The sequence below is a fragment of the Pseudomonas sp. B6(2017) genome (genome assembly GCF_002112765.1).
GTDB lineage: Bacteria > Pseudomonadota > Gammaproteobacteria > Pseudomonadales > Pseudomonadaceae > Aquipseudomonas > Aquipseudomonas piscis.
This window is the reverse complement of the sequence record NZ_NEIQ01000016.1, coordinates 56,368-170,473: the sequence shown is the minus strand read 5'-3', so window position 1 is coordinate 170,473 and position 114,106 is coordinate 56,368. Positions and strand designations below refer to the sequence as shown.

The 114,106-nt window shown below is 63.3% G+C and carries 103 protein-coding genes and 3 pseudogenes (1 of these 106 cut by a window edge); 64 read left to right on the top strand and 42 right to left on the bottom strand.

What is annotated here, in order from left to right; all coding sequences use genetic code 11:
• Window positions 1-117: the 5' end (the start) of an AzlC family ABC transporter permease gene (locus CAG11_RS25485; protein ID WP_256578721.1), read on the bottom strand. The gene continues 600 nt to the left of window position 1, outside the view; the window shows 117 of its 717 coding nt (coding positions 1-117); the start codon lies at window positions 115-117; its stop codon lies off the left edge, out of view.
• A gap of 171 nt (window positions 118-288) precedes the next feature.
• Between CAG11_RS25485 and CAG11_RS25480 the strand changes: the two genes are divergently transcribed.
• Both CAG11_RS25480 and CAG11_RS25475 read left to right on the top strand, forming a co-directional pair.
• Window positions 289-1,164, top strand: coding sequence for a LysR family transcriptional regulator (locus CAG11_RS25480; RefSeq protein ID WP_085598613.1), 876 nt, complete (start codon window positions 289-291; stop codon window positions 1,162-1,164).
• A 66-nt stretch (window positions 1,165-1,230) separates the two neighbouring features.
• Entirely contained in the window at window positions 1,231-1,851 is a 621-nt protein-coding gene (locus CAG11_RS25475) for a LysE family translocator (protein ID WP_085598643.1), read from the top strand.
• A 65-nt stretch (window positions 1,852-1,916) separates the two neighbouring features.
• On the opposite strand, the gene CAG11_RS25470 is transcribed toward CAG11_RS25475, so the two are convergent.
• Both CAG11_RS25470 and CAG11_RS25465 read right to left on the bottom strand, forming a co-directional pair.
• Complete coding sequence (locus CAG11_RS25470) at window positions 1,917-2,159, bottom strand: hypothetical protein (protein WP_022639588.1); 243 nt, start codon at window positions 2,157-2,159, stop codon at window positions 1,917-1,919.
• An 86-nt stretch (window positions 2,160-2,245) separates the two neighbouring features.
• A complete protein-coding gene (locus CAG11_RS25465) occupies window positions 2,246-3,124 on the bottom strand; it encodes a LysR family transcriptional regulator (protein WP_053136534.1) in 879 nt (292 codons plus the stop codon).
• 100 nt (window positions 3,125-3,224) lie between these two features.
• Here CAG11_RS25465 and CAG11_RS25460 point away from each other — a divergent pair, with 100 nt between their 5' ends.
• Window positions 3,225-4,616 (top strand): aldehyde dehydrogenase family protein, encoded by a 1,392-nt coding sequence (locus tag CAG11_RS25460; RefSeq protein ID WP_085598610.1) that lies wholly within the window; start codon window positions 3,225-3,227, stop codon window positions 4,614-4,616.
• Window positions 4,617-4,670: 54 nt separating this feature from the next.
• Here CAG11_RS25460 and CAG11_RS25455 read toward each other — a convergent pair whose 3' ends face one another.
• Window positions 4,671-4,934 (bottom strand): hypothetical protein, encoded by a 264-nt coding sequence (locus tag CAG11_RS25455; RefSeq protein ID WP_085598608.1) that lies wholly within the window; start codon window positions 4,932-4,934, stop codon window positions 4,671-4,673.
• A gap of 124 nt (window positions 4,935-5,058) precedes the next feature.
• Here CAG11_RS25455 and CAG11_RS25450 point away from each other — a divergent pair, with 124 nt between their 5' ends.
• From CAG11_RS25450 to CAG11_RS25425, 6 genes are all read left to right on the top strand, one after another.
• The gene (locus tag CAG11_RS25450) at window positions 5,059-5,922 is read left to right on the top strand and encodes a hypothetical protein (protein WP_085598606.1); all 864 of its coding nucleotides are present in this window, start codon (window positions 5,059-5,061) and stop codon (window positions 5,920-5,922) included.
• Window positions 5,923-6,071: 149 nt separating this feature from the next.
• The gene (locus CAG11_RS25445; protein WP_022639593.1) at window positions 6,072-6,320 is read left to right on the top strand and encodes an Arc family DNA-binding protein; all 249 of its coding nucleotides are present in this window, start codon (window positions 6,072-6,074) and stop codon (window positions 6,318-6,320) included.
• A gap of 234 nt (window positions 6,321-6,554) precedes the next feature.
• Window positions 6,555-8,735 carry a TonB-dependent siderophore receptor gene (locus CAG11_RS25440; RefSeq protein ID WP_085598604.1) on the top strand — a complete coding sequence of 727 codons (2,181 nt, stop codon included), beginning with the start codon at window positions 6,555-6,557 and terminating at the stop codon, window positions 8,733-8,735.
• A 310-nt stretch (window positions 8,736-9,045) separates the two neighbouring features.
• Complete coding sequence (locus tag CAG11_RS25435) at window positions 9,046-10,470, top strand: FAD-binding oxidoreductase (RefSeq protein WP_085598602.1); 1,425 nt, start codon at window positions 9,046-9,048, stop codon at window positions 10,468-10,470.
• 23 nt (window positions 10,471-10,493) lie between these two features.
• Window positions 10,494-11,441, top strand: coding sequence for a LysR family transcriptional regulator (locus tag CAG11_RS25430; protein WP_085598600.1), 948 nt, complete (start codon window positions 10,494-10,496; stop codon window positions 11,439-11,441).
• Between the two features lie 49 nt (window positions 11,442-11,490).
• Complete coding sequence (locus CAG11_RS25425; protein WP_085598598.1) at window positions 11,491-12,831, top strand: MFS transporter; 1,341 nt, start codon at window positions 11,491-11,493, stop codon at window positions 12,829-12,831.
• Window positions 12,832-12,918: 87 nt separating this feature from the next.
• Here the strand turns inward: CAG11_RS25425 and CAG11_RS25420 are convergent, their stop codons facing one another.
• The 4 genes and pseudogenes from CAG11_RS25420 to CAG11_RS25405 form a co-directional block, all read right to left on the bottom strand.
• Window positions 12,919-13,605 carry a hypothetical protein gene (locus tag CAG11_RS25420; protein WP_085598596.1) on the bottom strand — a complete coding sequence of 229 codons (687 nt, stop codon included), beginning with the start codon at window positions 13,603-13,605 and terminating at the stop codon, window positions 12,919-12,921.
• A complete protein-coding gene (locus CAG11_RS25415) occupies window positions 13,605-14,573 on the bottom strand; it encodes a hypothetical protein (protein WP_085598594.1) in 969 nt (322 codons plus the stop codon). The genes CAG11_RS25420 and CAG11_RS25415 overlap by 1 nt, the downstream gene beginning before the upstream one ends.
• Before the next feature lie 297 nt (window positions 14,574-14,870).
• A complete protein-coding gene (locus CAG11_RS25410; protein ID WP_085598592.1) occupies window positions 14,871-15,890 on the bottom strand; it encodes a DUF4238 domain-containing protein in 1,020 nt (339 codons plus the stop codon).
• A gap of 187 nt (window positions 15,891-16,077) precedes the next feature.
• A pseudogene (locus tag CAG11_RS25405) lies at window positions 16,078-17,208 on the bottom strand (LTA synthase family protein); the annotation flags it as partial.
• On the opposite strand from CAG11_RS25405, the pseudogene CAG11_RS25400 reads away from it, so the two are divergent.
• The 3 genes and pseudogenes from CAG11_RS25400 to CAG11_RS25390 form a co-directional block, all read left to right on the top strand.
• Window positions 17,161-17,577 (top strand): annotated as a pseudogene (locus tag CAG11_RS25400) (winged helix-turn-helix domain-containing protein); the annotation flags it as partial. The pseudogenes CAG11_RS25405 and CAG11_RS25400 overlap by 48 nt on opposite strands.
• Window positions 17,574-18,621: pseudogene (locus CAG11_RS25395) on the top strand (sensor histidine kinase). The pseudogenes CAG11_RS25400 and CAG11_RS25395, both read left to right, overlap by 4 nt.
• A gap of 60 nt (window positions 18,622-18,681) precedes the next feature.
• On the top strand, window positions 18,682-19,227 hold the full coding sequence (locus CAG11_RS25390; RefSeq protein WP_085598590.1) for a hypothetical protein: 546 nt from the start codon (window positions 18,682-18,684) through the stop codon (window positions 19,225-19,227).
• Window positions 19,228-19,331: 104 nt separating this feature from the next.
• On the opposite strand, the gene CAG11_RS25385 is transcribed toward CAG11_RS25390, so the two are convergent.
• The gene (locus CAG11_RS25385; protein ID WP_256578720.1) at window positions 19,332-20,189 is read right to left on the bottom strand and encodes a hypothetical protein; all 858 of its coding nucleotides are present in this window, start codon (window positions 20,187-20,189) and stop codon (window positions 19,332-19,334) included.
• Between the two features lie 227 nt (window positions 20,190-20,416).
• On the opposite strand from CAG11_RS25385, the gene CAG11_RS25380 reads away from it, so the two are divergent.
• Window positions 20,417-21,448, top strand: coding sequence for a hypothetical protein (locus tag CAG11_RS25380; protein ID WP_085598586.1), 1,032 nt, complete (start codon window positions 20,417-20,419; stop codon window positions 21,446-21,448).
• Window positions 21,449-21,548: 100 nt separating this feature from the next.
• Here CAG11_RS25380 and CAG11_RS25375 read toward each other — a convergent pair whose 3' ends face one another.
• The 8 genes from CAG11_RS25375 to CAG11_RS25340 form a co-directional block, all read right to left on the bottom strand.
• Window positions 21,549-22,322, bottom strand: coding sequence for a 1,6-dihydroxycyclohexa-2,4-diene-1-carboxylate dehydrogenase (locus CAG11_RS25375; protein WP_085598584.1), 774 nt, complete (start codon window positions 22,320-22,322; stop codon window positions 21,549-21,551).
• Between the two features lie 41 nt (window positions 22,323-22,363).
• Window positions 22,364-23,377 (bottom strand): benzoate 1,2-dioxygenase electron transfer component BenC, encoded by a 1,014-nt coding sequence (gene benC, locus CAG11_RS25370; protein WP_085598582.1) that lies wholly within the window; start codon window positions 23,375-23,377, stop codon window positions 22,364-22,366.
• A 10-nt stretch (window positions 23,378-23,387) separates the two neighbouring features.
• The gene (gene benB / locus CAG11_RS25365) at window positions 23,388-23,876 is read right to left on the bottom strand and encodes a benzoate 1,2-dioxygenase small subunit (RefSeq protein ID WP_085598580.1); all 489 of its coding nucleotides are present in this window, start codon (window positions 23,874-23,876) and stop codon (window positions 23,388-23,390) included.
• Window positions 23,873-25,237, bottom strand: a complete 1,365-nt coding sequence (gene benA, locus CAG11_RS25360; protein ID WP_085598578.1) for a benzoate 1,2-dioxygenase large subunit — start codon at window positions 25,235-25,237, stop codon at window positions 23,873-23,875. Before benA ends, benB begins: the two co-directional genes overlap by 4 nt.
• 232 nt (window positions 25,238-25,469) lie before the next feature.
• Window positions 25,470-26,426, bottom strand: coding sequence for an AraC family transcriptional regulator (locus CAG11_RS25355; protein WP_085598639.1), 957 nt, complete (start codon window positions 26,424-26,426; stop codon window positions 25,470-25,472).
• Window positions 26,427-26,560: 134 nt separating this feature from the next.
• The gene (gene catA, locus CAG11_RS25350; protein WP_085598576.1) at window positions 26,561-27,490 is read right to left on the bottom strand and encodes a catechol 1,2-dioxygenase; all 930 of its coding nucleotides are present in this window, start codon (window positions 27,488-27,490) and stop codon (window positions 26,561-26,563) included.
• A 51-nt stretch (window positions 27,491-27,541) separates the two neighbouring features.
• Window positions 27,542-27,832 carry a muconolactone Delta-isomerase gene (catC, locus tag CAG11_RS25345; RefSeq protein ID WP_022639610.1) on the bottom strand — a complete coding sequence of 97 codons (291 nt, stop codon included), beginning with the start codon at window positions 27,830-27,832 and terminating at the stop codon, window positions 27,542-27,544.
• Window positions 27,833-27,842: 10 nt separating this feature from the next.
• The gene (locus CAG11_RS25340) at window positions 27,843-28,991 is read right to left on the bottom strand and encodes a muconate cycloisomerase family protein (protein ID WP_177409177.1); all 1,149 of its coding nucleotides are present in this window, start codon (window positions 28,989-28,991) and stop codon (window positions 27,843-27,845) included.
• 124 nt (window positions 28,992-29,115) lie between these two features.
• Between CAG11_RS25340 and CAG11_RS25335 the strand changes: the two genes are divergently transcribed.
• A complete protein-coding gene (locus CAG11_RS25335) occupies window positions 29,116-30,024 on the top strand; it encodes a LysR family transcriptional regulator (protein WP_085598572.1) in 909 nt (302 codons plus the stop codon).
• Between the two features lie 71 nt (window positions 30,025-30,095).
• On the opposite strand, the gene CAG11_RS25330 is transcribed toward CAG11_RS25335, so the two are convergent.
• Window positions 30,096-30,848, bottom strand: a complete 753-nt coding sequence (locus CAG11_RS25330) for an outer membrane beta-barrel protein (RefSeq protein WP_085598570.1) — start codon at window positions 30,846-30,848, stop codon at window positions 30,096-30,098.
• Window positions 30,849-31,032: 184 nt separating this feature from the next.
• On the opposite strand from CAG11_RS25330, the gene CAG11_RS25325 reads away from it, so the two are divergent.
• The 3 genes from CAG11_RS25325 (at window position 31,033) to CAG11_RS25315 (ending at window position 32,630) form a co-directional block, all read left to right on the top strand.
• Entirely contained in the window at window positions 31,033-31,488 is a 456-nt protein-coding gene (locus CAG11_RS25325) for an RDD family protein (RefSeq protein WP_085598568.1), read from the top strand.
• Between the two features lie 61 nt (window positions 31,489-31,549).
• Window positions 31,550-31,885: a DUF6388 family protein gene (locus CAG11_RS25320; protein ID WP_085598566.1), complete on the top strand. Its 336-nt coding sequence runs from the start codon at window positions 31,550-31,552 to the stop codon at window positions 31,883-31,885.
• Window positions 31,886-31,925: 40 nt separating this feature from the next.
• Complete coding sequence (locus CAG11_RS25315) at window positions 31,926-32,630, top strand: YoaK family protein (protein WP_085598564.1); 705 nt, start codon at window positions 31,926-31,928, stop codon at window positions 32,628-32,630.
• 12 nt (window positions 32,631-32,642) lie between these two features.
• Here CAG11_RS25315 and CAG11_RS25310 read toward each other — a convergent pair whose 3' ends face one another.
• The gene (locus tag CAG11_RS25310; protein ID WP_085598562.1) at window positions 32,643-33,392 is read right to left on the bottom strand and encodes an SDR family oxidoreductase; all 750 of its coding nucleotides are present in this window, start codon (window positions 33,390-33,392) and stop codon (window positions 32,643-32,645) included.
• A gap of 172 nt (window positions 33,393-33,564) precedes the next feature.
• On the opposite strand from CAG11_RS25310, the gene tusD reads away from it, so the two are divergent.
• From tusD to CAG11_RS25280, 6 genes are all read left to right on the top strand, one after another.
• Window positions 33,565-33,957, top strand: coding sequence for a sulfurtransferase complex subunit TusD (gene tusD / locus CAG11_RS25305; RefSeq protein ID WP_085598637.1), 393 nt, complete (start codon window positions 33,565-33,567; stop codon window positions 33,955-33,957).
• A 1-nt stretch (window position 33,958) separates the two neighbouring features.
• A complete protein-coding gene (gene tusC, locus CAG11_RS25300; protein WP_085598560.1) occupies window positions 33,959-34,321 on the top strand; it encodes a sulfurtransferase complex subunit TusC in 363 nt (120 codons plus the stop codon).
• The gene (tusB, locus tag CAG11_RS25295; RefSeq protein ID WP_085598558.1) at window positions 34,321-34,617 is read left to right on the top strand and encodes a sulfurtransferase complex subunit TusB; all 297 of its coding nucleotides are present in this window, start codon (window positions 34,321-34,323) and stop codon (window positions 34,615-34,617) included. Before tusC ends, tusB begins: the two co-directional genes overlap by 1 nt.
• The gene (locus CAG11_RS25290; RefSeq protein WP_022639621.1) at window positions 34,614-34,949 is read left to right on the top strand and encodes a TusE/DsrC/DsvC family sulfur relay protein; all 336 of its coding nucleotides are present in this window, start codon (window positions 34,614-34,616) and stop codon (window positions 34,947-34,949) included. Before tusB ends, CAG11_RS25290 begins: the two co-directional genes overlap by 4 nt.
• On the top strand, window positions 34,946-35,947 hold the full coding sequence (locus tag CAG11_RS25285) for a glycosyl transferase family protein (protein WP_085598556.1): 1,002 nt from the start codon (window positions 34,946-34,948) through the stop codon (window positions 35,945-35,947). Before CAG11_RS25290 ends, CAG11_RS25285 begins: the two co-directional genes overlap by 4 nt.
• A gap of 88 nt (window positions 35,948-36,035) precedes the next feature.
• Window positions 36,036-37,037, top strand: coding sequence for a glutathione S-transferase family protein (locus CAG11_RS25280; protein ID WP_085598554.1), 1,002 nt, complete (start codon window positions 36,036-36,038; stop codon window positions 37,035-37,037).
• Between the two features lie 46 nt (window positions 37,038-37,083).
• Here the strand turns inward: CAG11_RS25280 and cysG are convergent, their stop codons facing one another.
• From cysG to CAG11_RS25250, 6 genes are all read right to left on the bottom strand, one after another.
• A complete protein-coding gene (gene cysG, locus CAG11_RS25275; protein ID WP_085598551.1) occupies window positions 37,084-38,478 on the bottom strand; it encodes a siroheme synthase CysG in 1,395 nt (464 codons plus the stop codon).
• Window positions 38,479-39,759: a serine--tRNA ligase gene (gene serS, locus CAG11_RS25270; RefSeq protein ID WP_053136610.1), complete on the bottom strand. Its 1,281-nt coding sequence runs from the start codon at window positions 39,757-39,759 to the stop codon at window positions 38,479-38,481.
• 16 nt (window positions 39,760-39,775) lie between these two features.
• Window positions 39,776-40,150, bottom strand: coding sequence for a fluoride efflux transporter CrcB (crcB, locus tag CAG11_RS25265; RefSeq protein WP_022639626.1), 375 nt, complete (start codon window positions 40,148-40,150; stop codon window positions 39,776-39,778).
• The gene (locus CAG11_RS25260) at window positions 40,147-41,472 is read right to left on the bottom strand and encodes a replication-associated recombination protein A (protein ID WP_022639627.1); all 1,326 of its coding nucleotides are present in this window, start codon (window positions 41,470-41,472) and stop codon (window positions 40,147-40,149) included. The genes crcB and CAG11_RS25260 overlap by 4 nt, the downstream gene beginning before the upstream one ends.
• A gap of 114 nt (window positions 41,473-41,586) precedes the next feature.
• On the bottom strand, window positions 41,587-42,210 hold the full coding sequence (gene lolA / locus CAG11_RS25255; protein ID WP_022639628.1) for an outer membrane lipoprotein chaperone LolA: 624 nt from the start codon (window positions 42,208-42,210) through the stop codon (window positions 41,587-41,589).
• A gap of 62 nt (window positions 42,211-42,272) precedes the next feature.
• Window positions 42,273-44,681, bottom strand: a complete 2,409-nt coding sequence (locus CAG11_RS25250; protein ID WP_085598549.1) for a DNA translocase FtsK — start codon at window positions 44,679-44,681, stop codon at window positions 42,273-42,275.
• Window positions 44,682-44,975: 294 nt separating this feature from the next.
• Here CAG11_RS25250 and trxB point away from each other — a divergent pair, with 294 nt between their 5' ends.
• From trxB to infA, 4 genes are all read left to right on the top strand, one after another.
• Window positions 44,976-45,926, top strand: coding sequence for a thioredoxin-disulfide reductase (trxB, locus tag CAG11_RS25245; protein ID WP_085598547.1), 951 nt, complete (start codon window positions 44,976-44,978; stop codon window positions 45,924-45,926).
• A 73-nt stretch (window positions 45,927-45,999) separates the two neighbouring features.
• Window positions 46,000-46,680, top strand: coding sequence for a leucyl/phenylalanyl-tRNA--protein transferase (gene aat / locus CAG11_RS25240; RefSeq protein WP_031320138.1), 681 nt, complete (start codon window positions 46,000-46,002; stop codon window positions 46,678-46,680).
• Window positions 46,681-46,738: 58 nt separating this feature from the next.
• On the top strand, window positions 46,739-47,446 hold the full coding sequence (locus CAG11_RS25235; RefSeq protein ID WP_085598545.1) for an arginyltransferase: 708 nt from the start codon (window positions 46,739-46,741) through the stop codon (window positions 47,444-47,446).
• Window positions 47,447-47,546: 100 nt separating this feature from the next.
• Window positions 47,547-47,765 carry a translation initiation factor IF-1 gene (infA, locus tag CAG11_RS25230; RefSeq protein ID WP_002553999.1) on the top strand — a complete coding sequence of 73 codons (219 nt, stop codon included), beginning with the start codon at window positions 47,547-47,549 and terminating at the stop codon, window positions 47,763-47,765.
• A gap of 141 nt (window positions 47,766-47,906) precedes the next feature.
• Here infA and clpA read toward each other — a convergent pair whose 3' ends face one another.
• Together clpA and clpS are read right to left on the bottom strand one after the other, a co-directional pair.
• On the bottom strand, window positions 47,907-50,177 hold the full coding sequence (clpA, locus tag CAG11_RS25225; protein ID WP_053136619.1) for an ATP-dependent Clp protease ATP-binding subunit ClpA: 2,271 nt from the start codon (window positions 50,175-50,177) through the stop codon (window positions 47,907-47,909).
• A gap of 29 nt (window positions 50,178-50,206) precedes the next feature.
• Window positions 50,207-50,569, bottom strand: a complete 363-nt coding sequence (clpS, locus tag CAG11_RS25220; protein WP_011062173.1) for an ATP-dependent Clp protease adapter ClpS — start codon at window positions 50,567-50,569, stop codon at window positions 50,207-50,209.
• 223 nt (window positions 50,570-50,792) lie between these two features.
• Between clpS and cspD the strand changes: the two genes are divergently transcribed.
• Window positions 50,793-51,050, top strand: coding sequence for a cold shock domain-containing protein CspD (cspD, locus tag CAG11_RS25215; protein ID WP_031320140.1), 258 nt, complete (start codon window positions 50,793-50,795; stop codon window positions 51,048-51,050).
• 79 nt (window positions 51,051-51,129) lie between these two features.
• Here cspD and icd read toward each other — a convergent pair whose 3' ends face one another.
• Window positions 51,130-52,386 carry an NADP-dependent isocitrate dehydrogenase gene (gene icd / locus CAG11_RS25210; protein ID WP_011062175.1) on the bottom strand — a complete coding sequence of 419 codons (1,257 nt, stop codon included), beginning with the start codon at window positions 52,384-52,386 and terminating at the stop codon, window positions 51,130-51,132.
• A 507-nt stretch (window positions 52,387-52,893) separates the two neighbouring features.
• Between icd and CAG11_RS25200 the strand changes: the two genes are divergently transcribed.
• The 23 genes from CAG11_RS25200 (at window position 52,894) to CAG11_RS25085 (ending at window position 79,601) form a co-directional block, all read left to right on the top strand.
• Complete coding sequence (locus CAG11_RS25200; protein WP_085598543.1) at window positions 52,894-55,119, top strand: NADP-dependent isocitrate dehydrogenase; 2,226 nt, start codon at window positions 52,894-52,896, stop codon at window positions 55,117-55,119.
• A gap of 208 nt (window positions 55,120-55,327) precedes the next feature.
• Window positions 55,328-55,774, top strand: a complete 447-nt coding sequence (locus CAG11_RS25195; protein ID WP_022639637.1) for an NUDIX hydrolase — start codon at window positions 55,328-55,330, stop codon at window positions 55,772-55,774.
• A gap of 71 nt (window positions 55,775-55,845) precedes the next feature.
• Window positions 55,846-56,979, top strand: coding sequence for a tRNA 2-thiouridine(34) synthase MnmA (mnmA, locus tag CAG11_RS25190; RefSeq protein ID WP_085598541.1), 1,134 nt, complete (start codon window positions 55,846-55,848; stop codon window positions 56,977-56,979).
• Entirely contained in the window at window positions 56,976-57,599 is a 624-nt protein-coding gene (hflD, locus tag CAG11_RS25185) for a high frequency lysogenization protein HflD (protein WP_022639639.1), read from the top strand. Before mnmA ends, hflD begins: the two co-directional genes overlap by 4 nt.
• A gap of 128 nt (window positions 57,600-57,727) precedes the next feature.
• A complete protein-coding gene (gene purB / locus CAG11_RS25180; protein ID WP_085598539.1) occupies window positions 57,728-59,098 on the top strand; it encodes an adenylosuccinate lyase in 1,371 nt (456 codons plus the stop codon).
• Between the two features lie 83 nt (window positions 59,099-59,181).
• Window positions 59,182-60,351, top strand: coding sequence for a cupin domain-containing protein (locus tag CAG11_RS25175; protein ID WP_085598537.1), 1,170 nt, complete (start codon window positions 59,182-59,184; stop codon window positions 60,349-60,351).
• On the top strand, window positions 60,344-60,766 hold the full coding sequence (locus tag CAG11_RS25170; RefSeq protein WP_022639642.1) for a GNAT family N-acetyltransferase: 423 nt from the start codon (window positions 60,344-60,346) through the stop codon (window positions 60,764-60,766). The genes CAG11_RS25175 and CAG11_RS25170 overlap by 8 nt, the downstream gene beginning before the upstream one ends.
• Before the next feature lie 168 nt (window positions 60,767-60,934).
• Window positions 60,935-61,705, top strand: coding sequence for a secretin N-terminal domain-containing protein (locus tag CAG11_RS25165; protein WP_085598534.1), 771 nt, complete (start codon window positions 60,935-60,937; stop codon window positions 61,703-61,705).
• 483 nt (window positions 61,706-62,188) lie between these two features.
• Entirely contained in the window at window positions 62,189-63,514 is a 1,326-nt protein-coding gene (gene aceA, locus CAG11_RS25155; protein WP_022639644.1) for an isocitrate lyase, read from the top strand.
• 596 nt (window positions 63,515-64,110) lie between these two features.
• Window positions 64,111-64,524, top strand: a complete 414-nt coding sequence (locus tag CAG11_RS25150; RefSeq protein ID WP_022639645.1) for an NADH-quinone oxidoreductase subunit A — start codon at window positions 64,111-64,113, stop codon at window positions 64,522-64,524.
• 10 nt (window positions 64,525-64,534) lie between these two features.
• Entirely contained in the window at window positions 64,535-65,209 is a 675-nt protein-coding gene (locus tag CAG11_RS25145) for an NADH-quinone oxidoreductase subunit B family protein (protein ID WP_022639646.1), read from the top strand.
• 71 nt (window positions 65,210-65,280) lie between these two features.
• Window positions 65,281-67,062, top strand: a complete 1,782-nt coding sequence (nuoC, locus tag CAG11_RS25140; protein WP_031320145.1) for an NADH-quinone oxidoreductase subunit C/D — start codon at window positions 65,281-65,283, stop codon at window positions 67,060-67,062.
• Between the two features lie 2 nt (window positions 67,063-67,064).
• The gene (gene nuoE, locus CAG11_RS25135; RefSeq protein ID WP_012313767.1) at window positions 67,065-67,562 is read left to right on the top strand and encodes an NADH-quinone oxidoreductase subunit NuoE; all 498 of its coding nucleotides are present in this window, start codon (window positions 67,065-67,067) and stop codon (window positions 67,560-67,562) included.
• Window positions 67,559-68,938 carry an NADH-quinone oxidoreductase subunit NuoF gene (gene nuoF / locus CAG11_RS25130; protein ID WP_022639648.1) on the top strand — a complete coding sequence of 460 codons (1,380 nt, stop codon included), beginning with the start codon at window positions 67,559-67,561 and terminating at the stop codon, window positions 68,936-68,938. The genes nuoE and nuoF overlap by 4 nt, the downstream gene beginning before the upstream one ends.
• Before the next feature lie 132 nt (window positions 68,939-69,070).
• Complete coding sequence (gene nuoG / locus CAG11_RS25125; RefSeq protein ID WP_085598530.1) at window positions 69,071-71,785, top strand: NADH-quinone oxidoreductase subunit NuoG; 2,715 nt, start codon at window positions 69,071-69,073, stop codon at window positions 71,783-71,785.
• Window positions 71,782-72,789, top strand: coding sequence for an NADH-quinone oxidoreductase subunit NuoH (gene nuoH / locus CAG11_RS25120; protein ID WP_085598527.1), 1,008 nt, complete (start codon window positions 71,782-71,784; stop codon window positions 72,787-72,789). Before nuoG ends, nuoH begins: the two co-directional genes overlap by 4 nt.
• Before the next feature lie 11 nt (window positions 72,790-72,800).
• Complete coding sequence (nuoI, locus tag CAG11_RS25115; protein WP_022639651.1) at window positions 72,801-73,349, top strand: NADH-quinone oxidoreductase subunit NuoI; 549 nt, start codon at window positions 72,801-72,803, stop codon at window positions 73,347-73,349.
• 9 nt (window positions 73,350-73,358) lie between these two features.
• A complete protein-coding gene (nuoJ, locus tag CAG11_RS25110; RefSeq protein ID WP_022639652.1) occupies window positions 73,359-73,859 on the top strand; it encodes an NADH-quinone oxidoreductase subunit J in 501 nt (166 codons plus the stop codon).
• Between the two features lie 4 nt (window positions 73,860-73,863).
• Window positions 73,864-74,172, top strand: coding sequence for an NADH-quinone oxidoreductase subunit NuoK (gene nuoK, locus CAG11_RS25105; RefSeq protein ID WP_022639653.1), 309 nt, complete (start codon window positions 73,864-73,866; stop codon window positions 74,170-74,172).
• A complete protein-coding gene (gene nuoL / locus CAG11_RS25100; protein WP_022639654.1) occupies window positions 74,169-76,022 on the top strand; it encodes an NADH-quinone oxidoreductase subunit L in 1,854 nt (617 codons plus the stop codon). The genes nuoK and nuoL overlap by 4 nt, the downstream gene beginning before the upstream one ends.
• Window positions 76,023-76,061: 39 nt before the next feature.
• A complete protein-coding gene (gene nuoM, locus CAG11_RS25095; RefSeq protein WP_022639655.1) occupies window positions 76,062-77,594 on the top strand; it encodes an NADH-quinone oxidoreductase subunit M in 1,533 nt (510 codons plus the stop codon).
• A gap of 7 nt (window positions 77,595-77,601) precedes the next feature.
• The gene (gene nuoN, locus CAG11_RS25090) at window positions 77,602-79,065 is read left to right on the top strand and encodes an NADH-quinone oxidoreductase subunit NuoN (protein ID WP_022639656.1); all 1,464 of its coding nucleotides are present in this window, start codon (window positions 77,602-77,604) and stop codon (window positions 79,063-79,065) included.
• 218 nt (window positions 79,066-79,283) lie between these two features.
• Window positions 79,284-79,601, top strand: coding sequence for a DNA-binding transcriptional regulator (locus CAG11_RS25085; protein ID WP_085598525.1), 318 nt, complete (start codon window positions 79,284-79,286; stop codon window positions 79,599-79,601).
• Between the two features lie 69 nt (window positions 79,602-79,670).
• Here CAG11_RS25085 and cysS read toward each other — a convergent pair whose 3' ends face one another.
• Together cysS and CAG11_RS25075 are read right to left on the bottom strand one after the other, a co-directional pair.
• Window positions 79,671-81,053, bottom strand: coding sequence for a cysteine--tRNA ligase (cysS, locus tag CAG11_RS25080; RefSeq protein ID WP_085598523.1), 1,383 nt, complete (start codon window positions 81,051-81,053; stop codon window positions 79,671-79,673).
• Window positions 81,054-81,071: 18 nt separating this feature from the next.
• Entirely contained in the window at window positions 81,072-82,769 is a 1,698-nt protein-coding gene (locus tag CAG11_RS25075; protein WP_085598521.1) for a glutamine--tRNA ligase/YqeY domain fusion protein, read from the bottom strand.
• 270 nt (window positions 82,770-83,039) lie between these two features.
• On the opposite strand from CAG11_RS25075, the gene CAG11_RS25070 reads away from it, so the two are divergent.
• Both CAG11_RS25070 and lpxH read left to right on the top strand, forming a co-directional pair.
• Complete coding sequence (locus CAG11_RS25070; RefSeq protein ID WP_022639660.1) at window positions 83,040-83,543, top strand: peptidylprolyl isomerase; 504 nt, start codon at window positions 83,040-83,042, stop codon at window positions 83,541-83,543.
• Complete coding sequence (lpxH, locus tag CAG11_RS25065) at window positions 83,540-84,292, top strand: UDP-2,3-diacylglucosamine diphosphatase (RefSeq protein WP_085598519.1); 753 nt, start codon at window positions 83,540-83,542, stop codon at window positions 84,290-84,292. The genes CAG11_RS25070 and lpxH overlap by 4 nt, the downstream gene beginning before the upstream one ends.
• Window positions 84,293-84,406: 114 nt before the next feature.
• On the opposite strand, the gene CAG11_RS25060 is transcribed toward lpxH, so the two are convergent.
• The 7 genes from CAG11_RS25060 to CAG11_RS25030 form a co-directional block, all read right to left on the bottom strand.
• The gene (locus CAG11_RS25060) at window positions 84,407-85,936 is read right to left on the bottom strand and encodes a DHA2 family efflux MFS transporter permease subunit (protein ID WP_053136644.1); all 1,530 of its coding nucleotides are present in this window, start codon (window positions 85,934-85,936) and stop codon (window positions 84,407-84,409) included.
• 68 nt (window positions 85,937-86,004) lie between these two features.
• Window positions 86,005-87,204 (bottom strand): efflux RND transporter periplasmic adaptor subunit, encoded by a 1,200-nt coding sequence (locus CAG11_RS25055; protein ID WP_085598517.1) that lies wholly within the window; start codon window positions 87,202-87,204, stop codon window positions 86,005-86,007.
• 15 nt (window positions 87,205-87,219) lie between these two features.
• Entirely contained in the window at window positions 87,220-88,689 is a 1,470-nt protein-coding gene (locus CAG11_RS25050; protein ID WP_085598515.1) for an efflux transporter outer membrane subunit, read from the bottom strand.
• On the bottom strand, window positions 88,686-89,159 hold the full coding sequence (locus CAG11_RS25045) for a MarR family winged helix-turn-helix transcriptional regulator (protein ID WP_022639666.1): 474 nt from the start codon (window positions 89,157-89,159) through the stop codon (window positions 88,686-88,688). Before CAG11_RS25045 ends, CAG11_RS25050 begins: the two co-directional genes overlap by 4 nt.
• A 210-nt stretch (window positions 89,160-89,369) precedes the next feature.
• A complete protein-coding gene (locus CAG11_RS25040; RefSeq protein ID WP_085598513.1) occupies window positions 89,370-93,041 on the bottom strand; it encodes a translocation/assembly module TamB domain-containing protein in 3,672 nt (1,223 codons plus the stop codon).
• Complete coding sequence (locus tag CAG11_RS25035; protein ID WP_085598511.1) at window positions 93,038-94,765, bottom strand: autotransporter assembly complex family protein; 1,728 nt, start codon at window positions 94,763-94,765, stop codon at window positions 93,038-93,040. Before CAG11_RS25035 ends, CAG11_RS25040 begins: the two co-directional genes overlap by 4 nt.
• 64 nt (window positions 94,766-94,829) lie before the next feature.
• Entirely contained in the window at window positions 94,830-95,480 is a 651-nt protein-coding gene (locus CAG11_RS25030; RefSeq protein ID WP_085598509.1) for an N-acetyltransferase, read from the bottom strand.
• A 173-nt stretch (window positions 95,481-95,653) separates the two neighbouring features.
• On the opposite strand from CAG11_RS25030, the gene xthA reads away from it, so the two are divergent.
• Window positions 95,654-96,466 carry an exodeoxyribonuclease III gene (gene xthA, locus CAG11_RS25025; protein WP_085598507.1) on the top strand — a complete coding sequence of 271 codons (813 nt, stop codon included), beginning with the start codon at window positions 95,654-95,656 and terminating at the stop codon, window positions 96,464-96,466.
• Window positions 96,467-96,514: 48 nt separating this feature from the next.
• On the opposite strand, the gene CAG11_RS25020 is transcribed toward xthA, so the two are convergent.
• The gene (locus CAG11_RS25020) at window positions 96,515-96,847 is read right to left on the bottom strand and encodes a YegP family protein (RefSeq protein WP_022639673.1); all 333 of its coding nucleotides are present in this window, start codon (window positions 96,845-96,847) and stop codon (window positions 96,515-96,517) included.
• A 293-nt stretch (window positions 96,848-97,140) separates the two neighbouring features.
• Between CAG11_RS25020 and CAG11_RS25015 the strand changes: the two genes are divergently transcribed.
• A complete protein-coding gene (locus tag CAG11_RS25015; protein WP_085598504.1) occupies window positions 97,141-98,523 on the top strand; it encodes a substrate-binding domain-containing protein in 1,383 nt (460 codons plus the stop codon).
• 51 nt (window positions 98,524-98,574) lie between these two features.
• Here CAG11_RS25015 and CAG11_RS25010 read toward each other — a convergent pair whose 3' ends face one another.
• A complete protein-coding gene (locus CAG11_RS25010) occupies window positions 98,575-99,807 on the bottom strand; it encodes an acyl-CoA dehydrogenase (protein WP_053136665.1) in 1,233 nt (410 codons plus the stop codon).
• Window positions 99,808-100,008: 201 nt separating this feature from the next.
• Here CAG11_RS25010 and CAG11_RS25005 point away from each other — a divergent pair, with 201 nt between their 5' ends.
• The 3 genes from CAG11_RS25005 to CAG11_RS24995 all read left to right on the top strand — a co-directional run bounded on the left by CAG11_RS25005 (window position 100,009) and on the right by CAG11_RS24995 (window position 102,435).
• Window positions 100,009-100,944: a LysR family transcriptional regulator gene (locus CAG11_RS25005; protein WP_085598502.1), complete on the top strand. Its 936-nt coding sequence runs from the start codon at window positions 100,009-100,011 to the stop codon at window positions 100,942-100,944.
• Between the two features lie 127 nt (window positions 100,945-101,071).
• Window positions 101,072-101,476: a MerR family DNA-binding transcriptional regulator gene (locus CAG11_RS25000; RefSeq protein WP_022639677.1), complete on the top strand. Its 405-nt coding sequence runs from the start codon at window positions 101,072-101,074 to the stop codon at window positions 101,474-101,476.
• Between the two features lie 59 nt (window positions 101,477-101,535).
• Window positions 101,536-102,435 (top strand): hydroxymethylglutaryl-CoA lyase, encoded by a 900-nt coding sequence (locus CAG11_RS24995; protein ID WP_085598500.1) that lies wholly within the window; start codon window positions 101,536-101,538, stop codon window positions 102,433-102,435.
• Between the two features lie 622 nt (window positions 102,436-103,057).
• Here CAG11_RS24995 and CAG11_RS24990 read toward each other — a convergent pair.
• Window positions 103,058-104,761, bottom strand: coding sequence for an AMP-binding protein (locus tag CAG11_RS24990; RefSeq protein WP_085598497.1), 1,704 nt, complete (start codon window positions 104,759-104,761; stop codon window positions 103,058-103,060).
• A 229-nt stretch (window positions 104,762-104,990) separates the two neighbouring features.
• Between CAG11_RS24990 and CAG11_RS24985 the strand changes: the two genes are divergently transcribed.
• From CAG11_RS24985 to CAG11_RS24970, 4 genes are all read left to right on the top strand, one after another.
• Complete coding sequence (locus CAG11_RS24985) at window positions 104,991-106,154, top strand: isovaleryl-CoA dehydrogenase (protein WP_022639680.1); 1,164 nt, start codon at window positions 104,991-104,993, stop codon at window positions 106,152-106,154.
• Window positions 106,155-106,270: 116 nt separating this feature from the next.
• A complete protein-coding gene (locus tag CAG11_RS24980) occupies window positions 106,271-107,878 on the top strand; it encodes a carboxyl transferase domain-containing protein (RefSeq protein WP_053136674.1) in 1,608 nt (535 codons plus the stop codon).
• A 17-nt stretch (window positions 107,879-107,895) separates the two neighbouring features.
• Entirely contained in the window at window positions 107,896-108,711 is an 816-nt protein-coding gene (locus CAG11_RS24975) for a gamma-carboxygeranoyl-CoA hydratase (RefSeq protein ID WP_085598495.1), read from the top strand.
• Entirely contained in the window at window positions 108,711-110,666 is a 1,956-nt protein-coding gene (locus tag CAG11_RS24970; protein WP_085598493.1) for an acetyl/propionyl/methylcrotonyl-CoA carboxylase subunit alpha, read from the top strand. Before CAG11_RS24975 ends, CAG11_RS24970 begins: the two co-directional genes overlap by 1 nt.
• A 131-nt stretch (window positions 110,667-110,797) precedes the next feature.
• Here CAG11_RS24970 and CAG11_RS24965 read toward each other — a convergent pair whose 3' ends face one another.
• A complete protein-coding gene (locus tag CAG11_RS24965; RefSeq protein ID WP_022639684.1) occupies window positions 110,798-111,463 on the bottom strand; it encodes a LexA family transcriptional regulator in 666 nt (221 codons plus the stop codon).
• A 133-nt stretch (window positions 111,464-111,596) separates the two neighbouring features.
• Between CAG11_RS24965 and CAG11_RS24960 the strand changes: the two genes are divergently transcribed.
• Together CAG11_RS24960 and CAG11_RS24955 are read left to right on the top strand one after the other, a co-directional pair.
• Window positions 111,597-111,944 (top strand): DUF6124 family protein, encoded by a 348-nt coding sequence (locus CAG11_RS24960; RefSeq protein WP_031320150.1) that lies wholly within the window; start codon window positions 111,597-111,599, stop codon window positions 111,942-111,944.
• A 479-nt stretch (window positions 111,945-112,423) separates the two neighbouring features.
• Window positions 112,424-113,578 (top strand): M14-type cytosolic carboxypeptidase, encoded by a 1,155-nt coding sequence (locus CAG11_RS24955; protein ID WP_085598491.1) that lies wholly within the window; start codon window positions 112,424-112,426, stop codon window positions 113,576-113,578.
• Window positions 113,579-113,623: 45 nt separating this feature from the next.
• Here the strand turns inward: CAG11_RS24955 and CAG11_RS24950 are convergent, their stop codons facing one another.
• On the bottom strand, window positions 113,624-114,070 hold the full coding sequence (locus CAG11_RS24950) for a helix-turn-helix domain-containing protein (protein ID WP_053136683.1): 447 nt from the start codon (window positions 114,068-114,070) through the stop codon (window positions 113,624-113,626).
• Window positions 114,071-114,106: the final 36 nt, after the last annotated feature.

Below are 114,106 nucleotides of genomic sequence, written 5' to 3'. Positions count from 1 at the left end.
CAGGCCGAAGGCGGCACCGAAGATCATCACGAACAGGGAAATGGGTAGCAGGCGCCTGAAGCCATCCAGCACCTCATGGAACTGCAGCGCGGGGGCGGCTTTATCGATGCTCAGCACAATCAGGCTTCCTTTGGCTGGCGGCACCGCAGTCGGGTGCACGCAGGGTTCGACAGGCGCGGCGCGAGGCCCGCGCAACGGACAGGCAGGCACTATCCACCAGACGTAATGCAGCGAAGAGCGCATAATTCGCCTGCATAGCATTCGCTTATCGAATACGAGAGTCGCCCCATGAAACAACAGGATCTGCAGCTCGACTGGCTCAAGTGCTTTGTCGCGGTGGTGGATAACGGGTCGTTGTCCGGTGCCGCGCCACAGGTTCATCGCTCGCAATCGGCCATCAGCATGCAGTTGAAAAAACTCGAAGCCGCGGTCGGCCGCCAGTTGCTGCTGCGCGATGCCCGACACCTGCAACTGACCGCCGATGGCCAGGTGCTGCTGGGTTACGCCCGGCGCCTGCTCGACCTGCATGCCGATGCGCAATCGGCCTTCCACGGTGCTGAGCTGGCGGGGCGGGTGCGCCTCGGGGTGCCGGACGACTACGCGGCCAAATACCTGACCCCGGCGCTCAAGCGCTTCGCCCCGCGCCACGGAGCGGTGGAAATCGAGCTGGACTGCGAGCAGTCGACATCGCTGATCCCCCGGGTGGAGCAAGGCGAGCTCGACCTGGCGCTGATCTCCCGCGATCACTCGCGACGCGGCACCCTGCTGTTCCATGAACCCATGGTCTGGGTCGGCTCGCCGCAGTTCGATATCTGGCGCCGCGATCCGCTGCCGATCGCCGTGTACGAAAGCGTCAGCCTGGCCAGGCGCAGTGCGATCAACTCACTGGCCCTGCAGGGCCGCGAGTACCGGGTGGTCTACAACAGTTCGAGCCTGGCCGGGCAGATCGCCGCGGTGGAGAGCGGCCTGGCGGTGGCGGCCCTGACCCGTTGCAGTGTCCCGGAACATTTACAGATACTCGGCGAACAGGAGGGCTTGGGCCCGCTGGAACCGATGCAGGTGGCGGTGTATCGCAGCCGTGCCAGCAAAGGCTCCAGGCCTGTCGACCACTTGCAGCAGCTGTTGATCAAGACCTTGCGGATCTCGGCCTTCCAGCAAGCCTGAGATTGCCCGACCTACCCTGCCCGCCTGCCAAGGTGGGCCCCAATACCACTTGCAGAGCCCATGCCCATGACCGTCGCCGACAACCTCCTGGCCTTCACCCTGGCCGCCACCCTGCTGACCCTGACCCCAGGGCTGGATACCGCCCTGGTACTGCGCACCGCCACGGTGGAGGGCAAGCGCCAGGCGCTGCGCGCAGCGTTGGGGATCAATGCCGGCTGCCTGTTGTGGGGCGCCGCGGTGGCGTTCGGCCTGGGGGCCCTGATCGCGGTGTCGGAGCTGGCCTTCAACCTGCTCAAGTACTGCGGCGCCGCCTACCTGGCCTGGCTCGGGGTGCACATGCTGCTGCGTCCGCGCCGCACCTTTGCCCCCGCAGGCACCGACGCCAAGCCCGGTGCCAACTGGTTTCTCAAGGGCATGCTGGGCAATGTGCTCAATCCCAAGGTGGGGATTTTCTATGTGTCCTTTCTGCCGCAGTTCATTCCCCAGGGGCAGCCACTGGTGGCCTGGACCTTCGCCCTGGTGAGCATCCATGTGATGCTCGGGCTGATCTGGTCACTGCTGCTGATTGGCGCCACTCGCTCCCTGAGCGGGGTGCTGCGACGGGAAAAGGTGATTCAGTGGATGGATCGCACCACCGGCATGATCTTCGTGCTATTCGCGGCGCGCCTGGCCTTGAGCAGGCGCTGAGAAACCGCTCCCAGCCACTGCCCGGCGCTCCCGAAAACCCACCGCTGGCGCGCCGAGACGGCCTCTCAGGCTCGGCTTTCGCGCCGATACTGCTGCCATTGCGCCCAGCAGTCCTCGGCCACCAGATCGCGATAGCCCCGCTCGTTTTCCATGCTCAGTGCCACCTCCACCGGCACCGCGATGCAGGCGGCGCTATCACGAATCTCCAGCACTTCGGCTTCGGTCAGGGGCGTGCCCTTGGTGGTCTCGGCATTGAGCAACACCGCCACCAACGCCGGCACGAACACAAGGCAAAGCTGATCGGTCATGACTCATCTCCAGATGCGAGGCAAAGGCCGCGAGCCTACACAAATCGCACCGACGCAGCCATCGAGCGATGGCCGGGCAGCCCCATTCATCCCTCAGCCAGCACGGCCCCCCGCTCCTCCAGCAACTTCACAAAACTGCTCAAGCTCTGGGACACCGTGCCGCGCCGCCAGACCAGCCAGGTCTGCAGGTAGCGAAAGCGCGCAGACAAGGGCCAGACGCTGACCGTGGCTGCCCCGGGCATGCTTTCCAACATGCTGCGCGGCATCAGCGCCAACCCGGCGCCGGCGCTGACGCACGCCAGCATGCCGTGGTAGGACTCCATCTCGTGGATCTTGCCCGGCACCGCGGCGTCCTGGGTGAACCAGCTTTCGAAATGGTGGCGATAGGAGCAGTTGGCGCGAAAGGCGTAGATGCTTTCACCGTTGACCTCACGTGCCCGGGTGATGGGGGCATGGCCCAGGGGCGCGATCAGGACCATTTCCTCCTCGAACACCGGCAGCCCTTCCAGGGTCGGATGGCGCAACGGGCCATCGACGAACGCCGCCACCAATCGGCCGGACAACACACCTTCGAGCATGGTCCCCGAGGGGCCGGTGGACAGGTCCAGCTCGACCTTGGCGTATTGCTGGTTGTAGGCCGCCAGCAACGCCGGGATGCGCACCGCCGCGGTACTTTCCAGGGAGCCCAGGGCAAAGGGCCCCTGGGGCTCTTCGCCAGCCACGGTCAGGCGCGCCTCGGCCACCAGGTCGAGGATGCGCCGGGCATAGTCGAGGAAGTTCCAGCCGGCGGGCGACAAGCGCATGCGGCTCTTCTCGCGGATGAACAGCTCCACGCCCAAGTCCTGCTCCAGCTGCTTGATGCGCGTGGTCAGGTTCGACGGCACTCGATGGATCAACTGCGCCGCGGCGCTGATGCTGCCTTGCTCGGCAACAGCCTTGAAAATCTCCAGCTGGACCAGATCCACTGCATTCTCCAATCGTGAACGACTTGCTCAATATTATTCAGTTTTCAGCAAAGAGCCAGCCCCGTAACCTGCTGCCATTCCCACCTTGCAGGACGGTGCCATGACTTCTGTTTCCAGCCATACCCATGCCCTGTCGATCAACCCCGCCACCGGCGAGCGGATCGGCGCCTATCCCTATCAGTCGGATGTCGCCCTGGACGCCGCCCTGGAGCGGGCCCGCCACGGTTTCGGCCAGTGGAGGCGCCTGGACGTCGCCAACCGCGCCGGCTACCTGGTGGCCCTGGCCCAGGTCCTGCGCGACAGCAGCGAAGCCCTGGCCCGCATGATCACCCAGGAAATGGGCAAGCCCCTGGCCCAGGCCCGGGGCGAAATCGAGAAATGCGCCCAGCTGTGCCTGTGGTACGCCAAGCACGGCCCGGCCATGCTGGCCCCGGAAGCGACCCTGGTGGAACACCACAAGGCCCGCATCGAGTACCGACCGCTGGGGCCGATCCTGGCGGTGATGCCGTGGAACTTCCCCATCTGGCAAGTACTGCGCGGCGCAGTACCGGCGCTGCTGGCCGGCAACACCTACGTGCTCAAGCACGCGCCGAACGTCATGGGCAGCGCCTACCTGCTGCTGGAAGCCATGCACAAGGCCGGCTTCCCCGAGGGGGTCTTCGAGCTGGTCAACGTCACCCCGGACGGCGTGTCCCGGGCCATCGCCGACCCACGCATCGCCGCCGTGACCCTGACCGGCAGCGTGCGCGCCGGCATCGCCATTGGTGCCCAGGCCGGTGCCGCACTGAAGAAATGCGTGCTGGAACTGGGCGGCTCCGACCCCTTCATCGTGCTCGACGACGCCGACCTGGACGAAGCGGTCAAGGCCGCGGTAGTCGGCCGCTACCAGAACACCGGGCAGGTCTGCGCCGCCGCCAAGCGCCTGATCGTCGAGCAAGGCGTGGTGGAGGAATTCACCCGGCGTTTCGTCGAAGCCACCCGCGCCCTGGTGATGGGCGACCCACTGGCCAACGACACCTATATCGGCCCCATGGCCCGCTTCGACCTGCGCGACGAACTGCACCAGCAGGTCGAGGCGACCCTGGCCGAAGGTGCCAGCCTGTTGCTGGGCGGCGTCAAGCCCGCAGGCGCGGGCAACTATTACCCGCCCACGGTGCTGGCCGGCGTTACCGACCAGATGACCTCGTTCAAAGAGGAGCTGTTCGGTCCGGTGGCCTCGATCATCACCGCTCGCGACGCCCAACACGCCCTGGAACTGGCCAACGACAGCGAGTTCGGCCTGACCGCGACCCTGTTCACCGCCGACCTGGAGCGCGCCCGGCAAATGACCGACGAACTGGAAACCGGTGGTGTGTTCATCAACGGCTATAGCGCCAGCGACCCGCGGGTGACTTTCGGCGGCGTGAAGAAAAGCGGCTTCGGCCGTGAGCTCTCGCACTTTGGCGTGCGTGAATTCTGCAACGCCCAGACCGTGTGGCTGGATCGGCGCTGAGCCCGCCGCTACATTGCCCGGCCGGCCCCACGAGGGCCGGTCCGGGCCGCCGGCTCAGACCGTATCCAGCACGAAGTACAACACCAGGATCCCGAGGATCACCAGGCTTTCATGGTCATGGCTGAAGCCCCACCAGGCCCCATAGGTCGCCAGGCCGACCAACACCGCCAAGCCCAGGGCGAAGCCGGACATCTTCAGGCGGAACCAGAACGAAGGCCGATGGCACAGATCGGCGCCCGTGGGTTCCGGCAGCAGCGGATCGGTGGTGGCAGGAGCCAACAGGTACTCGACGATCTTCGACTGGTTGGGACGCTGCAAGGGTTTTGCGCAAGCCGCTACCGGTGTTTCGTCAGGTACTTGCTGTCCGGCTATTGCCCGAGAATGCAAAGCTGGTACAAGACACGCGCCTGAACCATCACCCCAGCAAAAGGACTTGCCGCCAGTGCCGAGCCTGACCTCGAACAGCCAATTCAAATTCGATCGGATCGATACCCAGCGCAACGCCGCTGGATTTTGGTCCTGGGCTTTCTCCAACCTGCAGATACCCTTTCTGCGCGGACTCCTGATCGAATACCTGCTATGCCAGCACTTGATTGACCATGCCGAACAGATCGCGGGGTGCCTGGTAGAACACTTCACCTGGCAAAATCCTTACCCGGATCACCTGCGCAAAAGTCTGAGGAAAAGTTTCGAGCAGCAGCACCAGGGCGACGTATTCGATCTGCAGCTTACCTGGGGCCTGACCATAGAAATCAAAAGCACTGCCTCACCGCAGAGCTGGCGCCTCGAGCAGACCGCTTGTTGGAACCTGTTGCAGGACAGGAACCTGGTGCGCAAGGCGTTCCAGGCTCACTACTACATCCTCGCCGAACTGCCACAGCCGCTACGGGAAGAACAGGGAGCGATTGTCTTCGATGACACCCGGTTCCACGTGTTATCGAGGCAGGACCTGGAGACGCTAGCCGGCCACAAGGGCTATGTGACCTTCAAGCAGTTCACCCAGCTGTCCCTGTCCAGGCAACAGACTTGCGCCTATCCGTACCTGCCATCAACCCTCCAGGCTTTGGTGGAGCAACGCTTCGCGCTGGCCCGTACCCGGGTCGAACCCGGATGGAAGCTGCCTTTGCCACCGGAACCAGGGGCCTTTCCCTTGGCCGTGGAAACGAAGGGGCGAATCCATGGCGGCTATTACTGCAAGGAGACCTTGAAGCTGCTGCGAAGGATCCCGGTCCTCTGGAGACCGGACATAGAACCCACCTGGAACGATTGGGAACTGATCGGGCTGCGATATGTACCTGAACGCTAGGCAGGTGATCAGAACCAGCTCCGGTGTTGGGGCTCGATGATTGCCTACTGCTTGCCCAGCACAATCAGCACTTCTTTCAGAATTTTCCTGAAGCCACCCCGCTCATGGCCTTTTTATGATGCGATTTTTTAACCGCTCGGAAATACGCTATGCGCGCACAGGTCCAGAAATTCATCGTCCGTCTTCCCGATGACTTGCATGCGCAGGTCAAGCGCGTCGCCAGGCAGGAAAACCGCAGCATGAACCACGAAATCGTCGACCGCCTGGAGAAGTCCCTGGCCAACGACGATGCCCGCAACATAGACGACAAGCTGGTGGCCCTGCTGCTGCGCCGGGTCGAGTTCCTGGAAAGGCAGATCGAGACCCTGCAGAAGGCCAGCGAGGAGTCCAAGCGCTGACCCCCACCCTCGTCGGTGACAACCACCGCTCTGTCGTCCTGCTTCATCGCCTCTTCCGCCTTTACCCCATCGCCGCACCTTGTATGATGGCGCCAGCCCGAAAACCGCGCACCGATCGTCGCCCAAACCGACTCGCCAGCCTGCGGTTTCCCCTGCCCGCACAGCTCACCGAACACCAGCTCCAGGAATGCCCTGGCGCCTGCCACGGAACAGGCTGGCCCTCAAGGAACGCCCATGAACCGCATCCACCCGACCGCCCCAGCGCCAGCGCGCACCGCCGGGCACACCCTCAATCGCCTGACCCTCGGCCTGTTGCTGGCCGCCAGCACCAGCGCTGCAGGTGCTGCCACCGAACTACCGACCCAGACTGTCAGCGCTACCCAGGCCTACGGCTACCGCAGCGACAGTGCCTCGGTGGGCAGCTTCGACGAAGCGCCGCTGCTGGACACTCCGGCATCCATCAGCGTGATCAACGAGGACATGATCAAGGACCAGCAGGCACGGCTGCTCAGCGAAGTCCTGCGTAACGATGCCTCGGTAGGCCAGAGCTACGCACCGGTGGGCTACTACGAGAACTTCGAGGTACGTGGCTTTGCCCTGAATGCCGCCAGCAGCTACAAGATCAACGGCCGCACCATCACTGGCGAGCAGAACGTGGCCCTGGAAAACAAGCAGCGGGTGGAGTTGCTCAAGGGCCTGTCCGGCCTGCAGAGCGGCGTCAGCGAACCCGGCGGGCTGATCAACTACGTGACCAAACGACCCACGGATATTCGCTCGGTCACCGTCTCCACCGACGATCGCGGCAGCGGCTACCTGGCCACCGATGTCGGCGGCTGGTTCGGCAGCGAGCAGCAGTTCGGCCTGCGGGCCAACCTGGCCCACGAAGACCTGCATTCCTATGTCGAACACGCCAACGGCCAACGGGATTTCGCCTCCCTGGCCTTCGACTGGAACATCAGCCCCAATGCCCTGCTGCAACTGGACATCGAATACCAGAACAAGGAGCAGCGCTCGGCCCCTGGCTACCAGCTGCTGGGCGGGTCGGCGCTGCCGCACCACGCCTCGCCGAAGAAGCTGCTGGCCCACCAGAGCGGCTCGAAACCGGTGACCAACGAATCGCTGAACATCAGCGGCAACTTCGAGTACCGCTTCAACGACGACTGGAAAGGCAACTTGAGCGCCTCGCGTAGCCGGGTGGTGATCGATGACTACAGCTCGTTTGCGTGGGGTGGCTGCACCACCGGTTGCATCAACAAAAACGGCAACTACTTCAGCCCCGAGGGCGGCTACGACATCTACGATTTCCCCAGCCCCGACGACACCCGACGCAACGATGAAATCCAGGCAGTGCTCAATGGTCGTTTCGATGCAGGAGGACTGGGGCATGAGCTGAGCCTTGGTACCAGTGCATTCCGTCGAGTGGTATCTAACCGTGGCCAGACGATGTATCTAACTGGTGTAGGCAATATCGGCAGCAAGCCGGACAACTTTGCCCGTTCCACAGAGCCGCTCAACGACTCCCACAAACGCCTGGACAGTCGCCAGTACGGCCTGTTCTTCAGCGACCGCATCAGTTTCAACGAGCAATGGCAGACCGTTCTGGGTGGGCGTGAAGTGCGCCTGGATGAAGAAAGCTTCGACACCAATGGCATGCGTGAACGCCATACCCAGCGCTACATGTTCCTGCCCCAGGCAGCGCTGATCTACAAGCCGGTGGCCAACCTGTCGCTCTACACCCAGTACGGCAAGGGTCTGTCCCTGGGTGGGCAGGCGCCTTTTTCCACACGCAATAGCGGCACCACCCTGGCCCCCACCGTATCGCGGCAGATCGAGACCGGGGTCAAGTACGACTGGCAGCGCATGAGCTTCACCGCCGCGTTGTTCCAGATGCGCCAGGCCTACCAGTACGCGCGCCCGGACGGCGATGGCCAGTTCACCTATATCCAGCAAGGCCAGCAAAAGAACACCGGTCTGGAACTCTCGGCCAATGGCTGGGCCACCCAGCGCTTGCAGATCGCCGCCAGCGTCGCGGCGATTCGCGCGCGGGTCGAAGGCACCGGCACCCCGGCCTACGAAGGCCATCAGGCCCTCAACGTGCCGCGCCTGCGGGCCAGCCTCCAGGGCGACTACGCCCTGCCCTGGCTCGACGGCCTGGCCCTGCTGGGCGGGATGCAATACAGCGCCAGCAAGTACGCCGACCGCACGGGCAACGTCAGCGCCGGCAGCTACGCGATCTTCAACATCGGCAGCCGCTACAGCACCCGTATCGATGGCTACGACACGGTGTTCCGCCTGACCGTGGACAACCTGTTCGACAAGCGCTACTGGCGTGACGTCGGCGAGTACCTGGGCGACGACTACCTGTTCCAGGGCGCACCGCTGAGCGCACGCCTGAGCGCCTCGATCAACTTCTGACCCCGCGCCTCGTCCCAAAGCCTGCGGCAGCGGCCACACAAAACACCTGTAGCCGCTGCCAAGCCCGCGAGGCTGCGACCGGGCGCGCAGCGCCCGCAAACCCTGGCGACACGATTTACCGGTCCCGCGCCTCGTCCCGAGGCGTGCGCAGCCTGCGCCAGCGCCTACACGAAGCCTTGGCCGCCATCTGCCCTCGCGATAAGGCCATCTCCAATCTGCATGACCGACGCCTCGTTCATGCAGTTAGGATATGGGCAACTCCCCACCCTGGCCCGGCCAGCGGTGCGCACAATAAACCGGAGATCGCCCGATGCTGCCCCCTGCCTTCGCTACCCCCGACGTCCCGCCGCTGCCGGCCGCCCTGGTGGACGAACTCACCAACCTCTTGGGCTCGCGCCTGAGCCTTGCCGCCAGCGTGCGCGAACACCACGGCCAGGACATCTCGGCGCTGGATCCCATGCCGCCCCAGGCCGTGGCCTTCGTCAATCATCTCGACGAAATCATCGCCGTGCAGCAGGCCTGCCACCGCCATCGGGTGCCGATCATTCCCTACGGCAGCGGCAGCTCCCTGGAAGGTTGGGTCCATGCCCTGCATGGCGGGGTCTGCATCGACCTGTCGGGCATGAACCAGATCCTCGAGATCCGCGTCGACGACATGGACGCCACCGTGCAACCGGGGGTGACTCGCAAGCAGCTCAACGCCGCGCTGCACGGCACCGGCTTGTTCTTCCCCATCGACCCTGGTGCCGACGCCTCCCTGGGCGGCATGGCGGCAACCCGCGCCTCGGGCACCAACGCCGTGCGCTACGGCACCATGCGCGAAAACGTCCTGGCCCTGAACGCGGTGCTGGCCGATGGTCGGGTCCTGCAAGCCGGCGGCCGGGCGCGTAAATCCTCTTCGGGTTATGACCTCACCCACCTGTTGGTGGGCTCCGGCGGCACCTTGGCCACGCTGGCCGAACTGACGGTGAAACTGCACCCGATCCCCGAAGCGATTTGCGCCGCGATATGCAACTTCCCCAGCGTCGACCAAGCAGTGCGCACGGTGATCCAGGCCATCCAGCTGGGGGTGCCGATCGCCCGCATCGAGCTGATCGACGCCCTCACCGTGCGCGCCTTGAATGCCTACAGCAAAACCCAATTGAACGAGGCGCCGGGGCTGTTCTTCGAACTGCATGGCTCGCAGTCCTCGGTCAAGGAACAGGTAGAGACCATCCGCCTGCTGGCCGACGAACACGGCGGCCAGGATTTCGAGTGGGCGGTGCACCCGGAAGACCGCAGCCGCCTGTGGCAGGCCCGGCACGACGGCTACTTCGCCGCCCTGGCCCTGCGCCCCGGCTGTCGCGCCCTGACCACCGACGCCGTGGTGCCGATCTCGCGCCTGGCCGAATGCATCGAGGCCACCGCTGCCGACCTGCGAGAACAAGAGTTGTTGGCGCCGATCTTCGGCCATGTCGGTGACGGCAATTTCCATGCGGTGATCCTGGTGGATCCAGACAGCCCCGACGAACTGCAACGGGCCGAGGCCGTGGCCCAGCGCCTGGCGCAAAGGGCCATCGCCATGCAGGGCTCCTGCACTGGCGAGCACGGAGTCGGGCTGACCAAGCAAGGCTTCATGGGCCTGGAACACGGGCAGCACGCCATGGACGCCATGGCGGCGATCAAGGCCGCCCTCGATCCGCGGCAACTGATGAACCCGGGCAAGATCTTCCCCCGGGGCCCCGTGGCCAACTAGGGCCTGGCCCGCAAGGAGCTGCGATGGAAATCCGCCAGCTGAAGTACTTCGTCGCCGTGGTCGATGCCGGCAGCCTGTCCCGGGCCGCACGGGAAGTGCACGTGGCGCAATCGGCCCTGAGCAAGCAGATGGCGGCCCTGGAGGCCGACCTCGGCGTGCAGCTGTTCCAGCGCAGCAACAGCGGCATCAGCGTCAATGAGTCCGGCAGGCTGTTCTACGAACATGCCCAGGGCCTGCTCAAGCACCTGCGCGCTGCCCGTGCGGCCATCAGCAGCGAGCCCGGAGCGCTCACCGGCAGCATCGTCGTGGCCCTGCCCCAGAGCGTGGCCAGCATCGTCGCCCTGCCGCTGATCCAGGCCGTGGCCCGGCGCCATCCCAAGGTCGAGCTGCAACTGAACGAGGAACTCACCGGCAACCTGGTGGAGCAACTGGTCCGGGGCCGGGTCGACATCGCCGTGTTCAGTCCCTTCGGCCTGCCCCCGCAGGTGCGCTTCAGCCCGCTGCTCGAAGAGGACTTCTACCTGATCCATCGCGCCGACGATCCCCAGGCCCCGCCGCCCGGGGCCGTGACCCTGGCCCAGGCCGTGGCCCGGCCGCTGGTGTTTCCCAGCCGCGCCCACAGCCACAGCACCCGGGCCTGCGTCGACCAGGCCCTGGAGCGCTTGCAGCTACCGCCCGCCACGGTGGCCATGGAGGTCAACTCGGTGCACATCCTCAAGAGCGCGGTGGAGGCCGGCGTCGGCCCCAGCATCATGCCGCTGAACCTGGCCCTGCGCGAAGTCGCCGAAGGCCGGCTGGTGGCCCATGCCATCAGCCCCAGGGAGGTGTTTCGAACCCTGGGCATCTGCGTCTGCGCCGCCCTGCCCGAGAGCAACCTGCGCAGCACCATCGCCGACCTGATTGCGCAGTTGGTCCGCGACATGTGTCGATCCGGCGAATGGCCGGCCACCCGCCTGCTGCCCGAACCCTGAGGCACGTTTTTCATCAGCCGCTCACACAACAAAAATAAAGAGGCCCACCATGAACCAGTCCCAACAGCCGCCCACGGCCCTCGACGATGCCGCCTTGCAGTCGGCCTATAGCAAGACCGCCTGGCGCATCATCCCCTTGCTGATCCTGTGTTACCTGGTGGCGTACCTGGACCGGGTCAACGTCGGTTTCGCCAAGCTGCAGATGCTCGACGACCTCAAGTTCAGCGAAGCGGTGTATGGCCTGGGCGCCGGGATCTTCTTCGTCGGCTACCTGCTGTTCGAGATCCCCAGCAACGTCGCCCTGCACCGCTTCGGCGCCCGGCGCTGGATCGCCCGCATCATGATCACCTGGGGCCTGTTGTCGGCAGCCATGATGTTCATCCAGACACCGCTGGCCTTCTACGTCCTGCGCCTGCTGATCGGCATCGCCGAGGCGGGTTTCTTTCCCGGCATCATCTTCTACCTCACCACCTGGTTTCCCAGCCGTCGCCGGGGCGTGATGACGGCCCTGTTCATCATGGCCCTGCCGATTTCCAGCCTGTTCGGCTCGCTGATCTCCGGGCTGATCCTGCAACACCTCGACGGTGTGTCCGGCTACGCCGGCTGGCAATGGCTGTTCGTGATCGAAGGCCTGCCCGCCGTGGCCCTCGGCGCCGCGGTGTTCTTCCTCCTGCGCGACCGCATCGCCGACGCCCACTGGCTCACCGTAGAGGAGCGCCAGGGCATGCAAGCCGCCATCGACCGCGAAGCCGCGCAAAAGCACAGCCACCGCCTGCGTGACGGCCTGTTCCATCCGCAGATCTGGCTGCTGGGCGGCGTGTACTTCTGCCTGGTGCTGGGCCAATACGTCATCAGCTTCTGGTTGCCCACCATCATTCGCAATAGCGGTGTACAACAGCCCTGGGTCATTGGCGCACTCACCGCCCTGCCCTATGCCGCCGCAGCGATCAGCATGGTGCTGGTGGGCCGCAGCTCCGACCGCCATGGCGAGTACCGCTGGCACCTGGCGATCTGCGCCGGCATCGGCGCCCTGGGCGTGGCGTTCGGCACTTTCTTTGGCGACAACCTGATGCTGGCCATGTTCGGCTTGACCATCGGCACCGCTGCCATGATCAGCAGCCTGCCGGTGTTCTGGGGCCTGCCCACGGCGGTGGTGGGTGGCGCGGCAGCCGCTGCGGGCGTGGCGCTGATCAACACCCTGGGCAACGTGGCGGGATTCTTCAGCACCATCGTGGTGGGCTGGCTGACCCAGGTGACGGGCAATACCCAGGCCGCGATGTACTTCATGGCGGCGATCCTGCTGATCGGTGGAGGGCTGGGGCTGATGGTCAAGCCCGTGCGCAAGCGTGCCGCGCTACAACCGGTCAGGTTCCAACCCACGAACTCCTGAGGGGCAGGAGCCAGCTGGCCGGGGCAGGCGAACGGTGGATCGCCTGCCCCGGCCGCGACCTTTTTCAGCGCGGCCGCGAACGGTGGCTCAAGGCTGCGCTTGGAAACGCCCAATGTTGGGGCTCCACTGGAATCCCGGCAACTTGCAGTCCTTGAAGCCAATTCGCAATTGCTCCCCCTCGAGCTGCAACTGCAAGGTATCCACCCCCAGGTTCGGGCACCCCGGTGCACTGACCGCCAAGGTCTGCAAGGGTTTGCCAGTGGACTTGCGCATGACCTCCACCGTCGTGATCCGTCGATCGCTGCCCTGCATCGGCACCTGGAAATACCAACGCTTGGTGGAAGCGCTCTGCAACAGCGTGGTGACCGGCTGCGGCCAGGAGCGGTCCGAATCCACCAGGCCCACCAGTTGCAGCGCAATCGGCAAGGTCTTGCCCGTGCGATAACTGGTCCAGGTGCCGCGCACCTGCTCCTGCTGGCGGGAGTTCATCAGGTCATTGAACTGCAGGCGCGCCACCGGCAGACCCTGCTCGTCCAACTCATCCATGGCCAGCGTCTTGTTGCTGAAGCTGAAGCTCGGCTTGAGGCGGATCGGCGTGCGATAGCGCTGGTAGGCATAGGTGCCCTGGTAGACCGCATTCTGATTGCCCAGGGTCAAGACAATGGCCTGCTTGCCCAGCGTCCCCGTATACACCCCATGGGCCGCCTGCGCGGGCATCATCCAGGCCAACAGCAACACCACTGCCAGCCCACGAAAAACAGCGACCGCCCCCATCAGAAACGCTCCTCGCCAGATGACAGGTACTGCAGCCGATCAGGGCTGATCACTCGGTAGTAATCCCAACGCCGGATGCGTTTGTCGTAGTCGATGAAGTCCTGCTTGCTGAACTCCATCTGGCCACCGGGCGCAAAACGCAGGGTGCCATCCACCGCGAACTGCTCCAGCAATGGATGGCGCAGGTAGGCCTTGGTCGCCGGGTGATACAGGTAATATTGCGCCGGCGCGCACGACGCCCCGCCACCTTGGCCGCTCACGCTATAACCCTGCACCTGGAAGTCCACCGTGCCATCCCCATCGAAATCCGCAAAACCCAGGGTTCGCGTTCCGATAGCGGCCAGGCACCACTGCCCGGCCACCTCCTGCACCACCTGGCCGGTGGCGCGGCTCAGCATCCGGATATTGTCCACGCGGCCCGTGTCTTCCCCGGCATGGCGCAGGGCATGCACGCGGAAATAGAAATCCTTGTCCTGCACCGGCTGCAACAGCTCCCCGTCGAATGCCTCGCGCCGGCTACCGGCAAAGCGCATCACCCGCTGCAAGTGCAACGGCTGCTGCCCACCCGTGCGCAGATCGATAAAAGAACCCTGCAGGGAATCAGCCCCTTCGCTGAAGGACTGCAACGACACGGCAGCGGCCGGCAGGGTCGGGTTGTCCATGATATTGATCAGCAGCTCGTCGCCCTGGCGAAACGGCGTCAGCTCCAGGGGAATGGGCAACCGATCGGCTTCGCTGAACCAGTAGCCGGACATGCCGCCGCCGTATTGGGAGTCGTAGGTCAGGGCCAGTTCGACCGGGGTGTCGCCGAGGGTGCCCCGGTAGGTGGTGGTGGGGTCGGCGCTGGCACCAGGACTGCTGAGCGCCAGGCCCAGCACGAGCGCTGGGGCCAATGGAGAGAACATATGTTGGAGGTAACGCTGTTTACCAGCCCTTGTTTGCGTACTGCCGCCAATGGGCCGGGTCATGCCTGCGCTCCTTGCAATGGGGAAAAGGGGCCGCAGAATAGCAAAGTCACTGAAAGGAAAAAGGGTCTTGCTGATGCGATCCGCGTCCGCCGCAACGCACATGGCGCACAAGAGCCCTGGTGATAAGGATGATTGGCGAACACCATCGTCCTCAAGGCTGCAACTCAGAAGGCGAGTTCACCGGGTGCTTGCGCATAAAGCGTATGCGGGAGATGTCCACGACAGCGAGGCAATCCACTTCCGTGCGAGCGCTATGAGAGTTCCCACCCCTTGCTTGTTAGCTGTGCAGAAGAAAACTCAAAATAGCTGGCGCTCCGCATGACTTTGATCGCGGTGCCAATTTTCCCAGATTGCTTTTTCCTCCTTAAACAACTCAGCGCACTCAATTCTTGGGCGACGGGCACGCATATCGTGTTCTTTTGTAGAGAACACATAACGATAAGCATGCTCCACAATGATTTTTTCTATCTGCATAGCAAATTCAATGGACACCTTCTTTCCACGAGGAGGCATGCGCTGGCCAAAGCTTGTGAATAGTAGATGTTTCGGGCTTAGAGGAAGCAGGATAAAACCACTTTCGCCGCCCCACCGCCCTTTAAAGTTGTACGGCTTGCTCAACACATCGAGGCGTATTACAGGATCGTCGCTGGTAGACCATTCGAAATCGCCAGGCGCGGTGAAAATTGTCCACTTGTGTTTCATCAGTTCAGGCATCACGTTTTGCAGTACGTACCGCGTCGCGTCCACCCAAAGCTTGCGGCCAATGAGCGTGGTTGCCTGGATCGTACCGCCTGGCCGATCCGGGTGAGGCTCAAAGGTGACTTTAACCGGTGCTGAATCGAGTTCCTGCTGAGTAGGAACTTGAATCTCCAGCTCGAGGCTGGCTTGGCTTTCCAGCTGTTCAAGAGTGCGCGGAAGTACCTCGCTCAACTGACCAGGAAGATGTTCCTGCTGGTGCATAAGAAATTCTCTCAGCCTGGCCGGCGTTCGAACATCTTGCGCAGCGAGATAACGTATCAATAACGTCCAATCTTGCGGAGTCAGGCGTTGCCCCTTGGTCGCACGCTCAATGGCTGCTTTGGCTGGGGACTCGAATTCGCTATCCAGCCAACGCTCAAACTCATCGGTTTCACCCTGTGCGTAGGTGTAGACATACAAATGCCGGTGGTAAGCAATACCCTTGGGGGTATATGTACTCCATTGACGCACATTGGGATTTTGAACTAACAGGCGATAGGTAAGTACCTTGCCATCAATCGCCCATTGTTTGAGATAAAGCTGTGGAACGTAATGGTTGTCATTGTGTTGCTGAGTCATGCAGCCTCCCTGCTGATGCGATGCTCTTGAAATCTGGACAAGACTAGATACCTGGGCACCTATCCAACTACAAGCTATCAAGCCACCGCAGAAACTATTAAGGCCCCTGATCGCTGTCAATGAAGAGAGCAAACCTTGAATCGGTCCTCAGGTACAGGCACTAGCAAATTGTGCAAGTCGAGATGGGCTAGCGCACATTGCGATACAACATCAACCGCGCGCCCTCATGCATCCCCCGCGTCAATTTCAGCAACCGTTCAAATTCCTGCGGATGCTCTTGCGCCACATTCTCACGGGGAGTGCTCGAGGCCAGGTCGTGCAAGGTCGCACCGGTACCGTCGTGCTGCATCTGCAACAGAAAATCCTGGGTCACGCCGCCGATCACCGGGAAGGTCCCTTCTCTCAACACCAGCGGTACCACGCGTTCCCCTTCCGGCGCAGGCTGCTGGATATCCCGCCCCATGGCGCCATTGGTGAACGCTATCCCTGCCATCCCGGCCACTGTGGGCAGCAGGTCGGCCAGGCCGACGGCTTCTTCGATCACTCGGGGTTGCAACATTTTCGGCGCATGGATCAGCAGCGGCACGTTGTTGCTCTCCAGCCCCAGCTGTTCAAACGCCGGGGCCATGTGGGGGATCTGGCTGATGCGAGTGTTGTGGTCGCCGAAGAACACAAAGATGGTGTTGTCGTAATAACCACCTGCCTTGGCGATCTCCATCAGCCGGCCGATGTTGAAGTCCAAGAGGCGCACGGCGTTGTATTGCGCAAGGCTGCGCGAGCCCGCGGCTTGCACCTGTTCCAGGGGCAGGTCCTGGGCTTGAAAGCCGTCGTTGTCCTTGGGGATGGTGAACGGGCGATGGTTACCGGAGGTTTGCAGGTAGGCGAAGAACGGCTGGTCCCTGGGGATGGCGCGCAGCAGGCGGTCGCTTTCCTTGAACAGGTCGAGGTCGGAGATACCCCAGACGTCCACCAATGGCGATTGCCAGTGGCCTTCATCGTACAGGCGCACGTTGTCGATGCTCTGGCGGATCAGGCCGTTGATGTTGGCCCAACCGGCGTTGCCGCCGATCAGGTAAAGCTTCTGATAGTCGCTGAAGGCATTGATCAGGCTGTGTTGGCTGGTGATCAGCGGGTGACGGGTAGCGGTCTCCTGGCGAGTGACATCGGGCACGCCGGTGATGCTGGCCCACACGGTCTTGGCGGTGCAGGTGACCGGGACGTAGAAGTGCCTGAAGAACCAGCTCTGGCTGGCCAGGCGGTCGAGGTTGGGGGTGGGATTGAGCGGATTGCCGGTCTGGATGCAGGCGCCGACGACTATCTGGTCAAGCCCTTCGACGTCGATGAATTGAAGGCTAGGGTCCGCGCCCTGTTGCGTCGCAGCCAGGGACGGGCCCAGCCATTGCTGGAGCACGCCGGCATTCGCCTGGACCCGGCGAGCCAACAAGTGCACTACCAGGCAACGGAGATCGTGCTGACGCCCATGGAGTACCAACTGCTGCACCAATTGATGGCCCGACCGGGCAAGGTGGTGACCCGCGAGCGCCTGTCCCGGGCGCTGTACGGCTGGCAGGACCGGGTCGAGAGCAACACCCTGGAGGTGCTGATCCACAACCTGCGCAAGAAACTGTGCGCCGAGCTGATCCGCACCGTGCGCGGCATCGGCTACGTGCTGGAGCTCAAGCCATGAACTCGGTACGCACTCGAATCCTGCTGCCGTTGCTGGTGCTGGTGCTGCTGGGGGATGTGCTGATCAGCTGGCTGGTGCTGCGTGACAGCCATCATGAAATCGAAGAGGTCTACGACGCCCAGCTGGCCCAGAGCGCGCGACTGCAGCAAGGGGTCTTGCGCTCGCAAGAGCCGGGCAATGCCGACTGGGACCGCCTGTACCAGGCCTTCGACCAGGCCATGAGCCAGGTCGGCGTGGATGGCGCCGCCCACCCTTATGAAACCCGCCTGACCTTCCAGGTCTGGCGCGACGACGCCCAGTTGCTGGTGCGCTCCGCCTGAGGCCTTGGGCGGTCATGACCTCCAGGAGAACGGCAAGGACTGGTGCGCCTTTCTCCTGGCCGACCCGCAGCAGGGCCTGCTGATCTGGGTCGGCGAACGCGACGATATCCGCCAGGACCTGATCCAGCGCATCGTCCGTCATACCCTGTGGCCAACCCTGATCGGCGTGACGCTGCTGGTCTTGCTGACCTGGCTGGTCATCGGCTGGGGCCTGGCGCCACTGCGGGCCATGGCCCCCATCGAACCGCACCTGCTCAGCCCACGCATGAGCCGGATCGACCTCTGTGCGCTGGTTCGCGAGGAACTCGCGGAGCTGGCGCCCCTGGCCCTGGAGAAGGAGGTCGAACTGGTACTCGAAGGCTCCGAGGATTGCCAGCTAGAAACCGACCCGGCGGCCCTGGCCATTGCCTTGCAGAACCTTTTGACCAACGCCTTGAACTTCTCCCCCGTGGGCAGCGAGGTACGGGTCGGCGTACATCTCCAGGCCGATGGCGCTATCCAGCTGAGCGTCGAGGACGCCGGCCCCGGCATCGACGAGCAACATCGCGAACGACTGCTGGAGCGTTTCTACAGCCAGGGCAACGCCCAGGGGGCCGGGCTGGGGTTGGCCATCATGCAGATGATCGCCGGCAAGATCGGCTGTCGCCTGGACCTGCATAACCGCCCCGAAGGCGGGCTGCGCGCATTGCTGCAATTCAAGCCAGCGCTTCAGCCAGCAGCCTGAAGCGCTTATCCTGCGGCACCACCCGGAGCGGGTGGCGAACATGCCTGACAGGAGCAAGACATGGCCATGCCGGACCGGCTCAAACCAATACCAGCGACACCAAAGATCCGCGCGCTGATGAAGGATCTGCTCAAGCAGATCCTCGACAGGATCTGGGACAACCAGGAACGGGAAAACGCCGATATCGGTGCGTTGATCCAGCAATGGAACGGCTATGCCAGCCGGGCTTTCGAGTTTCACGAGTTCCGCGATATGCACAGCCATACCAGCGAGGCGAACTTCCTGCGTACGGCCTTTCACCAGGAAAAGTACGTAGACGACTTGAGCTTCGAAGAGGCCTGCGCGCTGGCGGATTTCATCTGCCAGTGCGCAGGCACGGAGTCTGATACGGACTACGCCCTGGGCCTCTTGGAAACCAACTTCCCCGAGGCCAATGCCTCGGACCTGATCTTCTGGCCCAACGAGTGGTTCGGGGATGAGGGGATGCTGCATATCGAGCTGAGCTCGGCGCAGATCGTCGGTTACCTGATGTTGGCGTCCTCGCGCCAACTGCCGGATGCACCGCCGATCGACCTGCCCTATGCCATTGCCCAGGACAGGCCCTGACGCCGCCCTGGTTGTTCTGCTGCCGAGCCGGCGACCCGGGTCCCGGTTCGGCTGCCTCGCCCCGGCGGTGCCTGTCCAGTGCAACCGCAAAGCCGCTGCTGCGATCATGCCTCGCTTGCGCCCCTGGGTTTGTTCTTCGGCCGCCCCGCCCGCCCGTCATACTCCGGGCGACCCGACACCACCAGCCCGAAAAAGTAGGGTTGGGCACCGGGATCTTCCAGCTGCCCCGCGGATTTGTTGTGCACTTCTATCAGCGAGAACAGCTCGACCAGGCGGTCCTGGATCTGTTCGATCTCCGCATCCCTGAGCGTCACCATCGAACTGTACTTGAACGACCCGGACATATCGAAATATTCGCTTTGCTCGGGCTTGGACAACGAGCGATCGATCTCGGCGCGCAGGAAGCGGTCCTTGAGCGCCAGGGCCTCGGCCGTCCTTGGCATCCTCAGCGTGGGGGCATGCCGCACGAAGGGCGCCTGCGGGGTGCTGCGCTCCTTGGCGACCAGGGCCAGGAAGGCTTCGGTTCGCTGATCGTAGGCAAGGCCCAGCTGCTGGCAAACCAACCGGACTTCAGCTACCGAGGCGCTGTCCACCATGTACAGATAGGTCATCAACGGCAGCAGTTCGAACTGCTCGTTGAACGCCGCGATGATTTCCTGGGTCACGATGAATTCGCGCTCGTAGCGGCTCAAGCTCAAGGCACGGCGCAAGATCCTCGAATCATGCTCGCGCAGCTCCAGCCGGGCAGGCAGGTCCGTGACCTCCACACCCTTGCCGAACAGCATCTCGTGCACCTGGACCGGCAACAGGTCGCGAAAGTAGTGCCAGTAGTAATCGAAGCTCGACTTGCTGGCTGGATCGATGCCAAGACAGTCATGCAGCTCGACGGCGGCGTCATTGCTCAGGTGCTTTCTTCCCGACTCGACATCACGGTAGTAATTGGCGGAAAAAGGGAGATTCACTTCTGCAAGAAAAGTGGAAATCTTCAGGTGGCCCCTTTCGATGCGCAATTGGCTGAAGATTAATAAAATGCGTCACGACAGCGCTGGCGATCCGCGCCGCACCACTGAACCAAGCGGTCGATATGACAGGAAAATGATCAGCCAGGCAGGCATCCAAGGTGCATGCCAAGCCCAACGCGTGCATCCGTTATGATGCGCTCCTGTCAGACAACTGGAAGTCCGCCCCCATGCTCAAACCCCTCGCCATCCTGGCCCTGACCGGTGCTTCTGCCTACGCCGGCGCCGCCTCCACCGACCTTGCCGGAGTCTGGAAAGGCACCCTGGGGAAGCACTCGATTACCGCCTGCTTCAACGCGGCTCCCAATAGCAACGGCAGCTACTACTACCAGCGTTTCGTCACGCCGATCCAGCTGACCCAGGCACAGGCCGGCGAGCCCTGGATCGAAGACGGCCAGACCGGGTATTGGCAGCTCGACGCGCCCCAGGGCGATCGCCTGAGCGGCACCTGGAGCAAGGCCCCGGGCGACACGCCATTGCCTCTGGCACTGACGCGCACCAGCACCGAAGGCTGTGGCGGCGATGCCTACAACAGGCCGCTGGAGGCCGCGCCGCTACCGGTCAAGGTGCAGAGGAAAGAGTTCGAAGGACACCGCTATCAGCTCAGGACCCAGGGCGCCCAGGTCAGCCTCAGGCTGGAGGGCGATGCCCCGGCGCTGAAGAAGATCAATCAACAGCTGGAACGCCTGGCCATCAGCCCCGAAGGCCAGGAGGAGTTCTTCAGCGAGCGCCGCGAGTACCTGGGGCGCAATGGCTCCGGCTATACCAGCGAAATCAGCGTAGAGCCCCAGTACTGGTCGTCGCAATGGATCACCGTCAAGTTCTATCGCTGGACCGCCGGCATGGGACGCAACGGCATCAGTTGGGGCCTGCACAGCTGGAACCTGAAGACGGGCGAACGCGTCGACCCCTGGACCTGGGTAGGCGGACGCCAGCAGTGGCACGACCCCTACTCCGGCCAGGTGAAACTGGCGCCGGGGTTCGCCGCCTGGCTGGAGAAACAGACCTCCGTGGACGAAGGCTGCCCGGCCGTCAGTAGCTACTCGACCTTCGACCTGAGCTTCGACACCCAGGGCTTGCAGCTCTCGACGCCCGCCTATGGTGATGGTTGCGACAATGAGCTGAGCTTCACCTGGGAACAGTTGGCGCCGGTGCTCTCGGCCCAGGGCAAGGCGGCATTGCCGAGTTTGCGCTTGCCTTAGTAGCGCTCACCGCCAGGTGTGAACAGCATCCAACAGCCGGACGGCCGTGCCGCCCTCATGCTCAAGCCTGGCCAACACACCCGCGGTTCAGCCAGCCGACTCAGCCCAGGTCGCCACCGCCCACCGGCAGCACCGTGCCAGTGATGTAGGAGGCTTCGTCGCTGGCCAGGAACAGGATCGCCGCCGCTTGTTCATCGACGCTGCCGTAGCGGTGCATCAGGCTGCTGTCGAGGGTCTGCTCGACGATCTGCTGGTACCAGGCCTGCTCCTCGGGGCTCGGCTCGGCGCTGTTGCGCGGGATACGTCGTGGCGGCGCCTCGGTGCCCCCCGGCGCGGTGGCGTTGACTCGCACACCACGGCCGGCGGTTTCGAAGGCCAGGCAGGCGGTGAGTGCGTTGATCCCGCCCTTGGCCGCGCCGTAGGGCACGCGGTTGAGGCTACGGGTGGCGATGGACGAAACGTTGACGATGGCGCCACGCCCCTGTTCCAGCATCTGCGGCAAGGCAGCGTGGCAGCACCACAGGGTCGGGAACAATGAACGGCGCACCTCAGCCTCGATCTCCTGCGGCTGGTAGTGCTCGAAGGGCTTGGCCCAGATCGTGCCGCCAACGTTGTTGACCAGCACATCGAGGCGACCGAAGTGGGCGATGGCGGCGGCCATGATCCGGTTGCATTCGGCGTATTGCTCCAGATCGGCGGTCAGGGCCAGGACCGGGTAGCGGGGGCTGAGTTCGGCGGCCAGTTCGAAGACCAGCTCCGAGCGATCCACCAGCACCACGCGGGCGCCCTCCTCGGCCAGGCGTTCGGCGACACGACGACCGATGCCCTGGGCGGCACCGGTGACCAGGGCAACTTGGTTGTGAAAGCGGTTCATGGGGACCTCGACAACAGCGTAGGAATGAAGGTGATGGGGGCTCACGCCACACTGGCGGCGAATTTCTCATAATAGAAATTCGCCGGGGCAATGCCCTGTTCGCGAATGAACTGGCTCACCGCCTCGACCATCGGTGGCGGCCCGCACAAGTACACGTCCACATCCCCCTGGTTCAGGTGCGCTGGCTGGATATGCTGGGTCACGTAGCCCTTGTGCGGGTACTGGCTCTGGGGATTGGCCACGCAGGCGCTGAAGCTGAACTGGGGGATGCGCCTGGCAAAGTCCTCCAGGCGATCCAGCGCCACCAGGTCCAGATCATTGGTCACCCCATAAATCAGGTGCAGAGGGTACTCACTGCCCTGCTCGGCGATCTTCTCCAGCATCGCGGTGAACGGCGCCAGCCCGGTGCCACCGGCCAGCAACAACAAGGGCCGGCGGATGTCCCGCAGGTAGAAACTGCCCAGGGGCCCGACCAGGGTCATGCTGTCGCCGGATTTGGCGAGGCTGATGAGGAAGCTGCTCATCAGGCCACCGGGCACATTGCGGATCAGGAAGCTGACCTCGCCATCGCGCTGCAGGGAGCTGAAGGAATAGGCCCGGGTCTGCTGGCTCCCGGGCACCCCGAGGTTGACGTACTGCCCCGGCAGGAACGCCAGCTGGCTCAAGGACTCGCCCTTGATCGACAGAGCGATGGTGCTATCGGACAGCTGGCGCACCGCGCTGATGCTGGCCTGGAAGGTGGCCTGCGCGGCGCGGCAGACCTGGGACGAGGCCGGCACCCGCACCACGCAGTCGCCCAGCGCGCGCATCTGGCAGGTGAGGACGAAACCCTGCTCGGCTTCGGCGGCGCTCAGGGCATCGTCGATGTAGTCCTCCCCCAACTCGTAGCGCCCGGCTTCGGCCAGGCACTTGCAGGTGCCGCAGGCGCCGTCGCGGCAGTCCAGGGGAATATTGATGCCCTGGCGGTAGGCGGCATCGGCCACGGTCTCATTGGCATGGGCAGTGATAAAACAGGTCACGCCGTCTTCGAAATTGAGCGCGATTTGATGGCTCATGGCAGTCGCCTCAGAGGTGGTAGATATCGACGACCTGGCGAACGTAGTCGTTCTTCAGGATGACTTTCTTGGCCTGGATAAGCGGGTTCTCCCCTCGCAGGTCGAGGGTGTAGAAGCTGCTGCCGAAGTAGCTGTCCACGGTCTTGTAGCGAAAGCTCAGGGTGTGCCAGTTGAAGCGCAGCTGGCACTGGCCGGCGCCCTGCTCCAGCAGCTCGATATTGCTCAGGTTGTGGGAGGTGCGGGTGTCGGGAATGCTGGCGCTGGAGCGCTCGGTCTTGATGCGGAACACCCGGTCTTCCAGGCCGCTGCGGTTGCCGTACCAGATCAACGAGATTTCCCGTTGCGGGTCTTCGGTCAACTGGTCGCTGTCATCCCAGGACGGCATCCAGAAGGTGGCGTCCGGGGCGTAGAGCTCCAGCCAGCGGTCCCAGTCCTTGTCGTCCAGGTAGCGGGCTTCGCGGTACAGGAAATCGCGCACGGCGTCGTAGGAAATAGTCATTGCAGCGCCTCCACGTCGATCTGCCGTGACGCCTCACGCTCAAGGACCGCCAGCAGGGTCTGCTGCCAATACTTGTGCTGCATCACGAACAGCCCTTCGTCCTCGGTGCGCACGCCACTGAGAATCGGTTGCAGGTCGATTTCTTTGGCTGCGTCGTCCGCGCCCCGGACCCAATGCTCGGCGCCGCGAGACATGTCGTTCCAGGCCGTGGTGCTGCCCTGGTAGCCCAGTTGGCAGGAGCGGAACTCCTCCAGATCGTCCGGGGTGGCCATGCCGCTGACATTGAAGAAGTCCTCGTACTGGCGGATGCGCCGGGCCCGGGCTTCGTCGCTCTCACCCCTGGGAGCAATGCAGTAGATGGTGATTTCGGTACGGTCCACGCAGATCGGCCGGGCAATGCGGATCTGCGAGCTGAACTGGTCCATCAGGTAGACGTTGGGGTACAGGCACAGGTTGCGCGAATTCTCGATCATCCAGTCGGCCCGGGCCCGGCCGAAATCCCGGGCCAGCTCATCGCGACGTTCGTACAACGGACGATCCTCGGGGTTGGACCAGCGGGTCCAGAGCAGCATGTGGCCTTTGTCGAAGGAGTAGAAACCCCCGCCCTGCCTGGCCCAGGTGCCGGCACTCATGGTGCGGATGTCTTCCCCGGCCTCGCGCTGCTTGCGCTGGTTCTGGGTGGCGGCGTAGTTCCAGTGCACCGAGCTGACGTGGTAGCCGTCGGCGCCGTTCTCGGCGGTGAGCTTCCAATTGCCTTCATAGATATAGCTGGAGGAGCCGCGCAGCACTTCCAGGCCATCGGCGGACTGGTCGACGATCATGTCGATGATCTTCGCCGACTCCCCCAGGTGTTCGACCAGGGGCAGCACGTCGGGGTTGAGGCTGGCGAACAGGAAGCCGCGATAGGACTCGAAGCGCGCGACCTGGGTCAGGTCGTGGGAGCCTTCGCAGTTGAAGCTGGCCGGGTAACCCGCGGCGGCCGGATCCTTGATCTTGAGCAACTTGCCGGAGTTGTTGAACGTCCAGCCGTGGAACGGGCAGGTGAAGGACGCTTTGTTGCCGGTCTTGTGTCGGCAGAGCATGGCCCCGCGATGACTGCAGGCATTGAGGAAGGCATTGAGTTCGCCGTGTTTGTCGCGGGCGATGAACACCGGTTGCCGGCCCATGGTGGTGCTGTAGTAGTCGTTGGGGTTGGGAATCTGGCTCTCGTGGGCCAGGTACAGCCAGTTGCCTTCGAAGAGGTGCTGCATCTCCAGGTCGAACAGCCGGGGGTCGGTGAACATCTCCCGCTTGCAGCGGTAGACGCCCTGGTCGGGGTCCTCTTCAAGCAGGGAATGCAGGTATTCGGGTCGCAGGGACATGGCTGGTGCCTCCATTGTTTTTATTCAGGCAGGGCCATGCTAGGGCGCAGTTGCCGTGGACAATATCCATTGCCTGCAGACCTGTATCCGTTTTCTGCAAAGGCCCTGGAGCGGCTGCGACCTTGAGGCTGGTGCTGGTTCGGCTGGAGATCGCCAGGCAAGGTCCTGCGGACCTTTGCGCAGCCCCGAAGGCTCGGCAGCGGCTAGAGCCGATGGGCCGAGAGGCGGAGGCTCAGTGGCGACGCTTGAAGGTATCGGAGGGCAATTCGCCGTATTGCTGGCGGTAGCTTTGGGCGAAGCGCCCCAGGTGCAGGAAGCCGAAATCCAGGGCCAGCTCGGTGACGTTGCGCACCGGGCTTTGCGGGTCGCTGAGGCAGGCGTGTATCCGTTGCAGCTTCTGCTGGCGGATGTAGTTCTTCGGCGTGGTGCGGGCGTTACGCTCGAACAGGCCATACAGCGAGCGCAGGCTCATGCGCGCCTGTTGCGCCAGTTCCTCGCAGCCGATGTCGTGCTTGAGGTTGCGCTCGATATAGTCGGCAATCCGCTCGAAGGTCGCCGCCGAGGCGCCCAGGGCATCACGCTGCACGTTGGTCTGCATCAGCCCCAGCAGTTTGCCCGCCAGGACCTGTGCGTAATGCGCCTGGACCTTGGGCAGGGTTTGCCGGGCTTCGGCCTCCTGGCACAACAGGCTCAGCAAGGGCACGAAGCCCTCCAGGTCCTGCAGCCGATGACGCGGCTGGAGAAAGCGCACGCCCTGCCTTGGGTACTGCCAACGCTGCTCCTGGCAGGCGTTTTCCAGCAGGCGGGTGGGAATCTTGATGATGAATTTTTCGCAGTCCTCGGAATAGGTCAGGTCCACCGGGTCATCGGGGTTGATCAGCAGCAGTTCCCCCGGGGCAAAGCAGTGCTCCTGGCCTGGACCGCGCCACAGGCAATGGCCGTGAAGCAACACTTGCAGGTGGTAGATGCTTTCCAGGGCCGGCGAGGTGACGCGCACACTGCCGCCATAGCTGATGCTGCACAGATCCAGGCTGGCCAGGGTCCGGTGCTGGAGGCTGGCCTGGGGATGGCCGGCCCGGGGCAGGCGGATGCAATGGCTGCCCACGTGCTGGTTGACGTAACCGGATACGGCATAAGGATCGGCTTGAACAAACACGCTGCTGCGCTGGCTCAACAGAGGCATCTGCATGATCGGCTCACTCTGATGGTTCTTCTCGGGCCTGCGTTCAGGCCCGTCACCCAGGCTCATCGGCCAGGCACAACGGCAAAGGCCACGGGCACCTGGGTCGGTGCTCCGTGGCCAGACCAGGCATGGCCGGCGGTTCAATCCTCCAGGGCGCGGACCCGCTCGTTGCGCTGCTGTTCCTCAGGCTGGGCCGAGGATTGCAGGGTGAAGTCGAAGTCGATCTCGGCGAAGCGCCCGCTGACACCCAGCGCCTTGGCCCGGGCCTGGTCTTCGCTGAAGGTGATCTGGGCGATCAGCTCGTCGCGGGTGGCGTAGGCGAAATCGTCGTGCAGGTACTGGTCGCCATCCAGGTTGATCTGGGTGGTCAAGTGGCGATGATCGTCTGCGCTGATGAAGAAATGGATATGCGCCGGACGCTGGCCATGGCGCCCCAACTGATCCAGCAGTTGCTGGGTCGGGCCATCCGGCGGACAACCGTAGCCCGACGGCACGATGCTGCGAAAACGATAGCGGCCCTCGGCATCGGTGACGATGCGCCGGCGCAGGTTGAATTCCGACTGGCTGCCATCGAAGTAGGAATAGGTGCCGCCGGTGTTGGCATGCCAGACGTCGACGATGGCGCCGGCCAACGGCTGGCCGGCGGTGTTGCGGACCTGGCCCTGCATGAACAGCACGACGCCAGGATCGATGCCATCGTCCAGCCGCGCCTCGCCCTGGCTCAGGGGCGCGCCAGCCACGTACAGCGGGCCTTCGATGGTCCGTGGAGTACCGCCGCTCTTGCCGGCCTGCTCGTCGGCGGCATCCATCAGCAAGTCCAGGTAATGCTCCAGGCCCAGGCCCGCGGCCAGCAGGCCGGCCTCCTGGCGAGCACCCAGGACATTGAGGTAGTTGACCGCCTTCCAGAACTCCTCGGGGGTCACTTGCAGGTCTTCGATGATGCTCACCGTATCCCGCAGGATGCGGTGCATGAGGGCCTTGGCCCGCGGGCTACCGCCTTCGGTGAACTGGCCGCTGGCCTCCTCGAGGAACTTCTGGGCGCTGGCGGTGTGGGAAATTCTGACGTTCATGATCGATCCTCATCTTGTACTTATTAGAGTGGTGAACGGGCTGGCACGGACTCAGCGGTCATCTTCATGAATGGAAGAAGGATGCCTGCACATGGCGTCGACTTCGATGGCCATGTACGGATACAGCGGTAATTGCATCAGGGTGTCGTGCAGTTCCTGCACGCTGTCGACATCGAACACGCTGTAGTTGGCGTACAACCCGGCGATGCGCCACAGGTGGCGCCATTTGCCCGCGGCTTGCAGGCGCTGGGCCAGGGCTTTCTCATCGGCCTTGAGTTGCGCGGCGCGCTCGGGATTCATATCGACCGGCAGGTTCACGGTCATCTTGACGTGGAATAGCATGCAGCCCTCCTCAGGCGTGGTGCAGCACGGGGGTGGTCTTGTCGCGGCGGAAGAACGCCAGCCGCTCCTCGTCCAGGCTCAGGCCCAGGCCCGGGGCCGTCGATACATGCAGCTGGAAGTCGCGATACAGCGGCGGCTCGGCGAGGATGTCCTCGGTCAGCAGCAATGGGCCGAACAACTCGGTATCCCAGGCCAGCTTGCCCAGGGTCAGGAAGGCGTGGGCCGAGGCCAGGGTACCGATGCCGCCTTCGAGCATGGTCCCGCCGTAGAGGCCGATACCCGCTGCTTCAGCGATGGCGGCAGTGCGCAGGACGGCCCGGGGGCCACCGTTCTTGGCGATCTTCAAGGCGAAAATCGAGGCCGCGCCCTCCCGGGCCAGGTTGAAGGCATCCTCCACGCATTCGATGGACTCGTCGGCCATGATCGGCGCCGGGCTGCTGGCGTTCAGGCGCACCATGCCGGCGCGGTTGTTGCGCGAAATGGGCTGCTCGATCAGGTCGATGCCGTTGTCGCCCAGGATCCGGCAGGCACGCAGCGCCACGGCTTCGTCCCAGGCCTGGTTGACGTCGACCCGCACGCTGGCGCGTTCCCCCAGGGCCTGCTTGATGGCGATCACATGGGCCAGGTCGCGCCGTACCTCGCCGGCGCCGATCTTCAACTTGAAGATCCGATGGCGGCGCAGCTCGAGCATCTTCTCGGCCTCGGCGATGTCCTTGGCGGTATCGCCGCTGGCCAGGGTCCAGGCCACCGGCAAGGCATCGCGCACCCGACCGCCCAGCAACTCGCTGACCGGCAGGCCAAGGCGCTTGCCCTGGGCATCGAGCAGGGCCGTCTCGATACCGGATTTGGCGAAGGTGTTGCCACGGATGCCCTGCTCCAGGCGCAACATGGCGGCGTTGATATTGCTGGCGTCCTGGCCGACCAGCAGTGGCGTGAAGAAGCGATCGATGTTGGTCTTGATGCTGTCCGGGCTTTCGTTGCCATAGGCCAGGCCCCCGATGGTAGTGGCTTCCCCCAGGCCCTGGATACCATCGGCGCAGCGCAGGCGGATCAGCACCAGGGTCTGGTTCTGCATGGTGTGCATGGCCAGCTTGTGCGGGCGGATGGTCGGCAGATCGACGATGATCGTTTCGATCGATTCAATGGCAGAAGCGTGCATTTCCATACCCGTCAGGTTCTTGAAGTTCTGCCAGCGATTCTGTCCCGGCTTTTTACGGGGTTCCAATATAGAATTGGTCTGGCTTGATACCTTAAAGGTATGCACTCGCCACTGGAGAGTTGTCATGGAATTGCGTCATCTGCGCTATTTCCAGGTGCTGGGGGAAACCTTGAATTTCACCCGCGCCGCCGAACGCCTGCACATCGCCCAACCCCCCCTGAGCCGGCAGATCCAGCAGTTGGAAGACGAGCTGGGGGTACTGCTGCTGGAGCGTGGCCGACCGCTGCGCCTGACCGCCGCCGGACGCTTTTTCTTCGAGCACTCCAACCGGGTGCTGGAGCAGTTGGGCAAGGTCTGCGACAACACCCGGCGCATCGGCCTGGGGCACAAGACCTGGCTGGGCATCGGTTTTGCCCCCTCGACCCTGTACGGCGTACTGCCGCAGTTGATTCGCCGGCTACGCAGCAACGAGACCCTGGAGCTGGAACTGGGGCTCTCGGAAATGACCACCTTGCAACAGGTGGAAGCCTTGAAGGCCGGGCGCATCGATATCGGCTTCGGTCGGATCCATATCGACGACCCGGCCATCGTGCAGAAGGTGTTGACCGCAGATCGCCTGGTGGTCGCCCTGCCCGCCGGGCATCCATTGCTGGGGCAGCCGGTGAGCCTTGCACAATTGGCGCAGGAGCCCTTCGTGCTGTATCCGGCCAACCCGCGACCGAGCTACGCCGACCATGTGATCGCGCTGTTCAATACCCGAGGCCTGAACCTGAAGATCGCCCAGTGGACCAACGAATTGCAGACCGCCATCGGCCTGGTGGGCGCCGGCATCGGCATCACCTTGGTGCCGGCCTCGGTACAGGTGCTGCACCGCGACGACATCGGCTTTTGCCCGCTGCTGGAAACCGAGGCCACCTCGCCGATCATTCTCAGCCACCGGATCGGCGAACCCTCGCCAGGGCTCACCCACTGCCTGCACCTGATCGCCCAGCTGCGTGCAGAGATCGGGCGCGAACCATCCACGCTCAGCTGAAAGCACAACCGCCGGCCCCATCGAAGGACGGGGCCGGCGGTTTTGTCGCGGCTCGAGGCGAGCTGCAGCCCTTAGAAGGTCAGGCCGACCTTGAAGCCGTACTCGTCACGCTTGAGCTTGGTGTTGTCGGCCACAGGCGTATCCTCGTCCAGCTTGTACTCGGTGTGGGTGTAGTAAACCCCGGCCATTACCGGCAACGAACCGTTCTGGTTCATCAGGAAATTGACTTCGGCATAGGGGTTGGTGCGGTTCTTCAGGTCCACGGTGTCGCTGCCGACATCGTCCACCTTCAAGCGTGCCCGGCCATTGATGGTATGACGGGCCCCCAGCTCCACGCGCATGGTCACGTCGTCGAACTGGTGGTTGTAACCCAGGGCCGCCTTGGCGAAGGGTGACTTGTTGGTGAGTTTCATGTCGTAGTCGCCGGTGTCCGGCTCGTAGCGGGTCCAGGTGTAGCCACCGCCCACCAGCACATCGACGAAGTTGCGCGCATCCAGGGCGGCGCGCCAGCCCAGGTCGAGGTCGGCCTGGCCTTCCTTGAGCTTGTTGTCGTTCTTCTTGCCGAACTTGGCTTCGATCCCGGCCTGGTAGATCAGGCCCGACTCGGCGGTCATCTTGTTGCCGAAGTTGTAGAACACACCACCCTCGCCCAGGTGTTCCTTGTCGCTCTGGCTACCGCCTTCGAGCTTGAAGTCGTTGTAGCTGCCGAGAATCCCCAGGGTGGAGATCGGCCCGGTGTTCGGTGCGGCCATGGCATTACTGGAAAGCGCCAGCAAGGTGGCGGCAGACGTGCTGGCCAGGAGGGTTGCGAATACCTTGGACATCGTGTGTGAATCTCCCTGTTTGAGAAAGGCAAATGCTGCAGGAGCCTTTTCGAGGGAAACCAAAAGCAAAAGGTTCTATTTATTTTTCACGTTTTTTTCACACCCCTGTAGCGGCTCGCCACCAGTGGGGGCTTTAGGTCGTACAATAGGCCGCTCAATACAGAGCGTAGTCTTGGGGCAATGCATGGGAGTATCGAGAGCCGGCCTGATCATCCGGCGCATTCTGGCCTACCTCGCCGACGGCATGCTGGTACTGCTGCTGTGGTTTGTCCTGTGCCGACTGGCCGAACGCCTCCAATACCCGGACCTGGAGCAATTCTCCACCTGGTGTGTGTTGGCCACCTGGTGCCTGTATTTTCCCCTCAGCGAATACCTGTTGCGTGGCTATACCGCCGGCAAGGCCCTTTGCGGCCTGCAAGTGATCAATGGCATCGGCCAGCCGCCGTCGCTGCTGCAGGTGTTGATCCGCTCGGCGACCCGGCCGTTCGAAGCCGCCATCAGCCCCGCGACCCTGCTGATTTGCTGCGAGTCCAGCCGCTGCCAGCGCATCGGCGACCGGCTGGCGCGAACCTATGTCATCGCGCGCAAGGACCTGGTGCGGCTCCGTGGCTTGATGGCCGCCCAGACGGGCCAGCCCTGAGCATCTGCCCGTAACGAACTCAATCTCGCGCCTTGGCGTGGCGCTCTTTCCAGGAATATTCATGACAATCGATCAATACCCGCATGAACAGGCCTTGGGCACGTTCCTCGAGCAGCGCCCCGAGTTGCGCGAACAACTGGACAACCTCAACCCGCTGGAAGCCCGGGCCCGGGGCGAAACCCCGGCGCAATACCGTGCCGAACGCCTGCACGAGGCGTTCGAGGCCGAAGCCGAGCGCCTGGGACTGTTCGCCTGGGAACTGAGCCTGCAACTGACCGCCGCCAGCCCGGAGGAATTCCACGCCCAGCGCCTTGAAGTGCACAAGGAGGTGGCGCAAATGGCCGGCATGCCATGGGACGAATATTGCACCCTGCATCACCTCGACCCACGGCCTTGAACCGCATCGCCCCCGCTGTCCCGGTACAGGAGAACCGCCGATGTTGCCTTCGACTTCCACTCACGCCGCCAACGCAGCCCTGCAGCACACGCAGAAATGGCGCGGACGCGTCGGCCTGGCCCTGGTGGCCTGCCTGTCGGTGCTGGCGGGTATGACCGATGCCATTGGCTTCATGGCCACCGGGGATTTCGTGTCCTTCATGAGCGGCAACACCACGCGCATGGCAGTGGCCATCAGCGATGGCGAGCCGGGCCTGGTACTGCGCCTGCTGATGCTGGTGGCAACGTTCATCGTCGGCAATGCGCTGGGGGTGATCGTCAGCCGCCTGGCTGGACATCGCACCCTGCCCTTGCTACTGGGCATCGCCGCCCTGTTGTGTGCCTCGGCGGCCTGGCCTTTCGAGCAGCAAATGCCGGCCCTGCTGGCGGCAATCGCCGCCATGGGCATGCTCAATGCCGTGGTGGAAGAAGTGAATGGCCTGCCCATTGGCCTGACCTATGTCACCGGCGCCCTGTCGCGCTTCGGGCGTGGCCTGGGCCGCTGGCTGTTGGGGGAGAGGCGCAGCGGCTGGCGGGTACAGCTGATTCCCTGGACGGGAATGTTCGCCGGGGCGGTGCTGGGGGCACTGCTGGAACATCACCTGGGGCTCAAGGCGCTATATGCCAGCGGGGCGTTCGCGGCGCTGCTGGGGGTGGCGTCGTTGAAGATTCCACGCCGCTGGCAACTGGGCTACAAGACCCGCTGACAACAGGCGCGATTAGCTGAACAGGCCACCGTTGTCGGTATCGATGACGATGGACGACAAGCTCACATGCCGTGGCCGGGTGAGCGCGAAGATCACCGCCTCCACCACATCGCGGTTGGTCCCTGAATCGCCCTTGCGTCGCTCCGGCACCCGCTCCCAGGCCTCATCCAGGGGCGAAATGTCCTCCAGGTAGGGCGGATGCACGCACAACGAGCGAACCGGCGTGCCCCGCAGGACCTGGCGCAGGCCATCGGCCAGGGCCAGTTGCCCATGCTTGGCCGCATAGAACGGCAGCGACACGCTGTGCAGGGGTGCATTGGGCAGGCCGCTGATGGAGCCTATGGTGACGATGTCCGGGCGGCTGGAGGCCTTGAGCGCCGGCAGCAGGCCCTGGGTCAGGAGGAAGGTGCCACTCAGGGCCGCGTCGATCACCCCGGTGACCTCGGCAACACTGTGGGGTCGCTCGCTCGCCTCCAGCCACATGGCACCGTTGTTGATCAGGATATCCACCTGGGGCTGGCGTACATGGATCTCGGCGAGGGCCGCCTTGACGCTGTCGCTGTCGGCCAGGTCCACCACCACTTGTTCGGCAGTGCGCCCGGTGCGCTGCTCGATGGTGGCGGCGACTTGCGCCAGTGCCCGCGGGTTGCGCCCGCAGAGAATCAACTTGCAGCCCTGGTCCGCCAGGCTGATGGCCAGCGCCGCCCCCAATCCGCGCCCTGCGCCTGTTACCACGACTACCGCCGAATTCAAGCCAGTCATCCCTTGCTCCTTGTACCAGGTCGATTGAAGGCGCGAGTCTATCCACATCATGAGGTGGTGGCTGGGGTAAAGCTTTTCCCGATATGTCCCATCCGGCAGCCAGCCGAAACGGGTTTAGCCGATCCCCGGATAAAGCTTTATCATGGCCGCCGAGTTATCCATCGAGGCCGTCATGAAGTTCGCCATCGCCCTGTTCTGCGCCGCCCATGCGCCCTCTTCGCGCCGCGCCCTGCTGTTCGCCCAGGCGGCGCTGGCGGGCGGACACGAGATCGTCCGGCTGTTTTTCTACCAGGACGGCGTATACAACGCCGTCAACAGCATCGTCACGCCCCAGGACGAGCAGGACCTGCCCCGGGAATGGCGCGAATTCGTCCGCCAGCATCAACTGGACGCGGTGGTGTGCATCGCCGCCGCCCTGCGCCGGGGCACGCTGAATGCCGACGAGGCCCAGCGTTACCAGCGCGCCGCGGTGAACGTCGAGGCACCCTGGGAGCTTTCCGGGCTTGGCCAGTTGCATGACGCGGTGCAGAGCGCCGACCGCCTGATCTGTTTTGGAGGAGCCTGAGATGGCCAAGTCCCTGCTGCTGGTCAGCCGCCAGGCGCCATGGTCCGGTCCCGGAGCCCGCGAGGCCCTGGATATCGTCCTGGCCGGCGGCGCCTTCGACCTGCCCATCGGCCTGCTGTTTCTCGACGATGGCGTACTGCAACTGATGCCCGGCCAACAGGCCAAGGCCCTGCGCCAGAAGGACCTGGCCGCCAACCTGCAGGCGCTGTCGCTGTTCGGGATCGACGAGGTCTTTGCCTGCCGCAGCAGCCTCGACGCCCGGGGCCTGGACCCGAGCACCCTGGGCCTTAATGCCGTACAACTGCTCAGCACCCCGGAACTGGCCGGGATCATCGACCGTTATGACCAGGTGATTACCCTCTGATGTCGACCTTGCATGTGTTGTCCCACTCGCCCTTCACCGACGACCGCCTGGCCAGTTGCCTGCGCCTGCTGGGAAGCGCCGATGCGTTGCTGTTGTGCGGCGACGCGGCCTATGCCCTGCAACCCGGTACCGCGCCCGGCAATGAACTGGAAGCACGCGACGGCCTGAAACTCTACGTCCTGGAAGAAGACCTGCGCGCCCGGGGCCTGGCCCTGCCCGCCTGGGCCGAAGCCGTGGACTATCCGGGGTTCGTCCAATTGTCGATCCAGCATGACAAGGTCAATACCTGGCTATGAATACCCTGACCCTGGGCGAGCGCGCCATCGAACTGGACAAGGACGGCTACCTGGTCGACCTCGCCGACTGGTCCGCCGAAGTGGCCCAGGCCCTGGCGGCCACCGAGGAACTGGAGCTGGGCCCCGAGCACTGGGAAATCATCGAGCTGCTCCAGGCTTTCTACCGGGAGTTCCAGCTGTCGCCTGCCACCCGCCCCTTGATCAAGTACACCGCCCTCAAGCTGGGGCCGGACAAAGGCAACAGCCTGCACCTGAACCGCCTGTTCAAGGGCACTCCCGCCAAACTCGCCGCCAAGCTGGCAGGCCTGCCGAAGCCGACCAATTGCCTATGAACGATCATGCCCCGCTGCTCACGCAAACCCCGGACGAGCACCCCTTCGCCCAGTTCGTACGGATTCTCGGCAAGGGCAGGCGCGGTGCCCGCGGCCTGACCCAGGAAGAAGCCCGGCAAGCCATGGGCATGCTGCTGGACGAACAAGTCGAGGATACCCAGCTCGGTGCCTTCCTCATGCTGCTGCGGCACAAGGAGGAGAGCCCGGAGGAACTGGCCGGCTTCACCCAGGCCCTGCGCGAGCGCCTGGATGCCCCGGCCATCCGGCTCGACCTGGACTGGCCGACCTATGCCGGCAAGAAGCGCCACCTGCCCTGGTACCTGCTGGCAGCCAAATGCCTGGCCCAGAACGGCGTGCGCATCCTGCTCCACGGCGCCGGCGCCCACACCGCCGGACGCCTGTATGCCGAACAACTGCTGGAGCCCCTGGGCATTCCCCTGTGCCGTGACTGGCAAGCGGTGGGCGCGGCCCTGGACCGGGGCAACCTGGCGTTCATTCCCCTGGTGGACTGGGCGCCACAACTGCAGCGGATGATCGACCTGCGCAACGTCCTCGGCCTACGCTCGCCAATCCACTCCCTGGCCCGCCAGCTCAACCCCCTGGGCGCCTATTGCGGCCTGCAGAGCATCTTCCACCCCGGCTACCAGGCGGTGCACCGTGAGGCCGCCAGCCTTTTGGGCGACTACGTCATAGTGATCAAGGGCGATGGTGGCGAGATCGAGATCAACCCGGACGCCATCAGCCACTTGTACGGCACCCGCGATGGCATCGCCTGGGACGAGGAATGGCCTGCGCTGTCGGCGCAACGCCATGTGAAACCGGCCAGCCTGGAACCCGAGCATCTCAAGGCGCTATGGCGCGGCGAGGTTGAAGACAGCTACCCGCAACTGGCGCTGCTGGCGACCATGGCCCTGGCCCTGCGCGGCCTGGGCACGCCCCGGGAGCAGGCCTTCGAACTGGCCCAGCAGTATTGGGATGCCCGCGATAGATCGATCTGATCGATCCTGATCACCCAGGTTTTGCGCTTTTTGTTCGAACGCCCAGGCATAGACTGCACTCCTACGCATAACAGCTGAGGAGCATTCCATGGGTTTGCTGATCGAAGGACGCTGGCATGACCAGTGGTACACCAGCGGCAAAGACGGGTCTTTCCAACGCGAACAGGCCCAGCGGCGCCACTGGATCACCGCCGATGGCCGGCCCGGCCCCAGTGGCGAAGGCGGCTTCGCGGCCGAGGCCGGACGCTATCACCTCTACGTATCCCTGGCCTGCCCCTGGGCCCATCGCACCCTGATCCTGCGCCAACTCAAGGGCCTGGAGAGCCTGGTGGAGGTGTCGGTGGTCGGTTGGCTGATGCGCGAACATGGCTGGACCTTCGACCAGTCCCAAGGCTCCAGCGGCGATCGCCTGGACGACCTGGACTTCCTGTACCAGCGCTATACCGCCGACACCCCGGACTATACCGGCCGAGTCACCGTGCCCTTGCTGTGGGACAAGCAGCAGCGGCGCATCGTCAGCAATGAATCGGCGGAGATCATCCGCATGTTCAACAGCGCCTTCGACCACCTGACCGGCAATCGCCTGGACTTCTATCCGCATGCCCTGCGCTCGCGCATCGACCAGCTCAACGGGCGCATCTACCCGGCATTGAACAATGGCGTGTACCGCGCCGGCTTCGCCACGTCGCAACAGGCCTACGAGACGGCCTTCGATGAGGTATTTGCCGAGCTGGACAGCTTGGAGGCGCTGCTCGCCGGGCAACGCTACCTGGCCGGTGAGTACCTGACCGAAGCGGATGTACGCCTGTTCACCACGCTGATCCGTTTCGACGCGGTGTACCACGGCCACTTCAAATGCAACCTGCGGCGTATCGCCGACTACCCGAACCTGTCCAACTGGCTACGGGAGCTGTACCAGTGGCCGGGAGTCGAAGGGACCGTGGACTTCAGCCATATCAAGAACCACTACTACGCCAGCCACGCCACCATCAACCCGACTGGCATCGTGCCCAGGGGGCCATTGCTGGACTTCGGCGCCAGCCATGACCGGCAGCGCCTGGACGGACGTGGAGTGTGGTGCAGGGATTGAGCGCCGTCGCCGCCACCAGGCTGCAACCTGGCGGCGGCGACGGGTTTCAGGACTGGGGCTGGGCGCCTTCGAACCAGGCCAGCTTGTCGCGCAGCTGGACCACTTCGCCGACGATCACCAGGGTTGGAGCATGGACTTCGTGCTCCGCCACCAGGGCCGGCAGGTCCGCCAGGGTCCCGGTGAAGACTCGCTGGTTGCTGGTGGTGCCCTGCTGGATCAACGCCGCTGGGGTGCTGGCAGCGCGACCGTGCTTGATCAGCTGCTCGCAGATGACCGGCAGCCCCACCAGGCCCATGTAGAACACCAGGGTCTGGGCGGGCGCCACCAGATCGACCCACGGCAGGTTGGTGGTGCCATCCTTGAGGTGGCCGGTGACGAAGCGTACCGATTGCGCATAGTCGCGATGGGTCAGCGGAATCCCGGCGTAGGCCGAGCAACCACTGGCCGCGGTGATCCCCGGCACCACCTGGAAGGCGATGCCCTGGGCCGCCAACTCCTCGATCTCTTCGCCACCACGGCCGAAGATGAACGGATCACCGCCCTTGAGCCGCACCACGCGCTTGCCTTGCCGGGCCAGGTCCACCAGTTGCTGGTTGATCTGGTCCTGGGGCACGGCATGGTCGGCGCGGCGCTTGCCCACATAGATGCGCTCGGCGTCACGCCGGCACAACTCGAGGATCGCCGGCGCCACCAGGCGGTCGTAGAGCACCACATCGGCCTGCTGCATCAGGCGCAGGGCACGGAAGGTCAGCAGGTCCGGATCACCCGGGCCGGCCCCCACCAGGTACACCTCGCCCCGGGCACTGGGCGCCTGGCCGTCGATTCGCGCTTGCAGCAGGCGCTCGGCCTCGGCCCCTTGCCCGGCCAGTTGGCGGTCGGCGACAGGCCCCTGGAATACCTCTTCCCAGAACGCCCGGCGCTGTTGCACATCCGGGAACAGGTTCTTGACCTGGGTCCGGAAGCGCGCGGCCAGGCCGGCCAGCTGGCCGTAGGTGGACGGGATCCAGGTTTCCAGCTTGGCCCGGATCAACCGCGCCAGCACCGGAGCATCGCCACCGCTGGAGACGGCGATGACCAATGGCGAACGATCGACGATAGCCGGGAAGATCACGCTGCACAGGGCCGGCGCATCCACCACGTTGACTGGCAGGCCGCGCCGATGGGCATCGGCGGAAACCTGGGCATTGAGGGGCTGGTCGTCGGTAGCGGCGATGACCAGGGTGCAGCCGTCGAGGTCGGCCTCGACATACCCGCGCAGCAGGGACTGGCCGCCGCTGGCGACCACCAGTTCCTGCAATTGCGCTTCTATCTCAGGTGCGACCACCCGCAGCTGCGCACCGGCATCGGCCAGCAGACGGGATTTGCGCAAGGCAATCTCCCCTCCACCGACCACCAACACACGACTGCCGCGAAGCTTGTGAAACAGCGGCAGGAATTCCATTTAGCCGATGACCTCGATGCCGCCCATGTAAGGCTTGAGTACATCCGGCACGCGGATCGAACCGTCGGCCTGCTGGTAGTTCTCCAGCACCGCCACCAGGGTCCGGCCTACGGCCAGGCCGGAACCGTTGAGGGTGTGCACCAGCTCCGGCTTGCCGGTTTCCGGGTTGCGGAAACGCGCCTGCATGCGGCGGGCCTGGAAGTCGCCACAGTTGGAGCACGAGGAGATCTCGCGATACTTGTCCTGGCTCGGGATCCAGACTTCCAGGTCGTAGGTCTTGACCGCGCTGAAGCCCATGTCGCCGGTGCACAGGGCCAACACGCGATAGGGCAGTTGCAGCAACTGCAGGACTTTCTCGGCGTTGGCGGTCAGGCCTTCCAGGGCTTGCATGGAAGTGGACGGCTCCACCACCTGGACCATCTCGACCTTGTCGAACTGGTGCTGGCGGATCATGCCGCGGGTATCACGGCCGGAAGCACCGGCTTCGCTGCGGAAGCACGGGGTGTGGGCAACCAGTTTCAGCGGCAGTTGCTTGGAGTCGAGGATTTCCCCGGCGACGATGTTGGTCAGCGACACTTCGGCGGTCGGAATCATGTACAGATCAGCCTCGCCTTCGCGGGTGATCTTGAACAGGTCTTCCTCGAACTTGGGCAACTGGCTGGTGCCGAACAGCGCCGGCGCCTGCACCAGGTACGGGGTGTAGGCCTCTTCGTAGCCATGCTCGCCGGTGTGCAGGTTGATCATGAACTGCGCCAGGGCGCGATGCAGGCGGGCGATAGGACCGCGCAGCAGGGCAAAACGCGCGCCCGACAGCTTGGCCGCGGTTTCAAAGTCCAGCCAGCCGTGGGTTTCACCCAGGGCCACGTGGTCCTTGATCGGGAAGTCGAAGCTGGCCGGAGTGCCCCAGCGGCGCACTTCGACGTTACCGTCCTCGTCCGCGCCGACCGGCACCGATTCGTGAGGCAGGTTGGGAATGCCGAACAGGATCGAGTCCAGCTCGCCCTGGATGCTTTCCAGCTCGGCCTTGCCGGAGCTGAGCTCGTTCCCCATGCGCTCGACATCGGCCATCAGCGGGGCGATATCTTCGCCGCGCTGCTTGGCTTGTCCGATGGACTTGGAGCGCGCGTTACGTTCGGCCTGCAGTTGCTCGGTGCGGGTCTGCACGGTCTTGCGCTGTTCTTCCAGCGCTTCGATGCGTGCCACATCCAGGGCGAAGCCGCGGGATGCCAGACGATCCGCTACGTCCTGAAGGTTGCTACGTAACAGTTTGGAATCGAGCATGTCGTTCTCTCGTTTATCAAAGTTTGGTCAGGGACAGGCCGGCCCAGGTGGCGAGCAGCCCGCCGAATACACTCAGCGCCGCATAGCCCAGGGCCAGCGCCACTTGTCCGCTTTCCAGCAGACGCACGGTATCCAGTGAAAAGGATGAAAAAGTCGTCAGCCCGCCGAGGAAACCGACGATCAATCCGGCACGCACTTCGATCGGCACTTCCGGACGGATCAGGAACAGTCCGTACAATACGCCGATCAGCAGGCAGCCCACGATATTAACGGCCAGCGTCGCGGTATAGAAGTGCCGCGGCCAATTGGCGCTGATCCAGTTGCCGGTAGCAAAGCGCAACAGGGTGCCGGCGACGCCGCCGGCCGAAACCGCGAGTATCAACGGGATCAAGGTTTTCTCCGCTGCAGGGGGCTGGCCCGGTCCAGGGCGGCCAGGTGCTTGAGCTTCTCGCCGATCTTCAATTCCAGGCCACGGGGTACCGGCTGGTAGAGAGCCAGGGGCTCCAGCGCCTCGGGGAAGTAGTCCTCGCCGGCAGCATAGGCGTCCGGCTCGTCATGGGCGTAGCGATACTCCTCGCCGTAGCCCAGTTGCTTCATCAACTTGGTCGGGGCGTTGCGCAGGTGCAGCGGCACTTCCAGCGAACCGTGCTCGGCAGCGGCACGCATGGCGTTCTTGAAGCCCATGTACACCGCATTGCTCTTCGGCGCACAGGCCAGGTAGGTGATGGCCTGGGCCACTGCCAGCTCGCCCTCGGGGCTGCCCAGCCGCTCTTGCACATCCCAGGCCGCCAGGCACAGGCTCAGGGCCCGGGGGTCGGCATTGCCGATGTCCTCGCTGGCCATGCGCACCACGCGCCGGGCGATGTACAGCGGATCGCAGCCGCCGTCGAGCATGCGGGCGAACCAGTATAGGGCGCCATCGGGATTGGACCCACGCACCGACTTGTGCAACGCGGAAATCTGGTCGTAGAACGCCTCGCCGCCCTTGTCGAAGCGCCGCCGGGTATCGCCCAGCAGGCTCTGCAGCAGGTCGGTGCCGATCTCGCCGCCGTCCTCGGCCAGGTCGGAAGCGTTCTCCAGCAGGTTGAGCATGCGCCGACCATCGCCATCGGCGGCCGACATCAGCATCTGGAAGCCTTCGTCGCTTAGGCTCAGGTGTCGCTTGCCCAGGCCGCGGTCCTCGCCCAGGGCACGCTGCACCAGCTTGCGCAGCGCCGTCTCGTCCAGGCTCTTGAGTACATAGACCCGAGCCCGGGACAGCAGCGCGTTGTTGAGTTCGAAGGAGGGGTTTTCCGTGGTGGCGCCGATGAAGATCAGCGTGCCGTCTTCCACGTAGGGCAGGAAGGCATCCTGTTGCGACTTGTTGAAACGATGCACTTCATCGACGAACAGGATGGTGCGCCGGCCATATTGCCCGGCGTGCTGCTTGGCGACCTCCACCGCCTGGCGGATCTCCTTGACCCCGGACAACACCGCCGAGACAGTCTCGAAATGCGCATCGGAAACGTCCGCCAGCAGCCGCGCCAGCGTGGTCTTGCCCACGCCCGGCGGGCCCCAGAAGATCATCGAATGCAGCGCGCCCTGCTCCAGGGCTTCGCGCAACGGCTTGCCCCGGGCCAGCAAGTGCTCCTGGCCGACGTACTCGTCCAGGTTGGTGGCACGCAAGCGCGCAGCCAGCGGCTGGGCGATCGGTGCACTTCGAAACAGGTCCATGGACTTTCTTCAAACCTCGGGACGGCGACGCGGAACGGGCCGCTCCCGACGGCGCCAGGCCGCATCCTGTCGATGCGGGCCTGGACGAACGCCGCCGGGGCGCGGAAACGGCTCTTATTCCTGGATCACATCGGCACCCTTGGGGATGTCGAACTTGAACCTGGAAGCCGGGATCGACTCGTTGGCCTTGACCCCGGTGAACAGGATATTGGTGCGCTGGCCGACGCTGTCGATCAACTGCATGTCGTTGATCATGCCGTTGCGAAACGACAGGCGCAGGCTGTCGAACAAGGTGTCGCGGGTCTTGGGCTTGAGGACGAAGTCCATCACCCCACCGGCTTCCTTGGAGGTGATGTCGAAGCTTTCGCTGATCTTCGACACATCGCCGGAGAGCAGCAGCGCCGGGGTCTGGGTCAGGCGCTGGTCGAGCTTCTTGATGGTCACCTGCTCCAGGTCAGGGTCCCAGAGCGAAACCTTCTGGCCATCGGAAACCATCAACTGCTCCTGGGGAGCATCGGTGTGCCAGTAGAACAGGCCAGGACGCTGCAGGGACATCTCGCCCGCGGTTTCCTGCAACTGGGTGCCGCTACCGTCAAGGGTCAGTTGCGAGAAGCGCGCGCTCAGGGTCTGGGACTTTTCCAGCAACTGGGTCAGGCGGGCCACATCCTTGGGATCGGCGTGGGCCGACAGGGTGGTCACGGCCAATACCGGCAGCAGCAACATGCGAATCAGGCGCATGGGATTCCTCATTCAGGTAGATGGAGCGGCGTGGCCTCACGCCGCTGATATCGAAACCGCGATCAGTCGCGCGAAGGGCCGGGAGCCAGGACTTCGCGGGAACCGTTGGTGTTCATCGCCGTCACCACCCCGGCCATTTCCATGGCCTCGATCATCCGGGCGGCGCGGTTGTAGCCAATCTTCAGCTTGCGTTGGACCGCGGAAATCGAGGCCCGGCGGCTTTCCAGCACGAACTGCACCGCTTCGTCGTAGAGCGCGTCGGCTTCCGGATCGTCGCCCTCGCCACCGCCGCTGCTGCCTTCGAAACCGCTACCGGCCTCTTCGACGCCATTGAGGATGTCGTCGTTGTATTCGGGCGCGCCGCGCAGCTTCCAGGCCTCCACCACGCGATGCACTTCATCGTCGGATACGAAGGCGCCATGGACCCGGATCGGCAGGCTGGTACCGGGCGGCATGTAGAGCATGTCACCATGGCCCAGCAGTTGCTCGGCGCCCCCCTGGTCGATGATGGTCCGCGAGTCGATCTTGCTCGATACCTGGAACGCCATGCGGGTCGGGATGTTGGCCTTGATCAGGCCGGTGATCACGTCCACCGACGGCCGCTGGGTCGCCAGGATCAGGTGGATACCGGCGGCCCGGGCCTTCTGGGCGATACGGGCGATCAGCTCTTCGACCTTCTTGCCGACGATCATCATCATGTCGGCGAATTCGTCGACCACCACCACGATGGTCGGCAGCTTGGTCAGCAAAGGTGCTTCGTCGTGGATGCTCTCGCGGTTGTACAGCGGGTCGGCCAGCGGCGTGCCGGCATCGATAGCTTCCTTGACCTTGGCATTGAAGCCCGAGAGGTTGCGCACGCCCATCTTGGCCATGAGCTTGTAGCGCCGCTCCATCTCGGCCACGCTCCAGCGCAGGGCGTTGGCCGCGTCCTTCATGTCGGTGACCACCGGGCACAACAAGTGCGGAATGCCCTCGTAGATCGACAGTTCGAGCATCTTCGGGTCGATCATGATCAGCTTGGCGTCTTCCGGCCCGGACTTGAACAGGATCGACAGGATCATCGCGTTGACCCCCACCGACTTACCGGAACCGGTGGTACCGGCCACCAGCAGGTGCGGCATCTTCGCCAGGTCGGTGATGATCGGCTTGCCGCCGATGTCGTGGCCCAGGGCCAGGGTCACCGGGGACTTGAAGTTGTCGTATTCCGGAGTCGAGAGCACTTCGGAGAAGCGCACTATCTGCCGGTCTTCGTTGGGAATCTCGATGCCCACGGTGGTCTTGCCGGGAATCACTTCCACCACCCGCACGCTGGTCACGGCCAGGGAACGGGCCAGGTCCTTGGCCAGGTTGGCGATCCGGCTGACCTTGACCCCGGCCGCTGGCTGGATTTCGTAACGGGTGATCACCGGCCCTGGGTGGATGGAGTCCACCGCGACCTCGACCCCGAACTCCTTGAGCTTGATCTCCAGCAAGTGGCCGACGGCCGCCAGGGACTCGGGGGAGTAGTTGAGCTGTTTCTTTTCCGCAGGGTCGAGGATCGAGATCGGCGGCAAGGTACCGTCCACCGCGCTGTCGATGAACAACGGTACCTGCTTCTCCTTCTGCACACGCTTGCTCGGCTCCGGCGGCTTGGTGGCCACTGGCGTAATCACTGGCGGCACCTGCTTCTCGCGCTCGGACATGTGCTTGCTCAGGGCTTGCTCACGCTCGATCAGGCGCTCCTTGACCTTGGCCTGCTCGCGTTTGTCGGCGACGCTCGGCGCTACGACTTCGTCGACCCGGGCGTCCACTTCGCGCAGTTGCGCCACCAGTTGCTTGCGCTCCATGCGCTCATCCCACCAGCGATTGGCAGCGCCATGGACCAACTCGAACAGATCGAGGGTGATCTTGCCGGTGACGTCCATGACCTTGAACCAGGACAGGTCGGTGAACACCGTCAGGCCGAACAGGAACAGGGCGATGAACATCAGGGTACTGCCCTGTATGTTCAGGGCATTCTTGGCCAGGTCGCCCAGGCTCTCGCCCAGGGCGCCGCCAGCACCGGCCGGCAGGCCCGTGGCGGCATGGAAATGGATATGCGCCAGCGCCGCGCCGGACAACACCAGGAACACCAGGCCGATCAGGCGCCAGGAAAACAGCCAGCCACTCCACTGCCAGGGCTCATGGCGCTGGCGGAAGATCTGGTAGGTCTTGATCGCCAGTAACAGCGGGAAGATATAGGCGAAGTAACCCAGCACCATGAACAACATGTCGGCGCTGTAGGAACCGGCGGGACCACCGAAGTTCTGCACGTCCTCGATCTTGCTGTTATGACTCCAACCCGGATCGTCCTTGCCATAGGTCAAAAGCGCCATCATCAAGAACAGGCACAAGGCTCCGATGGCGATCAGCGCACCTTCCTTGAGCCGGTAGTGCAACTGTTGACGCCAGAGCGGAACAACGGGTTTGGGTGCTGCGGTGGATTTCTTCAAAACGCGTCTTTTCCTGCGCCAAGGGCGCGTCCAACGGGTGATTGACTACAAATACTGCTCAATCCGAGCAGGTAAATAAAGTTGACCGGCGTAACTGGGGCTACTTTTAACATTCAGTCACTTGCTTCTGAAACAGTGCAATTGCGAATAAGCCCGCTATAACGCCACATTGTACGGGTTTGTTCACTCCATGCCACGCCAGGAAGGCTCGCCGGGCATCGTTTTCTGCCTGTCATACGCTGTTCAATTGGAGCATGCATTCTCTTTGCTGACAAAGGCTTATGAGGTGTTTTTATGAACGACGCGAAGCATTCACGCCTGATCATCCTGGGCTCCGGCCCTGCCGGCTACAGCGCCGCGGTCTACGCCGCCCGGGCCAACCTCAAACCGACCGTGATCACCGGCCTGCAGGCCGGCGGCCAACTGACCACCACCACGGAAGTAGACAACTGGCCTGGCGATGTCGAAGGCCTGACCGGCCCCGTGCTGATGGAACGCATGCAGAAACACGCCGAGCGCTTCGACACTCAGATCGTCTATGACCACATTCACACCGCTCAGTTGCAGCAACGGCCTTTTGTCCTGGTCGGCGACAGCGGCAGCTATAGCTGCGACGCGCTGATCATCGCCACCGGGGCCTCGGCGCAATACCTGGGCCTGCCCTCCGAGGAAGCCTTTTCCGGCAAGGGCGTTTCGGCTTGCGCGACCTGCGACGGTTTTTTCTATCGCAACCAGGTAGTGGCGGTGATCGGCGGCGGCAACACCGCGGTAGAGGAAGCCCTGTACCTGTCGAACATCGCTCGGGAGGTGCACCTGGTGCATCGCCGCGACAAGCTCCGGGCGGAGAAGATCCTCCAGGACAAGCTGTTCGACAAAGCGGCCAATGGCAACATCCGCCTGCACTGGAACCAGCATCTGGATGAAGTACTCGGCGATGCCAGCGGAGTCACGGGCGCGCGCTTGAGGGACAGCCAGACCGGCGCCACCACCGACCTGGCGCTGTCCGGCGTATTCATCGCCATCGGTCACAAGCCCAACACCGACCTGTTCCAGGGCCAACTGCAGATGCGCGACGGCTACCTGCTGGTCAAGGGCGGCAGCGAAGGCGACGTCACCGCCACCGACATCCCCGGAGTGTTCGCCGCTGGCGATGTGGCCGACCACGTCTACCGCCAGGCCGTCACTTCCGCCGGGGCCGGTTGCATGGCTGCCCTGGACGCGGAAAAATTCCTCGACGACAACTAGGGCCTCGCCCTAGGCTTGTGGCAGGTCGCCTGGCGGCCTGCCACCGCCCTCCCCTGCCGCAAGTCTGGATGCCATGCTGACCTGGTTACAACGCAACAATCTTGATTTCCCCCCCCTGGAAAAAGCCATGCGCGAGCCCAACGGCCTGTTGGCTGCAGGGGGCGACCTGTCGGCCGAGCGCCTGGTCCAGGCCTACCGCCACGGCTGCTTTCCCTGGTTTTCCGAGGGCCAGCCAATCCTCTGGTGGTCGCCGGATCCGCGCACCGTATTGTTTCCGAACGAACTGCATGTATCCCGCAGCCTGGCCAAGCTCCTGCGCCAACAGCGCTACCAGGTCACGTTCGACCAAGACTTCGCCGCGGTCATCAGCGCCTGCGCCGCGCCCCGAACCTATGCCGATGGCACCTGGATCAGCGAGGCGATGCAGAACGCCTACCTGCAACTGCATCAGCGTGGCCACGCCCATTCGGTGGAGGTCTGGGACCAGGGAGTACTGGTGGGCGGGCTTTACGGACTGGCCATGGGACAGCTGTTCTTCGGCGAATCGATGTTCAGCCGCGCCGACAATGCATCGAAGTTCGGCTTCGCCACACTGGTGGAGCGACTGAAGGACTGGGGTTTCGTCCTGATCGACTGCCAGATGCCCACCGACCATCTGCATAGCCTGGGTGCCCGTGCCATCACCCGCAGGGAATTTTCCGATTACCTGCAACGTCACCTGGACCAGCCGAGCCGCGCCACATGGGTTTCCTAGGCGGGTTTGGCGGGGGTGGCTTACACTTAGAGCCAAAGCTTATCCCGAGGGTTGACTCATGACCGAGTTGGCGCGCCTGAAGTTTTATGCCACTCAACCCCATTCTTGCAGCTACCTGCCCGGCGAACAGGCCACTACCCTGTTCCTCGATCCCAGCCAGCCCATGGATGTGCATGTCTATGCGGATCTGTCGGAAATGGGCTTTCGCCGCAGCGGTGATCATCTGTACCGGCCCCATTGCCAAAACTGCAACGCTTGTGTACCGGCGCGCATCCCGGCAGCGCAGTTCCTGCCCAATCGCCAGCAAAAACGCATCCTCAAGCGCAACAGCGACCTGACCGTGCAAGCGGCCAAACCCAGTTTCAGCGAAGAATATTTCGACCTGTACCAGCGCTACATCGAGCAACGCCACGCCGATGGCGACATGTTCCCCCCCAGTCGCGATCAATTCTCGACTTTCCTGGTCCGCGACCTGCCTTTCTCGCGCTTCTATGAGTTTCGCCTCGAAGGCCGCTTGCTGGCCGTAGCCGTCACCGATCTGCTGCCCAACGGCCTGTCGGCGGTCTACACCTTCTATGAACCCGACGAAGAACGCCGCAGCCTCGGGCGCTACGCGATCCTCTGGCAGATCGGCGAAAGCCTGCGCCTGGGCCTTGACGCGGTCTATCTCGGCTATTGGATCAAGAACTGCAAAAAGATGAATTACAAGACTCAATACCGCCCCATCGAGCTTCTGATCAACCAGCGCTGGGTGCTCCTGAACTAGAAGGTCTTGGCTTGAACCCCACTTTTCGGGCACAATGCACGCCGCTTTTGCCTGGCGCAGTTGCACCGGGCCATTAACTGGACACCGAGGGCTTTACTGCATGTCGAAAGAAGACAGCTTCGAAATGGAAGGCACTGTCGTCGACACCCTGCCCAACACCATGTTTCGCGTGGAGTTGGAAAATGGGCACGTCGTAACCGCGCACATCTCCGGCAAGATGCGCAAGAACTACATTCGTATTCTTACCGGTGACAAGGTGCGCGTCGAGCTGACGCCCTATGACTTGAGCAAAGGGCGTATCACTTACCGCGCTCGCTAAGCAAGTCAATACAAGACGCCCGGCCAAGCCGGGCGTTTTTGTTGGCGCCTGAAAAACCTGCCTGCAGGTTTCAACATCCATTCTCCAGATAGCACAAAGGCACCTTGCGGTGCCTTTGGCATTTCTACGAGACGAGCTCTATCAGGCCATTTCCGCCGTGGTCTCGAAATCGAAGGTCAACTCGCCATCCTTGATGTCGATGTGCACCACACCGCCATGGTCGGACAACTCGCCGAACAGGATCTCTTCGGCCAACGGGCGCTTGATCTTGTCCTGGATCAGGCGCGCCATCGGACGCGCCCCCATGGCTACATCGTAGCCACCGGCGGCCAGCCAACTGCGGGCGGCATCGGTCACTTCCAGCTGCACGCGCTTGTCTTCCAACTGCGCCTGAAGCTCGGTAAGGAACTTGTCCACCACGCTCTTGATCACTTCATGGCTCAAGCGACCGAACTGGATGATGGTATCCAGGCGGTTGCGGAACTCCGGCGTGAAGCTCTTCTTGATCACTTCCATGGCATCGGAAGAGTGATCCTGATGAGTGAAACCGATGGAGGCTCGCGCCGCGGTTTCAGCACCGGCGTTGGTGGTCATGATGATGATCACGTTGCGGAAATCCGCCTTGCGCCCGTTGTTGTCGGTCAGGGTTCCGTGATCCATCACCTGCAGGAGCAGGTTGAAGACTTCCGGATGGGCCTTCTCGATTTCATCGAGCAGCAGCACGCAGTGCGGTTGCTTGGTGATCGCCTCGGTCAGCAGTCCGCCCTGGTCGAAACCGACATAACCGGGAGGCGCACCGATCAGGCGCGAAACGGTATGCCGCTCCATGTACTCGGACATGTCGAAGCGCACCAGCTCGATCCCCATGGCCTTGGCCAGTTGCCGCGCCGCTTCGGTCTTGCCGACACCGGTAGGGCCGGCGAACAGGAAGGAACCGACCGGCTTGTCCGGCGACTTCAGGCCCGCACGGGACAGCTTGATGGCGGTAGCCAACGAGTCGATCGCCGCATCCTGGCCGAACACCGTCAGCTTGAGGTCACGCTCGAGGTTGCGCAGCAGTTCCTTGTCGGAACTGGTGACATGCTTCGGCGGAATACGGGCAATCTTCGCCACAATATCTTCGACCTGCGCCACTTCGATGCGCTTGACGCGTTTCTCGGCCGGCTGCAGGCGCTGGAAGGCGCCCGCTTCGTCGATGACGTCGATGGCCTTGTCAGGCATATGCCGGTCATTGATATAGCGCGAGGCCAATTCCGCCGCGGCACGCAAGGCTTCGTCACTGTATTCGATGCCGTGGTGCTGCTCGAAGCGCGCCTTGAGCCCGCGCAGGATACCGATGGTGTCCTCGACCGAAGGCTCGGTGACGTCGACCTTCTGGAAGCGCCGGGCCAGGGCCCGATCTTTCTCGAAAATCCCACGGAATTCCTGGAAAGTGGTCGAGCCGATGCAACGGATGTCACCGGAAGAAAGCAGCGGCTTGAGCAGGTTGGAGGCGTCCATCACCCCACCGGACGCCGCACCGGCACCGATGATGGTATGAATCTCGTCGATGAACAGGATCGCCTGCGGACGCTTCTTCAGCTCGCCCAGAAGCGCCTTGAAGCGCTTCTCGAAGTCGCCACGGTACTTGGTACCTGCGAGCAGGGCGCCCAGATCCAGGGAATACACCACGCTGTTGATCAGCAGGTCTGGCACCTGATTGTCGACGATACGCTTGGCCAGGCCTTCGGCAATCGCGGTCTTGCCCACCCCTGCCTCGCCCACCAGCAGCGGGTTGTTCTTGCGCCGGCGAGCCAGGATCTGCGCCACGCGCTCGACCTCATGCTCGCGCCCAACCAACGGGTCGATGCGCCCCTGACGGGCCAGTTCATTGAGATTGCTGGCATAGGCATCCAGAGGATTGCCCGAAGAAGACGGCTCCCCACCCTCCTCGTCCTGCATTTCCTGCTCACCCTCGGAATGGTCGCCATGCCCGGGCACCTTGGAGATGCCATGGGCGATATAGTTGACCACGTCGATGCGGGCAACGCTCTGCTGCTTGAGCAGGAACACTGCCTGGCTCTCCTGCTCGCTGAAGATCGCTACCAGTACGTTGGCACCGGTAACTTCACGCTTGCCCGAACTCTGCACATGAAATACCGCGCGCTGCAGCACCCGCTGGAAACCCAGGGTTGGCTGAGTCTCGCGATCTTCATCGTGTACAGGAATCAATGGCGTAGTGGAGTCGATGAACTCCTGCAGGTCATGCTTGAGCTTGTCGAGGTTCGCTCCGCAGGCACGGAGAACAGTGGCAGCGGCCTCATTATCCAATAGAGCCAACAGGAGGTGCTCGACGGTCATGAACTCATGACGCTTCGAACGGGCCTCCTTGAAGGCGAGATTGAGGGTGACTTCGAGCTCGCGGTTTAACATAGCTTCACCTCATACCCAAGTGGTCGGCGTTAACCGTCCTTCTCGATTTCACAGAGTAGCGGATGCTGGCTTTCCCTGGCGTACTGGTTGACCTGCATGGCCTTGGTCTCGGCGATGTCGCGGGTAAACAATCCACACACTGCCCGTCCTTCGGTATGGACGGCCAGCATGACCTTGGTCGCCAGCTCGCGATTCAGGTTAAAAAACATCTCGAGCACTTCGACGACGAAATCCATCGGGGTGTAGTCATCGTTGAACAAAACCACCTTGTACATCGGCGGCGCCTGAAGCGCAGGCTTGGCCTCCTGTACCGCCAAGCCAGCGGAATCGTCGTCGTGCAAGTCCGGGCGATCCTGATTGAATGTTAGTCGAATCTGGCTGATTGCATGCATGGAAAGAAGGTTCGTCAGTTGTGCAAATACAGTGGTGGGGGCGCCCTGGGGGGAATTCAACTCCGACCGCCGGGTCACCTTGACTATCGGCAAAACGGTGTTACAACCAATAGGGCCCACATTGGGTAATAAACGTCCACGGCGTCAACCTTTTTACCAAGTTTGGCGGTGGATGAACTGGATGATACTCCAGTGATGGAGTCTGTTGCAGAGGGATATGAGTATGGCTAGCGGTAAGGTCAAGTGGTTCAACAATGCCAAGGGTTACGGCTTTATTAATGAGGAGGGCAAGAGCGACGATCTCTTCGCCCACTACTCGGCCATCGAAATGGATGGCTACAAGACCTTGAAAGCCGGGCAGGCCGTGAGCTTCGAGATCATCCAAGGACCCAAGGGGCTGCATGCGGTCAAGATAAGCTCCTTGAAGGCGCCCGGAGAAATCCTTGCCGCCGAGGCCCAGCACGAAAGCGCCTTGAGCTGATTTACCCAACATCCAGTCATAAAAAAACCGGCCGATTCAAGGGATTGAATCGGCCGGTTCGTTTTGCTCGCAGCGTGGCTTACATGTGCGAGATCAGCGCATCACCGAAGGCCGAGGAAGACAGCAGGGTCGCACCGTCCATCAGGCGCTCGAAGTCATAGGTCACGGTCTTGGCCGAGATCGCGCCGTTGGTGCCCTTGATGATCAGGTCCGCCGCTTCGGTCCAGCCCATGTGGCGCAGCATCATCTCGGCCGAGAGGATCAGCGAGCCCGGGTTGACCTGGTCCTTGCCGGCATATTTGGGCGCAGTACCGTGGGTGGCTTCGAACATGGCCACGGTGTCGGACAGGTTGGCGCCTGGAGCGATACCGATGCCACCGACTTCCGCCGCCAGGGCGTCGGACAGGTAGTCACCGTTGAGGTTGAGGGTGGCGATCACATCGTATTCGGCCGGGCGCAGCAGGATCTGCTGGAGCATGGCGTCGGCGATGGCATCCTTGACGATGACGTTCTTGCCGGTTTTCGGGTTCTTGAACTGCATCCACGGGCCACCGTCCAGCAGGGTCGCGCCGAACTCCTCGGCCGCCACTTCATAGGCCCACTCCTTGAAGGCACCTTCGGTGAACTTCATGATGTTGCCCTTGTGCACGATGGTCAACGAGTCACGATCGTTATCCACCACGTATTGCAGCGCCTTGCGCGCCAGTCGCTTGGTGCCCTGCAGGGAGACCGGCTTGACGCCGATGCCGCAGTTTTCATCGAAACGGATCTTGGTGACGCCCATTTCCTCTTTGAGGAACTTGATCACCTTGGTGGCTTCTGCCGAACCGGCTTTCCACTCGATACCGGCGTAGATGTCCTCGGAGTTCTCGCGGAAGATGGTCATGTCCACATCGCCAGGCTTCTTCACCGGGCTGGGCACGCCTTCGAACCAGCGCACCGGACGCAGGCACACATACAGGTCCAGTTGCTGGCGCAGCGCCACGTTCAGGGAGCGGATGCCGCCACCGACCGGAGTGGTCAGCGGGCCCTTGATGGAAACCACGTAATCCTTCACCGCGTCCAGGGTTTCCTGGGGAAGCCAGGTGTCCTGGTCGTACACTTGAGTCGCTTTTTCCCCGGCATACACTTCCATCCAGGAAATCTTGCGTTCGCCGCCGTAGGCTTTTTTCACTGCAGCATCGACAACCTTGATCATGACCGGGCTGATATCAACACCAATACCGTCGCCTTCGATGAAAGGGATAATCGGGTTGTTAGGAACATTGAGAGAATGGTCTGCATTGACGGTGATTTTGTCGCCGACTGCTGGAACCTGAATCTTCTTGTATCCCATGCTGAACTCCGTTGTGTGGATTGAACATCTGGCTGCATTCGAGCGTAACCCAGTTGTATCTGGACGGGAACCTCATGTTCCACCCGGATGCCGTGAAAGCGTTGCAATTCGCGGCCTACAAGCCTGAAAGCAAAGGGAAAAGTGCCAAACTCGAGCACTGGCGACGACTCTACGCCGCCACCTTGCCTGCGACCTTTAGACCAATGGACGAGCGCCCATGCATATGAAGCACCGGCGTTTTGCTAGCCACCTATGTATAATGCCGCCGCTGACCACAGAGTCACGACGGCCGAACGCTCTGCAACCGGAAAAAGACTAGCCGAGACTGGCCGCACGAAGCCGGGTTGTTACCGCAACCCACCCGCTTGACGCTCGACTGATGCACCCAACATCACCGCGAAGAAACCTCGACATTCGGCTCATGGATGACCTTTGAACGAAAGCGCTTTACCCGGCGCACCTCGAGTTTCTGCGCACGCTTTAGCAAAGAAGAGAGTTAATCCGAATATGCCCACCCGCTCGAAGATCATCTACACCTTCACCGACGAAGCACCCGCCCTCGCCACCTATTCCCTGCTGCCTATCGTAGAAGCCTTCACCGCTTCGGCTGATATCGCCGTGGAAACCCGCGACATCTCCCTGGCCGGGCGCATCCTCGCCAGCTTCCCCGAGCAGTTGGGCAGCAAAGCCGTGCCGGACCACCTCGCCGAACTGGGCGAGCTGGCGGTCACCCCGCAAGCCAACATCATCAAGCTGCCGAACATCAGCGCCTCGGTACCGCAGCTGCAGGCCGCGATCAAGGAGCTGCAAGCCCAGGGCTACGCCCTGCCGGACTACCCGGAAAACGCCACCACCGACGCCGAGAAAGACGCCAAGGCCCGTTACGACAAGGTCAAGGGCAGCGCCGTGAACCCGGTCCTGCGTGAAGGCAACTCCGACCGCCGCGCTCCGCTGTCGGTCAAGAACTACGCACGCAAGCACCCGCACAAGATGGGCAGCTGGGCCCAGGACTCCAAGTCCCACGTGGCCCACATGAGCAGCGGCGACTTCTACGGCAGCGAGAAGGCCGCACTGATCGAAGCCGCAGATAGCGTCAAGATCGAGTTGATCACCCAGGACGGCACCGCCACCGTCCTGAAGGAAAAGACCAGCGTACAAGCCGGTGAGATCCTCGACTGCGCCGTAATGAGCAAGAAGGCCCTGCGCGCCTTCATCGCCGCCGAAATCGAAGACGCCAAGGCACAGGGCGTACTGCTGTCGGTCCACCTGAAAGCCACCATGATGAAGGTCTCCGACCCGATCATGTTCGGCCAGATCGTTGCCGAGTTCTACCAGGACGCCCTGGCCAAGCATGCCCAGGTGCTGCAGGAAATCGGCTTCAACCTGAACAACGGCATCGGCGACCTGTACGCCCGCATCAAGGCCCTGCCAGCCGAGCAGCAAGCTGCGATCGAGGCTGACATCCAGGCCGTCTACGCCGCTCGCCCTGCCCTGGCCATGGTCAACTCCGACAAGGGCATCACCAACCTGCACGTGCCGAGCGACGTGATCGTCGACGCCTCGATGCCGGCCATGATCCGTGACTCCGGCAAGATGTGGGGCACCGATGGCCAGCTGCACGACACCAAGGCGGTGATTCCGGATCGCTGCTACGCCACCATCTACCAGGCCGTGATCGAAGACTGCAAGGCCAATGGCGCCTTCGATCCGACCACCATGGGCAGCGTGCCGAACGTTGGCCTGATGGCGAAAAAAGCCGAAGAGTACGGCTCCCACGACAAGACCTTCCAGATCAAGGCCGACGGCGTGGTACGCGTTACCGACAGCAAGGGCAACCTGCTGCTGGAACAGAAAGTCGAGGCCGGCGATATCTTCCGCATGTGCCAGACCAAGGACGCGCCGATCCAGGACTGGGTCAAGCTGGCCGTCAACCGCGCCCGTGCCAGCAGCACCCCGGCGATCTTCTGGCTCGACCCGATGCGCGCCCACGACGGCGTGATGATCGAGAAGGTCCAGACCTACCTGAAGGACCACGACACCAGCGACCTGGACATCCGCATCATGTCGCCGGTCGAAGCCATGAAATTCACCCTGGCCCGCACCCGCGACGGCAAGGACACCATCTCGGTGACCGGTAACGTACTGCGTGACTACCTGACCGACCTGTTCCCGATCATGGAACTGGGCACCAGCGCCAAGATGCTGTCGATCGTGCCGCTGATGAACGGTGGCGGCCTGTTCGAGACCGGTGCCGGCGGTTCCGCTCCGAAGCACGTGCAACAGCTGCTGGAAGAGAACTTCCTGCGCTGGGACTCCCTGGGTGAGTTCCTGGCCCTGGCCGCCTCCCTGGAACACCTGGGCAACACCTACGACAACGCCAAGGCCCTGGTCCTGGCCAAGACCCTGGACCAGGCCACCGGCCAGTTCCTGGACAACAACAAGTCGCCATCGCGCAAAGTCGGCAACATCGACAACCGCGGCAGCCACTTCTACCTGGCGCTGTACTGGGCCCAGGCCCTGGCAGCCCAGACCGAGGACGCAGCACTGCAAGCGCAGTTCGCTCCCCTGGCCAAGGCCCTGACCGAGAACGAAGCGACCATCGTCGCCGAGCTCAACGGCGTACAAGGCAAGCCAGTGGACATCGGCGGCTACTACGCAGCCAACCCTGAGCTGGTGAGCAAGGCCATGCGCCCGAGCGCTACCCTCAACGCGGCTATCGCTGCGCTGGCTTAAGCCATACCGCTGTAACGCAAACCCCGGCCCCGTGCCGGGGTTTGTGCTTTCTGTACAACACCATTCTTCCAGGAGCGAAACTTGCTCGCGACAAGGGGCCGCGATGGGCCAGGCGCAACGCGCGACCTTCATCGCGAGCAAGCTTCGCTCCTACAGGCACGGGTGTTCGTTTTATGATGATCACCCCACTCAAGACAGAGCCCTACCCATGGAATGGCAACCCCATATCACCGTCGCCACTATCGTCGAGGACCAGGGACGCTTCCTGTTCGTCGAGGAGTTCCAGGGCGAACAGGCGGTCCTCAACCAGCCCGCCGGGCACCTGGACGCGAATGAAAGCCTGCTGCAGGCAGCCGTGCGCGAAACCCTTGAAGAAACCGGCTGGGACGTGGAATTGACCGGCGTAGTGGGCATCTACCTCTACACCGCCCCCAGCAACGGCGTGACCTACCAGCGCGTGTGCTTCGCCGCCAGGCCGCTGCGCCACCATCCCGACTACCCACTGGACCACGGCATCATCGGCCCACGCTGGCTGACCCGCGAGCAATTGCTGGAGCAGCGCCCTCAGTGGCGCAGCGAGTTGGTCCTGCAGTGCCTGGACGATTACCTGGCTGGCCAACCCCACAGCCTGGCACTGATCCGTCCGTCGCTTTGATCGCAGTTTCCCCCTTGCAGGCGTCAGCCTGTTAGAATCCCGTCCTTTTTCCAGACACCCGTTGAATTCCTATGCGTGATCCAGCCCCTTCTGACACCCAAAAGAAGCGCGTCATTGTCGGCATGTCCGGCGGCGTGGATTCTTCCGTTTCCGCCCTCCTGCTGATGGAGCAGGGTTACCAGGTGGAAGGCCTGTTCATGAAGAACTGGGAGGAAGACGACGGAACCGAATACTGCACCGCCATGGACGACCTGGCCGACGCCCAGGCCGTCTGCGACAAGCTGGGCATCAAGCTGCACACCGCCAACTTCGCCGCCGAGTACTGGGACAACGTGTTCGAGCACTTCCTGGAGGAGTACAAGGCTGGCCGCACGCCGAACCCGGACATCCTGTGCAACCGGGAAATCAAGTTCAAGGCGTTCCTGGACTACGCCATGATGCTCGGCGCCGACCTGATCGCCACCGGCCACTATGTGCGTCGCCGTGATATCGACGGCCGCACCGAATTGCTCAAGGGCCTGGACCCGAACAAGGACCAGAGCTACTTCCTGCATGCAGTGGGCGGCGAGCAGATCGCCAAGACCCTGTTCCCGGTGGGCGAACTGGAAAAACCCGAAGTACGCGCCATTGCCGAGAAACATGACCTGGCCACCGCCAAGAAAAAGGACTCCACCGGCATCTGCTTCATCGGTGAACGACGCTTCAGCGACTTCCTCAAGCAGTACCTGCCGGCCCAGCCCGGCGAGATCAGGACCACCGAGGGCGAAGTCATCGGCCGCCATCACGGCCTGATGTACCACACCATCGGCCAGCGCCAGGGCCTGGGCATCGGCGGCCTGAAGGATGCTGGCGACGAGCCGTGGTACGTGCTGGCCAAGGACCTGGAGCACAACGAGCTGATCGTCGGCCAGGGCAATGACCACCCCTGGCTGTTCTCTCGTGCCCTGCTGGCCTCGGAGATCTATTGGGTCAACCCCGTCGATCTCAGCCAGCCTCGGCGCCTGACCGCCAAGGTACGCTACCGCCAGGGCGACCAGCCCTGCACCCTGGAAAAGACCGCCAACGGCTACCGCGCGACCTTCGACGACCCGCAACGCGCCGTGACCCCCGGCCAGTCCGTGGTGTTCTATGACGGTGAAATCTGCCTCGGCGGCGGCGTCATCGAAGTCGCCGAGCCCTGGACCAGCAAGGACCAGCGCCCATGAGCCCGATCCAGGAGCAATTGACGGCACTGGGCGGGGTGTTCCTGGCCGCGGTACTGGTGGACCGGATCGCCAAGACCGGCCAAGTCAGCGAAGCCGCCCTGAGCTGCATGCTCGGCAGCCTGCTGATCCGCGACCCCAAGGACACCCTGGAAGTCTATGGCGGCGACGATCTGAACCTGCGTGAAGGCTACCGAGCCCTGATCGGTGCCCTGGAGCGCGACCCCAGCTCGCTGCAACGCGAGCCGTTGCGCTACGCCCTGTCGATGCTCGGCCTGGAACGCCAGTTGGCCAAGCGTGGCGACATGCTCGATACCATCGGCAAGCGCCTGCCGCAGATCCAGTCCCAGGTGGAGCACTTCGGCCCAGCCCATGAAAACGTGATCGCCGCTTGCGGCGGGCTGTACCAGGACACCCTGAGCACCCTGCGCCAGCGCATCCAGGTCCATGGCGACATGCGCAACCTGCAGCAGCCGAGCAACGCCTCGAAGATCCGCGCCCTGCTCCTGGCCGGTATCCGCTCGGCACGCCTGTGGCGGCAGTTGGGCGGCCATCGCTGGCAGCTGGTACTGAGCCGGCGCAAACTGCTCAAAGAACTCTACCCCCTGATGCGCAGCCACTGAGCTGCGCTCGCCCAAGCGTTTTTTTCAAGAGCTGCGCGTAAGACGCTGGTCAGTTGGCAACGGACCGGCGGATATTTTCATGTATGATACGCGCCCCATTTCGTTGCCCGACTGTCCGAGAACACCCCATGCAGCTCTCTTCGCTCACTGCGGTTTCCCCTGTTGACGGCCGCTACGCCGGCAAAACCCAGGCCCTGCGGCCCATTTTCAGCGAATACGGCCTGATCCGTTTCCGCGCCCTGGTCGAGGTGCGCTGGCTCCAGCGCCTGGCCGCCCACCCGCAAATCGCTGAAGTGCCGGCCTTCTCCGCCGACGCCAACGCCCTGCTCAACAGCCTGGCCGACGACTTCGCCCTCGAGCACGCCGAGCGCGTCAAGGAAATCGAGCGCACCACCAACCACGACGTCAAGGCCATCGAATACCTGCTCAAGGAGCAAGCCGCCAAGCTCCCTGAGCTGGCCAAGGTCAGCGAATTCATCCACTTCGCCTGCACCAGCGAGGACATCAACAACCTGTCCCACGCCCTGATGCTGCGCGAAGGCCGCGACAGCGTGCTGCTGCCACTGATGCGCCAGATCGCCGAGTCGATCCGCGAACTGGCCCACCGCTTCGCCGACGTGCCGATGCTCTCGCGCACCCACGGCCAGCCAGCCTCCCCGACCACCCTGGGCAAGGAGCTGGCCAACGTGGTGTACCGCCTGGAGCGCCAGGTCGCCCAGGTTGCCGCCGTACCGCTGCTGGGCAAGATCAACGGCGCCGTGGGCAACTACAACGCCCACCTGTCGGCCTACTCGGACATCGACTGGGAAGCCAACGCCCGCGCCTTCATCGAAGATGAGCTGGGCCTGGCCTTCAACCCCTACACCACGCAGATCGAGCCGCATGACTACATCGCCGAGCTGTTCGACGCCATCGCCCGCTTCAACACCATCCTGATCGACTTCGACCGGGATATCTGGGGCTACATTTCCCTGGGCTACTTCAAGCAGAAGACCATTGCCGGCGAAATCGGCTCCTCGACCATGCCGCACAAGGTCAACCCGATCGACTTCGAGAACTCCGAAGGCAATCTGGGCATCGCCAACGCACTGTTCCAGCACCTGGCCAGCAAACTGCCGATTTCCCGCTGGCAGCGCGACCTGACCGACTCCACCGTGCTGCGCAATCTGGGCGTCGGCTTCGCCCACAGCGTGATCGCCTACGAAGCCAGCCTCAAGGGCATCGGCAAGCTGGAGCTCAACGCCCAGAAGATCGCCGACGACCTGGACGCCTGCTGGGAAGTACTGGCCGAGCCGATCCAGACCGTGATGCGTCGCTACAACATCGAAAACCCGTACGAAAAACTCAAGGAACTGACACGCGGCAAGGGCATCAGCCCAGAAGCGCTGCAGACTTTCATCGACGGGCTGGACATGCCAGCGGCCGCCAAGGCCGAGCTGAAGCAGCTCACCCCGGCCAGCTACATCGGCAACGCCGCGGCCCAGGCAAAACGCATCTGACGCGCGGCCTGACCTTCTGACGCCCGGCCGCGCCGGGCGTTTTTATTCCTGCTAGAAAAATACATTTTTTCAATAGGTTACACATGAATCCTGATACTCCTCTGCAACTTCTGGGCGGCCTCACCGCGCGGGAATTCCTGCGTGACTACTGGCAGAAGAAACCGCTGCTGGTGCGCCAGGCCATGCCTGACTTCCAAAGCCCGATCGATGCCGACGAACTGGCCGGCCTGGCCCTGGAAGAAGAAGTCGAGTCGCGCCTGGTAATCGAAAACGGCGAGCGCCCCTGGGAGCTGCGTCGCGGCCCCTTCGCCGAGGACGAGTTCAGCAAGCTGCCCGAGCGCGACTGGACCCTGCTGGTGCAGGCGGTGGATCAGTTCGTGCCGGAAGTCGCCGAGCTGCTGGAACATTTCCGCTTCCTGCCCAGCTGGCGTATCGACGACGTGATGATCAGCTTCGCCGCCCCTGGCGGTAACGTCGGCCCGCACTTCGACAACTACGACGTGTTCCTGCTGCAGGGCCACGGCAAGCGCAACTGGAAGATCGGCCAGATGTGCGACGCCCAAAGCCCGCTGCTGCAGCACGCGGACCTGCGCATCCTCGCCGAATTCGAAGAAACCGAAAGCTGGGTCCTGGAACCCGGAGACATGCTGTACCTGCCGCCACGCCTGGCCCACTACGGCATCGCGGTCAACGACTGCATGACCTACTCGGTAGGCTTCCGCGCACCGAGCGCCGCCGAAGTGCTGACCCACTTCACCGACTTCCTCAGCCAGTTCCTGCCAGACGAAGAGCGCTATACCGACGCTGACGCACAACCGGTCGCCGATCCGCACCAGATCCAGCACGATGCCCTCGACCGCCTCAAGGGACTGCTGGCCGAACACATGGGCGATGAGCGCCTGCTGCTGACCTGGTTCGGCCAGTTCATGACCGAGCCGCGCTATCCGGAGCTGGTGACAGGCCCGGAAGCGATGGAAGAAGACGAACTGCTGGACAGCCTGGAACAGGGCGCGGTGTTGATTCGCAACCCGAGCGCACGCCTGGCCTGGTCCGAGGTGGATGAAGACTTGTTACTGTTTGCCAGCGGCCAAAGCCGGCTGCTTCCCGGTAAACTGCGCGAACTGTTGAAAATGATTTGCGCCGCCGATGCGCTGCACATCGACAACCTCGGCCCCTGGCTGGCGGATGACGACGGGCGCGGCCTGCTGTGCGAACTGGTCAAGCAAGGGAGCCTGGGATTTGCCGATGAATAAGATTCACGTACGTGTCGCAGACTGGCAAAAGGATAACGCCGAGATCCGGCGCATTCGTGAAGCGGTATTCATTGCCGAACAATCGGTCCCACCCGAGCTGGAGTGGGATTCCGACGATAACGGCGCCGTGCACTTCCTGGCTTTCGAGGGCGACTTCGCCATCGGCACCGCGCGCCTGCTGCCCGACGGCCACGTCGGCCGGGTCTCGGTACTCAAGGACTGGCGCGGCCTGAAAGTCGGCGACGCGCTGATGCGCGCCGTCATCGATGAAGCCGAGAAACGCGGCCTCAAGCAGCAGATGCTCAGCGCCCAGGTCCAGGCCACGCCATTCTACGAGCGCCTGGGCTTCTCCATCGTCAGCGAGGAATTCCTCGAAGCGGGCATCCCCCACGTCGACATGGTGCGTGGCGCCTGACAGCCCACTCACCCCAGCGTGCAACAGACGCCCCGCCACCCCCTGCGCCTCGAGGCCAGGACCAGGATGGCGGGGCGTTTTGCCGTCCAGGATTCAACTTGCCCCACCCCGGGCCGACAAAGTGTCAAACTCAAGGCCTTACGCCAGCTATTCGCGGAGATAACGGATATGTCCCTACGCACCCTGCTCACGACACTGCTGCTGACCTTCAGCTGTTCGGTCTTCGCCGCCAGCGAAATCGTGCCCCTGAACAACCGCACCAGCGCCGACCTGCTGCCGGTGGCACAGAACTTCCTCGGCAAGGACGGCAAGGTCAGCGCCTACGGCAACCAGTTGATCGTCAACGCCGAGCCGGGCCGCATCGCCGAGCTGCGCGCCTTCATCGCCCAGCTCGACACCCCGGCCAGGCGCCTGCTGATCACCGTCGACACCAACGAGAACAACTTCCAGGGCAACCAGGGCTACGCGGTCAACGGTGCGCCGCAGGCTCGCATCATCAACCGCAGTACCGAAAGCCGTGACGGCGGCATCCAGCAGGTCCAGGCCAGCGAAGGCGTGCCGGCACTGATCCAGGTCGGCCAGAGCATACCCCTGACCACCACCCAGACGGACTCCTACGGCCGCCTGCAGAACCAGACCCAGTATCGCAACGTCACCCAAGGCTTCTACGTGACAGCAAGCGTCACCGGCGAGACCGTGCACCTGAGCATCAGCACCAACCGTGACCGCATGAGCCAGGAACGTCCCGATGTAGTGAACGTGCAAAGTACCGACACAACGGTCAGCGGACGGCTGGGCGAGTGGATCACCCTGGCTGGCGTCAATCGCCAGACCCAGGCCGACAAACAGGGCCTGGGCCGCAGCTACTCGACCCAGGGCCGGGATGACATGACCTTGCGGGTCAAGGTCGACACCTTGGACCAAGGCACCGAAAACTGACTGATTAGTCGTATTAGACCAAAGATGTAGTGCCTCAAAAAAAGCACTACAAAACATTTGACGAGCCAAAAAACCGCGGGCATGATGGCCTCGCTCCCGCTAATCAGGGGCCCTGGCAAGGGCCTTCGGATCGTTGCTCTAACCCACCCACCTGAGCCGATTCGTGTCTGTACCGCCCACAAGGCGCGTTTGACGAGATTGCGACTGGAACGAAGTTGTCCCGAGGGACGGAAGCGTAATTAGGTAGATCGGCAACACACTGAAGGATCGCATAAAGGCCCACGACGCCCGGACGCACCCTGCAGCTGGCCTCCACCTGCTCACTTCCCCTCGAGCCCATCGTTCACCCGTCGCCATCGCGCCAGACCGACTTGAGCATCCAGCCTCTGGTCAGCGAACAGCCTTCTACGCACTTTTTCAGGACCTGCGTAATCGGCGGAGCAGGAATTTTCCACCAAGACCTATGCGACGAGGTTTATCTCCATGGCACTGACACGCGAACAGCAAATTGCAGCCCTCGAAAAAGACTGGGCCGAAAACCCGCGCTGGAAAGGCGTGACCCGTACCTACACCGCCGCCGATGTCGTTCGCCTGCGTGGTTCCGTCCAGCCAGAGCACACCCTGGCCCGCATGGGCGCGGAAAAACTGTGGAACCTGGTGACCAAGGGCGCCCACCCATCCTTCCGCCCTGAAAAAGATTTCGTCAACTGCATGGGCGCCCTGACCGGCGGCCAGGCCGTGCAACAGGTCAAGGCTGGCATCCAGGCCATCTACCTGTCCGGCTGGCAAGTGGCTGCCGACAACAACTCGGCCGAGTCCATGTACCCAGACCAGTCGCTGTACCCGGTGGATTCGGTTCCAACCGTGGTCAAGCGCATCAACAACTCGTTCCGTCGTGCCGACCAGATCCAGTGGAAAGCCGGCAAGAACCCAGGCGACGAAGGCTACGTCGACTACTTCGCACCGATCGTGGCTGACGCCGAAGCCGGTTTCGGCGGCGTACTGAACGCCTACGAGCTGATGAAGAACATGATCGAGGCAGGCGCTGCCGGCGTTCACTTCGAAGACCAGCTCGCTTCTGTGAAGAAGTGCGGCCACATGGGCGGCAAGGTACTGGTTCCAACCCAGGAAGCCGTACAGAAGCTGACCGCTGCCCGCCTGGCAGCCGACGTTGCCGGCGTACCGACCATCATCCTGGCCCGTACCGACGCCAACGCCGCCGACCTGCTGACCAGCGACTGCGACCCATACGACCAGCCATTCGTGGTCGGCGAGCGCACCCAGGAAGGTTTCTACAAAGTACGCGCCGGCCTCGACCAGGCGATCGCCCGCGGCCTGGCCTACGCGCCATACGCCGACCTGATCTGGTGCGAAACCGCCAAGCCGGACCTGGACGAAGCCCGTCGTTTCGCTGAAGCGATCAAGAAGGAATACCCGGACCAGATCCTGTCGTACAACTGCTCGCCTTCCTTCAACTGGAAGAAGAACCTGGACGACGCCACCATCGCCAAGTTCCAGCGCGAGCTGTCGGCAATGGGCTACAAGCACCAGTTCATCACCCTGGCCGGCATCCACAACATGTGGCACGGCATGTTCAACCTGGCGCATGACTACGCCCGCAACGACATGACCGCCTACGTGAAGCTGCAGGAGCAGGAATTCGCCGACGCCTCCAAAGGCTACACCTTCGTGGCGCACCAGCAGGAAGTGGGCACCGGCTACTTCGACGACATGACCACCGTGATCCAGGGCGGCAAGTCCTCGGTAACCGCCCTGACCGGCTCCACCGAAGAAGAGCAGTTCCACTGATCCGGCATCACGCCCCGATCGAGCGGCCAATGCAGACCCGGTAAGAACAACTGCATTGCTGTAAATCTGACGCCCCGACTGGTTCGGGGCGTTTTTTTTACCATCCTGAAGCGGCCGGGGCGATACGGCCGGTATCACCCCCCCTGCCTCACCTCCCGAATCACAACGCAGCCAACGTACAAAAACTGGCAAAACATTGACCCAGGACGGTATCCACTGCAGCGAAACAGGCTAAAAGGTGCGGCCCTGCTACTTGCAGTAACAGGGATATAACAAACAACTTTCCTACCCCCTCGAGGAAAGCAGTTTAAATCAGCACCCAAACAATATTGATTATCATTTAGATATTGCGACTTTCGTTACAGCCACAACAAAAGATAATTAACGAAACTCCCGCTAATGCCCGCAGGCCGCGGCTTGCGGGGCTACGAAGGCGAGCTATGTCCTTATTACGATAAACAATTTCGCTTCAGAAATTTTACTTGCCCGGTGTTTAGCCATAAAATCAGCGCGATTGATTGCACTGCGACATATCGTCACTGCTTTGTTTCTTTATCAAGCTCAGAGACTCTTGCTCTCTGTTAAGGATTACCAGCATGCCCGAAGCGACAGGACTCATGGCCCACAACTGGGGCTTTGCCATTTTCCTTCTGGGTGTTGTCGGCCTATGCGCCTTCATGCTCGGCCTCTCCAGCCTCCTCGGGTCAAAAGCCTGGGGCCGCAGTAAAAACGAACCGTTCGAGTCCGGCATGCTACCTACAGGTGGCGCCCGCTTGCGGCTCTCAGCCAAATTCTATCTGGTCGCGATGCTCTTCGTGATCTTCGATATCGAAGCCCTATTTCTCTTTGCCTGGTCTGTGTCCGTCCGCGAAAGCGGCTGGACCGGATTCGTCGAAGCTCTCGTTTTCATAGCAATTCTGTTGGCAGGTCTTGTCTACCTTTGGCGGGTGGGGGCTCTTGATTGGGCTCCGGAAGGTCGTCGTAAGCGGCAGGCGAAGCTAAAACAATGAGGCTTTGGCAATGCAATACAATCTCACCAGGATCGACCCCGATGCTCCTAACGACCAGTATCCAATCGGCCAGCGGGAAACCGTCGCCGATCCGTTAGAGGATCAGGTCCACAAAAACATCTTCATGGGCAAGCTGGAAGACGTGCTGAGTGGCGCGGTCAACTGGGGTCGCAAGAACTCCCTGTGGCCATACAACTTCGGTCTCTCCTGCTGCTACGTGGAAATGACCACCGCCTTCACGGCGCCCCATGACATCGCGCGCTTCGGCGCCGAGGTTATCCGGGCATCGCCACGCCAGGCGGACTTCATGGTCATTGCCGGTACCTGCTTCATCAAGATGGCACCGATCATCCAGCGTCTCTACGAGCAAATGCTCGAACCCAAGTGGGTCATCTCCATGGGTTCGTGCGCCAACTCCGGTGGCATGTACGACATCTACTCTGTAGTTCAGGGGGTGGACAAGTTCCTGCCCGTGGACGTCTACGTACCTGGCTGCCCGCCCCGTCCCGAGGCATTCCTGCAGGGCTTGATGCTCTTGCAAGAATCCATTGGCCAGGAGCGTCGCCCACTTTCCTGGGTCGTCGGCGACCAAGGCGTATATCGCGCTGAAATGCCGTCGCAGAAGGAACAGCGCCGCGAACAGCGTATTCAGGTCACCAACCTGCGCAGCCCTGACGAAGTCTGATCCAGATCTGTTCTTAACCAAGAAACGAAACTGGCTTCACTCTTTACGTTGACCGAAAGCGATAAAAAACCATGACTACAGGCAGTGCTCTGTACATCCCGCCTTATAAGGCTGACGACCAGGATGTGGTCGTCGAACTCAATAACCGTTTTGGCCCCGAGGCGTTCACCGCCCAGGCCACCCGCACCGGCATGCCGGTGCTGTGGGTCGAGCGCTCCAAGCTCGTCGAAGTCCTGACCTTCCTGCGCAACCTGCCCAAGCCGTACGTCATGCTCTATGACCTGCACGGTGTGGACGAGCGCCTGCGCACCAAGCGCCAGGGCCTGCCAAGTGCCGACTTCAGCGTGTTCTACCACCTGCTGTCGATCGAGCGAAACAGCGACGTGATGATCAAGGTAGCCCTGTCCGAGGGCGACCTGAACCTGCCATCCGTGACCAGTATCTGGCCCAACGCCAACTGGTACGAGCGCGAAGTCTGGGACATGTTCGGCATCGATTTCGCCGGCCACCCTCACCTCTCGCGGATCATGATGCCGCCGACCTGGGAAGGTCACCCGCTGCGCAAGGACTTCCCGGCCCGTGCCACCGAATTCGATCCGTTCAGCCTGAACCTGGCCAAACAGCAGCTGGAAGAAGAAGCAGCCCGCTTCCGCCCTGAAGACTGGGGCATGAAGCGCTCCGGGGCCAACGAGGACTATATGTTCCTCAACCTGGGCCCGAACCACCCTTCGGCCCACGGTGCCTTCCGCATCATCCTGCAGCTGGACGGCGAAGAGATCGTCGACTGCGTACCGGACATCGGCTACCACCACCGTGGCGCCGAGAAAATGGCCGAGCGCCAGTCCTGGCACAGCTTCATCCCCTACACCGACCGCATCGACTACCTCGGCGGAGTGATGAACAACCTGCCGTACGTGCTCTCGGTCGAGAAGCTGGCTGGCATCAAGGTGCCGGAGAAGGTCGACACCATCCGCATCATGCTGGCCGAGTTCTTCCGGATCACCAGCCACCTGCTGTTCCTGGGTACCTACATCCAGGACGTGGGCGCCATGACCCCGGTGTTCTTCACCTTCACCGACCGCCAGCGCGCCTACAAGGTCATCGAGGCCATCACCGGCTTCCGCCTGCATCCGGCCTGGTATCGCATCGGCGGCGTGGCCCACGACCTGCCGCGCGGCTGGGACAAGCTGGTCAAGGAGTTCGTCGACTGGTTGCCCAAGCGCCTCGACGAATACACCAAGGCCGCCCTGCAGAACAGCATCCTCAAGGGTCGGACCATCGGTGTCGCCGCCTATAACACCAAGGAAGCCCTGGAGTGGGGCACCACCGGTGCCGGCCTGCGTTCCACCGGTTGCGACTTCGACCTGCGCAAGGCCCGTCCGTACTCGGGTTACGAGAACTTCGAGTTCGAAGTCCCACTGGCCCACAACGGCGATGCCTACGATCGCTGCATGGTCCGTGTCGAAGAGATGCGCCAGAGTATCCGCATCATCGACCAGTGCATGCGCAACATGCCGGAAGGCCCGTACAAGGCGGACCACCCGCTGACCACGCCGCCACCCAAAGAGCGCACCCTGCAGCACATCGAGACCTTGATCACGCACTTCCTGCAAGTTTCGTGGGGTCCGGTGATGCCGGCCAACGAATCCTTCCAGATGATCGAAGCGACCAAGGGCATCAATAGTTATTACCTGACGAGCGATGGCGGCACCATGAGCTACCGCACCCGGATCCGTACTCCGAGCTACGCGCACCTGCAGCAGATCCCTTCGGTGATCCGCGGCAGCATGGTCGCGGACTTGATCGCGTACCTGGGTAGTATCGACTTCGTTATGGCCGACGTGGACCGCTAAGCATGAACAGCACGCTTATCCAGACAGACCGTTTCGCCCTGAGCGAAACCGAGCGCTCGGCCATCGAGCACGAGATGCATCACTACGAGGACCCGCGCGCGGCGTCCATCGAGGCCCTGAAGATCGTCCAGAAGGAACGTGGCTGGGTGCCGGACGGCGCCATCTACGCCATCGGCGAAGTGCTGGGCATCCCCGCCAGCGACGTCGAGGGTGTGGCCACCTTCTACAGCCAGATCTTCCGCCAGCCAGTGGGCCGCCACATCATTCGCGTGTGCGACAGCATGGTCTGCTACATCGGCGGCCATGAGTCGGTGGTCAGCCAGATCCAGAGCGAGCTGGGCATCGGCCTCGGCCAGACCACCGCCGACGGTCGCTTCACCCTGCTGCCAGTGTGCTGCCTGGGCAACTGCGACAAGGCCCCGGCACTGATGATCGACGACGATACCTTTGGCGACGTGCAACCTGCCGGCGTCTCCAAGCTGCTGGAGGGTTACGTATGACCATTACTTCCTTCGGCCCGGCCAACCGCATCGCGCGCACGGCCGAAACCCACCCGCTGACCTGGCGCCTGCGTGACGATGGCGAGCCGGTCTGGCTGGCCGAGTACGAGTCCAAGAACGGCTATGCCGCAGCCCGCAAGGCGCTGGCGCAGATGTCCCAGGACGATATCGTCCAGGCCGTCAAGGACTCTGGCCTCAAGGGCCGTGGTGGCGCAGGCTTCCCCACCGGCGTGAAGTGGGGCCTGATGCCCAAAGACGAATCCATGAACATCCGCTACCTGCTGTGCAACGCGGACGAAATGGAACCCAACACCTGGAAGGACCGCATGCTGATGGAGCAACAGCCCCATCTGCTGGTCGAAGGCATGCTGATCAGCGCCCGTGCGCTGAAGGCCTACCGCGGCTACATCTTCCTGCGTGGCGAGTACACCACCGCGGCCAAGCACCTGAACCGTGCCATCGAGGAAGCCAAGGCCGCAGGCCTTCTGGGCAAGAATATCCTCGGCTCGGGTTTTGACTTCGAGCTGTTCGTGCACACCGGTGCCGGTCGCTACATCTGCGGTGAAGAAACCGCACTGATCAACTCCCTGGAAGGCCGTCGCGCCAACCCACGCTCCAAGCCGCCCTTCCCTGCCGCCGTCGGCGTGTGGGGCAAGCCGACGTGCGTGAACAACGTCGAGACCCTGTGCAACGTGCCGGCCATCGTCGCCAACGGCAACGACTGGTACAAGTCGCTGGCACGCGAAGGCAGCGAAGACCACGGCACCAAGCTGATGGGCTTCTCCGGCAAGGTGAAGAACCCGGGCCTGTGGGAACTGCCGTTCGGCGTCACCGCCCGCGAGCTGTTCGAAGACTACGCCGGCGGCATGCGCGATGGCTTCAAGCTCAAGTGCTGGCAGCCAGGCGGCGCCGGTACCGGCTTCCTGCTGCCCGAGCACCTCGACGCGCAGATGTACGCCGGCGGCATTGCCAAGGTCGGCACCCGTATGGGTACCGGCCTGGCCATGGCGGTGGACGACAGCGTCAACATGGTGTCCCTGCTGCGCAACATGGAAGAGTTCTTCGCCCGTGAGTCGTGCGGCTGGTGCACCCCATGCCGCGACGGCCTGCCATGGAGCGTGAAGATGCTGCGCGCCCTGGAAAAAGGCCAGGGCCGCGCCGAAGACATCGAGACCCTGCTGGGTCTGGTCAACTTCCTCGGCCCAGGCCGTACCTTCTGTGCTCACGCACCGGGTGCCGTCGAGCCATTGGGCAGTGCCATCAAGTATTTCCGGTCCGAGTTCGAGGCCGGTGTCGCTCCAGCAAGTGCTGGCGACGCCCTGCGCCCGAACCTGGCCAAGCCAATCCAGGCCGGGCCGATCGTGGTCGGCGCATAACAAGATGAATCGCGGATGGTCCGTGCCATCCGCCGGCCTCGCGGCCCGCCCGACTCGTTCGGTGCGGGCCGCAGGCCCACCGATTTCCATTAGCCACGCCCGCTCACGCGGGCCAACGAAGAACTTTGAACCATGGCCACTATCCACGTAGACGGCAAAGCGCTCGAAGTCAACGGTGCGGACAACCTGCTACAGGCTTGTCTGTCACTCGGCCTCGACATCCCCTATTTCTGCTGGCACCCGGCGCTCGGTAGCGTCGGCGCCTGCCGGCAGTGTGCGGTCAAGCAGTACACCGACGAGAACGACACCCGCGGTCGTATCGTCATGTCCTGCATGACCCCTGCCTCCGACGGCACCTGGATCTCCATCGAAGACGAGGAATCCAAGGCGTTTCGCGCCAGCGTCGTCGAATGGCTGATGACCAACCACCCGCACGACTGCCCGGTGTGCGAGGAAGGCGGTCACTGCCACCTGCAGGACATGACGGTAATGACCGGCCACAACGAGCGCCGCTACCGTTTCACCAAGCGTACCCACCAGAACCAGGAGCTCGGCCCGTTCATCGCCCACGAGATGAACCGCTGCATCGCCTGCTATCGCTGCGTGCGCTACTACAAGGACTACGCTGGCGGCACCGACCTGGGTGTCTACGGCGCCCACGACAACGTGTACTTCGGTCGCGTCGAAGATGGCGTGCTGGAAAGCGAATTCTCCGGCAACCTCACCGAGGTCTGCCCGACCGGTGTGTTCACCGACAAGACCCACTCCGAGCGCTACAACCGCAAGTGGGACATGCAGTTCTCGCCGAGCATCTGCCATGGCTGCTCCAGCGGCTGCAACATCAGCCCCGGCGAGCGCTACGGTGAACTGCGACGCATCGAGAACCGCTTCAACGGTTCGGTCAACCAGTACTTCCTCTGCGACCGTGGCCGCTTCGGTTATGGCTATGTCAATCGCAAGGACCGTCCTCGCCAGCCACGCCTGGCCGACGGCACCCAGCTGAACCTGGACCAGGCCCTGGACCAGGCTGCCGACCTGCTGCGCGGACGCAACATCGTTGGCATCGGCTCGCCACGCGCCAGCCTGGAAAGCAACTATGCGTTGCTGGAACTGGTCGGCGCCGAGCACTTCTATTCCGGTATCGAAGCCAGCGAACTGGAGCGCATCCGCCTGGCGATGCAAGTGCTCAAGGACAGCCCGCTGCCAATTCCCAACCTGCGTGAAGTGGAAGACCACGACGCGGTGTTCGTCCTCGGCGAGGACCTGACCCAGACCGCCGCCCGCATGGCCCTGGCCCTGCGCCAGTCGGTCAAGGGCAAGGCCGAGGAAATGGCCGACGCCATGCGCGTCCAGCCATGGCTCGACGCTGCGGTGAAGAACATCGGCCAGCACGCGCTGAACCCGCTGTTCATCGCCAGCCTGGCTGCAACCCGCCTCGACGACGTCGCCGAAGAGTGTGTACACGCCGCTCCCGACGACCTGGCCCGCATCGGTTTCGCCGTGGCCCACGCCATCGACGCCAGCGCGCCGGCGGTGGAAGGCCTGGACCGCGAAGCCCAGGAACTGGCCCAGCGCATCGCCGATGCCCTGTTGGCAGCCAAGCGCCCGCTGATCGTGTCCGGCACTTCCCTGGGTTCCAAGGCACTGATCGAGGCCGCGGCCAACATCGCCAAGGCCCTGAAGCTGCGCGACAAGGCCGGCTCCATCAGCCTGGTGGTGCCAGAGGCCAACAGCCTCGGCCTGGCCATGCTCGGTGGCGAATCGGTGGACGCGGCCCTGCAAGCGGTGATCGACGGCCGTGCCGACGCCATCGTGGTCCTGGAAAACGACCTGTACACCCGCACCGACGCAGCCAAGGTGGATGCCGCGCTGAGCGCCGCCAAGGTGGTGATCGTGGCCGACCACCAGCAGACCGCTACCGTGGAGCGCGCGCACCTGGTGCTGTCCGCGGCGAGCTTCGCCGAAGGCGATGGCACCCTGGTCAGCCAGGAAGGTCGCGCCCAGCGCTTCTTCCAGGTCTTCGACCCGACCTACCTGGACGCCAGCATCATGGTCCACGAAGGCTGGCGCTGGCTGCACGCCCTGCGCAGCACCCTGCTGAACAAGCCGGTGGACTGGACCCAGCTGGACCAAGTGACCGCTGCCTGCGCCGCGAGCAACACGCAACTGGCCAGCATCGTCGATGCCGCGCCGTCCGCTGCGTTCCGCATCAAGGGCCTGAAGCTGGCGCGCGAACCCCTGCGCTACAGCGGCCGGACCGCCATGCGCGCCAACCAGAGCGTGCACGAACCGCGTACTCCGCAAGACCCGGATACCGCCTTCGCCTACTCCATGGAAGGTTACTCGGGCTCCGCCGAGCCTCGCTCGCAAGTGCCATTCGCCTGGTCGCCGGGCTGGAACTCGCCGCAAGCCTGGAACAAGTTCCAGGACGAAGTCGGCGGCCACCTGCGCGCCGGTGACCCGGGTACCCGCCTGATCGAAAGCCAGGGCGATCGCCTGAGCTGGTTCGCCAGCGCACCGAAGGCCTTCTCCCCGGCCCAGGGCACCTGGCAGGCCGTGCCGTTCTACCACCTGTTCGGCAGCGAGGAGAACTCCTCGAAGGCCGCTCCGGTGCAAGAGCGCATTCCAGCCGCCTACGTGGCCCTGGCCAAGTCCGAGGCCGACCGCCTGGGCGTCAACGATGGCGCCATGCTCGCGGTGAGCCTGGCCGGCCAGACCCTGCGCCTGCCGCTGCGGATCAACGAAGAGCTGGGTGCCGGCCTGGTAGCCCTGCCAGTCGGCCTGGCCGGGATTCCTCCGGCGTTCGCTGGCTTTTCCGTTGACGGTCTGCAGGAGGCGGCGCAATGAGTTGGTTTACCCCTGAAGTGATCGACGTGATCCTCACGGTCGTCAAGGCGATCGTCATCCTGCTGGCGGTGGTGATCGCCGGTGCGCTGCTGAGCTTCATCGAACGTCGCCTGCTGGGCTGGTGGCAGGACCGCTACGGCCCGAACCGCGTTGGCCCGTTCGGCATGTTCCAGATCGCCGCCGACATGCTGAAGATGTTCTTCAAGGAAGACTGGACCCCGCCGTTCGCCGACAAGGTGATCTTCACCCTGGCACCGGTGGTGGCCATGAGCGCCCTGTTGATCGCCTTCGCGATCATCCCGATCACCCCGACCTGGGGTGTCGCGGACCTGAACATCGGCCTGCTGTTCTTCTTCGCCATGGCCGGCCTTTCGGTCTACGCGGTGCTGTTCGCCGGCTGGTCGAGCAACAACAAGTTCGCCCTGCTGGGCAGCTTGCGTGCCTCGGCCCAGACCGTGTCCTACGAAGTGTTCATGGGCCTGGCGCTGATGGGCATCGTGGCCCAGGTCGGTTCGTTCAACATGCGCGACATCGTCGAGTACCAGGCGCAGAACCTGTGGTTCATCATTCCGCAGTTCTTCGGCTTCTGTACCTTCTTCATCGCAGGCGTGGCCGTGACTCACCGTCACCCCTTCGACCAGCCCGAAGCGGAACAGGAACTGGCCGACGGTTACCACATTGAATATGCCGGCATGAAGTGGGGCATGTTCTTCGTTGGCGAATACATCGGCATCATCTTGATCTCGGCACTGCTGGTCACCCTGTTCTTCGGTGGCTGGCACGGTCCGTTCGGCATCCTGCCGCAACTGTCCTTCGTCTGGTTCGCTTTGAAAACCGCGTTCTTCATCATGCTGTTCATCCTGCTGCGCGCCTCGATCCCGCGCCCACGCTATGACCAGGTGATGGACTTCAGCTGGAAGTTCTGCCTGCCGCTGACCCTGATCAATTTGCTGGTGACCGCTGCGCTCGTGCTCTACAACGCGCCAGCCGTTGCGGCCCAGTGAGGATTTGACCCATGTTCAAATATATTGGCGACATCGTGAAGGGTACTGGTACCCAGTTGCGCAGCCTGGTCATGGTCTTCGGCCATGGCTTTCGCAAGCGCGACACCCTGCAATACCCGGAAGAGCCGGTGTACCTGCCACCCCGCTACCGTGGTCGCATCGTACTGACCCGCGATCCCGACGGCGAAGAGCGCTGCGTAGCCTGCAACTTGTGCGCGGTGGCCTGCCCGGTGGGCTGCATCTCGCTGCAAAAAGCTGAAACCGAAGACGGTCGCTGGTACCCGGACTTCTTCCGCATCAACTTCTCGCGCTGCATTTTCTGTGGTCTCTGCGAGGAAGCCTGTCCGACCACCGCGATCCAGCTGACACCGGATTTCGAGATGGCCGAGTTCAAACGTCAGGACCTGGTTTACGAGAAGGAAGATCTGCTGATCTCCGGTCCCGGAAAGAACCCTGATTACAACTTCTATCGTGTTGCAGGTATGGCCATTGCCGGTAAGCCCAAAGGCACCGCGCAGAACGAAGCCGAGCCGATCAACGTGAAGAGCTTGCTGCCTTAAGGAAGAACGATGGAATTCGCTTTCTATTTCGCGTCAGGTGTTGCGGTGGTCTCCACGCTTCGTGTGGTGACCAATACCAACCCTGTGCACGCCCTGCTCTACCTGATCATTTCGCTGATCGCCGTGGCGATGACCTTCTTCAGCCTCGGCGCGCCGTTCGCCGGAGCCCTGGAAGTGATCGCCTACGCCGGCGCCATCATGGTGCTGTTCGTATTCGTGGTGATGATGCTCAACCTCGGCCCGGCTGCCGTCCAGCAAGAGCGTATCTGGCTCAAGCCGGGCATCTGGATCGGGCCGGTGATCCTCGCTGCCCTGCTGCTGGTCGAACTGCTGTACGTACTGTTCAGCCACCAGAGCGGTGCCGGCATCGGTCAAACCACCGTAGACGCCAAGGCCGTGGGCATCAGCCTGTTCGGTCCTTACCTGCTGGTGGTCGAACTCGCCTCGATGCTGCTGCTCGCCGCAGCCGTCACGGCGTTCCACTTGGGCCGCAACGAGGCGAAGGAGTAATACAATGCCTACTATCCCTCTCGAGCATGGGCTGGCGGTTGCCGGCATCCTGTTCTGCCTCGGTCTGGTCGGCCTGATGGTCCGCCGTAACATCCTCTTCGTGTTGATGAGCCTGGAAGTGATGATGAACGCCTCGGCACTGGCCTTCATCGTCGCTGGCGCCCGCTGGGCGCAGCCGGATGGACAAGTGATGTTCATCCTGGTGATCAGTCTGGCAGCCGCCGAGGCCAGTATTGGCCTGGCGATCCTGCTGCAGCTGTATCGCCGCTTCCACACTCTCGACATCGATGCTGCCAGTGAGATGCGCGGATGAACCTTCTCTTCCTGACTTTCGTCTTCCCCCTGATCGGCTTCCTGCTGCTGTCGTTCTCCCGCGGGCGGTTCTCGGAGAACCTGTCCGCGCTGATCGGCGTAGGCTCGGTAGGCCTCTCGGCCGCCACCGCCGCCTACGTGATCTGGCAGTTCAATGTCGCCCCGCCAGCAGGCGGCGCGTACAGCCAGCTGCTGTGGCAGTGGATGTCGGTGGACGGCTTCGCGCCGAACTTCACCCTGTACCTGGACGGCCTGTCGGTGACCATGCTCGGCGTGGTCACCGGCGTCGGCTTCCTGATCCACCTGTTCGCGTCCTGGTATATGCGTGGCGAAGCCGGCTACTCGCGGTTCTTCTCCTACACCAACCTGTTCATCGCCAGCATGCTGTTCCTGATCCTCGGCGATAACCTGCTGTTCATCTACTTCGGTTGGGAAGGCGTGGGCCTGTGCTCGTACCTGTTGATCGGTTTCTACTACAGCAACCGCAACAACGGTAACGCCGCACTCAAGGCCTTCATCGTCACCCGTATCGGCGACGTGTTCATGGCCATCGGCCTGTTCATCCTGTTCCAGCAACTGGGCACCCTGAACGTCCAGGAGCTGCTGGTAGCCGCGCCGCAGAAGTTCCAGGCCGGTGACTTCTGGATCACCCTGGCCACCCTGATGCTGCTCGGCGGCGCCGTCGGTAAATCGGCCCAGCTGCCGCTGCAGACCTGGTTGGCGGATGCGATGGCGGGTCCGACCCCGGTTTCGGCACTGATCCACGCCGCGACTATGGTGACCGCGGGTGTCTACCTGATCGCCCGTACCCACGGCCTGTTCACCCTGGCGCCGGAAATCCTGCACCTGGTGGGCCTGGTCGGCGGCGTGACCCTGGTACTGGCCGGCTTCGCCGCGCTGGTGCAGACCGACATCAAGCGCATCCTCGCCTACTCGACCATGAGCCAGATCGGCTACATGTTCCTGGCCCTGGGCGTGGGTGCCTGGGATGGCGCGATCTTCCACCTGATGACCCACGCCTTCTTCAAGGCCCTGCTGTTTCTGGCCTCCGGTGCGGTGATCGTGGCCTGCCACCACGAGCAGAACATCTTCAAGATGGGCGGCCTGTGGAAGAAACTGCCCCTGGCCTACGCCAGCTTCATCGTCGGTGGCGCGGCCCTGGCGGCCCTGCCCCTGGTTACCGCCGGTTTCTACTCCAAGGACGAGATCCTCTGGGAAGCCTTCGCCAGCGGCAACCAGGGCCTGCTGTATGCCGGCCTGGTGGGTGCGTTCATGACCTCGCTGTACACCTTCCGCCTGATCTTCATCGCCTTCCACGGTGAAGCCAAGACCGAAGCCCACGCCGGCCACGGCATTTCCCACTGGCTGCCGCTGGTGGTGCTGATCGTGCTGTCCACCGGTATCGGCGCGATGATCACTCCGCCCCTGCACGGCGTGCTGCCCCTGAGCGCCGGCCATGCTGGCGGCGAAGCCAAGCACAGCCTGGAAATCGCCTCGGGCGCCATCGCCCTGGCCGGTATCCTGCTGGCTGCCCTGTTGTTCCTTGGCAAGCGTCGCGTGGTAACTGCCATCGCCAACAGCGGCATCGGGCGTCTGCTCTCGGCCTGGTGGTTCGCCGCCTGGGGCTTCGACTGGATCTACGACAAACTGTTCGTCAAGCCATACCTGGCGATCAGCCATGTACTGCGCAAGGACCCGCTCGATCAGACCATCGGTTTGATCCCGCGTATGGCCAAGGGGGGCCACAACTCCCTGAGCCGTACCGAAACCGGTCAACTGCGTTGGTACGCCGCCTCGATGGCTGCCGGTGCCGTGCTGGTCATCGGCGCCGTCGTGCTGGTAGCGGTCTGATATGAACCTTGCGAACTTGCGAAAGGAATTGAGCCCGTCATGATTCTGCCTTGGCTAATCCTGATCCCCTTCATCGGCGGCCTGCTGTGCTGGCTGGGTGAGCGCTTCGGCGCCACCCTCCCCCGCTGGATTGCGCTGTTGACCATGACCCTGGAACTCGCCCTCGGCCTCTGGCTGTGGGCCCACGGTAACTATTCATTTGCTCCGGCGCCTGGCGTCGATCCGACTTGGGCCATCGAGTTCAAGCACCAGTGGATCCAGCGCTTCGGCATCAACGTGCACCTGGCCCTGGACGGCCTGTCGCTGTTGATGATCCTGCTGACCGGCCTGCTGGGTATCCTCTCGGTACTCTGCTCCTGGAAAGAGATCGAGCGCCACGTGGGCTTCTTCCACCTGAACCTGATGTGGATCCTGGGCGGCGTTGTCGGCGTGTTCCTGGCGCTGGACCTGTTCATGTTCTTCTTCTTCTGGGAAATGATGCTGGTGCCGATGTACTTCCTCATCGCGCTCTGGGGTCATAGCTCGGCCGATGGCAAGAAGACCCGGATCTACGCGGCGACCAAGTTCTTCATCTTCACCCAGGCTTCCGGCCTGATCATGTTGGTGGCGATCCTGGGCCTGGTGCTGGTCAACTTCAACAACACCGGGGTGATCACCTTCGATTACGCCCAGTTGCTGAAGACCAAGATGTCCACCGCCACCGAGTACATCCTGATGCTCGGCTTCTTCATCGCCTTCGCGGTGAAGCTGCCGGTGGTGCCGTTCCACTCCTGGCTGCCTGACGCTCACGCCCAGGCACCGACCGCCGGTTCCGTGGACCTGGCCGGTATCCTGCTCAAGACCGCGGCCTATGGCCTGCTGCGCTTCGCCCTGCCGTTGTTCCCCAACGCTTCGGCGGAGTTCGCACCGATCGCCATGACCCTGGGCCTGATCGGCATTTTCTACGGTGCCTTCCTGGCCTTCGCCCAGACCGACATCAAGCGCCTGATCGCCTTCTCCAGCGTGTCCCACATGGGCTTCGTGCTGATCGGCATCTACTCCGGCAGCCAGCAAGCCCTGCAGGGCGCGGTGATCCAGATGCTGGCCCACGGTGTTTCGGCAGCCGCGCTGTTCATCCTCAGCGGCCAGCTGTACGAGCGCACCCATACTCGCGACATGCGTGAAATGGGCGGCCTGTGGTCGCGTATTGCCTACCTGCCGGCCATCAGCCTGTTCTTCGCAGCCGCCTCCCTGGGCCTGCCGGGCACCGGCAACTTCGTCGGCGAGTTCCTGATCCTGATCGGTACCTTCGTCAGCGCTCCATGGATCACCGCGATCGCCACTTCCGGCCTGGTGTTCGGCTCGGTCTACTCGCTGATCATGATCCACCGTGCCTACTTCGGCCCGTCCAAGTCGGATGCGGTGCTGCACGGCATGGATGCTCGCGAACTGATCATGGTGCTGGGACTGGCGGTACTGCTGATCTACATCGGCGTGTACCCGCAACCGTTCCTCGATACCTCTGCCGCCACCATGCATGGCGTGCAGCAATGGCTCAGCACCGCCTTCACTCAACTCGCTTCGGCCCGGTAAGAGCGCTATGGACTTTACGATTCAACACTTTATCGCCCTGGCGCCGCTGTTGATCACCAGCGCCACCCTTGTGGTGGTGATGTTGGCGATCGCCTGGCGTCGCAATCACGCCCAGACCTTCCTCCTCTCGGTGGCGGGCCTGAACCTGGCATTGCTGTCGATCTTCCCGGTGCTGAAAGTGGCACCCATCGCGGTCACGCCGCTGTTGCAGATCGACCAGTTCGCCTGCCTCTACATGGCCCTGATCCTGGTGGCCACCCTGGCCTGCGTGACCTTGGCCCACGCCTACCTGGGCGACGGCAGCAGCGGTTACCCGGGCAACCGTGAAGAGCTGTACCTGCTGATCCTCCTGGCCGCCGCAGGTGGCCTGGTGCTGGTCAGCGCGCAGAACCTGGCCGGCCTGTTCATCGGCCTGGAACTGCTGTCGGTACCGGTCTACGGCCTGGTGGCCTATGCCTTCTTCAACAAGCGCTCCCTGGAAGCCGGCATCAAGTACATGGTGCTGTCGGCCGCCGGTTCGGGCTTCCTGTTGTTCGGCATGGCCCTGCTCTACGCCGAAGCCGGCAGCCTGAGCTTCAGCGGCATCGGCCAGGCCCTGGCGGCCACCGGCCTGCCAAGCCCGCTGGCACAGCTGGGCCTGGGCATGATGCTGGTCGGCCTGGCGTTCAAGCTGTCGCTGGTGCCTTTCCACCTGTGGACCCCGGACGTCTACGAAGGGGCTCCTGCCCCGGTAGCCGCCTTCCTGGCCACCGCCAGCAAGGTCGCGGTGTTCGCGGTGCTGGTGCGCCTGTTCCAGCTGTCGCCAGTGGCCAGCAGCGGCGTCCTGAGCAACGTCCTGACCGTGATCGCCATTGCCTCGATCCTGGTGGGTAACCTGCTGGCGCTGACCCAGAGCAACCTCAAGCGCCTGCTGGGTTACTCGTCCATCGCCCACTTCGGTTACCTGCTGATCGCCCTGGTGGCGAGCAAGGGCCTGGCGATGGAAGCCATCGGCGTGTACCTGGTCACCTACGTGATCACCAGCCTCGGCGCCTTCGGCGTGATCACCCTGATGTCCTCGCCCTACAAAGGCCGCGACGCCGACGCCCTGTACGAGTACCGCGGCCTGTTCTGGCGCCGTCCGTACCTGACCGCCGTGCTGACCGTGATGATGCTGTCCCTGGCCGGTATCCCGCTGACCGCGGGCTTCATCGGCAAGTTCTACATCATCGCCACCGGTGTCGAAGCGCACCAATGGTGGCTGGTAGGATCGCTGATCCTGGGTAGCGCCATCGGCGTGTTCTACTACCTGCGCGTGATGGTCACCCTGTACCTGATCGAGCCGAACCTGCGTCGCGTCGATGCCCAACTGCACTGGGAACAGAAAGCCGGTGGCGTCATGCTGCTGGCCATCGCGCTGCTGGCGTTCTTCCTCGGCGTGTACCCGCAGCCACTGCTGACCCTGGTCCAGCATTCCGGCCTGGCGGGCTGATCGCCCAAGCAACGACGCTCCACACAAAACGGCACCTTCGGGTGCCGTTTTGCATTTCAGGCGCCCTGCCCTCCCCTCTTCCCATCAATACTCGGAATCCTCCCTGGCGCTCCGGCGATTGATTCCGAAAGCCGCTTACGGATCCCCGTCCTAGGCTATCCCCTCGGTCTGGCAACGAGCCGGAGCATCTCTGGAAAATGAGGTCGAGGACAGAAGCAATGAGCAGACACGAGATCTTTCCCGAGCCACTGGAGGGCGTCCAGGCCCTCACCCTGGAGCGCCAGGGCAAGATCACCCTGCGCAGCCAGCAGGTGAAGCTCGCCAAGCTGCCGCCCATCAGCGCTGCCGAGGTCCTGAAGGTCCGCCAGCGACTGAACCTGTCGCGCTCGGTATTCGCCATGTACCTGCGCACCAACACCCGTACCCTGGAGAACTGGGAACAAGGCCGCGCCACTCCCAGTGCCCAGGCCACCACCTTGATCCGCCTGGTCGAACGCTTCCCGGATACCATGCAGCGCCTGGCTGCGCTGACCTGAGGGGGCTTTTTCCCGCAGCCAATAAAAAACCCGCACGAGGCGGGTTTTTTATTGACTGCGAACCAGGGCTCAGTCAGCCAGGCGCCAGGTGGTGCCGCCCTTGCCGTCTTCCAGGATCACGCCCATGGCGGTGATCTGGTCACGGATCCGGTCGGACTCGGCCCAGTCCTTGTTGGCCCGGGCCGCCAGGCGGGCCTGGATCAGCGCCTCGACCTGCGCCGCGTCGACCCGACCACCGGCACCGGCCTGCAGGAAGTCCTCGGCCTCCAGCTGCAATACGCCCAGCACATCGGCCAGTTGCCGCAAGCGGGCCGCCAGGCCAGCCGCCGCATCGAGGTCGCTCTCACGCAGGCGGTTGATCTCGCGCACCATCTCGAACAGCACGGCACAGGCTTCCGGGGTACCGAAGTCGTCGTTCATCACCTGGGTGAAACGCTCGACGAAGGCCTCGCCGCCGGCAGGGGTCACTTTAGGCAAGCCCTTGAGCGCGTGGTAGAACCGCTCCAGGGCGCCCTTGGCGTCCTTGAGGTTGTCTTCCGAGTAGTTGATCGCGCTGCGGTAGTGGCTGGACACCAACAGGTAGCGCACCACCTCCGGATGGTACTTGTCGAGCACGTCGCGGATGGTGAAGAAGTTGTTCAAGGACTTGGACATCTTCTCGCCATTGATGCGGATCATGCCGCAGTGCATCCAGGCATTGGCGTAAGTCTTGCCGGTGGCCGCCTCGCTCTGGGCGATCTCGTTCTCATGGTGCGGGAACTCCAGGTCGCTGCCGCCGCCATGGATGTCGAAGGTCTCGCCCAGGCAGCAGGTGGACATCACCGAGCACTCGATGTGCCAGCCCGGACGCCCGGCGCCCCATGGCGACTCCCAGCTCGGCTCGCCCGGCTTGGTGGCCTTCCACAGGACGAAGTCCAGCGGGTCCTGCTTGGCTTCGTCGACCTCGATCCGCGCACCGATGCGCAGGTCCTCGATCTTCTTGCGCGACAGCTTGCCGTAGCCCATGAACTTGGCGACGCGGTAGTACACGTCGCCATTGCCAGGTGCGTAGGCATAACCCTTGTCGATCAGGGTCTGGATCATGCTCAGCATGCCCGGGATATGATCCGTGGCCCGTGGTTCCAGGTCCGGCTTCTTGATGTTCAGCCGGGCCTCGTCCTCGTGCATGGCCGTGATCATGCGCTCGGTCAAGGCGTTGTACGGCTCGCCGTTCTCCCGCGCCCGATTGATGATCTTGTCTTCGATATCGGTGATGTTGCGCACGTAGGTCAGGTTGTAGCCGCTGAAACGCAACCAGCGGGTCACCAGGTCGAAGGCGACCATGCTGCGGCCATGGCCGATGTGGCAGTAGTCGTATACGGTCATGCCGCACACGTACATGCGCACATTGTTGCCATCCAGGGGCTTGAAGACTTCTTTGCTCTTGGTGAGCGTGTTGTAGATCGTTAGCACGTTAGTTCCTTGACTGAATCACTGACCCCAGGAGTCGCGCAGGGTCACGGTACGGTTGAATACCGGGGCGCCTGGTTTCGAGTCCTTGATATCCGCGCAGAAGTAGCCTTCGCGCTCGAACTGAAAACGGTCCTCCGGCTGTGCGTTGCCCAACGAGGGTTCGGCACGACAACCAGTGAGCACTTGCAGGGAGTCAGGGTTGATGTTGTCCAGGAAACTCGCGCCGTCCTCGGCCTTCTCCGGGTTCGACGAACGGAACAGGCGATCGTACAGGCGCACTTCGCACTCGACGCTGGCGGCCGCCGGCACCCAGTGGATCACGCCCTTGACCTTGCGGCCCTCCGGGTTCTTGCCCAGGGTGTCCGGATCGTAGGAGCAGCGCAGTTCGACGATGTTGCCATCGGCATCCTTGATCGCCTCGTCGGCGCGGATCACGTAGCTGCCGCGCAGGCGCACTTCACCGGCCGGCTCCAGGCGCTTGTAGCCTTTTGGTGGCTCTTCCATGAAGTCGTCACGATCGATGTAGATTTCACGGGCGAATGGCAGCACGCGCACGCCCATGTCTTCTTTCGGATGACGCGGCAGCTCGAGGTTCTCGACCTGGCCTTCCGGGTAGTTGGTGATCACCACCTTCAATGGGCGCAGCACGCACATGGCACGCGGGGCGCTCTGGTCGAGGTCGTCACGGATGCTGAATTCGAGCATGCCGAAATCCACCACGCCGTCGGAACGGTTGGTGCCGATCATCTCGCAGAAGTTGCGGATCGACTTGGGGGTGTAGCCGCGACGGCGGAAGCCCGACAGGGTCGACATGCGCGGGTCGTCCCAGCCGTTGACGTGGCCTTCGTCCACAAGCTGCTTGAGCTTGCGCTTGCTGGTGATGGTGTAGTTCAGGTTCAGCCGGCTGAACTCGTACTGGCGTGGCTTGCACGGCACCGACAGGTTGTCCAGGAACCACTCGTACAGCGGACGATGGCTCTCGAACTCCAGGGTGCAGATCGAATGGGTGATGCCTTCGATGGCGTCCGACTGGCCGTGGGTGAAGTCGTAGATCGGGTAGATGCACCACTTGTCGCCGGTCTGGTGGTGATGGGCGTGGCGGATGCGGTAGAGGATCGGGTCGCGCAGGTTCATGTTCGGCGAGGCCATGTCGATCTTGGCCCGCAGTACGCGCTCGCCGTCCTTGAACTCGCCGGCCTTCATGCGGGCGAACCAGTCCAGGTTCTCTTCCACCGAGCGCTCGCGGAACGGGCTGTTCTTGCCCGGCTCGGTGAGGGTGCCACGGTATTCCTTGGCCTGCTCGGGAGTCAGGTCGTCGACATAGGCCTTGCCTGCCTTGATCAGCTCCACTGCCCAATCGTGCAACTGGTCGAAATATTGCGAGGCATAGCGCACTTCACCGGCCCATTCGAAGCCCAGCCACTTGACGTCGCGCTCGATGGCGTCGATGTACTCCTGGTCTTCCTTGGCCGGGTTGGTGTCGTCGAAACGCAGGTGGGTGACACCACCGAATTCCTGGGCCAGGCCGAAGTTCACGCAGATCGACTTGGCGTGACCGATGTGCAGGTAGCCGTTGGGCTCCGGCGGGAAGCGGGTCACGATCTGCGTGTGTTTACCCGAGTCCAGGTCCGCCTGGATGATCGGGCGCAGGAAGTTGACCGGTACGGCCGGTCCAGTCTTGGAATTGGAGGTAGGGTCGACAGTGGGCTTGCTCATAGGATCCTTGAACGTACAAGTGCGCGGCCGGATGCGGCCTGATAAATCAAAACGGATATCATAGCCGATGCTGTCAAGTGCCTGACAGAGCGCAGCTTTAAAACTGCGGCTATTAATAGCAGGCAAGTTAAAAAACCACCTCGAAATTCATGGCTCTCAGGCTAAACTGCGCTCCTTGGCCGCAGGATGCGCCAGATCGGTCCGGACCGCTTGCCTGTCCCGGCCGCGAAGATTTTCTTGAAAACGCTTTCCTTATAAAGAGTACCGACCATGACCCAAGTCAAACTGACCACCAACCACGGCGAGATCGTGCTGGAACTGAACGCCGAGAAAGCCCCGTTGACCGTGGCCAACTTCGTCGAATACGTGAAAGCCGGTCATTACGAAAACACCATTTTCCACCGCGTCATCGGTAACTTCATGATCCAGGGCGGCGGCTTCGAACCTGGCATGAAAGAGAAGAAAGACAAGCGCCCAAGCATCCAGAACGAAGCGGACAACGGCCTCTCCAACGACAAGTACACCATCGCCATGGCCCGTACCATGGAGCCGCACTCGGCCTCCGCGCAGTTCTTCATCAACGTCACCGACAACAGCTTCCTCAACCACAGCGGCAAGACCGTGCAGGGCTGGGGCTACGCAGTATTCGGCAAGGTGATCGCCGGTAGCGAAGTGGTCGACAAGATCAAGGGCGTGGCCACCACCATGAAGGCCGGCCACCAGGACGTACCGGCAGAAGACGTGATCATCGAGAAAGCCGAGATCATTGAGTGATACTGCTGATTTCAGACCTGCATCTGGAAGAGCAACGCCCGGACATCACCCGGGCGTTTCTGGATTTACTCGGTGGCCGCGCCCGCGACGCCGAGGCGCTGTACATCCTCGGCGATTTCTTCGAGGTATGGATCGGCGACGATGCCATGACCTCCTACCAGCTTTCCATCTGCCAGGCGCTGCGGGAGCTGAGCGATAGCGGTACCCAGGTATTCCTGATGCACGGCAATCGCGACTTCCTGCTCGGCCAGGCCTTCTGCAAGGCCGCCGGCGCCACCCTGCTCAAGGACCCCAGCGTCGTCGACTTCTACGGCGAGCCGGTGCTGCTGATGCATGGCGACAGCCTGTGCACCCGCGACGAAGCCTACCAGCGCATGCGCCGTTACCTGCGCAACCCGCTGAGCCTGTGGATCCTGCGCCACCTGCCATTGCGTACCCGCCACAAGCTGGCACGCAAGCTGCGCAGCGAAAGCCGGGCGCAGACCCGCATGAAGGCCAACGACATCGTCGACGTCACCCCGGAGCAGGTGCCGCTGGTGATGCAGCGACAGGGGGTCCGCACATTGGTGCATGGCCACACCCATCGTCCGGCGATCCACAAGTTGCAGATCGGCGACCAGGCGGCCCGGCGCATCGTGCTGGGCGACTGGGACCGCCAGGGCTGGGCGCTGCAGGTGGACGAACAAGGCATGCAACTGGCGGCCTTCGACTTCATGCCCACCCAATTGGCGCTACCGGACTCTCCCTGAAGCAACGCTTGCCTGAAACGAAAACCGGCGTGCCGGCGAAGAGGTTCTCGAACTTGCCATAGGTTCGAGGAGCGCTTCGCCGGCACGCCGGTGTTCTTTATCGCTGCTATGCCGTCAGTGTCCGCCCGAGGCCGGGCCGGCCTTGGCGGCGAATGGCGGCTTGGCCATCCAGACCAGCAGGATCAGGCCCATGAAACTCCATCCCAGCAAGGTGAAGTAGTCCACGGTGGAGAGCATGTACGCCTGGCTGGTGAGGATCTGGTCCATCTGCGCGTAGGCCTTGGTGCTCGCGCCGCCCAGGCTGTTCAGGGTTTCCCGGGTGGCCGGGTCGAAGACACTCATGTGCTCGCTCATGTAGGCGTGGTGCTGGTCCGCCCGGCGAATCCAGATCCAGGTGGTCAGCGAAGCCGCGAAGCTGCCGCCCAGGGTCCGCAGGAAGGTCGCCAGGCCGGCGCCATCGGCGATCTCGTGGGGTGGCAGGTCCGACATCAGGATGCTCAGGGTCGGCATGAAGAACAGCGCCACGCCGATGCCCATGAACAACTGCACCAGGGCCACATGCTGGAAGTCCACTTCGTTGGTGAAGCCGGCACGCATGAAGCAGCTCAGGCCCATGGCCAGGAACGCCAGGCCCGCCAGCAGGCGCAGGTCGATCTTGTGCGCATACTTGCCGACAAAGGGCGACATCAGCACCGGCAGGATGCCGATCGGCGCCACGGCCAGGCCGGCCCAGGTGGCGGTGTAGCCCATCTGCGTCTGCAACCATTGCGGCAGGATCAGGTTGATCCCGAAGAACCCCGCGTAACCGGCCACCAGCACGATGGTGCCGATGCGGAAGTTGCGATGGGCGAACAGCCGCAGGTTGACCACCGGATGGCGGTCGGTCATTTCCCAGATCACGAACGCCGTCAGGGCGATCACCGAGATCACGCTGCCGATGATGATGAAGTTGGATTCGAACCAGTCCAGGTCGTTGCCCTTGTCGAGGACGATCTGCAAGGCGCCGACACCGATGATCAGCGCCAGCAGGCCGATGTAGTCCATCGGTTGGCGGCTGGTGACCACCGGCCGCGCCTTGAGCTGCTGCATCACCACCCAGGCGGCGAACAGTCCGATGGGGATATTGATGAAGAAAATCCAGGGCCAGCTGTAGCTGTCGGTGATCCAGCCACCGAGGATCGGCCCGGCGATGGGCGCCACCACCGTGACCATCGCCAGCAACGCCAGGGCCATGCCTCGCTTCGCCGGCGGATAGACGGCGATCAGCAGGGTCTGGGTCATCGGGTACAGCGGCCCGGCCACCACCCCTTGCAGCACCCGGAAGCCCACCAGCTCGGGCATCGAGGTGGAAATACCGCACAGGAACGAGGCCAGCACGAACAGCAGCGTGGCCCAGATGAACAGCTTCACTTCGCCGAAGCGCCGGCTCAGCCAGCCGGTCAGCGGCAAGGCGATGGCGTTGCTCACGGCAAACGAGGTGATGACCCAGGTGCCCTGCTCCGAACTCACCCCCAGGTTGCCGGAGATGGTCGGCAGCGCCACGTTGGCGATGGTGGTGTCGAGCACCTGCATGAAGGTCGCCAGCGACAGGCCGATGGTGCTCAGCAGCAAGCTGGGCGGGGTGAAAGAGGCGTTATTGCTCATCGCGAATCCTTTGGAACGGGACAGGCCTCCCGGCTCCTAGGCGGAGCCGGGACGGACGGATTGGCGAATCAGCGCTTGGCCGTCTTGCCGATGGCCGCGCTGTTGTCGTGGATCAGCCGGGTGATCAGGGCATCGGCTTCAACCAGCTGGCGGTCGTAGACAGCGGTGCTGAACGAGGCCTTTTGCGGTGGCTGCTGGGCCAGCACCGGGCCGCTCTGGTCCCGCAGGTTGACGTTGACCACCGTCGACAGGCCGACCCGCAGCGGATGCTTGGCCAGTTCCTCGGCATTGATGTGGATCCGCACCGGCACCCGCTGGACGATCTTGATCCAGTTACCGGTGGCGTTCTGCGCCGGCAGCAGGGCGAAGGCGCTGCCGGTACCGGCGCCGAGGCTGTCCACTGTGCCGCTGTACTTCACATCGCTGCCATAGATGTCGGCCTCGATGTCCACCGGCTGGCCGATACGCATGTCGCGCAGCTGGGTTTCCTTGAAGTTGGCATCGATCCACAGCTGGTCCAGGGGAATCACCGCCATCAGCGCAGTACCCGGCTGCACACGCTGGCCCAGTTGCACGGTGCGCTTGGCCACATAGCCGGTGACCGGGGCGATCAAGGTGCTGCGTGCGTTGTTCAGGTAGGCCTGGCGCAGTTGCGCGGCCGCCGACTGCACGTCCGGATGGTTGGAAACCACGGTGTCGTCCACCAGGGCGTTGGTGGTGTTGAGCTGCTGCTGGGCGTTGGCCAGGGCATTCTGCGCGCTGGTCAGGTCATCCCGGGCGTGGGACAGCTCTTCCTGGGAAATCGCCCCGCTGGCCGCGAGGTTCTTGCGGCGGTTGTAGTTGTCCTGGGCTTTCTGCACCTCGGCCTTCTGCGCGGCCACCTGGGCCCGCATGCCGTCCACATTGCTGTACAGGCCGCGCACCTGGCGCACGGTCCGCGCCAGGTTGGCCTCGGCGCTCTGCAGGCCGACCTGGGCATCGTTGGGGTCGAAGTTGATCAGCACCTGGCCTTCATGCACCAGGTCGCCATCGTCGGCGCCGATACTGACCACCGTGCCGGTGACCAGCGGGGTGATCTCCACCACGTTGCCGTTGACGTAGGCGTCGTCGGTATTTTCATTCCAGCGGCCATAGAGCTCATGCCAGGCGTAGACGCCCAGGCCGCCCAGTACGACGATGGCCGCCAGCCCCAGCAGCATGATCTTGCGCTTGCGTGGGTTGGCGTTGTCCGGAGTGCTTGGAGTGTTTTGAGTGTCGGCGGTAGCCATGACAAATACCTCGAATTATTTGGTCTGCGGGGCGGGGCTGGGATTGGCCGAAGCCAGGTTCTGGGTGTCGAAACCGCCCTCCAGGGCCTGCATCAGTTGGATCGACAGGTCGATCTGTTGCGCATTGAGCGTGGCCAGTTGGCGCTGGGTCTGCAGCAATTGCTGCTCGATGCTCAGCACGTCCAGGTAGTTGCCGATACCCGAGCCATAGCGCTGGACCACCGTGTCATAGGACTCCTGGGCGATGTCGGTGGCATGTTGCTGGGCAGCGATCTGCCGGCCGATATCGCGCAACTGGGCGACGCTGTCGCTGACGTCACCGAGGGCCGTCACCAGGGTCTTGTTGTACTGGGCCACCGCCAGGTCGTAGTCGGCGTCCCGGGCGTCGAGGCTGGCCCGCAGCCGCCCACCGTCGAAGATCGGCAGCGAGACGGTCGGGGCTATGTTGAAGAAACGACTGGCGGAGCCGAACATCGCGTCCCCCAGCACCGACTCGGCACCGGCGCTGGCGCTCAGGTTGAGGTTGGGATAGAAGCGGGTCTTGCTGGCGTCGATGTTCTTGCTCGCCGCCTCCACCCGCCAGCGGGCCGCCACCAGGTCGGGGCGACGCCCCAGCAATTCCGCTGGCAACACCGACGGCAGCGCCACGGCACTGGCCTGCAGGACCTTGGGCCGACGGATTTCGTCGGAGCGCTCCGGTCCCTTGCCCAGCAACACCGCAAGGGCGATCTTGGCGCTCTGCAATTGCTTCTCGGCATCGATCTGGCTGGCCTGGGAGCTGGCCTCCAGGCTCTCGGTCTGCTGGTACTGGTACTGGCTGTCGATCCCGGCGCTCAAGCGCCGCTGGCTCAGGTCGAGCATCTGCCGGGTCCGCTTGAGGTCCTCGGTGGCCAGGTCATGGACGATATGGGCACGCCCCAGGTCGCTGTAGGCCCGGGCGACGTCGGCGGCCAGGCTCAAGCTGGCGGCCTGGCGATCGACCTCGGCGGCCCGGGCCTGGCCCAGGGCCGCTTCCCAGGCCGCGCGCTGACCGCCCCAGAGATCGAAGTTGTAGTTGAAGCTGGCGCCCAGGTTGCGCACCGTGGAATAGGCTCCGCCCTGCCCTCGGGGATCCTGGTCGCGGGCCAGGCGCGAACGGCTGACACCGGCGCTGGCGTCCAGGGTCGGCATCCGCTCGGCATCGGCGGCATAGGCCGCGGCACTGGCCTGATGCGCGCGAGCGCTGGCGATCTGCATGTCCGGGCTGTCGCGCAGGGCCTCCTGGATCAGGCCGTCGAGCTGGCTGTCGCCCAGGCTCTTCCACCAGTCGGCACGGGGCCAGGCTGCCGGCGACAGGCTGACGCCATTGAGCGCCTGGCCGGTGGCCAGGCTCTGGGCCGAGAGGCTCACGCCCTCAGTGTCCAGGCCACTGTAATTGGCGCAACCGGCCAGGCTCATGGCCATCAGCACCAGGCTGGCGCGAGTACGCAAGGTTCTACTGCTCATTTGGCACCTACTCGCTGGATGGTGATCGGGTCACCGGCTGCCAGCAGCATTTTCTTGAGGATCTGTTCCAGGGTGGCCAACTCCTCGGGAGTGATGGCGCCGGTCAATTCGTTCATCGCCTCGGCACCGATGAAGGGCAAGCGGTCGGTGAGCTTGCGGCCTTCCTCGGTGAGCACCAGCTGCACCTGGCGACGATCGCCTTCGGAACGCCTGCGCACCAGGAAATCCTTCTGTTCCAGACGATCGAGCATGCGGGTCATGGAACCGCTATCCAGGGACAAGTGGCGGCACAGTTCGGCCGGGGTATCGACACCGAACTGGGCCATGATGATCAGCACCTTGAACTGCGCGGCGGTGATGCCGTGGGGCTCCATGTGGGTGTCGATGATCCGGTCCTTGAGCAAGGCGGCGCGCCCCAGCAGCAGGCCAAGATGGCAATTGTGAAAATCGTCCGGTTGGAAATGCTTCATCTGCTCACCAATTAGCTGCCTAGGCAGGGAGTGTGTGACGAGATGTTACTGCCTAGGCAGCGAATGTCAATGTAATAATTAGCATGCTCTGTACCTGGCTTATAAGCAGGACAGGTGATGGCGCGCGAAGGCCGCGGGAGGCAATGAACGAAGGAAAGACCTGCCCCGGCCACCGACGCTCCAAGCGCCAGTGGCCGAGGCCGGCAAGCGCTAGAAGTCGCGCTTGTAGAAGATGTCCAGGGAGCTGGCGAAGCCGCTGGCGGCCTCCAGGTAGACCTTCTTGCTCAGCTTGTAGCGCAAGGCGATGGTGCTGGCCGGCTCGAAGACCCCTACCCCGTAGCGCAGGCTGAGTCGTTCGGAAATGTTGCCGCTGGCCACTACGCTGGTGGCATTGCCGCTGCCCTGGGTATCGAGCTGGAAATCCTGGATCCCCAGGTTCTTGGCGATACCTCCGGTGAGCTCCGAACTGCCCATCAAGCCCAGGCCGAGGGCGGCCTGGGCAAGCATGTTGTTGTCTTCGCCGCCGGAGCTCAGCGGCCGTCCCAGCACCAGGTAGGACAGGGCCTGCTCCTGGCTCATGGCTGGCTCGGAGAAGATCTTGGTCGTCGGCTGTTCGGCGCTGCCGCTCAAACGAATGCCGGCGATCACGTTGTCGGTCTGGCGCACCGCTTCGATATCCAGGTAGGGCTGGTCGATGGGGCCGGCGAACAGCAACCGCGCCCGGCGTACCGTCAGGCGCTGGCCATAGGCACGGTAGCGACCATCGTTGAGCCACAGCTCGCCACGGGTGTCCATGTTGTCGCCGATGTGCACATGGCCCTGCAGGTTGGCCGTCAGCCCGAAGCCGCTGAAGGCCAGCTTGTCCTGGCCCACTTCCACGTCGATGTTCATCGCCATGGCCATGGGCGCCTTGCCCTCGACGGTCTGCTGGCCAACGATCACCGTGTCGTCGGAAACCTTGACCGTCGATGGCGGCAGCTCGCGCACGGTGATCTGGCCCTTGGGAATCGCCACCTTGCCGCTGATCGCCAGCCGGTTGTCCTGCAGGGCGATCTTCAGGTCAGGCGCCACCTCAAGCGCCGCATAGGGCTCGACCGTCACCGGCAGTTGCGAACCCTTGAGGTTGAGGTCCACCAGCAGTTCCCGGCCCCAGGCGAGGTTGCCGTCGAGGCTGCCCTGGCCGCTCTTGCCGCCCTTCCAGGTGCCGTCGAGGCGCACGTTCTCACCCATGATCTGCGCGCTCAGCTGCAGGTCCTCGATGCTGGTGGGCAGTTCGGAACCGGATACCTGGCCACCGCTGAGTTGCAAGCTGCCGTTGACCTGGGGCGCCAGCAGGCCGCCGGACAGCCGGCCGCTGCCGTTCAAGTTGCCATTGAGCTTTTCCACCATGGGCACGAACGGCCGCGCCACGGAGAGGTCCAGGCCACTGAGGCGGAACTCCCCGGACAGCGGCTTGTTCTTGGGCAGCGGGTTGATCTGCGCCTGGACCATCAACTGCCCGAGCTTGCCGCCATCGAACTGCAATTGGCTGTCGATGCGCCGTGGTCCCAGGCGCGAGTCGAGCTTCAGGGCCTGGTAGGGAAAGTCCAGCCACTGCTCCTTGTCCTTGACCCGCAGGGTGCCGCCACTGGCATCCACGACGATCTGGCCCTTGGGGCCGCTGGCCGGCAGGTCCAGTTGGACATCGGCATTGAGCATGCCCTTCCAGGCGAAATCCTTGGGCAACCACTGGGCCAGGCTGTCGATGGGGAAGCGCTTGAGGTGGTAGCGCAGCTTCGGTTCGGGCATCAGCCGCTGGTCTTCGCCACACAGGCTGGCGTCGCCGCTGACCCAGCAATGGGCGGCGAAGTTGACCGTGCCATTGGCCAGGCGCTCGAGCCGCGCCGGGTTCTGCAGCTTCCAGTCCTGGCCACCGCTCTGGACCTCACCGCTGGCCAGCCGTCCGCGCCAGGCGCCCTGGTCCAGGGTGCCATCCAGGCCCAGGGCCAGCTTCAACAGCGGGCCTTGCAGGTCCAGTTGCAGCTGCTGCTTGCGGATGTCGCCCTGGCCAGCCAGGGTCAGGCTACCGAGCTGGGTATCGCCGGCCTGGATGCCGCTGCCCTTGAGTTCGATGCGAGCCTTCTGCGCCCCATCGAGGCTGGCATCGAGCTTGAGGCTTTGCAGGCGGTTGTCGGCAAAGGCCAACTGCTGCCCGTTCAGCTCCGCCTTGCCCTGGGGCGCCGCGAGCGTCCCGGCCAGGTCCACCCGGCCACTGAGCTGGCCGCGCAACTGCGGCCAGAGCTGGCCCAGGCGCGGCAGGCGGATGTCCAACTGGCCGCTGGCCTTCTGTTGCAGGCTGCCTGCACCATTGATCCGGTTATCCCCCAGGCGAATGTCCAGGGTATTGAGGCGCCACTGCTCGCCGGCGCCGTCGGCCTTGGCCTGCAGCAGCGCGGGCTGGCCGCGCAGGCGGCCCTTGAGATCCAGGTCGGCGGCGAGCTTGAGCTGCTGGTTCTTCAGCTCCCCCTGGCTACGCAAGGGGCCGGCCAGGGCTCCGGGCAATTCGGCCAGCCAGTAGGCCGGGTTGATGGCCGACAGGTCCAGGGCGGTATCCCAGGCCAGGCCATCGGCGAACTGCAGGTTCAAGTGCCCCTGGGCCTTGCCCTGGCCGGCGGTCAGTTGCAATTGCGGCAGGTGCACCTGGCCCAGGTCGCCACTGAACGGACTGCCGAGGCTGAAGGCCCCTGCCGGACCATCCAGGTCCCCCTGGAAGTTGCCCAGGTAGTTGCCATCGCGGTACGCCACTTCGGCGTTGAACTTGCGCAGGGCCACGGCCGGCTCGTCGATTTGTGGGTAGAGGCGATGCCAGGGAAAGTCCAGCCAGGCGAGCCGGGCCTCGGCGACAAAGCCCTGGCTCCAGTCCAGCTGGCCCTCGAGCTTGAGGCTCTGGTGGTCGCTGGCCTGCAGTTCCAGGGTGGTGATCTGGGCGCCCTTGGCATCGACCTTACCCTGCAACGACAAGGCAACCGGCCCTTGCTCGGCCGGCAGGCTGGCCTGGCCGACGAGCTGGTAGCCGCGTTTCAGGTCGCCCTTGCCGGTGAGCTGCAGCTGGTCCAATTGCAGGGTATCCGGCAGGTCGGCACTGGCCTTGAAGCCATCCGCGGTGATCCGTACCTGGGCCGGCAGGTCCTGGGCCAGCGGTTGCAGTTCACCGCTCAGGCGCCCTTGCAGGTAACCACTGCTGTCGGCCTGCAACTTGAGGGTCTTGAGCAGGTCGCCCTCGACCTGCAGCGCCAGTTTCCAGGGGCCGTCGCCGGGAGCCGGCAGGCCAAGGCTGCCCTGGGCAGTCAGGGGCCAGTCGCCCGTGGGTTGCAGCAGGCCGGTCAACTCCAGGGCCAGGTCGTCGCGTTGCAGTTGCAACGCATCGATGCGTAGCCCCTGGGTAGTCCAGTGGGCCGCCAGTTGCAGGCTCTTGAGTTGCTCGCTGCCGTCGAGCAGCAGGCTGCCGAGCCGTACCCGCCCCAGCTCGATGGCCAGCGGCAGGTGCAACTCCGGCAAGCTGATGGGCCCCGGGCTCTCCTGGCCACCGGCCGGAAACTGCAGGCTGACCTGATCGGCCTCCAGTTGCTCGATGCACAGCGTCATGCGCAGCAGGCAAGCAGGCGACCAGGAAAACTGCACGCCGCGCAGTTCGATCCGCGTGCCGTCCTGCTGCCAAAGCAGCTGCCCGGCGCTCCACTGCCCCCCGAGGCGACCGTCGAATTGCTCCAGGCTCAAGCCCGGCACCTGGCGCAAGGCCCAGCGGCTGCCGGCCTGGGTCCCGAGGACCGCGGCCAGCGCGAGGATGACCAGGACCACCAGCGCCAGGATCGCCAGCAGCGTTATCTTCAAACCACGCTTCACAGCTCTGGCCCCATGGAAAAGTGCAAACGTATACCGCCGTCATCATTCATGGCGTGGGCCAGGTCGACCCGGATCGGGCCCACCGGCGAGACCCAGCGCACCCCGAGCCCGACCCCGGTCTTGAGGTTCGGCAGTTCCAGCTTATTGAAGGAGTTGCCCTGGTCGATAAAAGTCGCGATCCGCCATTTTTCGGCGATCGAGTATTGATATTCGACGCTGCCGGCGACCATGTAGCGCCCACCGATGCGATCGCCCTTGGAGTTCTTCGGCGACAGGCTCTGGTAGTCGTAGCCACGCACGCTCTGGTCGCCACCGGCGAAGAAACGCAGGGACGGCGGCACCGATTTGTAGCCGTTGGTGGCGCTCCCGCCGAACTGTACCCGGCCCAGCAGGCGATGGTTGTCCCAGACCGTGGTCAGGCCCTTGAGCAACACCGTGCCGTACAACAGGTTGTTGTCCGAGCCCAGGCCTTCCTTGGCCACCTTGGTATCGAACTGGATGCGATAACCGTTGTGCGGATCGATACGGTTGTCACTGCGCAGATAGGAATACGTCAGGCCAGGCATCAGCAGGTTGCTCAGGCCCGAATCATCGCCGAGCCGATACTCTTCGCGCTGGTACTTGAGCGAGACCACCCGCTGCCAGCCACTGGGCAGCTTGCTGTGCCATTCGGGGCCCAGGGTCAACAGCTTGCTCAGGGTATCGGTGCCGGAGATTTCTTCGTTCTGGTAGCCGCCGGCGAACCGCAGCTTGTCGGTCAGGGGCGGGTCCAGGGGAATGTCGTACCACAGCCCGACGTTCTGCCGTGGCGCCGAGACTTCAGCCTCCCAGCCATAGCTGTGGCCCTGGGGGTTGACCCAATGTCGGGTCCAGTTGGCCTTGACCCGTGGACCGACGTCGGTGGAGTAGCCCAGGCCCAGGCCCATGGTGCGGGGCTTGCGGGTGTCGAGCTGGACCGCCACCGGAATCACTTCATGCTCGGCAGCGGTAGGCGTGGCATCCACCCGCACGGATTCGAAATAGCCACTGGACTGCAGGGCCTGGTTGAGTTCGGCGATCAATTCGGAGTCGTAGGCGGTACCGGCCTTGAACGGCACCATGCGCCGCAGCAGGTCTTCATCGAACAGCGAGTCCCCGCTGAAGCTGACCTTGCCCAGGGCATAGCGCGGGCCGCTGTCGTAGACCAGCTCGATGTCCGCCACGCCGGCCAGCGGGTCCACCCGCAGTTGCTGCCGGGTAAAGCGCCCGCTGAAGAAGCCATAGCGCGAGGCCTGGTTCTGGATCAGGCGCTTGGCGTCTTCGTAACGCCCATGGTTGAGCACCGCGCCAGGCTTGAGCTGGTCGCTGTCAGGGGTACGAAAGGACTTGAGGGAGGCGGCCGGGCCTTCGACCCGGATGGTCACTTCGCGCAGGTGCACCGGCTCGCCGGGATCGATGCGCAACAGCAGGCGCGGCTTGTCGCCGCCCCGTACTTCGCTGGAGATCAATGGCTGGTAGTAGCCCAGGGCCTGGGCAGCTTTCTTGGCCTGCTCCTCGGCGCCCCTGCTGAACCTCAGCAGGGCTTCTTCATCTCGATCGCCAAGATCGCCGATATAACCTTCGATGTTGGCCTTCAACTCGTCGTTGGCAGGTTTGATCCTGACAGCCAATTCGCTTTGCGCCAGCGCCGCACAGCTGGTGAACAGCAGCAAGAAACCGCTGGTGAATCTTCCGGAAAACTTCATAGGCGCGGATGCTATCACGAGCTTGGGAGGGCGATAGAGCGCTCGAGGGCGGGGAAAGTTCGATTCAGCCTGTTGCGCTTTGTAAGCGCTGCGGATTGGGATGGAAGAACACATGCTCGCGGACCGGCCCTACCGCCACCTCGCCGATCTCTGCATAACCCTGGCGCTGGTAGAACGCGAGATAACGCGGGTTGCCGGTATCGAGCACCACGCCCTGGGAGTTGGCGTCCACCGCGCACCAGTTGTGCACCGCCTCCAGCAACTGTTCGCCAAAATGCTGCCCCTGGAACTGCGGATGCACGCCCAGCAGTGGCAATACATGCAGCGCATCGTTGGGCAGGCAGGCTTGCACCGCGTCATGGTATTCCAGGTAGCGCCGGGTACAGCGAAAGCCCGTGCTCAACACCATGCGCAGTCGCCAGGCCCAACTCTCGGTGATGCCCAGCCGGCGCCGGGGCGGCGCGATCAGGGCGATACCGATCAGCCGGTCATTGACCAGCAAGCCGATGGCTGGCAGTTCCTGCAAGAAGTGTTGCCTGACCAGCTCGCGCACCGTGGCCCGCACCCGTTGCTCGTAGCCGGGGCGCTCGGACTCGAAGATGAAACCGAAGGTCGGTTCGTGACGATAGGCCTGGTACAACAGCGACCGCGCTTCGCGGGAATACCCGCTGTCGAGCATGTGGATATCGGCGATGGCATTGCTGGCCTCGGGCATGACGGTCACTCCTCCCTGGCGCGGCTCGAAAGGTCGCGCTCTTGTATTACGAGCCTTGCGCGCCGCTGAACGTTCCCGCGCCCAAGGACATTAGCAGCGCATCGGCGGCGCTGCCACGCTGGTCGACCCGGGCGTTGTCAGCTAGCATCGCTGTTTTGCCAGGACCGCCGACCATGAAGATCGTCTCGTTCAACATCAACGGGCTGCGCGCCCGCCCCCATCAGCTGGCGGCGCTGATCGACAAGCACCAGCCGGACGTGATCGGCCTGCAGGAAACCAAGGTCGCCGACGAGCAGTTCCCCCTCGCCGAGGTCCAGGCCCTGGGGTATCACGTGCATTACCACGGCCAGAAGGGCCACTACGGCGTCGCCCTGCTCTCACGCCAGGCGCCACTGGCCCTGCACAAGGGCTTCGACGGCGATGACGAAGGCGCCCAGCGCCGCTTCATCTGGGGCACTTTCGCCGACGCCGCTGGCACGCCGGTGACCATCATGAACGGCTATTTCCCCCAGGGCGAAAGCCGCGACCACCCCACCAAGTTCCCGGCCAAGGAGCGCTTCTACAGCGACCTGCAACAGTTGCTGGAAAGCCGCTTCAGCAACGACCAGCCCCTGGTGGTCATGGGTGATGTGAACATTTCCCCGGAAGACTGCGACATCGGCATCGGCGCCGACAACGCCAAGCGCTGGCTCAAGACCGGCAAGTGCAGCTTCCTCCCGGAAGAGCGCGAGTGGATGGCACGCCTGAAGAACTGGGGCCTGGTGGACAGCTTCCGCCACCTCAACCCCGAGGTGAACGACCGCTTCAGCTGGTTCGACTATCGCAGCCGTGGCTTCGAAGACGAACCCAAGCGTGGCCTGCGCATCGATCTTATCCTGGCGTCCCGTGGCCTGCTGCCGCGGGTCAAGGCTGCCGGGGTCGACTATGAACTGCGGGGCATGGAGAAACCTTCGGACCATGCGCCGATCTGGCTCGAATTGAGCTGATCGCCAGGCACAAAAAAGCCCATCTGTTGATGGGCTTTTTTTTGCCGGTTAGAGCTGGACCCGCTGGACGCGGTCCGTGGTGCCGGCGCTGGCAATCTCGCCGATGGCTCTCTCCAGGGCCTCTTGCGAATCGTACAAGTGGCTGACGAGGATCACCTCATTGCCAGACTTGAGCTTGAAATAGGGCTTGCCACCCGACGAAATTTTCTTGACGTAGCGCTCGGGAGAGGCGCAGTGTGCGCGGAACAGGCCGAGGGCTGCCTCGGCACTGTCCCGGCAAGGGTAGCGGTCGCTTTGAAGCATGGTCTGCGCCTCCTCTGTCTTGAGCAAGAATCTGCACGCACCACTGCCATACTGCTTCAGTTCAAACCAGGCACTCATTTGCAACTCCTTTGAAAGTCACGAGAACTGGCAGCTCCACGCTGCCGGGGCATCTGCGGGGATGACGCGTTGGCAGTCGCCCCAATCCCCTACAGACAAAGTTGTCCACTCTACGTAGGCCCCAAAGGCTGGTCTTTAGGAAAAATCTCAAAAAATCTAGAGAAAACAGCTATTTATGGCGTAGGACTTTCGCCATTTATCGATCACACCCGTCCTTCGTCATACGTCTGTCACCTCCCTGACTTAATCTCGCCGGCACTTACCTCTTCCTCTATATAGAAGGCCAGTGCCCCATGCCCCGCGTTTTCTCCGCCAGTGAACGAGACATCTGGTGCCGGACCATCAGCCTGTTCCTGATCGGTTTCATTTGTTATTCCCTGCCCTGGTCGGCATTCGCCGCCCTGCCCCTGGCGGCGGACGACACGGCGGTGCTGCGTATCCAGGGTTCCAACACCATCGGCGCCCGGTTGGGCCCGGCGCTGGTCAAGGGGCTCATGGAACAACAGGGCCTGCATGGCATAAGGATCGAGGCCAACGGCAAGGACAACGAGCAACGGGTCATCGGCCAGACCGCCCAGGGCGGCCAGGTCCGGGCGCAGGTGGCGGCCCATGGCTCGAGCACCGGCTTTGCCGCGCTGAACAGTGCCCGAGCCGACCTCGCCGCCGCCTCACGGCCGATCAAGGACGGTGAACTGGTGGAGCTGGAGAACCTCGGTGACCTGAAAAGCCCCGACGCCGAGCAAGTCATCGCCATCGACGGCCTGGCGATCATCCTCCACCCACGCAACCCGCTGACCCGCTTGAGCACCGAGCAACTGGCGCGACTGTTCAGCGGCGAGACCAGGACCTGGGAAGACCTGGGCGGGATCGGCGGCCCGGTGCACCTGTATGCCCGGGATGACCAGTCGGGTACCTACGACACCTTCAGGGAGTTGGTCCTTGGCCGGCGCGGCAAGGCCCTGAGTCCCGGCGCCAAGCGTTTCGAATCCAGCGAGCAGCTGTCCGACGCGGTCAGCCAGGATCCCCAGGGCATAGGCTTCATCGGCCTGCCCTATGTGCGCCAGGCCAAGGCGGTGGCCATCGTCGACGGCGATTCGCAACCGATGCTGCCACTCAACAGCCTGATCGCCACCGAGGACTATCCGCTGTCGCGCCGCTTGTACCTGTACCTGCCGCCCGACAGCCAGAACCCCTGGGCCAAGGCCTTGGTGAGCTTCGCCCAGAGCGCCAAAGGCCAGGCCATCGTCGCCGCCAACGGCTTCGTCGCCCAGACCGTGCAAGCCATGAGCGTGACGCCCAACCCGCAGATGCCCGAGGCCTACCAGGCCCTGGCCCGGGAAGCCCAGCGCCTGAGCGTGAACTTTCGCTTCGAGGAAGGCAGCGCCAACCTGGACAACAAGGCCCGCCAGGACCTGAGCCGGGTTCTGGACTACCTGCGCCAGCACGGCAAGATGACTCGCCAGGTAACCCTGGCCGGCTTCGGCGATGCCAAGAACGACCCCGGCCGCGCCGCCCTGCTGTCCAAACTGCGGGCCATGGCGGTACGTAGGGAACTGGTTAAGAGTGGCGTGGTGTTGCGCGAGATCCGCGGTTTCGGCGCACAGTTGCCGGTGGCCGCCAACGATCTCGACGAGGGCCGGATCAAGAACCGGCGCGTGGAGGTCTGGGTCTACTGAACCCATGCGCAGCCTGCCGATGCCGCCACCGGCAGGCTCTGGGAGCAGCTATCAGTGCCCGCCGCTGCGCATCAGTTCCCGGGGCACGTATTTGCCGATCTCGTACTTGCCGATTGCCGCCCGGTGCACTTCATCCGGGCCGTCGGCCAGGCGCAGGGTGCGCTGCATCGCATACATGTAGGCCAGCGGGAAGTCATTGGAAACACCGGCCCCGCCATGGATCTGGATCGCCCGGTCGATCACGCGCAAGGCGACATTCGGCGCCACCACCTTGATCTGGGCGATCTCGCTCTTGGCCACCTTGTTACCGGCGGTATCCATCATGTAGGCGGCCTTGAGGGTCAGCAGGCGCGCCATGTCGATCTCCATCCGCGAGTCGGCGATCTTGTCGATGTTGCCCCCCAGCCGCGCCAGTGGCTTGCCGAACGCGGTACGGTTCACCGAACGCTTGCACATCAATTCCAGGGCGCGCTCGGCCATGCCGATCGAGCGCATGCAGTGGTGGATGCGGCCCGGGCCCAGGCGCCCCTGGGCGATTTCGAAGCCCCGGCCCTCGCCCAGCAGCACGTTTTCATAGGGCACGCGGACGTTGTCGAACACCACCTCGGCGTGACCGTGGGGAGCGTCGTCGTAACCGAACACCGGCAGCGGGCGGATGATCTTCACCCCGGGGGTGTCCACCGGCACCAGGATCATCGAGTGCTGCTGGTGGCGCGGCGCATCCGGGTTGCTCAGGCCCATGAAGATCAGGATCTTGCAGCGCGGATCGCATGCACCCGAGGTCCACCATTTCTTGCCGTTGATCACCCACTCGTCGCCATCGCGCACCGCCCGGGCCGCCATGTTGGTGGCGTCGGACGATGCCACGTCCGGCTCGGTCATGGCGAAGGCCGAACGGATCTCGCCACGCAACAACGGCTGCAACCAGCGCTGCTTCTGCTCCTGGTTGGCATACCGCACCAGCACTTCCATGTTGCCGGTGTCGGGAGCCGAGCAGTTGAACGGTTCCGGACCGAGCATCGAGCGCCCCATGATTTCCGCCAGCGGCGCGTATTCCAGGTTGGTCAGCCCGGCCCCCAGCTCGGACTCGGGCAGGAACAGGTTCCACAACCCTTCGGCCTGGGCCTTGAGCTTGAGCTCTTCCATGATGGCGGTCGGCTGCCAGCGGTCGCCTTCGGCAACCTGGCGCTCGAAGACCGCTTCAGCCGGATAAACATAGGCATCCATGAACGCGGTGACGCGCTCACGCAGTTCCTGGACCTTGGGGGAATAGGCGAATTCCATGGGCAGCTCTACCTCTGTGAAAACGGGTGTGGAGGGACTGAAATCGATGCTAGTTCAGCTACGAAAATTTACCTAGCCTATTCTCAGCATGTATTAACATTCATCACCGATATATGATCGGCTGATTCTGCAGGCTTCCAAGCCGCCCCCTCACGTGCCCCAATGGCCCCTTTGCGAGGCCAACAATAAGAGTGCAGCGCCATGAATCTGAGCAAGGTCGACCTCAACCTCTTCATCGTTTTCGACGCGATCTACACCGAAGCCAACCTGACCCGCGCCGGCCAGATCGTCGGCATCACCCAGCCGGCGGTGTCCAACGCCCTGGCCCGCCTGCGCGAAACCTTCAATGACCCGCTGTTCGTCCGGACCGCCCAGGGCATGGTGCCGACTCCCATGGCGCAGAACATCATCGGGCCGGTGCGCAACGCCCTGTCGCTGCTGCGGGTCTCGGTCCAGGAGAGCCGGATCTTCAACCCCCTGCAGGCGGTGAAGACCTACCGCATCAGCATGACCGACCTGACCGAGGCGGTGATCCTGCCGCCGCTGTTCCAGCGCTTGCGGCGCCTGGCACCAACGGTGGCGATCGAGAGCTTCCTCTCCAAGCGCCGGGAAACCACCAAGGAACTGGCGGCCGGACGCCTGGATTTCGCCGTGGATGCGCCGCTCAACACCGACCCCCAGGTGCGTCACGTCAAGCTCATGGAAGACCGTTATGTCTGCGCCATGCGCAAGGGCCATCCGCTGGCGGGCAAGGAAAAGTTCACCCTGGACGACTACCTGTCCCTGACCCATATCCATATTTCCAGCCGTCGCAGCGGCCTCGGCCATGTGGACCTGGCCTTGGGCAAGATGGGCATCCAGCGCAAGATCGCCCTGCGCTCCCAGCATTACTTGATGGCCTCCCTGGTCTTGCAGCAGACCGACATGGTCATGACCGTGCCGGCGCGTTTTGCAAGACGCCACGACTTGCAGGCCTTCAACCTGCCGGTCAACGACGTGCCGCCAGTGGAAACCCATCTCTACTGGCACGAAAGCACCGACCAGGACCCGGCCAACCGCTGGATGCGCGAGCAGATGATCGAGCTGTGCCAGCAGGTCGCCGCCCACGAGAAAAAACTCGACCAGCAAGCAGTCTGAGCGCGAACCGCCGGCGGATCCGCTTCCGGGCCGGGCCGCCAGGAGCGTACCTTCGATGCAAGGGCACTGCTTGACGTATACGTCAACCTGCCTTTAGCTTAGCGCCAAGTCCTACTTGAGCGCCTCCATGAGCAGCCAGACCTACAGCATCTCCGACCTCGCCCGCGAGCTCGACATCACCACCCGGGCCATTCGCTTCTATGAGGAGCAAGGCCTGCTGGCCCCCGAGCGCCGGGGCCAGGAGCGCATCTATTCGCCACGGGACAAGGTCAGCCTGAAACTGATCCTGCGGGGCAAGCGCATCGGTTTCTCCCTGGCCGAATGTCGCGAACTGATCGAGCTCTACGACCCTTCCAGCGGCAATCTCAAGCAACTGCACAGCATGCTGGCCAAGATCGCCGAGCGCCGCGAACAGCTCGAACAGCAACTGCTGGACATCGAACAGATGAAACTGGAACTGGATACCGCCGAGGAGCGCTGCACCCAGGCGCTGCAACAGACCCTCCAGAGTCAGAACAACACCGCCCAATGACGCCAGCGGCCACCCGGTGCGCAGCGCTCCCCGTCATCACTTGAGAGAAGGTGAACCCCATGTCCCTCCCCAGCCACGTACGCCTGGTCGAAGTCGGCCCCCGCGACGGCCTGCAGAACGAAGCCCAGCCCATCAGCGTCGACGACAAGGTGCGCCTGGTGGACGCCCTGACCGAGGCCGGCCTGGGCTATATAGAAGTCGGCAGTTTCGTCTCGCCCAAGTGGGTACCGCAGATGGCCGGCTCGGCCGAAGTGTTCGCCCGCATCCAGCGCAAGCCGGGCGTGGTCTACGGCGCCCTGGCACCGAACCTGCGCGGTTTCGAGGATGCCCTGGCGGCCGGGGTCAAGGAAGTAGCGGTATTCGCCGCCGCCTCGGAAGCCTTCTCCCAGCGCAACATCAATTGCTCCATCAGCGAGAGCCTGGAACGCTTCGCGCCGATCATGGAGGCCGCCCGGCAGCACGGCATCAGCGTGCGCGGCTATGTGTCCTGCGTGCTGGGCTGTCCGTATGAAGGATCGATCGCCCCCGAACAAGTGGCCCTGGTGGCCCGCGAGCTGTACACCATGGGCTGCTACGAAGTGTCCCTGGGCGACACCATAGGTACCGGCACCGCCGGCGCTACCCGGCGGATGTTCGAAGCAGTGTCCGCGAATGTCCCACGGGACAAGCTGGCCGGGCACTTCCACGACACCTATGGCCAGGCCCTGGCCAATATCTACGCCAGCCTGCAAGAAGGCATCGCGGTGTTCGACAGCTCCGTGGCCGGGCTGGGCGGCTGTCCCTATGCCAAGGGCGCCAGCGGTAACGTCGCCACCGAGGACGTGCTGTACCTGCTCGACGGCCTGGGGATCCACACCGGTATCGACATGGACCGCCTGATCGCCGCCGGTAACCGCATCAGCGAAGTGCTCGGCCGGGCCACCGGCTCGCGGGTGGCCAAGGCGCGCAGTGCCAGCTGAGCAGAGTGTGCGGCCGGTGTGTTACCGGCCGCTCTGGAATGGGGCGGGAACGAGTAACACGGAAACAGTTTGTTGATTTTTTTGCGGAACAGATTGTCTTACAAAATTATTAAACCATTGATTTTAAAGAAATTTAAAAAGTTGGCACGGCTTCTGCTATCTCTATGGCATAACAAGAATAAAAAGCTGCAAACCTAATAAAAATAAGACGAAACGACTCTGACATAACAAAAACAACACGGCAGAGACGCAGCTAACAGATTTTTTTGGAGAAGGTGCACTGTGCGGGACGGCTTGCAAGAGCCATCCGCAATCGGTCAGAGAACAATAAAACTACCCTCGAGGTAGCTCCCGAACCGGTTGGATCGCCTTGGCGACACATTGGATCAGCGCTCAAAAAAATACGTTTGCTCTTGATCCCGGATGGGGATCGCCCAAAACAGCGGTAAAGGGCCACGGTCGACAAAAACAACAACAGGCCGCCCCTCAATAATAAAAAAAGAGCACGCAACGACAAATTAAAGGGGAGCCTCGGCTCCCCTTTGTGCTTCCTGCCTTTCGTGTTTTGCACCCTGCCCGCCCCAGCTGCGTGCACCGGGACCGATGCACGCACCCAAGACGATCAGCCCCTGCCCAGGTGCTCGCGCAGTTCCTCGGCGCTGATTTCCCGCATGCGGAATTTCTGGATCTTGCCGGTGACGGTCATCGGGAACTCCTCGACGAACTTGAAGTAACGCGGCGTCTTGAAGTGCGCGATGCGCTCCTTGCACCAGGCCTGCAACTCCAGTTCGTTGGCCGCGTGTCCGGGATGGAACTTGATCCAGGCCACGATCTCCTCGCCGTAACGGGCGCATGGCACCCCCACCACCTGTACATCGGCCACCGCCGGATGGGTGAAGAAGAACTCCTCCAGCTCCCGCGGATAGATGTTCTCGCCACCGCGGATGATCATGTCCTTGTTACGCCCAGCAATGCACACGTAACCCTGCGGGTTCATGGTGGCCAGGTCGCCGGTGTGCATCCAGCCGGCCGGGTCGATGGACTCCCGAGTGCCTTCGGGATTGCTCCAGTAGCCGAGCATCACGCTGTAGCCCCGGGTACAGAGCTCGCCGATGGTGCCTCGCGGCACCACGTTGCCGGCCTCGTCGATGATCTTGCTTTCCAGGTGCGGCTGGGTCCGGCCCACGGTGGTCACCCGCAGTTCCAGCTCGTCGGCAGGTCCGGTCTGTAGCGACACCGGGCTGGTCTCGGTCATGCCGTAGGCGATCTGCACCTGGCTCATGTGCATCTCGCTGATCACCCGGCGCATCACTTCGATCGGACAGGTGGCGCCAGCCATGATCCCGGTGCGCAGGCTCGCCAGGTCGAACTCGTGGCGCCGGGGCTGGTCGAGCATGGCGATGAACATGGTAGGCACGCCATACAGCGCGGTGGCCCGCTCCTCGGCCACGGCCCCCAGGGTCAGCAGCGGGTCGAAGGCATCGTTGGGATAGATCATGGTGCTGCCATGGGTGATGCAACCCAGGTTGCCCATGACCATGCCGAAGCAGTGATACAACGGCACCGGGATCACCAGCCGATCGGCGGCGGTAAGGCCCAGGCTCTCACCGACCATGTAGCCGTTGTTGAGGATGTTGTAGTGGCTCAGGGTCGCGCCCTTGGGGAAGCCGGTGGTGCCGGAGGTGTACTGGATATTCACTGGCTGGTCGAAATCCAGGCTGTCCTGGCGGGCCTGCAACTGCTCGGCGCTGGCGCCGGCGGCCAGGTCGCTGAGCTGCGACCACGGCAGGAAGCCCGACGGTGGCCGGGCGTCCAGGCTGATCACCCCGCGCAACTCTGGCAGCAGCTGGCTGTGCAACTGGCCAATGGACTGTTCGGCCAGTTCCGGCAGCAACCCCTGGAGCATGCCGTGGTAATCGGAAGTCTTGAAGGCCCCGGCGCAGATCAGCCATTGGCAGCCGGACTGCTTGAGCACGTACTCCAGTTCGGCGGCGCGGTAGGCCGGGTTGATGTTCACCAGGATGACGCCGATCTTGGCGCTGGCGAACTGGGCAATGCACCACTGGGCACAATTGGGGGCCCAGATCCCCAGGCGATCGCCGGTCTTGAGCCCCAGGGCCAGCATGGCCCGGGCATGCAGGTCGACCATCTCGCGCAGTTGCTGCCAGGTGTAGCGCAACTGCTGGTGGCGGACCACCAGCGCCTCGCCCTGGGGATGGGCGGCAACGGTGTTGTCGAAGGCCTGGCCAATGGTCTGCGCCAGCAAGGCGCGGTCTTGCGTACCACGGGTATAGCTGCGATCCGGCTGGGAACCCGAGTGTTCCATGACGCCCCCTATTGTCTTTATTAGTGGGTGTTCAGGAGCCAGGCCGATGGCGCGAACAAGCCGGGCTCCAAGCGAAAGCCCGGTTACTCTGGCGCAAGTTGACGTTTACGTAAAGGGTGATTGACAGCCATCCGAGGCAGGTTTACGTTAACGTAAAGGTGAGAGCCTGGCAGCGCTGCTCTCCGCGTCTCGTTCCCTCGACAAAAACAAATTTTGAAGGTGCCCCGCCATGAGTTACCCGACCCTGAACTTCGCCCTCGGTGAAACCATCGACATGCTGCGTCAACAAGTCCAGGCCTTCGTCAAGGCGGAACTGGCGCCCCGGGCGGCACAGATCGACGCCGACAACCTGTTCCCCGCCGACATGTGGCGCAAGTTCGGCGACATGGGCCTGCTGGGCATCACCGTGCCGGAAGAATACGGCGGTGCCGGCCTGGGTTACCTGGCCCATGTGGTGGCCATGGAGGAAATCAGCCGCGGCTCGGCCTCGGTGGCCCTGTCCTACGGCGCCCACTCCAACCTGTGCGTCAACCAGATCAACCGCAACGGCAACCACGAGCAAAAGAGCAAGTACCTGCCCAAGCTGATCAGCGGCGAGCACATCGGCGCCCTGGCCATGAGCGAACCCAACGCCGGCTCCGACGTGGTGTCGATGAAGCTGCGCGCCGACAAGCGCGGCGACCGCTTCGTACTCAACGGCAGCAAGACCTGGATCACCAACGGCCCCGACGCCAACACCTATGTGATCTACGCCAAGACCGACCTGGAAAAGGGTCCCCACGGCATCACCGCGTTCATCGTCGAGCGTGACTGGAAAGGCTTCAGCCGCAGCAACAAGTTCGACAAGCTGGGCATGCGCGGTTCCAACACCTGCGAGCTGTTCTTCGATGACGTCGAAGTGCCGGAAGAGAACGTGCTGGGCGCAGTCAACGGCGGCGTGCGGGTCCTGATGAGCGGCCTGGACTACGAGCGCGTGGTGCTCTCCGGCGGCCCGACCGGGATCATGCAGGCCTGCATGGACCTGGTGGTGCCCTACATCCACGACCGCAAGCAATTCGGCCAGAGCATCGGCGAGTTCCAGCTGATCCAGGGCAAGATCGCCGACATGTACACCCAGCTCAACGCCAGCCGCGCCTACCTGTACGCCGTGGCCCAGGCTTGCGAGCGTGGCGAGACCACCCGCAAGGATGCCGCCGGGGTGATCCTCTACTCCGCAGAACGTGCGACCCAGATGGCCCTGGATGCGATCCAGATCCTGGGTGGCAACGGCTACATCAACGAATTCCCGGCCGGCCGCCTGCTACGCGACGCCAAGCTCTACGAGATCGGTGCCGGCACCAGCGAAATCCGCCGCATGCTGATCGGCCGCGAACTGTTCAACGAAACCCGCTGAAGCAGCTTCAAGCAGAAAGCTACAAGCAGCAAGACAAACAGCGATGCGCGCTTGCAGCCACAACACTGAACATTCTTGCAGCTTGAAGCTTGAGGCTTGATTCTGCGCGAGGAGTCATGATGATCCTGAAGTCACAGTTGAACACTAAATCACCAGAGTTCGCGCAGAACTGGAGCGCCATGGCGGCCCAGGTCGACGCCCTGCATACCCTGCTGGCCCAGGTCCAGCAAGGCGGCGGCGCCAAGGCCCAGGAACGCCATACCTCACGCGGCAAGCTGCTGCCCCGCGAGCGGATCAACCGCCTGCTCGACCCCGGTTCGCCGTTCCTGGAGGTCAGCCCGCTGGCGGCCTACGAGGTCTACGGCGAGGACGTGCCCGCTGCCGGGGTGATCGCCGGTATCGGCCGGGTAGAAGGCGTGGAGTGCATGATCGTGGCCAACGACGCCACGGTCAAAGGCGGCTCCTACTACCCGCTGACCGTGAAAAAACACCTGCGCGCGCAGACCATCGCCCTGCAGAACCGCCTGCCATGCATCTACCTGGTGGACTCCGGCGGCGCCAACCTGCCCCGCCAGGACGAAGTGTTCCCGGATCGCGAGCACTTCGGGCGGATCTTCTTCAACCAGGCCAACATGAGCGCCCAGGGCATCCCGCAGATCGCCGTGGTCATGGGCTCCTGCACCGCCGGCGGCGCCTACGTACCGGCCATGGCCGACGAAGCGATCATGGTCCGCGAGCAAGCCACTATCTTCCTCGCCGGCCCGCCGCTGGTGAAGGCCGCCACCGGCGAGGTGGTGAGCGCCGAAGACCTGGGCGGTGCCGACGTGCACTGCAAGGTTTCCGGCGTGGCCGACCACTATGCCGAGAGCGATGAGCACGCCCTGGCCCTGGCGCGCCGTAGCGTGGCCAACCTCAACTGGCACAAGCAGGGCCAGTTGCAGCAACGCACGCCGATCGCCCCGCTGTATGCTCGGGATGAGCTGTATGGCGTGGTGCCGGCCGATCCCAAGCAGCCGTTCGACGTGCGCGAAGTCATCGCGCGCCTGGTGGACGGTTCGTTGTTCGATGAATTCAAGGCGCTGTTCGGCACCACCCTGGTGTGCGGCTTCGCCCACCTGCACGGCTACCCGGTGGCGATCCTGGCCAACAACGGCATCCTGTTCGCCGAGGCCGCGCAAAAAGGCGCGCACTTCATCGAACTGGCGTGCCAGCGCGGCATCCCGCTGTTGTTCCTGCAGAACATCACCGGCTTCATGGTGGGGCAGAAATACGAGGCCGGCGGCATCGCCAAGCATGGCGCCAAGCTGGTGACGGCGGTGGCCTGCGCCCAGGTGCCGAAATTCACCGTGATCATCGGTGGCAGCTTCGGTGCCGGTAACTACGGCATGTGCGGCCGCGCCTACGATCCACGCTTCTTGTGGATGTGGCCCAACGCGCGGATCGGCGTAATGGGTGCCGAGCAGGCCGCCGGCGTGCTGGTACAGGTCAAGCGCGAGCAGGCGGAACGTAGCGGACAGGGGTTCGACGCGACCCAGGAAGCCCAGATCAAGCAACCGATCCTCGACCAGTACGAGCACCAGGGGCACCCCTACTACTCCAGCGCCCGGCTGTGGGACGACGGCGTCATCGACCCGGCGCAGACCCGCGAGGTGCTGGCCCTGGCGTTGTCCGCGTCCCTCAACGCCCCTATCGAACAGAGCCGTTTCGGCGTGTTCCGCATGTAATCCTGCGCGAGAAGATCATGAGCGATTTCAATACCCTGGAACTGCTGCGCGACCCTCGTGGCTTCGCCACCTTGTGGCTCAGCCGTGAAGAAAAGAACAACGCCTTCAACGCCGAGATGATCCGCGAGCTGATCCTGGCCCTGGACCAGGTGCAAGGCGATCCCAGCCTGCGCTTCCTGCTGCTGCGCGGCCGTGGCCGGCATTTCAGCGCCGGCGCCGACCTGGCCTGGATGCAGCAGTCGGCCGAGCTGGACTACAACACCAACCTCGACGACGCCCGGGAACTGGCGGAGTTGATGTACAACCTGGCCAAGCTGAAGATCCCGACCCTGGCCGTGGTGCAAGGTGCGGCCTTCGGCGGCGCCCTGGGCCTGATCAGCTGCTGCGACATGGCCATCGCCAGCGACGACGCACAATTTTGTTTGTCGGAAGTGCGCATCGGCCTGGCCCCGGCGGTGATCAGCCCGTTCGTGGTCCAGGCCATCGGCGAACGCGCTGCCCGGCGCTATGCCTTGACCGCCGAGCGCTTCGACGGCCCGCGTGCGCGGGACATCGGCCTGCTGGCCGAGAGCTACCCGGCGGCAGATCTGGAACAGCACGTCACCCGCTGGATCGACAACCTGCTGCTCAACAGCCCCCAGGCCATGCGTGCCAGCAAGGACCTGTTGCGCGAAGTGGGCAACGGCGCCCTGACCACCGCCCTGCGACGCTATTGCGAGAACGCCATCGCGCGGATCCGCGTCAGCCCCGAAGGACAGGAAGGCCTGCGGGCGTTCCTGGAGAAACGCCCGCCAAGCTGGCAGACCGAGACCACGACCAAGGAGTCCCGCTGATGAGCGCGCCGATCCTAGATACCCTGCTGGTGGCCAACCGCGGCGAGATCGCCTGCCGCGTGATGCGCACCGCCAAGGCCCTGGGCCTGACCACCGTGGCCGTGCACAGCGCCACCGACCGCGATGCCCGCCACAGCCGTGAAGCGGATATCCGCGTGGACCTGGGCGGCAGCAAGGCCAGCGAAAGCTACCTGCAGATCGACAAGCTGATCGCCGCCGCCAAGGCCAGCGGCGCCCAGGCCATCCACCCCGGTTATGGCTTTCTTTCCGAGAACGCCGGTTTCGCCCGGGCCATCGAGGCCGCCGGGCTGATCTTCCTTGGCCCACCGGCATCGGCCATCGACGCCATGGGCAGCAAGTCGGCGGCCAAGGCCCTGATGGAAACCGCCGGTGTGCCGCTGGTGCCGGGCTACCACGGCGAGGCCCAGGACCTGGAAACCTTCCGCAGCGCCGCCGAGCGCATCGGCTATCCGGTGCTGCTCAAGGCCACCGCCGGTGGCGGCGGCAAGGGCATGAAGGTGGTGGAAGACGTCAGCCAGCTGGCCGAAGCCCTGGCCTCGGCCCAGCGTGAAGCACAGTCGTCGTTCGGCGATTCGCGGATGCTGGTGGAAAAATACCTGCTAAAGCCCCGGCACCTGGAGATCCAGGTCTTTGCCGACCAGCACGGCAACTGCCTGTACCTCAACGAGCGCGACTGCTCGATCCAGCGTCGCCACCAGAAAGTGGTGGAAGAAGCCCCGGCCCCCGGCTTGAGCGCCGAGCTGCGCAAGGCCATGGGCGAGGCTGCGGTACGGGCGGCCCAGGCTATCGGCTACGTCGGCGCCGGCACCGTGGAATTCCTGCTCGACGCCCGCGGCGAATTCTTCTTCATGGAGATGAACACCCGCCTGCAGGTGGAACACCCGGTCACCGAGGCCATCACCGGCCTGGACCTGGTGGCCTGGCAGATCCGCGTGGCCCGTGGCGAAACCCTGCCCATGACCCAGGACCAGGTACCACTGCTGGGCCATGCCATCGAAGTGCGCCTGTACGCCGAGGACCCGGGCAACGACTTCCTGCCGGCCACCGGCCGCCTGGAGCTGTATCGTGAATCCTCCAATGGCCCTGGCCGGCGCGTGGACAGCGGCGTCGAGGAAGGCGACAGCGTATCGCCGTTCTACGACCCGATGCTGGGCAAGCTGATCGCCTGGGGCGAGGACCGCGAACAGGCTCGCCTGCGCCTGCTGAGCATGCTCGACGAGTTCGCCATCGGCGGCCTGAAGACCAACCTGGCGTTCCTGCGCCGGATCATCGCCCACCCGGCCTTCGCCGAGGCCCAACTGGATACCGGCTTCATTGCGCGTTACCAGGAGCAACTGCTGCCGGCGGCCCGCGAGCTGGACGAGGACTTCTGGCAGGCGGCGGCCCAGGCCTACAGCCAGAGCCTGGTGCGGCGCGAGCGCCAGGACGATCCGCATTCGCCCTGGGCGGCGGTCGATGGCTGGCGCAGCGGCTTGCCGGCGCAGGTCGCCCTGCACCTGAGCGCCGACGGCCAGGACCGGGCCATCAACCTGCAGACCCTTGGCGCCGACCACCGCCTGCAGGGTGAACGCCTGCTGGTGGAGCACCAGGGCGTGCGCCGCGAGCACCGGGCCATCCGTCGCGGCGACACCCTCTACCTGCACTGGCAGGGCGAGATGCGCAGCATCACGACCTACGACCCGATCGTCGCGGCCGACGCCAGCCACAGCCAGCACGGCGGCCTCACCGCCCCCATGAACGGCAGTATTGTCCGGGTCCTGGTGGAAGCCGGGCAAAGCGTCGAAGCCGGCGCGCAACTGGTGGTGCTCGAGGCCATGAAGATGGAACACAGCATCCGCGCGCCCCACGCCGGTATCGTCAAGGCGCTGTATTGCCAGGAAGGCGAGATGGTCAGCGAAGGCAGTGCACTGGTGGAACTGGAACAGCCAGCCTGATGGGCAAGGCCCGCCGCCAGGCGGGCTGCGCGAACGCTGCGACCACCACCGCACCATGGGCTAGCCCCGGATGCAAAAAGCCCCTTCCTGAAACCAGGAAGGGGCTTTGTCGACTGAGGGCGCCTGCGTCTTCAGAACTTCGCGGTCGCTTGCACCACCACGCCGATGATCCGGCACTCATCGCTGTAGAGCATCTTCGGGTACGTCGGGTTGAGCGGCGCCAGGTACCGCTGGCCGCCCTCCTGCACCAACTTGCGAAAGAGCGCCTCGGCGCTGCCGGGACACTGCACGACCACCAGCTTGCCAGGCTCGGCCGCGATGGCCGGGTCCACCAGGATCAGCATGCCCTGGCTGATGCTCATGCCGCTGGGCGCGATCATCGCGTCCCCCACCACCATCAGCCAGAACGCCGCGCCCTGGGCCTGGTAGTCGGACAATTCGTAGCGCTCCGGCACATAGCTCGGCTGGCCATCCTCACGGACTTCGCCGGCGCTGCGCCAATCACTGACCGGATAACGGAAGTACGGGTTGTACCTATCCACCAGCGAAGGTTCCTGCTCCAGGGGCTCGCCATCGTCATTGACCAAGGGTTTTTCGCGGACCACCAGCACCACTTCGAGAAAGCCCATGCCGATCTCTTCCAGCACCCGGTTCATGTCTTCGATCTTGGGCTGGCGCCGCTTGCTCAACCAATGGCCAATGCCGCCCTGGGACATGCCCAGGCGCTCGGCAAGCTTCTCCTGCGTGACCTTGCGGCCTTTCATGTTGGCCTTGACCAACTCGATCCATTTATCCATGGGCGGAACAATACGTTGTGTATTTTCCGCCTCAACACACAAGTTGTAGTATTTGAAATGGCGTCACAATTACAATAAGTATTAATCTGTGCCTGCCCCCCTCTTTTCATTTTCTCAAGACAAGGCAGAACCCATGAACACAAGCAGCAAGGACGTGCCGGAACTCGATACAGAGGCCACATTCAGCTCACTTGCGGGCAAGCATGCAATGCGACGAGCAATGGACCACCCTATGGAGCCGCCCCACGGCAGCATCAACAAGGAGGAGAAATTCTTCGAGATAAGAAGCAGCCTCAGCAGCGAGGAAGCCATGATCCATGCCTCCGACCTGCTGCGCTGCGCGGCCGCCACAGCCTACGACGCGGCCGACAACCTGCATGGGCCCAATCGGGACCTGGCGTTCTCGGTGGTGCATATGATCGATCTGGCCAAGGCCCTGGTGGACAAGTCCCTGGAAGGCCAGCGGCATGAAATCGCTTGAAATGCAGACACCCCGCCAGCCCGAAACGGGTGCAGGGCAATCCAGGATGAAAAAAATTCGAGCAGGCAGGGAAAAACGTTTGACTTGCAAATGATAATGATTATTATTGAAAGCAACTGATCGCGAGATCGGTCGATGATCCAAAGGACCTTAGGTCGGACCTCTGGATTATCTCCTCATCAGGCTAATCACGGTTTTTGACCCGGCTTTTTCGCCGGGTCTTTTTTTGCCAGTCATGCTGGCTTGGCTTCAGGCTAATGAAGACGTGGTGACGCAAAAATAATGGCGGCGATGATAGCAAAAGAATGCCCTTTTGCAAGCAAAGGGCCGTGCTGGAAGCCGCACAATTCCTAAAGTAGCGCTTGAGAATCAATCGCATACACACTAAGCTTCATCGGCGTCAAGGACGACGCCCCCCTTCTTTTACCCCCTCCGATGTGTAGAGTAGCGGTCACAACAATCCTGTTCAGGAACCGACCATGACCGTGGGCAATCACTCTTCTTTTCACATCAGCGCCGACTTCGACAGCGGCAACATCAACGTGCTGGACACCAGCAACCCGCTCCAGGTAGAGCTGGCCATTCGCCCTGATACCCAGAGCCCGCACTTCCAGTGGTTTCACTTCAAGGTCAGCGGCCTGCATGTCGGCCAGGAACACTGGTTCCGCCTGACCAATGCCAGCCAGTCTTCCTACAACAAGGCCTGGACCGGCTACCACGCCGTGGCCTCCTACGACCACGTGAACTGGTTTCGCGTCCCGACGATCTTCGAAGGCGACGCCCTGCGCTTCAATCTCGAAGCCACCCAGACCCACGCCTGGTTCGCCTACTTCGAACCCTACAGCCGTGGCCGTCACGACTGGCTGATCGACCAGGCCCTGACCAAGGCCGGCACCGAGTTGCTGGCCGTGGGCAAGAGCGTCGAAGGCCGTGACATCCAGTTGCTGCGCAAGGGCAGCGGCGCCCCCGGCCAGCGCAAGCTGTGGATCATCGCCCAGCAGCACCCCGGCGAGCACATGGCCGAGTGGTTCATGGAGGGCGTGATCGAACGCTTGCAACGCCACGACGATGCCGAGCTCAACGCCCTGCTGGCCAAGGCCGACCTGTACCTGGTGCCGAACATGAACCCGGACGGCGCCTTCCACGGCCACTTGCGCACCAACGCCAAGGGCCAGGACCTGAACCGCGCCTGGCAGAACGCCAGCCAGGAGCTCAGCCCGGAAGTGCTGTTCGTCCAGCAGCAGATGGAACAGTACGGGGTCGACCTGTTCCTCGACGTCCATGGCGACGAGGAGATTCCCCATGTATTCACCGCCGGATGTGAAGGCAACCCGGGCTACACCCCGCGCCTGGCCAAGCTCGAAGAACATTTTCGCAGCCACCTGAAGCACAAGACCCGGGACTTCCAGACCACCCACGGCTATACCCGCGACAATCCCGGCCAGGCCAACATGACCCTGGCCTGCAATGCCGTCGGGGAAAAATACGATTGCCTGGCGCTGACCCTGGAAATGCCGTTCAAGGACCACGACGACGCGCCCAACCCGCTCACCGGCTGGTCCGGCAAGCGCTCCATGCAGCTGGGCAAGGATGTGCTGAGCACCCTGGCCGACCTGGTGGACAGCCTGCGCTGAGCGCAACCCACGACTGCGCGAGCCACTCGCGCAGTCGTCGCGGTCTCAAGCCACCGGTATCCGCAGGCAGTCCTCCGGCCCCAGCAGCCGACCGTCGGCAGAACGCAGTTCCAGCGCCCGCAGCGGTTGCCGGGTCTGGCGATCCACCAGTTGCGAATGCGCCTCCCCTTCCTCGTAGAAAAACGCCTCGCCCCATTGGCGCAAGCCGATGATCAGCGGAAACAGGCCCTTGCCCTTATCCGTCAGCACGTACTCCTGGTAGGCGCTGCCGTCGGAAGCCGGCACCACATCCAACACCCCGTGCTCCACCAAGGTTCGCAGGCGCGCGGCGAGGATGTTCTTGGCCATGCCGAGGTTGCGCTGGAACTCGCCGAAACGGCGGATACCGTCGAAGGCATCGCGCACGATCAGCAACGACCACCAATCGCCGATGGCGTCGAGTGAGCGCGCCACCGGGCATTCAGCGTCTTGCAGGCGGGTGCGTTTGACCATGGTTGGGAAACTCCGATAAGCCCGGGAAACTGGTTG

Excerpts from the sequence above, each read along its gene's own strand:
- CAG11_RS25480 (WP_085598613.1), top strand. The coding sequence starts at position 289 with ATGAAACAACAGGATCTGCAGCTCGACTGGCTCAAGTGCTTTGTCGCG.
- CAG11_RS25475 (WP_085598643.1), top strand. The coding sequence starts at position 1,231 with ATGACCGTCGCCGACAACCTCCTGGCCTTCACCCTGGCCGCCACCCTG.
- CAG11_RS25470 (WP_022639588.1), bottom strand. The coding sequence starts at position 2,159 with ATGACCGATCAGCTTTGCCTTGTGTTCGTGCCGGCGTTGGTGGCGGTG.
- CAG11_RS25460 (WP_085598610.1), top strand. The coding sequence starts at position 3,225 with ATGACTTCTGTTTCCAGCCATACCCATGCCCTGTCGATCAACCCCGCC.
- CAG11_RS25445 (WP_022639593.1), top strand. The coding sequence starts at position 6,072 with ATGCGCGCACAGGTCCAGAAATTCATCGTCCGTCTTCCCGATGACTTG.
- CAG11_RS25440 (WP_085598604.1), top strand. The coding sequence starts at position 6,555 with ATGAACCGCATCCACCCGACCGCCCCAGCGCCAGCGCGCACCGCCGGG.
- CAG11_RS25435 (WP_085598602.1), top strand. The coding sequence starts at position 9,046 with ATGCTGCCCCCTGCCTTCGCTACCCCCGACGTCCCGCCGCTGCCGGCC.
- CAG11_RS25430 (WP_085598600.1), top strand. The coding sequence starts at position 10,494 with ATGGAAATCCGCCAGCTGAAGTACTTCGTCGCCGTGGTCGATGCCGGC.
- CAG11_RS25425 (WP_085598598.1), top strand. The coding sequence starts at position 11,491 with ATGAACCAGTCCCAACAGCCGCCCACGGCCCTCGACGATGCCGCCTTG.
- CAG11_RS25420 (WP_085598596.1), bottom strand. The coding sequence starts at position 13,605 with ATGGGGGCGGTCGCTGTTTTTCGTGGGCTGGCAGTGGTGTTGCTGTTG.
- CAG11_RS25415 (WP_085598594.1), bottom strand. The coding sequence starts at position 14,573 with ATGACCCGGCCCATTGGCGGCAGTACGCAAACAAGGGCTGGTAAACAG.
- CAG11_RS25410 (WP_085598592.1), bottom strand. The coding sequence starts at position 15,890 with ATGACTCAGCAACACAATGACAACCATTACGTTCCACAGCTTTATCTC.
- CAG11_RS25390 (WP_085598590.1), top strand. The coding sequence starts at position 18,682 with ATGGCCATGCCGGACCGGCTCAAACCAATACCAGCGACACCAAAGATC.
- CAG11_RS25380 (WP_085598586.1), top strand. The coding sequence starts at position 20,417 with ATGCTCAAACCCCTCGCCATCCTGGCCCTGACCGGTGCTTCTGCCTAC.
- CAG11_RS25375 (WP_085598584.1), bottom strand. The coding sequence starts at position 22,322 with ATGAACCGCTTTCACAACCAAGTTGCCCTGGTCACCGGTGCCGCCCAG.
- benC (WP_085598582.1), bottom strand. The coding sequence starts at position 23,377 with ATGAGCCATCAAATCGCGCTCAATTTCGAAGACGGCGTGACCTGTTTT.
- benB (WP_085598580.1), bottom strand. The coding sequence starts at position 23,876 with ATGACTATTTCCTACGACGCCGTGCGCGATTTCCTGTACCGCGAAGCC.
- benA (WP_085598578.1), bottom strand. The coding sequence starts at position 25,237 with ATGTCCCTGCGACCCGAATACCTGCATTCCCTGCTTGAAGAGGACCCC.
- CAG11_RS25355 (WP_085598639.1), bottom strand. The coding sequence starts at position 26,426 with ATGCAGATGCCTCTGTTGAGCCAGCGCAGCAGCGTGTTTGTTCAAGCC.
- catA (WP_085598576.1), bottom strand. The coding sequence starts at position 27,490 with ATGAACGTCAGAATTTCCCACACCGCCAGCGCCCAGAAGTTCCTCGAG.
- catC (WP_022639610.1), bottom strand. The coding sequence starts at position 27,832 with ATGCTATTCCACGTCAAGATGACCGTGAACCTGCCGGTCGATATGAAT.
- CAG11_RS25340 (WP_177409177.1), bottom strand. The coding sequence starts at position 28,991 with ATGCACGCTTCTGCCATTGAATCGATCGAAACGATCATCGTCGATCTG.
- CAG11_RS25335 (WP_085598572.1), top strand. The coding sequence starts at position 29,116 with ATGGAATTGCGTCATCTGCGCTATTTCCAGGTGCTGGGGGAAACCTTG.
- CAG11_RS25330 (WP_085598570.1), bottom strand. The coding sequence starts at position 30,848 with ATGTCCAAGGTATTCGCAACCCTCCTGGCCAGCACGTCTGCCGCCACC.
- CAG11_RS25325 (WP_085598568.1), top strand. The coding sequence starts at position 31,033 with ATGGGAGTATCGAGAGCCGGCCTGATCATCCGGCGCATTCTGGCCTAC.
- CAG11_RS25320 (WP_085598566.1), top strand. The coding sequence starts at position 31,550 with ATGACAATCGATCAATACCCGCATGAACAGGCCTTGGGCACGTTCCTC.
- CAG11_RS25315 (WP_085598564.1), top strand. The coding sequence starts at position 31,926 with ATGTTGCCTTCGACTTCCACTCACGCCGCCAACGCAGCCCTGCAGCAC.
- CAG11_RS25310 (WP_085598562.1), bottom strand. The coding sequence starts at position 33,392 with ATGACTGGCTTGAATTCGGCGGTAGTCGTGGTAACAGGCGCAGGGCGC.
- tusD (WP_085598637.1), top strand. The coding sequence starts at position 33,565 with ATGAAGTTCGCCATCGCCCTGTTCTGCGCCGCCCATGCGCCCTCTTCG.
- tusC (WP_085598560.1), top strand. The coding sequence starts at position 33,959 with ATGGCCAAGTCCCTGCTGCTGGTCAGCCGCCAGGCGCCATGGTCCGGT.
- tusB (WP_085598558.1), top strand. The coding sequence starts at position 34,321 with ATGTCGACCTTGCATGTGTTGTCCCACTCGCCCTTCACCGACGACCGC.
- CAG11_RS25290 (WP_022639621.1), top strand. The coding sequence starts at position 34,614 with ATGAATACCCTGACCCTGGGCGAGCGCGCCATCGAACTGGACAAGGAC.
- CAG11_RS25285 (WP_085598556.1), top strand. The coding sequence starts at position 34,946 with ATGAACGATCATGCCCCGCTGCTCACGCAAACCCCGGACGAGCACCCC.
- CAG11_RS25280 (WP_085598554.1), top strand. The coding sequence starts at position 36,036 with ATGGGTTTGCTGATCGAAGGACGCTGGCATGACCAGTGGTACACCAGC.
- cysG (WP_085598551.1), bottom strand. The coding sequence starts at position 38,478 with ATGGAATTCCTGCCGCTGTTTCACAAGCTTCGCGGCAGTCGTGTGTTG.
- serS (WP_053136610.1), bottom strand. The coding sequence starts at position 39,759 with ATGCTCGATTCCAAACTGTTACGTAGCAACCTTCAGGACGTAGCGGAT.
- CAG11_RS25260 (WP_022639627.1), bottom strand. The coding sequence starts at position 41,472 with ATGGACCTGTTTCGAAGTGCACCGATCGCCCAGCCGCTGGCTGCGCGC.
- lolA (WP_022639628.1), bottom strand. The coding sequence starts at position 42,210 with ATGCGCCTGATTCGCATGTTGCTGCTGCCGGTATTGGCCGTGACCACC.
- trxB (WP_085598547.1), top strand. The coding sequence starts at position 44,976 with ATGAACGACGCGAAGCATTCACGCCTGATCATCCTGGGCTCCGGCCCT.
- aat (WP_031320138.1), top strand. The coding sequence starts at position 46,000 with ATGCTGACCTGGTTACAACGCAACAATCTTGATTTCCCCCCCCTGGAA.
- CAG11_RS25235 (WP_085598545.1), top strand. The coding sequence starts at position 46,739 with ATGACCGAGTTGGCGCGCCTGAAGTTTTATGCCACTCAACCCCATTCT.
- infA (WP_002553999.1), top strand. The coding sequence starts at position 47,547 with ATGTCGAAAGAAGACAGCTTCGAAATGGAAGGCACTGTCGTCGACACC.
- clpA (WP_053136619.1), bottom strand. The coding sequence starts at position 50,177 with ATGTTAAACCGCGAGCTCGAAGTCACCCTCAATCTCGCCTTCAAGGAG.
- clpS (WP_011062173.1), bottom strand. The coding sequence starts at position 50,569 with ATGCATGCAATCAGCCAGATTCGACTAACATTCAATCAGGATCGCCCG.
- cspD (WP_031320140.1), top strand. The coding sequence starts at position 50,793 with ATGGCTAGCGGTAAGGTCAAGTGGTTCAACAATGCCAAGGGTTACGGC.
- icd (WP_011062175.1), bottom strand. The coding sequence starts at position 52,386 with ATGGGATACAAGAAGATTCAGGTTCCAGCAGTCGGCGACAAAATCACC.
- CAG11_RS25200 (WP_085598543.1), top strand. The coding sequence starts at position 52,894 with ATGCCCACCCGCTCGAAGATCATCTACACCTTCACCGACGAAGCACCC.
- CAG11_RS25195 (WP_022639637.1), top strand. The coding sequence starts at position 55,328 with ATGGAATGGCAACCCCATATCACCGTCGCCACTATCGTCGAGGACCAG.
- mnmA (WP_085598541.1), top strand. The coding sequence starts at position 55,846 with ATGCGTGATCCAGCCCCTTCTGACACCCAAAAGAAGCGCGTCATTGTC.
- hflD (WP_022639639.1), top strand. The coding sequence starts at position 56,976 with ATGAGCCCGATCCAGGAGCAATTGACGGCACTGGGCGGGGTGTTCCTG.
- purB (WP_085598539.1), top strand. The coding sequence starts at position 57,728 with ATGCAGCTCTCTTCGCTCACTGCGGTTTCCCCTGTTGACGGCCGCTAC.
- CAG11_RS25175 (WP_085598537.1), top strand. The coding sequence starts at position 59,182 with ATGAATCCTGATACTCCTCTGCAACTTCTGGGCGGCCTCACCGCGCGG.
- CAG11_RS25170 (WP_022639642.1), top strand. The coding sequence starts at position 60,344 with ATGAATAAGATTCACGTACGTGTCGCAGACTGGCAAAAGGATAACGCC.
- CAG11_RS25165 (WP_085598534.1), top strand. The coding sequence starts at position 60,935 with ATGTCCCTACGCACCCTGCTCACGACACTGCTGCTGACCTTCAGCTGT.
- aceA (WP_022639644.1), top strand. The coding sequence starts at position 62,189 with ATGGCACTGACACGCGAACAGCAAATTGCAGCCCTCGAAAAAGACTGG.
- CAG11_RS25150 (WP_022639645.1), top strand. The coding sequence starts at position 64,111 with ATGCCCGAAGCGACAGGACTCATGGCCCACAACTGGGGCTTTGCCATT.
- CAG11_RS25145 (WP_022639646.1), top strand. The coding sequence starts at position 64,535 with ATGCAATACAATCTCACCAGGATCGACCCCGATGCTCCTAACGACCAG.
- nuoC (WP_031320145.1), top strand. The coding sequence starts at position 65,281 with ATGACTACAGGCAGTGCTCTGTACATCCCGCCTTATAAGGCTGACGAC.
- nuoE (WP_012313767.1), top strand. The coding sequence starts at position 67,065 with ATGAACAGCACGCTTATCCAGACAGACCGTTTCGCCCTGAGCGAAACC.
- nuoF (WP_022639648.1), top strand. The coding sequence starts at position 67,559 with ATGACCATTACTTCCTTCGGCCCGGCCAACCGCATCGCGCGCACGGCC.
- nuoG (WP_085598530.1), top strand. The coding sequence starts at position 69,071 with ATGGCCACTATCCACGTAGACGGCAAAGCGCTCGAAGTCAACGGTGCG.
- nuoH (WP_085598527.1), top strand. The coding sequence starts at position 71,782 with ATGAGTTGGTTTACCCCTGAAGTGATCGACGTGATCCTCACGGTCGTC.
- nuoI (WP_022639651.1), top strand. The coding sequence starts at position 72,801 with ATGTTCAAATATATTGGCGACATCGTGAAGGGTACTGGTACCCAGTTG.
- nuoJ (WP_022639652.1), top strand. The coding sequence starts at position 73,359 with ATGGAATTCGCTTTCTATTTCGCGTCAGGTGTTGCGGTGGTCTCCACG.
- nuoK (WP_022639653.1), top strand. The coding sequence starts at position 73,864 with ATGCCTACTATCCCTCTCGAGCATGGGCTGGCGGTTGCCGGCATCCTG.
- nuoL (WP_022639654.1), top strand. The coding sequence starts at position 74,169 with ATGAACCTTCTCTTCCTGACTTTCGTCTTCCCCCTGATCGGCTTCCTG.
- nuoM (WP_022639655.1), top strand. The coding sequence starts at position 76,062 with ATGATTCTGCCTTGGCTAATCCTGATCCCCTTCATCGGCGGCCTGCTG.
- nuoN (WP_022639656.1), top strand. The coding sequence starts at position 77,602 with ATGGACTTTACGATTCAACACTTTATCGCCCTGGCGCCGCTGTTGATC.
- CAG11_RS25085 (WP_085598525.1), top strand. The coding sequence starts at position 79,284 with ATGAGCAGACACGAGATCTTTCCCGAGCCACTGGAGGGCGTCCAGGCC.
- CAG11_RS25075 (WP_085598521.1), bottom strand. The coding sequence starts at position 82,769 with ATGAGCAAGCCCACTGTCGACCCTACCTCCAATTCCAAGACTGGACCG.
- CAG11_RS25070 (WP_022639660.1), top strand. The coding sequence starts at position 83,040 with ATGACCCAAGTCAAACTGACCACCAACCACGGCGAGATCGTGCTGGAA.
- CAG11_RS25060 (WP_053136644.1), bottom strand. The coding sequence starts at position 85,936 with ATGAGCAATAACGCCTCTTTCACCCCGCCCAGCTTGCTGCTGAGCACC.
- CAG11_RS25055 (WP_085598517.1), bottom strand. The coding sequence starts at position 87,204 with ATGGCTACCGCCGACACTCAAAACACTCCAAGCACTCCGGACAACGCC.
- CAG11_RS25050 (WP_085598515.1), bottom strand. The coding sequence starts at position 88,689 with ATGAGCAGTAGAACCTTGCGTACTCGCGCCAGCCTGGTGCTGATGGCC.
- CAG11_RS25045 (WP_022639666.1), bottom strand. The coding sequence starts at position 89,159 with ATGAAGCATTTCCAACCGGACGATTTTCACAATTGCCATCTTGGCCTG.
- CAG11_RS25035 (WP_085598511.1), bottom strand. The coding sequence starts at position 94,765 with ATGAAGTTTTCCGGAAGATTCACCAGCGGTTTCTTGCTGCTGTTCACC.
- CAG11_RS25030 (WP_085598509.1), bottom strand. The coding sequence starts at position 95,480 with ATGCCCGAGGCCAGCAATGCCATCGCCGATATCCACATGCTCGACAGC.
- xthA (WP_085598507.1), top strand. The coding sequence starts at position 95,654 with ATGAAGATCGTCTCGTTCAACATCAACGGGCTGCGCGCCCGCCCCCAT.
- CAG11_RS25020 (WP_022639673.1), bottom strand. The coding sequence starts at position 96,847 with ATGAGTGCCTGGTTTGAACTGAAGCAGTATGGCAGTGGTGCGTGCAGA.
- CAG11_RS25015 (WP_085598504.1), top strand. The coding sequence starts at position 97,141 with ATGCCCCGCGTTTTCTCCGCCAGTGAACGAGACATCTGGTGCCGGACC.
- CAG11_RS25010 (WP_053136665.1), bottom strand. The coding sequence starts at position 99,807 with ATGGAATTCGCCTATTCCCCCAAGGTCCAGGAACTGCGTGAGCGCGTC.
- CAG11_RS25005 (WP_085598502.1), top strand. The coding sequence starts at position 100,009 with ATGAATCTGAGCAAGGTCGACCTCAACCTCTTCATCGTTTTCGACGCG.
- CAG11_RS25000 (WP_022639677.1), top strand. The coding sequence starts at position 101,072 with ATGAGCAGCCAGACCTACAGCATCTCCGACCTCGCCCGCGAGCTCGAC.
- CAG11_RS24995 (WP_085598500.1), top strand. The coding sequence starts at position 101,536 with ATGTCCCTCCCCAGCCACGTACGCCTGGTCGAAGTCGGCCCCCGCGAC.
- CAG11_RS24990 (WP_085598497.1), bottom strand. The coding sequence starts at position 104,761 with ATGGAACACTCGGGTTCCCAGCCGGATCGCAGCTATACCCGTGGTACG.
- CAG11_RS24985 (WP_022639680.1), top strand. The coding sequence starts at position 104,991 with ATGAGTTACCCGACCCTGAACTTCGCCCTCGGTGAAACCATCGACATG.
- CAG11_RS24980 (WP_053136674.1), top strand. The coding sequence starts at position 106,271 with ATGATGATCCTGAAGTCACAGTTGAACACTAAATCACCAGAGTTCGCG.
- CAG11_RS24975 (WP_085598495.1), top strand. The coding sequence starts at position 107,896 with ATGAGCGATTTCAATACCCTGGAACTGCTGCGCGACCCTCGTGGCTTC.
- CAG11_RS24970 (WP_085598493.1), top strand. The coding sequence starts at position 108,711 with ATGAGCGCGCCGATCCTAGATACCCTGCTGGTGGCCAACCGCGGCGAG.
- CAG11_RS24965 (WP_022639684.1), bottom strand. The coding sequence starts at position 111,463 with ATGGATAAATGGATCGAGTTGGTCAAGGCCAACATGAAAGGCCGCAAG.
- CAG11_RS24960 (WP_031320150.1), top strand. The coding sequence starts at position 111,597 with ATGAACACAAGCAGCAAGGACGTGCCGGAACTCGATACAGAGGCCACA.
- CAG11_RS24955 (WP_085598491.1), top strand. The coding sequence starts at position 112,424 with ATGACCGTGGGCAATCACTCTTCTTTTCACATCAGCGCCGACTTCGAC.
- CAG11_RS24950 (WP_053136683.1), bottom strand. The coding sequence starts at position 114,070 with ATGGTCAAACGCACCCGCCTGCAAGACGCTGAATGCCCGGTGGCGCGC.